Source organism: Raoultibacter timonensis (assembly GCF_900240215.1).
In the GTDB taxonomy this organism is placed as follows: Bacteria; Actinomycetota; Coriobacteriia; order Coriobacteriales; family Eggerthellaceae; genus Raoultibacter; species Raoultibacter timonensis.
The window spans coordinates 695,749-811,091 of record NZ_LT964681.1 but is presented as its reverse complement, the minus strand read 5'-3'; the positions used below and the strand labels follow the sequence as shown (position 1 = coordinate 811,091).

Annotated in this window: 88 protein-coding genes and 1 tRNA gene (1 of these 89 running past the window's edge); 69 read left to right on the top strand and 20 right to left on the bottom strand. The window is 58.0% G+C overall.

Annotated elements, in window-relative coordinates; all coding sequences use genetic code 11:
• From C1722_RS15465 to C1722_RS15455, 3 genes are all read right to left on the bottom strand, one after another.
• Positions 1-1,317, bottom strand: partial view of an FAD-dependent oxidoreductase gene (locus C1722_RS15465; protein ID WP_102380227.1) — the 5' portion only. It extends 372 nt beyond the left edge of the window; only the first 1,317 of its 1,689 coding nucleotides appear in the window; it begins with the start codon at positions 1,315-1,317; the stop codon falls past the left edge of the window.
• 141 nt (positions 1,318-1,458) lie between these two features.
• Positions 1,459-2,682, bottom strand: a complete 1,224-nt coding sequence (locus C1722_RS15460) for a response regulator transcription factor (protein WP_180995304.1) — start codon at positions 2,680-2,682, stop codon at positions 1,459-1,461.
• Positions 2,683-3,233: 551 nt separating this feature from the next.
• Complete coding sequence (locus tag C1722_RS15455) at positions 3,234-4,394, bottom strand: Mbeg1-like protein (protein ID WP_102380441.1); 1,161 nt, start codon at positions 4,392-4,394, stop codon at positions 3,234-3,236.
• Positions 4,395-5,044: 650 nt separating this feature from the next.
• Here C1722_RS15455 and C1722_RS15450 point away from each other — a divergent pair.
• From C1722_RS15450 to C1722_RS15390, 13 genes are all read left to right on the top strand, one after another.
• On the top strand, positions 5,045-6,142 hold the full coding sequence (locus tag C1722_RS15450; RefSeq protein WP_102380225.1) for a phosphate/phosphite/phosphonate ABC transporter substrate-binding protein: 1,098 nt from the start codon (positions 5,045-5,047) through the stop codon (positions 6,140-6,142).
• Positions 6,143-6,252: 110 nt separating this feature from the next.
• Entirely contained in the window at positions 6,253-7,086 is an 834-nt protein-coding gene (phnC, locus tag C1722_RS15445; RefSeq protein WP_244387272.1) for a phosphonate ABC transporter ATP-binding protein, read from the top strand.
• On the top strand, positions 7,086-7,880 hold the full coding sequence (locus C1722_RS15440) for an ABC transporter permease subunit (RefSeq protein WP_102380223.1): 795 nt from the start codon (positions 7,086-7,088) through the stop codon (positions 7,878-7,880). Before phnC ends, C1722_RS15440 begins: the two co-directional genes overlap by 1 nt.
• Complete coding sequence (locus C1722_RS15435; protein ID WP_102380222.1) at positions 7,877-8,866, top strand: PhnE/PtxC family ABC transporter permease; 990 nt, start codon at positions 7,877-7,879, stop codon at positions 8,864-8,866. The genes C1722_RS15440 and C1722_RS15435 overlap by 4 nt, the downstream gene beginning before the upstream one ends.
• 87 nt (positions 8,867-8,953) lie before the next feature.
• Positions 8,954-9,388, top strand: coding sequence for a phosphonate C-P lyase system protein PhnG (gene phnG / locus C1722_RS15430; RefSeq protein ID WP_102380221.1), 435 nt, complete (start codon positions 8,954-8,956; stop codon positions 9,386-9,388).
• Positions 9,388-10,038, top strand: a complete 651-nt coding sequence (gene phnH / locus C1722_RS15425) for a phosphonate C-P lyase system protein PhnH (protein ID WP_102380220.1) — start codon at positions 9,388-9,390, stop codon at positions 10,036-10,038. Before phnG ends, phnH begins: the two co-directional genes overlap by 1 nt.
• Complete coding sequence (locus C1722_RS15420) at positions 10,038-11,234, top strand: carbon-phosphorus lyase complex subunit PhnI (RefSeq protein ID WP_102380219.1); 1,197 nt, start codon at positions 10,038-10,040, stop codon at positions 11,232-11,234. The genes phnH and C1722_RS15420 overlap by 1 nt, the downstream gene beginning before the upstream one ends.
• Positions 11,231-12,106: an alpha-D-ribose 1-methylphosphonate 5-phosphate C-P-lyase PhnJ gene (locus tag C1722_RS15415; RefSeq protein WP_244902608.1), complete on the top strand. Its 876-nt coding sequence runs from the start codon at positions 11,231-11,233 to the stop codon at positions 12,104-12,106. The genes C1722_RS15420 and C1722_RS15415 overlap by 4 nt, the downstream gene beginning before the upstream one ends.
• Positions 12,093-13,067 (top strand): ATP-binding cassette domain-containing protein, encoded by a 975-nt coding sequence (locus C1722_RS15410; RefSeq protein WP_102380217.1) that lies wholly within the window; start codon positions 12,093-12,095, stop codon positions 13,065-13,067. The genes C1722_RS15415 and C1722_RS15410 overlap by 14 nt, the downstream gene beginning before the upstream one ends.
• A gap of 134 nt (positions 13,068-13,201) precedes the next feature.
• On the top strand, positions 13,202-14,749 hold the full coding sequence (locus C1722_RS15405; RefSeq protein WP_102380440.1) for an alpha-D-ribose 1-methylphosphonate 5-triphosphate diphosphatase: 1,548 nt from the start codon (positions 13,202-13,204) through the stop codon (positions 14,747-14,749).
• Entirely contained in the window at positions 14,746-15,516 is a 771-nt protein-coding gene (locus C1722_RS15400; RefSeq protein WP_244387259.1) for a phosphonate C-P lyase system protein PhnL, read from the top strand. The genes C1722_RS15405 and C1722_RS15400 overlap by 4 nt, the downstream gene beginning before the upstream one ends.
• 122 nt (positions 15,517-15,638) lie before the next feature.
• Positions 15,639-16,436, top strand: coding sequence for a PHP domain-containing protein (locus tag C1722_RS15395; RefSeq protein ID WP_244902607.1), 798 nt, complete (start codon positions 15,639-15,641; stop codon positions 16,434-16,436).
• Positions 16,437-16,642: 206 nt separating this feature from the next.
• Positions 16,643-17,431 carry an exodeoxyribonuclease III gene (locus C1722_RS15390; protein ID WP_102380215.1) on the top strand — a complete coding sequence of 263 codons (789 nt, stop codon included), beginning with the start codon at positions 16,643-16,645 and terminating at the stop codon, positions 17,429-17,431.
• 85 nt (positions 17,432-17,516) lie between these two features.
• Here the strand turns inward: C1722_RS15390 and C1722_RS15385 are convergent, their stop codons facing one another.
• The gene (locus tag C1722_RS15385; RefSeq protein ID WP_180995303.1) at positions 17,517-18,731 is read right to left on the bottom strand and encodes a molybdopterin molybdotransferase MoeA; all 1,215 of its coding nucleotides are present in this window, start codon (positions 18,729-18,731) and stop codon (positions 17,517-17,519) included.
• Positions 18,732-19,072: 341 nt separating this feature from the next.
• Between C1722_RS15385 and C1722_RS15380 the strand changes: the two genes are divergently transcribed.
• The 7 genes from C1722_RS15380 to C1722_RS15350 all read left to right on the top strand — a co-directional run bounded on the left by C1722_RS15380 (position 19,073) and on the right by C1722_RS15350 (position 26,726).
• Positions 19,073-20,113, top strand: a complete 1,041-nt coding sequence (locus C1722_RS15380; protein WP_244902606.1) for a FecCD family ABC transporter permease — start codon at positions 19,073-19,075, stop codon at positions 20,111-20,113.
• A complete protein-coding gene (locus C1722_RS15375) occupies positions 20,110-20,982 on the top strand; it encodes an ABC transporter ATP-binding protein (protein WP_102380437.1) in 873 nt (290 codons plus the stop codon). Before C1722_RS15380 ends, C1722_RS15375 begins: the two co-directional genes overlap by 4 nt.
• A gap of 79 nt (positions 20,983-21,061) precedes the next feature.
• Positions 21,062-22,183: an ABC transporter substrate-binding protein gene (locus C1722_RS15370; RefSeq protein WP_102380213.1), complete on the top strand. Its 1,122-nt coding sequence runs from the start codon at positions 21,062-21,064 to the stop codon at positions 22,181-22,183.
• Between the two features lie 70 nt (positions 22,184-22,253).
• Positions 22,254-23,654, top strand: a complete 1,401-nt coding sequence (locus C1722_RS15365; protein ID WP_244902605.1) for a nitrogenase component 1 — start codon at positions 22,254-22,256, stop codon at positions 23,652-23,654.
• Positions 23,651-25,039, top strand: coding sequence for a nitrogenase component 1 (locus C1722_RS15360; RefSeq protein ID WP_244902604.1), 1,389 nt, complete (start codon positions 23,651-23,653; stop codon positions 25,037-25,039). Before C1722_RS15365 ends, C1722_RS15360 begins: the two co-directional genes overlap by 4 nt.
• Positions 25,040-25,105: 66 nt before the next feature.
• On the top strand, positions 25,106-25,960 hold the full coding sequence (gene nifH / locus C1722_RS15355; protein ID WP_102380210.1) for a nitrogenase iron protein: 855 nt from the start codon (positions 25,106-25,108) through the stop codon (positions 25,958-25,960).
• 82 nt (positions 25,961-26,042) lie between these two features.
• Entirely contained in the window at positions 26,043-26,726 is a 684-nt protein-coding gene (locus C1722_RS15350) for a peptidylprolyl isomerase (protein ID WP_102380209.1), read from the top strand.
• Between the two features lie 117 nt (positions 26,727-26,843).
• Here the strand turns inward: C1722_RS15350 and C1722_RS15345 are convergent, their stop codons facing one another.
• Positions 26,844-28,397, bottom strand: coding sequence for a helix-turn-helix transcriptional regulator (locus C1722_RS15345; RefSeq protein ID WP_102380208.1), 1,554 nt, complete (start codon positions 28,395-28,397; stop codon positions 26,844-26,846).
• A gap of 350 nt (positions 28,398-28,747) precedes the next feature.
• Here C1722_RS15345 and C1722_RS15340 point away from each other — a divergent pair, with 350 nt between their 5' ends.
• Both C1722_RS15340 and C1722_RS15335 read left to right on the top strand, forming a co-directional pair.
• Entirely contained in the window at positions 28,748-30,511 is a 1,764-nt protein-coding gene (locus C1722_RS15340; protein ID WP_102380207.1) for an FAD-binding protein, read from the top strand.
• A 107-nt stretch (positions 30,512-30,618) separates the two neighbouring features.
• Positions 30,619-31,284 carry a cytochrome c3 family protein gene (locus C1722_RS15335; protein WP_102380206.1) on the top strand — a complete coding sequence of 222 codons (666 nt, stop codon included), beginning with the start codon at positions 30,619-30,621 and terminating at the stop codon, positions 31,282-31,284.
• A gap of 246 nt (positions 31,285-31,530) precedes the next feature.
• Here the strand turns inward: C1722_RS15335 and C1722_RS15330 are convergent, their stop codons facing one another.
• Complete coding sequence (locus C1722_RS15330) at positions 31,531-33,366, bottom strand: diguanylate cyclase domain-containing protein (RefSeq protein WP_146040706.1); 1,836 nt, start codon at positions 33,364-33,366, stop codon at positions 31,531-31,533.
• A gap of 231 nt (positions 33,367-33,597) precedes the next feature.
• Here C1722_RS15330 and folE point away from each other — a divergent pair, with 231 nt between their 5' ends.
• Together folE and C1722_RS15320 are read left to right on the top strand one after the other, a co-directional pair.
• Positions 33,598-34,173 carry a GTP cyclohydrolase I FolE gene (gene folE, locus C1722_RS15325; RefSeq protein ID WP_102380205.1) on the top strand — a complete coding sequence of 192 codons (576 nt, stop codon included), beginning with the start codon at positions 33,598-33,600 and terminating at the stop codon, positions 34,171-34,173.
• A gap of 103 nt (positions 34,174-34,276) precedes the next feature.
• A complete protein-coding gene (locus C1722_RS15320; protein WP_102380204.1) occupies positions 34,277-34,546 on the top strand; it encodes an ACT domain-containing protein in 270 nt (89 codons plus the stop codon).
• Positions 34,547-34,607: 61 nt separating this feature from the next.
• Here C1722_RS15320 and C1722_RS15315 read toward each other — a convergent pair whose 3' ends face one another.
• Positions 34,608-36,260: a helix-turn-helix transcriptional regulator gene (locus tag C1722_RS15315; RefSeq protein WP_146040705.1), complete on the bottom strand. Its 1,653-nt coding sequence runs from the start codon at positions 36,258-36,260 to the stop codon at positions 34,608-34,610.
• A gap of 46 nt (positions 36,261-36,306) precedes the next feature.
• On the opposite strand from C1722_RS15315, the gene C1722_RS15310 reads away from it, so the two are divergent.
• The 4 genes from C1722_RS15310 (at position 36,307) to C1722_RS15295 (ending at position 42,724) form a co-directional block, all read left to right on the top strand.
• Positions 36,307-38,103 (top strand): FAD-dependent oxidoreductase, encoded by a 1,797-nt coding sequence (locus C1722_RS15310; protein WP_102380202.1) that lies wholly within the window; start codon positions 36,307-36,309, stop codon positions 38,101-38,103.
• 88 nt (positions 38,104-38,191) lie between these two features.
• Positions 38,192-38,662, top strand: a complete 471-nt coding sequence (locus C1722_RS15305; RefSeq protein ID WP_146040704.1) for a hypothetical protein — start codon at positions 38,192-38,194, stop codon at positions 38,660-38,662.
• 214 nt (positions 38,663-38,876) lie between these two features.
• Positions 38,877-40,256, top strand: a complete 1,380-nt coding sequence (locus tag C1722_RS15300; RefSeq protein WP_102380200.1) for a response regulator transcription factor — start codon at positions 38,877-38,879, stop codon at positions 40,254-40,256.
• Between the two features lie 218 nt (positions 40,257-40,474).
• Complete coding sequence (locus C1722_RS15295; protein ID WP_102380435.1) at positions 40,475-42,724, top strand: oxidoreductase; 2,250 nt, start codon at positions 40,475-40,477, stop codon at positions 42,722-42,724.
• Positions 42,725-42,914: 190 nt separating this feature from the next.
• Here the strand turns inward: C1722_RS15295 and C1722_RS15290 are convergent, their stop codons facing one another.
• The 3 genes from C1722_RS15290 to C1722_RS15280 form a co-directional block, all read right to left on the bottom strand.
• The gene (locus tag C1722_RS15290; protein WP_102380199.1) at positions 42,915-43,517 is read right to left on the bottom strand and encodes a putative ABC transporter permease; all 603 of its coding nucleotides are present in this window, start codon (positions 43,515-43,517) and stop codon (positions 42,915-42,917) included.
• A 22-nt stretch (positions 43,518-43,539) separates the two neighbouring features.
• The gene (locus C1722_RS15285) at positions 43,540-44,631 is read right to left on the bottom strand and encodes a putative ABC transporter permease (RefSeq protein WP_102380198.1); all 1,092 of its coding nucleotides are present in this window, start codon (positions 44,629-44,631) and stop codon (positions 43,540-43,542) included.
• Between the two features lie 160 nt (positions 44,632-44,791).
• Positions 44,792-46,174 carry a sodium:proton antiporter gene (locus tag C1722_RS15280; RefSeq protein ID WP_102380197.1) on the bottom strand — a complete coding sequence of 461 codons (1,383 nt, stop codon included), beginning with the start codon at positions 46,172-46,174 and terminating at the stop codon, positions 44,792-44,794.
• Positions 46,175-46,561: 387 nt separating this feature from the next.
• Here C1722_RS15280 and nrdD point away from each other — a divergent pair, with 387 nt between their 5' ends.
• The gene (gene nrdD / locus C1722_RS15275) at positions 46,562-46,912 is read left to right on the top strand and encodes an anaerobic ribonucleoside-triphosphate reductase (RefSeq protein WP_146040703.1); all 351 of its coding nucleotides are present in this window, start codon (positions 46,562-46,564) and stop codon (positions 46,910-46,912) included.
• 128 nt (positions 46,913-47,040) lie between these two features.
• On the opposite strand, the gene C1722_RS15270 is transcribed toward nrdD, so the two are convergent.
• Complete coding sequence (locus C1722_RS15270) at positions 47,041-49,020, bottom strand: FAD-binding protein (protein ID WP_102380196.1); 1,980 nt, start codon at positions 49,018-49,020, stop codon at positions 47,041-47,043.
• Positions 49,021-49,264: 244 nt separating this feature from the next.
• Between C1722_RS15270 and C1722_RS15265 the strand changes: the two genes are divergently transcribed.
• Both C1722_RS15265 and nhaA read left to right on the top strand, forming a co-directional pair.
• On the top strand, positions 49,265-50,866 hold the full coding sequence (locus tag C1722_RS15265) for a response regulator transcription factor (RefSeq protein WP_180995302.1): 1,602 nt from the start codon (positions 49,265-49,267) through the stop codon (positions 50,864-50,866).
• Positions 50,867-50,969: 103 nt separating this feature from the next.
• Complete coding sequence (gene nhaA, locus C1722_RS15260; protein WP_244387212.1) at positions 50,970-52,382, top strand: Na+/H+ antiporter NhaA; 1,413 nt, start codon at positions 50,970-50,972, stop codon at positions 52,380-52,382.
• A gap of 657 nt (positions 52,383-53,039) precedes the next feature.
• Here nhaA and mscL read toward each other — a convergent pair.
• Positions 53,040-53,489, bottom strand: coding sequence for a large conductance mechanosensitive channel protein MscL (mscL, locus tag C1722_RS15255; protein WP_102380193.1), 450 nt, complete (start codon positions 53,487-53,489; stop codon positions 53,040-53,042).
• A gap of 150 nt (positions 53,490-53,639) precedes the next feature.
• Between mscL and C1722_RS15250 the strand changes: the two genes are divergently transcribed.
• The 9 genes from C1722_RS15250 to C1722_RS15210 all read left to right on the top strand — a co-directional run bounded on the left by C1722_RS15250 (position 53,640) and on the right by C1722_RS15210 (position 67,524).
• The gene (locus C1722_RS15250; RefSeq protein ID WP_102380192.1) at positions 53,640-54,902 is read left to right on the top strand and encodes an isochorismate synthase; all 1,263 of its coding nucleotides are present in this window, start codon (positions 53,640-53,642) and stop codon (positions 54,900-54,902) included.
• Positions 54,892-56,694, top strand: a complete 1,803-nt coding sequence (menD, locus tag C1722_RS15245) for a 2-succinyl-5-enolpyruvyl-6-hydroxy-3-cyclohexene-1-carboxylic-acid synthase (RefSeq protein WP_102380191.1) — start codon at positions 54,892-54,894, stop codon at positions 56,692-56,694. Before C1722_RS15250 ends, menD begins: the two co-directional genes overlap by 11 nt.
• A gap of 1 nt (position 56,695) precedes the next feature.
• Positions 56,696-57,541, top strand: coding sequence for a 2-succinyl-6-hydroxy-2,4-cyclohexadiene-1-carboxylate synthase (menH, locus tag C1722_RS15240; RefSeq protein ID WP_180995301.1), 846 nt, complete (start codon positions 56,696-56,698; stop codon positions 57,539-57,541).
• Positions 57,542-57,591: 50 nt separating this feature from the next.
• Positions 57,592-58,431, top strand: coding sequence for a 1,4-dihydroxy-2-naphthoyl-CoA synthase (menB, locus tag C1722_RS15235; protein WP_102380189.1), 840 nt, complete (start codon positions 57,592-57,594; stop codon positions 58,429-58,431).
• Positions 58,432-58,495: 64 nt separating this feature from the next.
• Complete coding sequence (menC, locus tag C1722_RS15230; RefSeq protein ID WP_102380188.1) at positions 58,496-61,393, top strand: o-succinylbenzoate synthase; 2,898 nt, start codon at positions 58,496-58,498, stop codon at positions 61,391-61,393.
• Between the two features lie 120 nt (positions 61,394-61,513).
• A complete protein-coding gene (locus C1722_RS15225; RefSeq protein ID WP_102380187.1) occupies positions 61,514-63,007 on the top strand; it encodes a basic amino acid/polyamine antiporter in 1,494 nt (497 codons plus the stop codon).
• A 94-nt stretch (positions 63,008-63,101) separates the two neighbouring features.
• Positions 63,102-64,529 carry a helix-turn-helix transcriptional regulator gene (locus tag C1722_RS15220; protein WP_102380186.1) on the top strand — a complete coding sequence of 476 codons (1,428 nt, stop codon included), beginning with the start codon at positions 63,102-63,104 and terminating at the stop codon, positions 64,527-64,529.
• Between the two features lie 179 nt (positions 64,530-64,708).
• Positions 64,709-66,571, top strand: coding sequence for an FAD-binding protein (locus tag C1722_RS15215; protein ID WP_102380185.1), 1,863 nt, complete (start codon positions 64,709-64,711; stop codon positions 66,569-66,571).
• Positions 66,572-66,747: 176 nt separating this feature from the next.
• Entirely contained in the window at positions 66,748-67,524 is a 777-nt protein-coding gene (locus C1722_RS15210) for an arginine deiminase family protein (protein WP_102380433.1), read from the top strand.
• A 188-nt stretch (positions 67,525-67,712) separates the two neighbouring features.
• Here the strand turns inward: C1722_RS15210 and C1722_RS15205 are convergent, their stop codons facing one another.
• Positions 67,713-69,134 carry a response regulator transcription factor gene (locus tag C1722_RS15205; protein WP_180995300.1) on the bottom strand — a complete coding sequence of 474 codons (1,422 nt, stop codon included), beginning with the start codon at positions 69,132-69,134 and terminating at the stop codon, positions 67,713-67,715.
• Positions 69,135-69,401: 267 nt separating this feature from the next.
• On the opposite strand from C1722_RS15205, the gene C1722_RS15200 reads away from it, so the two are divergent.
• The 3 genes from C1722_RS15200 to C1722_RS15190 all read left to right on the top strand — a co-directional run bounded on the left by C1722_RS15200 (position 69,402) and on the right by C1722_RS15190 (position 73,867).
• The gene (locus C1722_RS15200; protein ID WP_102380183.1) at positions 69,402-70,013 is read left to right on the top strand and encodes a hypothetical protein; all 612 of its coding nucleotides are present in this window, start codon (positions 69,402-69,404) and stop codon (positions 70,011-70,013) included.
• Positions 70,014-70,159: 146 nt separating this feature from the next.
• Complete coding sequence (locus C1722_RS15195; protein WP_180995332.1) at positions 70,160-71,758, top strand: FAD-dependent oxidoreductase; 1,599 nt, start codon at positions 70,160-70,162, stop codon at positions 71,756-71,758.
• Positions 71,759-72,538: 780 nt separating this feature from the next.
• The gene (locus C1722_RS15190) at positions 72,539-73,867 is read left to right on the top strand and encodes a hemolysin family protein (RefSeq protein ID WP_102380181.1); all 1,329 of its coding nucleotides are present in this window, start codon (positions 72,539-72,541) and stop codon (positions 73,865-73,867) included.
• Positions 73,868-73,943: 76 nt separating this feature from the next.
• Here the strand turns inward: C1722_RS15190 and C1722_RS15185 are convergent, their stop codons facing one another.
• The gene (locus C1722_RS15185; protein ID WP_102380180.1) at positions 73,944-74,735 is read right to left on the bottom strand and encodes an amidohydrolase family protein; all 792 of its coding nucleotides are present in this window, start codon (positions 74,733-74,735) and stop codon (positions 73,944-73,946) included.
• A 288-nt stretch (positions 74,736-75,023) separates the two neighbouring features.
• Between C1722_RS15185 and C1722_RS15180 the strand changes: the two genes are divergently transcribed.
• Positions 75,024-75,100: transfer RNA gene (locus tag C1722_RS15180), tRNA-Met, on the top strand.
• 260 nt (positions 75,101-75,360) lie between these two features.
• Here the strand turns inward: C1722_RS15180 and C1722_RS15175 are convergent.
• Complete coding sequence (locus tag C1722_RS15175) at positions 75,361-75,573, bottom strand: helix-turn-helix domain-containing protein (RefSeq protein WP_180995299.1); 213 nt, start codon at positions 75,571-75,573, stop codon at positions 75,361-75,363.
• A gap of 175 nt (positions 75,574-75,748) precedes the next feature.
• Between C1722_RS15175 and C1722_RS15170 the strand changes: the two genes are divergently transcribed.
• The 9 genes from C1722_RS15170 (at position 75,749) to C1722_RS15125 (ending at position 90,727) form a co-directional block, all read left to right on the top strand.
• On the top strand, positions 75,749-77,281 hold the full coding sequence (locus C1722_RS15170; RefSeq protein WP_146040700.1) for a helix-turn-helix transcriptional regulator: 1,533 nt from the start codon (positions 75,749-75,751) through the stop codon (positions 77,279-77,281).
• Positions 77,282-77,555: 274 nt separating this feature from the next.
• Positions 77,556-78,881 (top strand): MFS transporter, encoded by a 1,326-nt coding sequence (locus tag C1722_RS15165; protein ID WP_180995298.1) that lies wholly within the window; start codon positions 77,556-77,558, stop codon positions 78,879-78,881.
• A 104-nt stretch (positions 78,882-78,985) separates the two neighbouring features.
• Positions 78,986-81,202, top strand: coding sequence for a molybdopterin-containing oxidoreductase family protein (locus C1722_RS15160; RefSeq protein WP_102380176.1), 2,217 nt, complete (start codon positions 78,986-78,988; stop codon positions 81,200-81,202).
• Positions 81,202-81,537 carry a 4Fe-4S dicluster domain-containing protein gene (locus C1722_RS15155; protein ID WP_102380175.1) on the top strand — a complete coding sequence of 112 codons (336 nt, stop codon included), beginning with the start codon at positions 81,202-81,204 and terminating at the stop codon, positions 81,535-81,537. The genes C1722_RS15160 and C1722_RS15155 overlap by 1 nt, the downstream gene beginning before the upstream one ends.
• Before the next feature lie 148 nt (positions 81,538-81,685).
• Entirely contained in the window at positions 81,686-82,993 is a 1,308-nt protein-coding gene (locus C1722_RS15150; protein ID WP_102380174.1) for an MFS transporter, read from the top strand.
• A 969-nt stretch (positions 82,994-83,962) separates the two neighbouring features.
• Complete coding sequence (locus C1722_RS15140) at positions 83,963-84,520, top strand: heavy metal-binding domain-containing protein (protein WP_102380172.1); 558 nt, start codon at positions 83,963-83,965, stop codon at positions 84,518-84,520.
• A 12-nt stretch (positions 84,521-84,532) separates the two neighbouring features.
• Positions 84,533-85,729 carry an SHOCT domain-containing protein gene (locus C1722_RS15135; protein ID WP_102380171.1) on the top strand — a complete coding sequence of 399 codons (1,197 nt, stop codon included), beginning with the start codon at positions 84,533-84,535 and terminating at the stop codon, positions 85,727-85,729.
• A gap of 439 nt (positions 85,730-86,168) precedes the next feature.
• Entirely contained in the window at positions 86,169-89,858 is a 3,690-nt protein-coding gene (locus C1722_RS15130; protein WP_102380170.1) for a hypothetical protein, read from the top strand.
• Positions 89,859-90,007: 149 nt separating this feature from the next.
• Complete coding sequence (locus C1722_RS15125) at positions 90,008-90,727, top strand: signal peptidase II (RefSeq protein WP_180995297.1); 720 nt, start codon at positions 90,008-90,010, stop codon at positions 90,725-90,727.
• A gap of 35 nt (positions 90,728-90,762) precedes the next feature.
• Here C1722_RS15125 and C1722_RS15120 read toward each other — a convergent pair whose 3' ends face one another.
• Positions 90,763-92,229 carry an MATE family efflux transporter gene (locus C1722_RS15120; RefSeq protein WP_102380168.1) on the bottom strand — a complete coding sequence of 489 codons (1,467 nt, stop codon included), beginning with the start codon at positions 92,227-92,229 and terminating at the stop codon, positions 90,763-90,765.
• A gap of 290 nt (positions 92,230-92,519) precedes the next feature.
• Between C1722_RS15120 and C1722_RS15115 the strand changes: the two genes are divergently transcribed.
• The 6 genes from C1722_RS15115 (at position 92,520) to C1722_RS15090 (ending at position 99,522) form a co-directional block, all read left to right on the top strand.
• Positions 92,520-93,857, top strand: coding sequence for a Y-family DNA polymerase (locus C1722_RS15115; protein WP_244902603.1), 1,338 nt, complete (start codon positions 92,520-92,522; stop codon positions 93,855-93,857).
• Positions 93,850-94,197, top strand: coding sequence for a YolD-like family protein (locus C1722_RS15110; RefSeq protein ID WP_102380166.1), 348 nt, complete (start codon positions 93,850-93,852; stop codon positions 94,195-94,197). Before C1722_RS15115 ends, C1722_RS15110 begins: the two co-directional genes overlap by 8 nt.
• Positions 94,198-94,339: 142 nt before the next feature.
• Positions 94,340-95,578: an MFS transporter gene (locus tag C1722_RS15105; RefSeq protein WP_180995295.1), complete on the top strand. Its 1,239-nt coding sequence runs from the start codon at positions 94,340-94,342 to the stop codon at positions 95,576-95,578.
• A gap of 137 nt (positions 95,579-95,715) precedes the next feature.
• Positions 95,716-98,211, top strand: coding sequence for a molybdopterin-dependent oxidoreductase (locus C1722_RS15100; protein ID WP_102380164.1), 2,496 nt, complete (start codon positions 95,716-95,718; stop codon positions 98,209-98,211).
• Positions 98,212-98,220: 9 nt separating this feature from the next.
• The gene (locus tag C1722_RS17925) at positions 98,221-98,787 is read left to right on the top strand and encodes a 4Fe-4S dicluster domain-containing protein (RefSeq protein WP_102380163.1); all 567 of its coding nucleotides are present in this window, start codon (positions 98,221-98,223) and stop codon (positions 98,785-98,787) included.
• A gap of 60 nt (positions 98,788-98,847) precedes the next feature.
• Complete coding sequence (locus tag C1722_RS15090; RefSeq protein WP_180995294.1) at positions 98,848-99,522, top strand: Crp/Fnr family transcriptional regulator; 675 nt, start codon at positions 98,848-98,850, stop codon at positions 99,520-99,522.
• A gap of 77 nt (positions 99,523-99,599) precedes the next feature.
• Here C1722_RS15090 and bfr read toward each other — a convergent pair whose 3' ends face one another.
• Positions 99,600-100,064 (bottom strand): bacterioferritin, encoded by a 465-nt coding sequence (gene bfr / locus C1722_RS15085; protein WP_102380161.1) that lies wholly within the window; start codon positions 100,062-100,064, stop codon positions 99,600-99,602.
• A 363-nt stretch (positions 100,065-100,427) separates the two neighbouring features.
• Here bfr and C1722_RS15080 point away from each other — a divergent pair, with 363 nt between their 5' ends.
• Positions 100,428-101,840 (top strand): MFS transporter, encoded by a 1,413-nt coding sequence (locus C1722_RS15080; RefSeq protein ID WP_102380432.1) that lies wholly within the window; start codon positions 100,428-100,430, stop codon positions 101,838-101,840.
• Between the two features lie 74 nt (positions 101,841-101,914).
• Here C1722_RS15080 and C1722_RS15075 read toward each other — a convergent pair whose 3' ends face one another.
• A complete protein-coding gene (locus tag C1722_RS15075; RefSeq protein ID WP_102380160.1) occupies positions 101,915-103,027 on the bottom strand; it encodes a beta-ketoacyl-ACP synthase 3 in 1,113 nt (370 codons plus the stop codon).
• Between the two features lie 221 nt (positions 103,028-103,248).
• The gene (locus C1722_RS15070) at positions 103,249-103,725 is read right to left on the bottom strand and encodes an NYN domain-containing protein (protein WP_146040699.1); all 477 of its coding nucleotides are present in this window, start codon (positions 103,723-103,725) and stop codon (positions 103,249-103,251) included.
• Positions 103,726-103,850: 125 nt separating this feature from the next.
• Between C1722_RS15070 and C1722_RS15065 the strand changes: the two genes are divergently transcribed.
• The 4 genes from C1722_RS15065 (at position 103,851) to C1722_RS15045 (ending at position 108,596) form a co-directional block, all read left to right on the top strand.
• Entirely contained in the window at positions 103,851-104,264 is a 414-nt protein-coding gene (locus C1722_RS15065) for a metallopeptidase family protein (protein ID WP_244902602.1), read from the top strand.
• Positions 104,265-104,469: 205 nt separating this feature from the next.
• Positions 104,470-104,871 carry a (deoxy)nucleoside triphosphate pyrophosphohydrolase gene (locus C1722_RS15060; protein WP_102380157.1) on the top strand — a complete coding sequence of 134 codons (402 nt, stop codon included), beginning with the start codon at positions 104,470-104,472 and terminating at the stop codon, positions 104,869-104,871.
• Between the two features lie 2 nt (positions 104,872-104,873).
• Positions 104,874-107,807 carry a DEAD/DEAH box helicase gene (locus C1722_RS15055; protein ID WP_102380156.1) on the top strand — a complete coding sequence of 978 codons (2,934 nt, stop codon included), beginning with the start codon at positions 104,874-104,876 and terminating at the stop codon, positions 107,805-107,807.
• 267 nt (positions 107,808-108,074) lie between these two features.
• The gene (locus tag C1722_RS15045) at positions 108,075-108,596 is read left to right on the top strand and encodes a DUF6933 domain-containing protein (RefSeq protein WP_102380154.1); all 522 of its coding nucleotides are present in this window, start codon (positions 108,075-108,077) and stop codon (positions 108,594-108,596) included.
• Between the two features lie 34 nt (positions 108,597-108,630).
• Here C1722_RS15045 and C1722_RS15040 read toward each other — a convergent pair whose 3' ends face one another.
• Positions 108,631-109,074, bottom strand: a complete 444-nt coding sequence (locus C1722_RS15040; RefSeq protein WP_102380153.1) for a MarR family winged helix-turn-helix transcriptional regulator — start codon at positions 109,072-109,074, stop codon at positions 108,631-108,633.
• 238 nt (positions 109,075-109,312) lie between these two features.
• Here C1722_RS15040 and C1722_RS15035 point away from each other — a divergent pair, with 238 nt between their 5' ends.
• From C1722_RS15035 to C1722_RS15015, 5 genes are all read left to right on the top strand, one after another.
• Positions 109,313-109,741, top strand: coding sequence for a universal stress protein (locus C1722_RS15035; RefSeq protein WP_102380152.1), 429 nt, complete (start codon positions 109,313-109,315; stop codon positions 109,739-109,741).
• A 233-nt stretch (positions 109,742-109,974) separates the two neighbouring features.
• The gene (locus tag C1722_RS15030; protein ID WP_102380431.1) at positions 109,975-110,295 is read left to right on the top strand and encodes a DMT family transporter; all 321 of its coding nucleotides are present in this window, start codon (positions 109,975-109,977) and stop codon (positions 110,293-110,295) included.
• 184 nt (positions 110,296-110,479) lie between these two features.
• Positions 110,480-112,141 carry a bifunctional metallophosphatase/5'-nucleotidase gene (locus tag C1722_RS15025; RefSeq protein WP_102380151.1) on the top strand — a complete coding sequence of 554 codons (1,662 nt, stop codon included), beginning with the start codon at positions 110,480-110,482 and terminating at the stop codon, positions 112,139-112,141.
• Between the two features lie 106 nt (positions 112,142-112,247).
• On the top strand, positions 112,248-113,768 hold the full coding sequence (locus C1722_RS15020; RefSeq protein WP_244902601.1) for an MDR family MFS transporter: 1,521 nt from the start codon (positions 112,248-112,250) through the stop codon (positions 113,766-113,768).
• Positions 113,769-113,839: 71 nt separating this feature from the next.
• Positions 113,840-115,165: a glycoside hydrolase family 30 protein gene (locus C1722_RS15015; RefSeq protein ID WP_219724327.1), complete on the top strand. Its 1,326-nt coding sequence runs from the start codon at positions 113,840-113,842 to the stop codon at positions 115,163-115,165.
• The last annotated feature ends 178 nt before the right edge of the window (positions 115,166-115,343 follow it).

Below are 115,343 nucleotides of genomic sequence, written 5' to 3'. Positions count from 1 at the left end.
CGCCTCGTAGGGAACACCGATGGCATCGGCGAGTTCTTGCAGCGTTTCGCCTTTGAAGAACGCTCCATCGGCGACCGCCTGTTCGACCTTGTCTTCTAGGCCGTCGATAAACGATGCCGACTTGATCGGCTCCTGCTTTTGGACGTGTTCAACGAAATGCGAGTCCCATACTGCCCATGCGACGCTGCCGGGTGTGTTCATGCGTGCATTGGTGACGATTGGCTCGAATCCTACTTCGCAGCAGTAGCGCATACCATCGCGGTTGACGGTGAGCCAGCAGGTATCGAAACCGGGACCCATGACCGAGAGATTTACCGGGTGGATGATGGGAGCCGGATAGCAGGGCGAAAGTGCAGCGCCGATCCACTTGCCCATGGTGATCCCGTCGCCCATGTTGCCGCCAACGGGGAAATAGTCGGATTTGTCGGCACGAAGCGCGATGGGGCAGAAGCACGCCTTCATCTCGTCGTTGTCGGTGATGCCGCCTGTTGCCAATATGATGCCTTTAGTTGCGTTGACCTTCTTGTAGCCATCGGCGTTGCTGACCACGACGGCGGTCGCAGTGCCGTTCTCCTTGATCAGTTGCTCTGCGGTGGTATTGAATTCGAAGACGGCGCCGTTGGCCTGCGCATCATCGGCAACCATGCTGATGAAATAACCGACGTTCCAAGGTTGTTCGGGCAATGAGCTTCCCTCGGGAAGTATGAACTTATGGGCGGTTCTGAATTGCTTGAATCGGTCATCGAGCGTGTCCCAGTCGGAGCGCGCGGTCATTTCGCTATTGAGAATGACTTCGTAACCAAGGTCGGTCGCCATATCGATGTAGTGGTCCATGACTTCGCCGCTGCGTTCGACGAACTGCTTGATCAGGTAATAGTTTGCTTCCGATTGGCCCCATTGATAAATAAGGCGCGTCGCGAGAGCTTTGTCGATATCGACTCCTTGCTCTTTCTGAAGCGTCGATCCGACCGCGCCGATGTCGGTTCCGTGCGCGGTGATGCCTTCGAATTTCTCTACGACAAGTACGGCTGCTCCCGCTTCGGCTGCAGCCTGAGCAGCCGTGCAACCTGCGATGCCGGCACCGATGACTACGACATCGTATGTTTCTTCGGTTGATATCTCAGGCAGGGTGGGCGCTGGTTGCAGCCATACGTGAGCGCCGATTGATTCCGAAGCTCCTGCTGCATTGTCGGTTCCAGCATTGGTGGATTTGCTTTCAGCAGGCGAGCAACCTGCGAGTCCGACCATTGCTGCCGATGCTCCCGCCAGTGCTGCTCCGGTAATGAACGAGCGCCGTGATAGCGGTTTCTGTTCCATGGTTTCCTCCTATGTCTCCCTCGAAGGCGTTTGCCTCCGTCGGTTCGAACCATAGGGGTATGTCCCGGTTGCGATAAGCGCCCGCGGGGGGTGAAACTCGAATAGCATGACGTAACCCCCTGTGGGCTACAAGCAGGTGAGCTACTGCACGCCTTCCGAATGGGCGATCATTCCCCGCTGCTCTTTCTCGAGCCGGTCTTCCACAAGAGCAGCAGCCTCTTTCTTTGAGTGTATGTCGAGCTTCGCGTAAATACGTCGTGTATGGGATTTCACGGTATCGTTTGAAATATGGAAGGTATCGCGAATATCGGCACGATCCTTGCCGATGGCGAGTAGGTAGAAGATTTCCGTTTCGCGAGGAGAGAGGCCACCGTCCGAAGCGACCAGATCGCTGCAATTCTTGAATGCCAATGCTCGCTGCTCGTCGGTGTTTGCAAGGCTTGCTTTGCGATTTTTTCCAAAGAGATAGGCAAAGACGACAACGAACAGATATACCACGATGAGCGAGATTATGGAAATCGCCTGCGACGCCTCAGAACCTGCAAGCGCCATAGCATCGCTCGCTATCGAGCCAACGAGTGAGCTCCCAAGAAATGAAAGCAGGCCGATAGCGAAAACCACAGAGGGCTTCTTTGGCGAAGCCTGCACCTGGTCAACGCAGAATACCCAAAGCAGGAAATAGAAATAGCTATGCCCGACAGTGAACACGATGATGGGAAGCGGCAGATCGCCAAGAAACTGTGGCAAGAGGAGAAATCCTGCAGCAAGCAGGGGAAAGGATATCTGGCAGACCAGGTAAAGCTCGCTGCCCTTTCGGAAGAATACCGTTGTTGCAACAAGGAGGATTCCGGCAACGGCGATTCCGGCAACGGTGGCAGCGGTAACGTGTTCGAGCGAGCTTGTCGTGAACGACAGACTGATTCCTCTCATGATGCCGTAGACAAGGCCAACGAGCACGGCGAGTCCTACCAGGCTGACGCTGTTCGGCGATGTTTCAATGTTCGGTTGACGATTCGCCGTAGCGTGCTGCGGTGCAGATCGGTTTGCCTGCATAAGAAGAATGCCGGCAAGAATGGGCATGGTGGTCGTTGCGATTTGCGTACCGATCGGCGGAAGAAGCATGGCGGCGCTGAAGAATAAGGCCGTCATAAACGAATAAACAGCCATGTCAAAAAGAACCCGCCTTGGCTCAAGGCGAGCAAGGTGTTCGCCCCATGCAAGAAACGCAAAACCACTTCCCGCACCCGTACAGATGATGCCGATGCATGAGAAGAGAAACGACTCGTCTGCCATCGCCGACCATGCCAAGCAGGCAGTACCTGCTGCCATAAGAAGATGACAGGTTGCAAGCGGGAAAGCACCCATGGGCGAAGAAAAGCTCTTTCGAGCTGCGAGCACAAACGCAAACGTGAGAAGCGTTACGAGAAGCGAGGCTGTCCATACCTGGTGCTGCGACAGAAAGGGTACGTTCAGCATAAAAGAGGGGGTGAGCGAAGGCGAAGTGAATACGATCTGCAGCCATGCCCAGAACAGTCCCATTCCGAAAAGGCGTGCAGGATGGTGCCGCAGCTCGTCGGCTGCGATTTCGACGAAACCTTTCAAATCGCCTGCGGCCACGGTTGGCATTCCTCCTCTAATGCTGCGTCAGACAAACGGTATGGGCTAAGGTATGCTCTGTCGATACCTTTCTGTTCTTCCGTCGGATCGATATACCGAAGTATAGCCGACCGAGAATCGAGGCATAGCCGAGAACGGTGGCCGTTCGGAAACTGCCTTGTACTTTCATTTTGGCTATCGGTTGGATAATCAATTCGGGTCAAGTTTTTTCGACTGTCAGTCGAAAAAACTAGGCATTGAATTCTTCCCGGGCCAATTCTTGGTTCGAGGTATGAATGACGGCACGGTTCGCTTGCCGTCTACTTCCCTTTGCCTGCGAGCATTGCCCCCAGATCGCGGCCGAAGCGATGAAGTACGACTTCCGAGAGGCGTCGTATCGCGTCGGCAAGAATGGTCCGCGCAGGTTCGCCGGTGTTCTTGTTCGCGTCCATGAGCAGCTGCACGGTCTTTGCGCCGCCGCTCAGGATGTCGGTGGCATCTTCGGCGCCCGATGCGGCGACTGCTTCGAAGATCGCATCGACGACGACGGCAAGCTCGTCGTCGGAAAACGAGCTGAGCCATTCGGTCATCACCTGATCGGTGAAGCGGGCGCTCTCGGAAATACGGTCGGCGAACACGAATCGATCGCCATCGAGCTGCCACGTGAATCCGCTGTGGGCGTTGATTCCCTTGGCGTCGCTTGCAACCACGCGATAATCTTCGTGCGATTCCATGAGCATGCCTACGATCGAGTCGACGGGCACGATCTTGACGATGCGGTTCTGCAGATTCGCGTATTCTTCACCGGTGAAAACCGAGGGTTTGAACCCTGGCCCATCGAAGTCGTATACGCGCTCGATGCGCGCCTGCACCTTGGGGTCGGCGTTGATGGCAGCGTAGACGGCGAGGTTTCCGCCTTTGGAGTGACCGCCGAGCATCAAGCGCTTCGGTAGGCCTCCCGCCGCTGATTCAACATAGCGGACGGCATGGTCTTGAGCGGGAACCGGGCACGTGAAGGCCATGTTGAAATCTTCCTTCCAGCCGGTAAACGAGCTGTCGGTACCGCGGAACCCGAGAAAGGCGAACTCGCGTTTATGCGAAAACGCCATGGCGGCGAACTGCGTTTGGCGCTCGGTGTCGAACAGGCTCAGGTAGTCGCGGATGACGATATCGCGGAATCGGGGGCTGGCTGCAAGGGCAATGAGCAGGTCTTTCGTGCGCTTTGGCACAAGCCCGATAAACATGCGATCGAAGCATTCAGCCCGTAGCGCATCGCGAAACGTCACGCCTCGGCCGCTCGGCGAGAACAGGTTCTCTACGATCGTGGAGATGTCGGCGAAAAGGCCCTTGCCCTTAAGGCCTGGAACGATGTCATCGAAGCGGGCCATGCAGATTTCCGAGAGGATGAGCGCATCGACCTCGCTGAAAGGCTTTTCGTCGAAGGTGGCGAACTCGGTTTCCAGGTAGTCGAGTATGTTCATGAGCGTTTCCTGACCTTTGCACGATACGGCGACGCCGAATGCATCGGCATGGCTTGGACCGGCGGCTTGCCCGCACACTTGCAAGCGGGCGTTCGAATGCATTGGCGACGCAACGCTTATGATGACACAATTGAAGGCAAAAATCTTGAGGTTGACTCGCACCCTTCACACGCCGATTGCAGTCTGGCGGAGGATCCCCTGGTTTACGGCGGAAAAAGGAGCACTTCGTCGCCAAAGAGCGAGGGTTGCATGCGGGGGATCGCTCGTATTTCACATGGATGTATTGCGCCGGATGAACGAAGCGCTTGCTGATGCGATTTCCCTGAACCAGCCGACGCGCGACGAAAACCCTTCGTTTTCTGCCATCCGAGAAGCGACGCATCGGCGCTTTGTCAAATACGAAAGCTCTCATTGCACCAGCAGCTTTACCTATGTATGAACAAACCATGATCCAGGGTTTGCCCAAGATTGACCGAAGCTTGATGCGCGCCTGACGAGCGCCGAACAGAGCATGCTTAGCATGGGTTTCGCAGCGGTCGGCTCGAAGGCGACAATCCTTCTTCCCATTCCGTAGATCGAATTCTTTTCGGCCTTCGGCATTCCGCTGCATACCGAAAACTGCAAAGTACGCTTGAGAGAAAGAGGCTTGTATGGTTGAAGGTGCGATATCCCGGCGTCGGTTCGTCATCGGAGGTGCTTCGGTGCTTGCGGCAGGAGCGCTGGCTCTGATGGCGGGTTGTTCGGCAACGGGCACGGCGGCAGGGGCTTCAGGCTCTGCGGGTGCGGCAACGTCTGGCGAAACGCAAGCGCAGACGGCGGCGGAGAAGATCACCATGGTGTGGCTCCCCGACAACTCTTCGGCCGATCTCACCTCTTCTCGACAGGCAATCGGCGATGCGATCAAGACCGCGTGCGGAGCCGAGGTCGAGCTTATGACCACAACCGACTACAACGTGGCCATCGAAGCGATCGCATCGGGCAGTGCGCAGATGGCGTTGCTCGGGGCAGAAGGCTACGTGCAGGCGAACAAGAAGAACCCTCGGGTGCTTGCAGCGTTCACCAACAGCGATGAAGAGGGCGGCCTCGATGGGGCGTGTTATTACAGCCGCATTTGCGTAGCCACCGAAAACGCCGACCAGTACAAAAGCGGCAGCGGCTATTCCCTCGAGGGCGTCAAGGGCACATCGTTCTCGTTTGTTTCCGCTACGTCCACATCCGGGTTCAAGGTTCCTTCGAGCGCTATCGTCAAGGAGTTTGGTCTCGATTCCTCCGACGTGCTGCTCGAGGCGGGAGCGTTCTTCTCCGAGGTCCTGTTCGGCAACTCCCATGCGGGTTCGGCGGTCAACCTGCTTTCCGGCGATGCCGATGCCGCGGCGTTCGATGATGTCGATGTGGATATGTATCTCGATCTCGTGTCGGGCGAGGCGAATACCGTTGGTGCCGTATACAAGGCGAAAGACGATGCCGAAGCCCCCTTCGATACCGTACGCGGCAAGCAGTTCACCATCATCGCGATCACCCCGGTGCTCAATGCGCCCGTGTGCTTCAACGAAGATGCAATCGACGAGGAAACGCGTACCAAGATCGTCGAATACTTCTGCTCGGATGAGGTTGCCGATAACAAGGAAATCTTCATCGACCCCGACGACGAAAGCGCTAAGGGCATCTTCGAGAAGGAATCCGACAAGAGTTGCTTCGTCGAGGTAACCGACGATTGGTACGAACCCATTCGAAAGCTCGGCGCCTAGGACCGACGCTTCGTTTCTGAGCTCGCCGGCAGGCTGCAACCGTCCGGCGAGCTTTCATGCTGCGATACGGGTGCGGATGCGCCGCACCTTCCCGGAAAGGCGATGGATCAATGGAACGGCAAGCATTACTGAACATCGAATCGGTGTCGAAGAGCTACACCGGCAAGGCGAAAGCGCTCGAGGGCGTTTCGCTTACGATCGAGCGCGGGCAGTTTGTCTCGATCATCGGATCATCGGGTGCAGGGAAATCCACACTACTGCGCTGTATCAACCGCTTGATCGATCCGACGAGCGGGCGCGTGGAATTCGACGGCAAAGAGGTGACGAAGCTCGGCAAACGCGAGCTCCGTCAGATACGGCGGCGCATCAGCATGGTGTTTCAACACTATAATCTCGTGTACCGTTCAACGGCGATCGAGAACGTGCTGCAAGGTCGGCTCGGCTACAAATCGAGCATTGCGGGCATTCTCGGGCTGTACACCGAGGACGAGAAAGCCCAGGCGTTCGGCATTCTCGATCAGCTGGGCCTCGCCGAATTCGCCTACCGCCGTTGCGATCAGCTTTCCGGCGGCCAAAAGCAGCGCGTGGGGATCGCCCGCGCCCTCGTGCAGGATCCGCTGCTTATCCTTGCCGATGAGCCCATTGCGAGCCTCGATCCCAAATCGTCGCGTGCCATCATGGAGCATCTCAGGTGGGCGGCCGACGATCTGGGCATCGCGTGTTTGGTGAACCTCCATCAGGTCGATTATGCCATTGAGTTCTCCGATCGCATCATCGGCCTCAAAGACGGTAAGCTCGTGTTCGACGGTACGCCGGCCGAACTCGATGCCAAGGCGATCGCCGACATCTACGGCACCCCGTATGTCAAAGAGCATGCTGTGCGACCGCAGGGTTTTTCCGATGCGGTCGAGGCCGATGTTATGGCTGCGGCGGGGGTTGCCTGATGGAAGCGGTCGGTGGGCAGTTTTTCCGTCGGCGCAGTCTTTCGATCGTTGCGGTTTTTCTCGTATTCGTGATTGCCAATGCCTTAGCGGGCGGGTACGTGGGGTTCGATTTCGTTGCGTCGATCGCCGATATTCCCGCAGGTATTGCGTGGATGGCCTCGAACTTCGTACCTTCGGTGGAATCGTTCGAGAAAATCGGTCAGATTCTCTCGTCTCTCGGTTCGACCGTGCTCGTGTCGATCGCGGCAAGCTGTACGGCTGCGGCGCTCGCGTTCGCGTTCGCGGTACTCGGATCGCGTTCGGTGGGCATCGGCGGCCCCGTTTCGGTTGCGGTGCGCGCCATCGCCTCGCTGTTTCGCAATATCCCCGTTGTCGCATGGGCGTTCATCTTGCTGTTCTCGTTCAAGCAGAGCGAGTTCACGGGGTTCTTCGCTCTGTTCCTCACGAGTTTCGGATATCTGACCCGCTGCTATCTCGAAAGCATCGACGAGGTGAGCGGCGGTTCGGTCGAGGCGCTGCGCGCGACGGGTGCGGGTTATTTCCCGATCGTCGCTCAAGCGGTGGTGCCGATGTCGATCACGTCGGTCATCAGCTGGGTGCTCTACATGATCGAGACGAATATCCGCGATGCTACGCTGATCGGCATTCTGACCGGCACGGGCATCGGATTCGTGTTCGACCTGTACTACAAGAGCTTCCGCTACGACATAGCCGGCCTGGTCATCGTGATGATCGTGATCGCCGTAATCGTATGCGAAGCCGTTTCTAATTACGTTAGGAGGCAGATCATATGACGAATCGGGAGAAAAATCCCGCGCTTGCCGGGGCGGCCACCCCCGGGGCGTCTGCCCCCGAGACGGCTGCGGCTGGGACGGCCACCCCCGGGGCGGCCGTCACCGAGGCGGCTGCGGCGTGCGTTTCCGCTCTTTCGGAGCATGCAGCCGATCTTCCCTTCGCTCGCCGTACGCGCACAGGGAAGATCAAAACGCGCGTCATGGGCAAGCAGAACGCTGCCGTTGCGCTCACGCTCGGCATCCTTGCGGGGTTGACAGTGTTCTCGCTCGTCACGATGAACTACGGCAAGGTGGCGTTCTTCACGGCGTTCGGGCAGGCGGCTGAAGATTTTCTCATGATGATGCTGCAGCCGGGCCTTGCGGGGCACTTCACGCTCGCCGATGTGGTGACGGGGCTGTTCGTCTCGATTGCGCTTGCGGTTCTCACCACGTTCATCGGGGCGGTGATCGCCTTCGTGCTGAGCCTGTTCGCAGCGGTCAACTTGTCGAACCGCATGCTGAGTAACGCAATCAAGGCGCTCATGTCGTTCTTCCGCGCCGTGCCGACGATCCTGTGGGTGCTCGTGTTCACGGTGGCGATCGGGCTCGGGCCCGAGGCGGCGGTGATCGGCCTTTTGTTCCACAGCGTTGCCTACCTCGTGAAGGCGTACTCCGAGAGCTTCGAAGAGGTCGATCCTGGCGTGCTCGAAGCCCTGCGTTCGTGCGGAGCCTCGTGGTGGCAGACCGTTTTCGCCGCAGTGGTTCCCGTAAAAACGAGCGAGATGCTCTCGTGGACGTTCATCCGTTTCGAGATCAACTTCGTAAACGCGGTGGCAGTGGGTGCGGTTGCCGGAGCTGGAGGCATCGGCTATCAGCTCTTTTTGGCCGGAAGCTTCTACTACAACATCCACGAAGTCGGGCTGATCGTGTATCTGTGCCTCGCCGTTGCGGTTGTGCTCGAAGTGGCGGCAACCAAGCTGCGCAAACGATACATCGTCCATTCGTAAGCGTTGGGTGCACGCAAAAGTGCGCTCGGCAGATATACCCGAATGCGGCCGAACAAAGGTCGCGAGAAGATTACTTGAGGAGCTAGTGTGAACCGATACGAACGAACGCGCGTGCTCGTCGGGGGAGATCCCGGTGTCGCGCAGGCCATAGCGGCTGAGATAGAAGAGATCTGCGAGGTCGAAGTGCTCGATGCGCCGCGCGAGGAGCTCGTGATGGTAAAGGTACGCGAAAGCGCGCGCAACAGCCTGTTTTATCTGGGCGAAGCGCTCATGTGCTCGTGCAGGGTGCGGATCGCCGACGCGATGGGTTTCGGCTACGTGCTTGGCAGCAAGCGCAACGCGGCGTACAACCTTGCGCTCATCGATGCGGCTTTTTCTTCGGGTGAGGAATTCGAGCGCATGCCGAAATGGGAGGAGCGCATCGAGAAGGAAGCGAAGCGTCAGCGCGACAAGCGGGCGAAGAACCGTGCGCTCATCGAGCGCACCCGCGTCGATTTTTCCACGATGGACGGTGATGCGTAATGGACGCAGCATTGAGCGAGATCCATCGCGTGCAGCGATCGTTTCGGGCGGTAATGGATGCCATGGCTCGGCCTGGTCGCCCCGAGGCGATGCCGCTGGCAACCGGAAGCCAGACTCGCTATCCGGGTATCGGCAAGCCGCTTGCCACGCTCATCGACATGCTCGTCGATCAGGCGACGACATTTTCTCTCGCCCAGGGCTGCGACGACGCACTTGCCCGGGCCATAGCGTCTGAAACCCATGCGAAGAGCGTTATGCCCGACGCGGCTTCGTTCGTCATCGTCCCCGAGCGAGCCGATGCTCCGTGCATCGAGATGGCCATCGCCCACGCCACGGCGGGGTCGCTTGCATCGCCGGAGCAGGGTGCAACGGTATTTGTTGGGTGCAGCCGCATCGCAGGTCAGGATGAGCGTCCGGGCTCAGTCGACGATGATCGTCCCTTGCATTGGGTTTCGATCGAGGGACCTGGCGTGAGAGACGCCCATGTGTTCGGCGTCGATCGCATCGATTGGGCATGGGCGCGCAACCGCCGTGAGGACGAATTCCCTTGCGGCATCGATATCGTGCTGGTAGACGGGCGCGGAGTGGTGGTCGCCATCCCACGCACGTCGTTCGTCTCGCTGTTGGCGGTCGGAAAAGGGGTAAAGTGATGGGCTACGTTGCCGTGCGCGGTGGTCAGGAGGCCATCGAAGAGAGTTTGAAGCTGCTCGAATGGGAGCGCGTCCGTTCTGAGCGAAGCGTCGATATCGAGAGCATCCAGGCGGCGTTCCCCGATCTGATCGACCAGATCATGGGCGAAAGCTCGCTGTACGCGCCCGAGTTGGCGGCGCTTGCGCTCAAGCAGGCGCAGGGGTCGCCCGAAGAGGCGGTCTTTCTGCTGCGTGCCTTCCGCTCCACGCTCGAGCGTCCGTATGTGTCGAGGACGGTCGAACCGGAAACGATGGCGGTCGATCGACGCATTTCAGCCGCATTCAAAGACGTGCCCGGCGGACAGGTGCTCGGTGCAACGCGCGACTACACGCATCGCCTGATCGATTTCAACCTGCGCGAGGAGGACGGCGATTCGCTTCATGAAGCGAGGAAGCGCCTGAAGCGCGAGTGGAGGAAAAAGGCACTTGGCGAGGCGTTTGCGACTGCTGGCAGCAGTGCCGCTTCGGCGGGCTGCGAGGCGCTTTGGGAGGAATGCGCGGCGCACGCGCTGCCCAAAGTTGCGGAATACCTGCGCGAAGAGGGTCTGCTTGTCGAGCATGAACGCAACGACGAAGAGCCTATCGACGTGACGATGGAGCCGCTCGTGTTCCCTGCTCCCCGCTCCGCTCGCCTGCAAACGCTTGCGCGCGGCATGACGCAGGCGGTGAGCGCGCTCGGCTACGCGGCCATTCGCGGGTTCGGGCCGGCGCATCCGACGGTGGCCGAACTGCGGCACGGCACCGTCGAGGTCGCCATCGACCATCCGCTCGGATCGGGCGACGAAAGCGATGCGTATTGCGTGGGAACGATGCCTGTGACCGAGGTCGAATCGCTGTTCGAGGTGGAAACCGAGGATGAGGCGGGCGAGAAAGGGCTTGGTTTCGAGCTGGGCTACGGCATGGTGATGGGCCGTGGCGAAACCAAAGCCATCGCTATGAGCGTGCTCGACAACTGCCTCGAACGGGGCGATAAGCGCTTTCCCACGCAGGATGAGGAATTCGTTTTGTACCACGTCGACGGCATCGAGGCGACGGGCTTCATCTCTCATCTCAAGCTGCCGCACTACGTGACGTTCCAGTCGAAGCTTTCGAGCGTGCGCAAGACGAGGGATGGTGCCGGCGGCGTCGAGCGCTCGAGCACTACGGAAACGGAATGAGGGCAACCATGGAACAGCTGTACAATTTCGCCTTTTTCGACGAGGCATCGAAGCGAGAGATCAGGCGCGCCATCTTGAAGGGCATCGCCATCCCGGGATATCAGGTTCCTTTTGCTTCCCGCGAGATGCCGATTGGCCGCGGTTGGGGAACCGGCGGCTTGCAGGTGACGCTTGCCATCATCGGATCGGCCGACGTACTCAAAGTGATCGACCAGGGATCCGACGAAAGCGTCAATGCCGTCAACATCAAAAAGCTCGTATGCGCGACGACTGATGTCGAAACCACCTCCGAAACGGTGCGTGCGAGCATCATTCAATCACGCCATCGTATTCCGGAAGAACCGTTGCGCGAAGATCAGGTTCTCGTGCTTCAGGTGCCCACGCCCGAACCTCTGCGCGATTTCGAGCCGAGCGAGGCCGTGACGCGCAGGCTTCATGCCGAAGCCGACTACACCGGGGCATGGCTTGGCCTGTTCGACCAGATCATCAGGTACGGATCGACCACGACGGGAGCCGATCATCCCGTGAAGGTGAACGGGCGCTACATCATGGCGCCCTCGCCGATTCCGCGCTTCGATACGCTCAGACTCCATATGAGCGATAACCTGACGCTTTTTGGAGCGGGGCGCGAGAAGAAGATCTACGCGGTTCCGCCCCACACGACGGTCGAACCGCTCGACTTCGCCGACTATCCGTTTGCAGTCGAAGATTTTTCCGGCAAGGCGTGCGCGCGTTGCGGTGCTACCGATACCTACCTCGACGAGCTGGTCGACGAGGAAACGGGGGATACGTATTACTGCTGCAACGATACTGCGTTTTGCGCATCGCGCGTGGAGCGTGCAATGGGAGGTGCTGTTCATGGAAAGCGCTAAGGAGGCATTCGCCGAATGCGAAGTCGGGGTAACGGGCGAGGCGGTTGCTGTGCCGAAGCAGGAATCTCATCGGGTTTCGCACGTTCGTCCGGTACAGCCGAGGCCGAGCATTCGTTCGCGGCGCATCGAGGAAGATCCCTGCGTAAAGGTCCAGGGCCTTTCCCGCAGCTTTGGAAACGGATGCGCATACTGCTTGGACCCTCGTGCGGTGCTCGAGCGCAACCGATGTCCGCGATGCGGCACGGTGCATGCGGTGCGCGACGTCGGGTTCGAGTTGTATCCGGGCGAGATCGTCGGCATTGTCGGGGAGTCGGGCAGTGGGAAATCGACGCTCATGCAATGCTTGTATTTCGACCAGACCGCCAGCAGCGGCAGTATTTTCGTTAAACCCTACGATGGCGGGCACCGCAACATTCTGGAGCTTTCTTCGCAGGAGAAGCGCCGTATCCGCAACACGGTGTTCGGCATGGTGTACCAAAACCCGTACCTTGGCTTGCGCATGGATTACTCGTCGCTCTCCAACATTGCCGAGCAGATGATCGCCTCGGGCGATCGTAGCGTGTCCCATATGCGCTCGCGGGGAGAAGAGCTGCTCGGGCAGGTGAACATCCCCACGGTGCGTGCAACCGATCCCCCGCGGACATTTTCGGGCGGTATGCAGCAGCGCGTGCAGATCGCCAAGGCGCTTTCGAACAATCCGCCGGTGCTCTTGCTCGACGAGGTCACGACAGGGCTCGATCTTTCGGTGCAGGCGAACGTGCTCGATCTGATATTGCAGATCAGACGCGATTTCAATGTAAGCATGCTCGTGGTGAGCCACGATTTGGGCGTTATCAGGATGCTTGCGGATCGCACGTTCGTGATGCTCGACGGGCGCGTGATCGAGGAGGGGCTTACCGATCAGATACTCGAAGACCCGCAGCACGCCTATACCCAGCAGCTCGTGTACTCGCTCCTGTGAGGGTACGGCGCTCCTCGTTGCCGAACGCCGCTGCGCCGCTCAGCGAGCGCGGACGTCCTGCTCGAACGAGGCGACGGGCGGTGAACCGTGCTATGCCGATAGAAGAAACGATACGAAAGAAGGAAGCAAGCTTCATGAACGATACGACTCTTATCATATCCGGGGGAACGGTGATCTGCGAAGATGCAGTGCTGCCTGAACATGATGTGTTCGTGCGCAACAGTCGCATTGCGGCCATCAGGCCGAGTGCCGGATACCGCCCTGCCGACGGCGAGCAAGCCCTGGGCAATTCGGCGCTCGAAACGAATTCCCGGGGACTTGTCGACTACGCGCAATCGATCATCGACGGGCACGATTCGGGCGGGCATGCGCACGGCGGGCATCGCGCGGATGCCGTTGCGGGGCTCGCTGCCGACCGTGTGTCAGACGCCGCTCCTGCTGCGCACTCCGCGGCCGATGCGGCAACTCCGACGCTGCCTGTGGTGATCGATGCGCGAGGCGCCTACGTGGCCCCCGGCATGATCGACATTCACTCCGACTTCATCGAGACGGTGGCAAGCCCGCGACCGAGCGTCGTTATGGATCTGCGCACCTCGCTCTACCAGGCCGAGCGGGAGCTCGTTGCCCACGGTATCACGACGATCTACCATTCGCTCTCGGTGTACGGCGAGACGATCTTCGATCACAAGCCGATCCGCAACTTCGACAACGTCGTGCGCCTGATCGACGAGGTGGCGGCGATGCGCGATGCGGAAGAGCGCGAGCACCTCATTCGGCATCGACTCCATCTGCGCATCGAGATCGACGCGGTCGGGCATTACGAGCGGATCAAGGAGCTCATCGCTTCGGGCGCGGTCGACATGATCTCGTTCATGGACCATACGCCCGGCCAAGGCCAGTACAGCGATCTCGAGATCTTCGGCGACACGCTCAAGGGCTACCGCGATATCAGCGACGAGGAGGTGGCGCGCATCGTACAGACGCAGCAGCAAAGCGACAAGCTTTCGCTTGCGCAGATGACCGAGCTGGCCCGTCTGGCGCAGAGTCGCGGCATTTCGGTCGCTTCGCACGATGACGATTCGATCGAGAAGCTCGATCGAATGGAGTCGTTCGACGCGGCGATTTCCGAATTCCCCATCACGATGGGGGTTGCGCGCAGCGCCCGCGAACGCGGCATGCATACGCTCGCCGGGGCTCCGAACGTCATGATGGGCCATTCCCATTCGGGCAACCTTTCGGCACGCGAGGCGGTGCAGGCGGGCGCTATCGACATGCTGTGCAGCGACTACTATCCCGCCGCTATGATCGGCGCGGTGTTCATCCTGCATAAAACGGTAGGCCTCGATCTTGCCGAGGCGTTCGCGCTCGTAACGGCCAACCCGGCCCAAGCTGCGGGTATCGACGGCGAGGTGGGCTCCATCGCCGTCGGCAAGCTCGCCGACATCGTGGTGGTGCGAAAGCTTCCTGTGCGTGGCGCAGCCGACGAGCCCGCAGTTCCCGTAGTGACCGATTCGTTCGTGGGGGGACGCTGCGTCCATCGCAGCCTCTACCCGCTGTTTGCGGACGAGGCGCGCGGTTGCGAAACGAGTGCGGCGTTGCTCGGGCATGATGTCGATGTCGATGTCGAGTGCGACGTTGCGTCGGCACCCGTAGCGCGCAGGGAAGCGCAGGTGCTCCGATGAGCGCGAACGGACAGTGCGCGCAGGCCGTGCAGACTGCGCGGGCCGCGCAGGTCGAACAGGGCGAGCAGACGCCGATGCTCAAGATCACGGGTCTTACCAAATCGTTTACCATCCATGCCGTCGACCGCCGTATCCAAGGATGCTCGAATATCGACCTTTCCATCATGCCGGGCGAATTCGTGGGCATTACGGGGAGGAGCGGCAGCGGCAAGTCAACGATCCTGCGCTGCATCTATCGTACGAATCTACCCGAGTCGGGCTCGATTCTCTACGATTCGGCAGCGTTCGGCAGAATCGATCTTGCGCAGGCGACGCAGCGCCAGATGATCTATCTGCGCACCCATGAAATCGGGTACGTCTCGCAGTTTTTGAGCGTGCTGCCCCGACGCAACGCGTATGATATCGTCATGCAGAGCGCCATCGAGACGTACGGATGCAACGCCCAGGCGAAGTGCCGTCGCGAAACGTCGGCGATGCTGCGTCATTTCGACCTTGCGGAGGACCTATGGGACGTGTATCCGCGAACGTTCTCGGGCGGCGAGAAGCTCAGGCTCAACATTGCTGCCGCGATGATCAAGCAACCGCGTCTCTTGCTGCTCGACGAGCCGACCGCTTCGCTCGACAACGCCTCGAAGATCAAGGTTCGCGAACTGATCGAACGGCTGAAGGGGCAGGGCACCACGATGCTCGGCATCTTCCACGACCTCGAGTTCATGGAAGGCCTGTGCGATAAGGAGTTCAACATGCAGGAAGGCATGATGGTATGAAGCACGACGTGAAAGATGGACGTGCGGCCGGCCGGCCGGTCTCTTGCTTGCAGCAGGCTGCGCGCAGCGCGAAAGCCGCAGGGACTGAAGCGCTTCTGCGACACCTTGAGGATGCCGATGCGTTGAAAACCCGCTCTGACCTCCATGTGCATACGACCGTTTCCGATGGATCGGACACCTTTGCCGAAGCGCTCGCCCAGGCGAAGGAGCAGGGCGTTTCGCATATCGCGTTCACAAACCACGATACGACGGCGCATCTCGACGAGGCGATTGCGCTCGGCGCAGATTTCGGCGTCGAGGTCGTCGGCGGCGTGGAGATCAGCGCATGGGATAGCAGCCGGAAGCGGAAAGCGCATATCCTCGGATACGGCCTTTCCGCCGAATCCCCCGCGGTCGAAACGCTGTGCGCTCCCGTGCTCGCGCGGCGCAACGACAGCTCGCAATGGCAGCTCGACCGCCTTCTCGAAGCGGGTTACGATATCGATATCGACAGGGTGCATGCCCTTGCGCTCGCTTCGACAGCTCTGTACAAGCAGCATCTTATGGCGGCGTTGACCGACGAGCCGTACGCTTCAGACGCCTATCAGGATCTGTATCGCTCGCTGTTCAAGGGCGAGGGGATATGCGTGCGCGATATCGAATACGTCGATGCGTCCGATGCGGTACGGGCGATCGTGGAAGACGGGGGAGTTGCGGTCCTCGCCCATCCCGGTCAGCTCGATAGCTACGCCCTGGTAGACGAGCTGGTGGAATGCGGGTTGCGCGGTATCGAGAAGTACCATCCCGATCACGGGCTTCGCGATTGGGCGACGTGCAACACGCTGGCCGACCGCTATGGGCTCGTGCGCACCGGCGGCTCCGACTACCACGGCCGTTTCGGTCGCGTTCCGCATATAGGGTACCGTGCTGCGAATCGATGACGCGATTCCCTGTAATGCGTGAAACACGAACAGATGTTTCACGTGAAACATCGAGCGGTTTGCACCGAACGGTCCACCCGACAATCGCGTGCGCTATGGTTTCTGGCAACTGAAACCATAGTCTTCGAAGACCCCCGTACACTGCAGTTTCGACCGTTCTTCGGTATACTGGGTGCGATCACTGAAACCGATTGCGGGAGAAGCACATGCGATTCGTCTCATGGAACGTCAACGGACTGCGCGCCGTTATGAAGAAGGGCTTCGAGGAGATATTCTCCGAGTTCAACGCCGATGTGTTCGCGTTGCAGGAAACGAAGCTCCAAGAAGGCCAGATCGATCTCGATCTGCCCGGTTACCACGATTTCTGGAGCTACGCCGAACGCAAGGGCTATTCGGGTACGGCTGTGTTCACGAAGGAGGAGCCCCTTCAGGCGATCCACGAACTCGGTATGCCCCATCTCGACACCGAGGGGCGCGTAGTGGCCCTTGAATTTCCCGAACTGTGGTTCGTGGACGTGTACACGCCCAACGCCCAAAACGAGCTTGCGCGCATCGATCACCGCATGGAGTGGGACGATGCGTTCCGAGACTTCTGCAAGGGACTCGAAGCGGGCAGCGTGCCAGCGGGTGCGCAGACGGCGAGCCCCAAGCCCGTGGTCATGTGCGGTGATTTCAATGTGGCGCATCAGGAGATAGACCTGAAGAACCCCGGCCCCAACCGCGGCAACGCGGGATTCTCGGACGAGGAGCGGGCTAAGTTCACCGAGCTCATCGAAGCGGGTTTCACCGATACGTTTCGCCATACGCATCCCGACTTGACGGGGGCGTACTCGTGGTGGAGCTACCGGTTCAACGCCCGTGCCAACAACGCGGGATGGCGCATTGACTACTTCCTCGTGAGCGACGAGCTGGTGCCCCGGGTGAAAGCCGCTTCCATCTACGACGAGGTATTCGGCAGCGACCATTGCCCGGTCGCGCTCGAACTCGATATTTGAGAACTGTGCATTCTTGGATGTGAAAAGCGGCACCGTTTTCGGGCGGCACCGCTTTTTCATAGGGAAATCGGTATGCGTTTTGCGCCTACGCTTCCTCGATGAACTCCTCGCCGCGCAAAAGCTCCACCTCGAGCAGATCGCCTTCCTGCCATCCCGCTTCGCCGATGGGCGAGATGCGTTGGGCGTTCGACACCATGCATTCGGCAAGCTCTCCCGCTTTGAAGTTGTGGAAGCGGACTTCGTAGCCGTCCTCGGTGCGGAAGAGATCGCAGCGCCCGATGTTCGCCATTTTGGGTACGCTGCCCGAGGTGGCCGAAGCTTTTGCGGTGACCGTCGGACGCAATCGCCGCGGGATGCCGAGGATACGTGCGGTGATGGCCTGCAGGCACCATTCGCATCCGTAGTAGGCGGCGAGCGTGGGTCCAGGCAGATCGACCACCGGCTTTCCGTCGGCAACCGCCATCATAAGCGGACGTCCAGGGACGGCGGCGATGTAATGGTGCACGACGGTGCCGCGCTTTTCGATCATGCGCACGTTGAAATCCTCTTCGCCGATTGCGGAGCCCCCGTTGATGACCACGGCGTCGGCAACGGCGAGCGCCTCCTCGAAAGCGCGCTCGAGTTCGGCGGGATCGTCGTGGACGATGGGGAACACGATCGGTTCGGCTCCGAACTCGATGAGCATATGCTTGACCATGAGACTGTTCGTGTCGACGTTCTGGCCACGGCGCGGTTTGGTGCCTGCGGCGACGAGTTCGCTGCCTGTGGGGATGAACGCGATGCGCGGCTTGCGGCGAACGGGCACCATGGTGGCGCCGCCCATGGCGAGCGCGGCGAGATCGGTCGGGCGAATGACGGCTCCGGCGCTGAGAAGCGGAGTTCCCGCTTTGAGCGTTGATCCTGCTGGGCGCACACCCGAGCCGGGCTCGACTTCCACGTCGTCATCGAGGATGACGGATTCGTCGGGTTGAATGGCGGCTTTCTCGATCATGATGACGGCGTCGAATTCATCGGGGAAATCGTCGCCGGTATCGGCGCGCACGTAGTCGATACCGCGCTTCCAGGCGCTCGTATCGGGCAATCCGTCCTTGAACGCCGCTGACTTTACCGCGATGCCGTCGAACGACGAAGCCCGTACGACGGGTAGCGTGTTGGTTGAAACCATGTCGCGAGCAAGCACCCGCCCAATCGATTCGTCGAGCGTGATCAGCTCCGTTGCCCCTTGCGGCTCCCATGCCTCGAAGAAATCGGCAAGCGCCTCTTCCCGCGACGGAAACCCGTCCATGATCTTCTCTCCCACAATTCCTCCTATCGTCATGCGCATCGGCAACTCGATGACATCAAGCAAGGATACTCCAAATTTGAGAATAATTCATCTTGAAATATTATACTCATCACGATATATTATCCTAATCGAAAGATAGATTTGAAGAACCGCAGGAACCTGTCCTTTCGGTACAGGGTGCGAAGTGCAAGGCTCGAGTTCACGTTGGACGCCGCGCTGCGCAGGTTTGCATCATGCTCAGCGCGAACCGGTGCGGGATGTGCTCTGTTCGGCACAAGGTGCTGCTGCGGTTCGTTGAAGGCAGGTTCGCGCAAGACGGGAATGCCGCAACCGGTCGGGAGATGAGTTTGGGGATTGTGAAGAAACATTCGGGGGGAAGGGGCGGATTTAAGGGCGCTCCGATTATCGCCATTCTGACGATAATCCTTGTTGCCGCCGTGCTCGTATCGTTTACGCTCGGCCGCTACGACATGACCGTGCTCGACGTGCTTAAGGTCGCCGCCAACCAGCTGTTCGGGATGGAGACGTTTTCCGAATCGACGCATATTACCGTTGTTATGCAGGTTCGCTTCCCCCGCGTTATAGCCGCGCTCGTTATCGGCGCCGCGCTGGCGGCTGCCGGTGCCAGCTATCAGGGGCTCTTCAAAAATCCGATGGTGTCGCCCGATCTGCTGGGCGCGTCGGCGGGCGCCGGTTTCGGTGCTTCGTTCGCGCTCTTGATGGGCGGCAACATGTACGTGGTGCAACTCTCCGCGTTCGTGTGCGGTATCGTGGCGGTGCTGCTCACCTACTTCGTAAGCACGGCGGTGAGCAAGGGCGATTCGATGACGCTCACCCTTGTGCTCACCGGCATGGTCGTAACGGCGCTGTTCCAGGCATTCATTACGATGACCAAGTACGTTGCCGATCCCGACGACAAGCTTCCTTCGATCACCTACTGGCTCATGGGCGGCCTCTCTTCGACGAGGATTGAGGATTTGCCCATGCTCTTGGCCCCCGTTATCGTCGGCATCGTTCCCATGCTCTTGTTCCGCAACCAGCTCAATGCGCTTTCCTTCGGCGACGAGGAAGCGCGTGCGCTCGGCGTGAACACGAAGTTCATCCGGGCGCTGTTCATCTTCTGCGCAACGCTCGTCACCGCTGCTTCGGTCGCAGCGGCCGGCATGGTGGGCTGGGTCGGTCTCGTGATCCCGCATCTTGCGCGCATGATCGTCGGGCCCAACCACAAAGTGCTGCTTCCCGCGTCGCTTCTGCTCGGCGCTCTGTACGTGCTCGTCATCGACGATCTGTGCCGCTGCCTGTTCGCCATCGAGCTGCCTTTAAGCGTGCTCACGGCGATCATCGGCGCACCGTTCTTCATCTATCTGCTCACGCGGGGAAAGAAGACATGGACATGAGAGAATTCGCACTCGAAAACGTAACCTGCGGGTACAAGGATGTGACCGTGCTTTCGGACGTGTCCTTCTCCATCGGGCCCGGCGAGGCGCTGTGCCTGCTCGGACCGAACGGAGTGGGCAAGACCACGCTCTTTCGCAGCATGCTCGGGTTCTTGAAGCCGTTCGGCGGCAGGATCACGCTCGACGGCGACGACATAGCAACCTGGTCGTCGCGTACGCTTGCGAAAAGAATAGGCTACGTGCCGCAGAACCATACGCCGCCGTTCGCCTACCCGGTGCTCGATGTGGTCACGATGGGCAGGCTTTCGCGCATCAGCCCGATCGCTTCGCCCTCGAAGCGCGATACCGAAAAGGCAGCCGAATGCCTCGAGCGCTTGGGGATCAGCCACTTGGCCGATAAGCTCTACACCCAGATCAGCGGCGGCGAGCGCCAGATGGTGCTCATCGCGCGCTCACTCGCTCAGGAACCCGAGGTTCTCGTGATGGACGAGCCGACCGCAAGCCTCGACTACGGCAACCAGGTCAAGGTGCTCCGCCAGATATCGCATTTGGTGAAAGAAGGCATCTCGGTCATCATGACCACCCATTTTCCCGATCACGCGTTTCTGTGCGCCACCAAGGTGGGCCTCATCACGCGCGATTGGGTGCGCTTCGGAACACCCGATGAGGTGGTTACCGAGGATTCGCTCAGGGAAACCTACGGTGTGGACGTGCGCATCGTCAAAGAGCACACGTGCACATGCGGAACGCTCAAGGGATGCGTGCCCATCGTCGAATTCGCCGCAGGCGATACGTCGGGGGAGCGTGCGCGGCTCGAGCACGAGAAGGGCACCCCACGGCAGCGGAGTCATGTTGCCGTGTGTGCATAAAGCCGAAGACGGCCCTCGTGCAACAGCGTAGGGTCATGCATCGGAAGCACTACCTACAGGGAGAGATGAAAGGATTTCTATGAAACGCAAGATAGTAGCGCTCATCATGGCGTGCATGCTGGCGCTTCCTCTGGTTGCGGGTTGTTCGAGCAACAACGAGCAGCAGCCTGCGGAAAACAAAGAGGAGCAACAGCAGCAGGCGGAGCCGCAAGCCACCGAACGTGAGATCACCGACATGGCGGGCCGTACGGTAACCATTCCGACCGAAGTGAACTCGGTGTATTGCGCCGTGCCGACCGGCGAGGCCATGGTGGCCACGCTTTCGCCCGACAAGATCATCGGCTGGGTGAACGAGCCGACCGCAGCGGCCATGGAGTACCTGCCCGAAGAGCTTGCTTCGATGCCCGTCATCGGCGGCTGGATGGGTCAGCAGGTAACGGCCAACATGGAAGATATCATCACGCTCGATCCCGACGTCATCATCTATGTGGGCACCGACGGAACTCTCGGCAACGACGATGTTCCCGATCAGATCCAGAAGGAAACGGGCATTCCGGTCGTCTGCGCGTCGAGTGCCCTCGAGCGTACCGCCGAGGTCTACCGCACGCTCGGCGATTGGATCGGCGAAGCGGAGCGCGGCGAAGAGCTCGCGACCTACTACGAGACCAAGCTTGCCGATGTGGTGAAGAAGATCGACGCCATTCCCGATTCCGAGCGTCCGAGGGTGTACTACGCCGAGAACTCCGATGGCCTTGCCACCGACCCGACCGGATCGTCGCACACCGAAGTGCTCGACTACTGCAAGGTTACCAATGTTGCCGACGTCGAAATGAAGTCGGGCCAGGGCCGTACCGAGGTTTCGATCGAGCAGGTTATCTCGTGGGATCCCGAGCTCATTTTATGCCATTCGGGTTTCGTGCTTGCCGATGACATCATGGAGAACCCGCAGTGGGCCGACATCCAGGCCGTGAAAGACGGCGAAGTGTACACCACGCCCGCCGTGCCCTTCAACTGGTTCGACCGTCCGCCGAACGTCATGCGCCTCATGGGCATCCAGTGGTTCGCAACCGTGTGCTATCCCGACATCGACATCGACATCGAACAGGAAGTGAAGGATTTCTACAAGCTTTTCTACCGTGTCGACCTGTCCGATACCCAGGTAACCTCGCTGCTCAACCAAGATCAGCTGAGCTTCGAGTAACCGCTGGGGATCGATGGAATCCAAGCCATTGCAGCAAACCGATGAGCCGCCTTGCCCGACAAGGCGGCTCATGGCCATTCCGGGTGTCTTCTACGGAGGAGGCTGCTCGTACATGGCATGCCGCGGGCTCATGATGAGCGGTATCGAGGACGTGCTGCTGATAACCCACGGCCCGGTGGGATGTGCATACTTTTCGGGCATCAACGGCTATCGAGGCGCGGATGGGGCCGAGCGCCCCGCGCATATCGCGCGGACCTTCTCGACGCATATGGATGAAACCGATGTGATCTTCGGCGGCGAGGAAAAGCTCGCTCGCGCCATCGACGAAGCGGTCGAGCGCTATGCACCCGAGGCCATCGCCATCTGCGCGACGTGTCCGGTCGGGCTCATCGGCGACGATATCGAGCAGGTCGCACGCGATGCGGCCGAGCGAAACGGCGTCGATATCCTGCCGCTTTCGTGCGAGGGATTCAAAAGCGAGCCGGGGTGGCTGCACGGAGGCAAGCAGATCCTCGACAATTGGGTTGGGCGCGAAAGCCGCAGGACGGGCGAGTTCCCCATCCATTTCATGAGCGAAGCGTGCGGAGACGATCGTGCGCGGGAGATGAAAGACATCTTCGGGCGTGTCGGCTACGACGTGGTGTGCTCGCTCATGGGCATCACCACCTACCGTGATATCGTACGAAGCCATGAAGCGAAGCTCGTCGTGCTCGATTCGGGCAAGGCGATCGACGAGGTGCCGCTCATGTACCGAGAGCGGTATGGTTCGGGGTTCATGCGCGTCAACCTGACCGGTATCGGCAACATCGCTGCATCGCTTCGTGCGATGGCGGCGTTTTTCGAAGACGAGGGCTTAGCCGAGCGAACCGAGCAGGTTATCCGCGAGGAGTGCGCGCGCATCGAACCGGTGCGTGTGCGGTGCCGCGCCGATTTCGATGGCATGAGGGTCGCTGCGTTCGAGGACATCTTCCGCAGCAACGATTTTGCGGTGCTCTCGAGCGAGCTCGGCATGGATGTCATCATGGTCGCTCAGGATTACGAGGCCGAGGTGTATACCGAAGAGGGCTTCACCGTGCATGTGCCGTGTTCGTTGGCGGACGGGCTCGGCAAGTCCGAGTTTCGCGCGTTCGGGTTCGACGATGCCCAAACGGTAACGCGACTGCCCGGATGCCCCGAGATCGACTATCCGAAGCGGGCCTTCGCCTGGCTGCGCGTAAAGCTCGATCGCGCACAGGTGAGCACGCTCATTGCGCTGCTCGCCCCCGATCTGTGCTTTGCTGGAATCGGGGAGCGGTTCGGCTACGCGAGCGCCACCATGCGCTCGGAGAAGTTCCTTTCGGACGAGCGGGGGACCGACTACATGGGGTTCGACGGCTTCGAGCGGTATGCGAGGGATTTGGCGCAGGCGCGCGATCTGTCGCATTGGGTGTTGGATCAGCCGTCGTGGATGAGGGGATGGGAAGCACGATGACGGGAAACGCTAGCCAACCACGCTCGCTCTGCATCGATCCGCTCAACCCGTGCGCGCCCATCGGGGCCATGTACGCCGCTTTCGGGGTGCATGGCGGATTGCCGCTTTCCCACGGTGCATCGGGGTGCTGCCGTTTCCAGCGCATGGAGCTGGCGAAGCACTTTCAGAAAACCGTGCACGTGCCCTCGACGCTTTTACGCGATCGAGCGGCGATGTTCGGGGGCGAACTCGAGGTTGTCGAGGCGGTGGAAAACGTGTTTCGCCTGTACGATCCCGAGGTGCTCGTGATAAGCACCACGTGTTTGTCCGAGACGATCGGCGACGATATGGGCGGCATCGCAGACAGGCTCGAGGTGCCAAAGAACAAATCGGTCGTGTGGGTTTCGACGCCGGGGTACGCCGGCTCTCAGCTTGCAGGCTACGGTGCAACCGTTGCGGCGCTCATCCGCCAGCTCGGCGGCAGCGCGTCGTCGGTTGCTGCGACATCCTCCGCACCGGCTGCTGCGTCTGCGCGCCGCCTGTGCCTGCTTCCCGGGTGGCTCAACCCGTGCGACGTCGATGTTGCCGTGGGGTATGCCGAAGCGTTTTTCGACGAGGTGACGGTGCTTCCCGATGCGCGGGGCGTGTTCGATTGCAAGACGCCCGACGACCCGTCGTGCTATGCGCCCGGCGGTACGCCGCGCACGGAGATCGAACGGGTTTCGCAGTGCTCGTGCGGGTTGGCGCTCGGCTACGAGGCAACGGCGGAAAGCGCTTGCGCGCTGCGCGAGGTTGCGCCCGCCGCCACCGTGGCCGAACTGCCGCTTCCCTTGGGCATAACGGCGACCGATCGCATGATCGCAGCGCTCGTTGATCTGTCTGGACGAGAGGCGCCCAGCTGGATCGTGCGCGAGCGGAAGCAGGTCATCGATTGCTTGATGCAGGTGGCCGATCAGCTCTACGGCAAGCGTATCCTCGTGTGCTGCGATGCCGATCAAGCTGCGGCAGCGGCTTCGTTCGCTGTCGATGCGGGTATGGTGCCGAGTTGCATTGCGGTTGGCGATACGACGGCTGGTTTCGAGGATCGGTTGCGAAGCGAGGTGGCCCTGCCGAAGGATTGCGCGGTGCTTACGGGCGTCGATCGCCAAACGGTCGAAGAGCACGTTGCTTCGAATCCCGTTGCTCTGGTGCTCGGCGATACGCGCAACAAGCGGCTGGCTGCGCGCGAGGGCGTTGCGCTTGTTAGGATCGGATTTCCCGTAGTGGATCGGCCTCTTTCCTATACGGAGCCGATTGCGGGGTATCGCGGCGCGCTTGCGCTTTTACGGCGCATCGCCTGTGCGCTTGTCGACGCGGGGGAGCGCGGCATGGCACCCGAGGATCTCTCGATCTCACGGTATTTTTAAGCAAGGCGTATGCGCCGGATGCTCAGCATAACCGGCGCACGGTAGGACGAAAGGCAAGGATGCGCAATGGGAGAACAACTGCTTCGACAGATCGCTTTCTATGGCAAGGGAGGCATCGGTAAATCGACCACCAGCCAGAACATCGCCGCGGCGCTCGGCGAAGCGGGACTAAAGATGCTCGTGGTGGGATGTGATCCCAAGGCCGATTGCACCTCGCTTTTGACCGGCGAGCTCTTCCAGGAAACCGTGCTCGAGAAAGTGCGATCGCAATCGCGCAACGCGGCCCCCAATGCGCCTGTCGAGGGCATCGTCCATACGGGGTTCGCCGATATCGCCTGTGTTGAATCGGGCGGACCCGAGCCGGGCGTGGGGTGCGCGGGACGCGGTATCATCTGCGCCATCGAGCTCATCGAACGGCAGGGCATCATCCACGACGGGCTCGACTACGTGTTCTACGACGTGCTCGGCGACGTGGTATGCGGCGGGTTCGCCATGCCGATTCGCGAAGGCAAGGCGCAGGAGATATACCTGGTAACGAGCGGTGAGATGATGGCGCTTTACGCGGCGAACAACATCGCGACGGGCATCCTCAAGTTCGCCTCTTCGGGACGCGCCCGCTTGGGCGGCGTCATCTGCAACTGCCGAAACGTGGCAGGCGAGGTGGAGCTCGTGCAGACGTTTGCCGAGGAGCTGGGCACGTCGGTTGTCGGCGTGATCCCGCGCGACAACATCGTTCAGCAAAGCGAACTCAACAAGCAAACGGTTATTCAGTATGCTCCGACAAGCGAACAGGCCGATGCCTACCGCGCGCTCGCGCATGCGATCGAGGTCAACGAGCGGTTCAGCGTACCCACGCCGCTTTCGCGCGAACGCCTGCGCGAGCTCGCGTTGAGCATTGCCGAGCGGGCGGCGGGCAAATAGGATTATCGATCCGATGTGCGCCGCGGCATGTGGCGGTAAGGTTCCCTGGCAAGGAAAACCGTGTGTTTGAGGGAGGACCGTCATGGCACAGATCATCAAGCCGCTCTATACGCCGCGCTACGTTCCGTCGGGCGAGGAGATGGCCGTTATCGATACGAACAAGGGTACCATCCGCGTGCAGCTCAAGGGAAGCGACGCGCCCGCTACCGTAGGCAACTTCGTCGAGCTCGCCTGCAAGGGATTCTACGATGGGCTGAACTTCCACGGTCGCAAAGAGGGCGATGTGGTGGTGGGCGGATGTCCGATCACCCGTGCGCTTCGCCCGCAGCAGGTTCGCATGGCAGTGCGCGAGCAACTGCGCGGCATTCATCCGGGTGTGGGAGATCCCGGCTATGTAATCAAGGATGAATGGGAGCTCAACCCCCGCAACCGTCACGTTGAGGGTGCGCTTTCGCTCACCCATAAGGCGAAACCCGACAGCGGCAGCTGCCAGTTTTTCTTCTCGCTTGCCGACCATCCCGAATACGACGACAAATTCACCGTGTTCGGAAACGTCGTCGAGGGGCTCGACGTGGTGCATGCTTTGAGGATCGGCGACGAGATCAGAAGCGTTACGATCGAGGGAGCCCACGAACTGCCCGATGACGGTCTGATTCCCGAGACCGTTACCGTGCAGGGCGACGAGGGCGAAGAGGCGGTGCCGAACCCCGATTACCTCGCCATGCGGGCGCTCGGCGAGCTTCTGGGCAAAAAGGCTGCCATCTAGCTGCCGCGCAGAGCGCAGCAGCCCCCCGTTCGCAGCGGGCGCTCTCGAAAGCGCTCTCGAGGTAGTGCCGGCCGGTCGATGCGCGCTGTTCGGCGCAGTCGGCCGGCCGTTTGCGTTTTACTCTGCCGCCCGCTCCTGCAAGGCGATTTCGGGCTCCCACTCCTCCACGTAGTCGATGAGCTCCTGTTGCTTGTGGATGCCCGTTTTCTGGTAGATCTTCTCGATGTGGGTGCGGGCGGTGTTCTTCGCGATATGCAGATCGCGTGCCACGATCGAAAGGGTTCTGCCGCGCGCGAGAAACGTGAGCACTTCTTCCTCGCGCGGCGTAAGCCCGCATTCTTCGGCGATGCCGTTGCACTTCGCCTCGAGGGTGATGGCCGGCATCGTTTCGTCTTCGGCTTCTTCCTTGGGTGCTTCCGATTTCTTGCTGGGTTTCTTGATAGAGAGAATGGAGGCAACTGCGCTTTCGGGCAACACCATGAACGCGACGACGGCAAGGCAGAGGACTGAAATGAGGGCGACGGTTCCGATCGTTACGTCCCCGGCGTTTACGAGCGGGGTCAGCACGGCGCTGAGCACGTATCCTGCGGCCATGCCTATAAAGGTAAACGTCACGCCGATGCCGAACACGTAGGGTGCGGCGTTGCGGCCTATCCTGCGGGCGATTTCGCCGAACAGCACCCATGAGAGGATGTCGAACAGCTCGTAGCCGACGCTCACGGCCAAGACGGAGAAATAGGTGCGTTGTTCGAAGAGCAGAGCCATCGCTATCAAGCCGGCGATCATGATGGGCACCGAGAGCCGGTAGACGAACGATACGTTCATGCGGTCTTTGAGCAGAAACGAGATGGCGAGGAATATGGCGCCCACGATTACAAGGCTGAACGCGCCGCTGCCGCCGACCATGGCGAACGGGTCGTCGCCGCTTATGGGAAAGGCGTCGAATATCCGAACGAGGAACGAGAACACCATGATCGACAGCATGAGCTTCGCGGAGTCTTTGCCGAGCCTCATGCGGTCGCGCAGCACGCCGTGCTCGTCGGGGCTGATGATCGAATCGGCCACGTCGTCTTCTACCATGCCTTCGGGCAGCCCCGTTTTCCATTCGATCTTGCATCGCTTGCATTCGAGTACGAGCAGCAGGAGCGAGAGGATCGGGATGACGACGAAGGTGAGTTGGTTATCGGTTGAGGACATGGCGAGCACGATGCCCGTGACGATGGCGGCAGCCGGCGCGCAGGCGAGCGAGAAGAACAAGTTTTGAGCGGCGAAGCGCTCGCCCCAGATAACCTGGAGCAAACCGGCTCCCGCACCGCCGATGATGAGCCCGAGTAAAAGCAGAGTCGACGAATCGAGCCACGCTGCGGCCGGTATGCAGACGGCGGAACCCAATATGAGCCCTGTCATAACATCGGTCAGACGTTCGTGCATGCGCGGCAGGCTGCCGACGAACCGCGTCATGGCCATGGCGGTCAGCGATGCCGAAGCCGCGCCCGCCAGCAAGAACACCCAATCGGTCCGCGGGCCGAAGCTCGCAACCGATGCCGAAAGGCACGATACGATCCATGCGCGGCAGAGGCCGAACCCCACGATCACCATAACGTAATCAACGAGGTCTCCCTTGATGCCGAGCAGTTTGGCGCCCGCGCTTTGCTCCCCTTGTGATCCCATGCTCTCCCCTGAAAACAAACGTAGTAAGTGCAAGCCTATCGACGTCTGGCACGGTAATCCCAACGATTACCAGATCAGTTTACTATACCTACCTCGATGGCTTGGGCATGATACTACCTTCATCGGCGAAAATAATCACTCGGATTATCGATCCGATTGACGGGTAAAACCCCAGTTCAAAAATCAAAAAATAAAATAATGGAAAATCACATCCATTATACGGTGCTTCTTTTCAGCGCCCTTCCTACAATGACCCCCGCTGTCGGGCAGATTGTCCAACAAGGAGGAGGACGCCGTCGCGAGGGAGTGACGATCACTAGTGGTCTGCCCGTCTTATCCAAGGAGGAACTATGAGCGAAGGATTGTCTCGTCGTAATTTCCTGAAGGGTGCCGCTGTCGCCGGTGCTGCCATCGCCGGATCCGCCGCATTGGCGGGCTGCGCGTCGGGCGCTTCGGGATCTGCGGCGCCGTCGGGTGATTGGCTGCCGAGTTCGTGGGACTACGAGANGACAGCCGCCGCATTGGCGGGCTGCGCGTCGGGCGCTTCGGGATCTGCGGCGCCGTCGGGTGATTGGCTGCCGAGTTCGTGGGACTACGAGACCGATGTCGTCGTCGTCGGATACGGCGGAGCGGGCATGTGGTCTTCTCTCGTCGCCGCCGACGAAGGCGGCTCGGAAGTCATCATTCTCGAGAAGGCTCCAGTTGAGGGCGGCGGGAACAGTCGCATCAACAACGGCGAGTGGACGGTCATCAAAGACGAGAAGGTATTCCGCGATTACTGCGTTGCGTTCGGCCACGGCCTCATCGAAGAGGATATGATCGACGCCTACATCGCCGAAGCGGTTCGCCATACCGAATACGCCGACAAGTACGGCATGACCTACGAGGTCGCCGAGCAGGCGCTTGCGGGGACCATCCCCGAGTACTGGTTCCTCGATGACGGCAAGTACGCCGGGTGCATCGGCGTTTCGAGCGTCGACGGCTTCGGCATGACTACGTTCCACGAGCTCGAGGCAACGCGCGCCGATCTCGGTCTGCCGATTCAGATCCTGTTCGGCTGCACCGAAGAGCATCTGATCCAGAACCCCGAGAACAAGGAAATCGTCGGCGTGAAGTTCCTCGAGAACGGCACCGAGAAGACGGTTAAGGCTCGCAAGGGCGTCTGCATGTGCACGGGCGGCTTCGAGTTCAACGAAGAGCTCAAGAACACCTACCTGAGCATCTACCCCTTCAAGTTCGAAGGCTGGGAGTGGAACACCGGCGACGGCATCCGCATGGTCGAAGAAGTGGGCGCCAAGCTCTGGCACATGAACATGGTCATCTCCACGACCGCCATGTGGACCCGCGATCCCGACTACGATTTCGCGATCTTTGCCGGCCCGCAGTCCGATGCGTTTTTCACGGTGAACCGTCTGGGCAAGCGCTACCAGAACGAATCGAAGACCGGCGGCACCGCGCACAACGGCTGGCATACGCTCATGTCGTTCAACGATGCCATCGACGATTACGACCGCATCCCTTCGTGGCAGATCTTCGACCAGAAGGGCATCGACGGCGGCCCGATGGGCAGCCAACAGGGCGGTTGGTTCGAGTGCGGAAACTACACCACCGACCTTCCCGACGAGCTGCGCGCGTGGGACGGCTGGTCCGACGACAACCAGGTCGAGATCGATCGCAAGTGGGTGCTCAAGGGCGATACGCTTGAGGACCTCGTCAAGGCCATCCAGGAATACGACCACTGGATGGATCTCGACAACCTGAAAGCCACGTTCGAAGAGTACCAGGCCTTCTGCGATGCCGGCAAAGACGCCCGCTTCGATCGCGAGCTCACCGTCGAGGACAACAAGCTCACCGAAGAAGGACCCTACTACGCCATCTCGATCTACCCCGGTTCCTGCTCGACGCTTGGCGGCCCGAAGAAGAACGCGAACGCCCAGGTGCTCGATCCTGCCGGCAACGTGATTCCGCGCCTCTACGCCGCGGGCAGCTTCGGCAACTTCCAGGCTCACAGCTACGGTATCACCGGCGGCAACAACTCCGAGAACATGGTATGGGGCCGCATCGGCGGACGCCACTGCGCCGGCCTCGAGCCGTGGGACGCTGCCTCCAAGTAAGGCGTTGTACGAACGGACCGTTGCATTACCAGGTTTAACGGCCAAGCGATGAGCGAAGGTTCGGCCGGTCGTCAGATCGGCCGAACTTCAAGCATGATAGGAAAGCAATGACGAACGCAACAACGAAAACCACCAACAAGGCGCTCGCGGCAATGGCCGTTACGGTCATGGTGCTGGCGCTGACCGTTGTTCTCGGGCTGGTTGTGGGATGCTCTCCGCAGGAAAGCAAGCCGAGCTCTTCGGACGAGCCGACCCAAAAAGAGGATCCGATGGCAACCCAGGCAGTGGATTGGACGATGGACATCGATTGCCAAACCTGCCATACGACCGAGTCCGGGAGCATGGCCGATGCGGGCATCCCGCAGGCATCCGAGCATGCCGATCTGCAGTGCGTGCAATGCCATACCGAAGAGACCGTGCTGAAGACCGCGCACGAAGGTGTGACCTACGCGGACAAGCCCGCTTCGAAACCGACGGTCATTACCGTCGACGCCGAGACGTGCCAGAGCTCCGATTGCCATGGAACGATGGAGGAGATGGCGGTGATCACCGCCGACAACCAGGATTTCAAGGACGAAAAGGGCAAGGTTCAGAACCCGCACGACTATCCGAGCAACGAACAGCACGATACGATGAACCCGACGTGCACCGATTGCCACAACATCCATTCCAAGGATCTCCAGAAGGATGCGATGATGTGGTGCGCTCAGTGCCATCACAAGGGCGTGTTCCAGTGCGGAACGTGCCATGAGCTGCGCGAGCGTGCAGTATAGCGGTTAACCGCAAAGCAAAGGCTTGATAGCTGCTATTCGAGCCCGAAACAAGAACTACCCCTCGCGAGAGACCCGGCAAGCCCTCCCTTCTGCCGGGTCTCTCTATTTGGGCGAACGAATCGGCATTGTTTTATGTCGGGTTGTTCGCCCTGGCTTCTGCTTTGGCAGGATATAGGGGTTTGCGCGATAGGTATATCGCCTGGCTGCATCGTCCTTGAACTACCGTCGCCGAAAGCAGGTTTGACGCTATTCGGCGGTTTGCCGGGTCCGATGCTTTTCGGTGTACATTGCTTGATCCGCGCGATGTACGAGATCGTTCAACGTGAATGGAGCCTCGCTCCAGCAGCAGCCGACAGCAGCGGTTGCCGTGATCTTGCGATCCTCTGCGAGCGCGTCCATGTGGCTCTTCCATCGCTCGATGAGCTTGGGCAGCTCGTCCTCTTCGCCGTTGCATGCCACGACAAGGAACTCGTCGCCGCCGTAGCGGTAGCCGTGAATGCGATCGTCGGTTATCGACAGGATGCTGTCAGCTACGATCCGCAGCAGCGTATCGCCCTGATCGTGTCCTTGCGTGTCGTTTACGGTCTTGAGGTGGTTCACGTCGAAGAACAAAACCCCGCAGGAGGAGAGCACCTGATACTTGCTCGCTTTCATGCGTGCGAGCTTTGTTCGATTGAACAGCCCGGTCAACTCATCGTGTTCGGCCATTTCGCGCTCTTCGGTCGCCAGCTGCTCGGTCAAGTCAGTATAGTAGCCGCTGAGCAGCAGATTGTCATCTCGATCGTCGGTAACGCGATAAAACGCTTGCATGGGAACGTAACTGCCGTCGCCACGGATGAGGCGAAGGCGCAGCGTTATCGTTTCACGGGTGGTGATCAGCCTTTCCAATGCCGCCTTTGCCATTGCGTTATCGTCGGGATGGACGCCTGTGAAACCGTCGGTGCTGTAGAATTCGACGCACTCGTCGTGGCTCATACCGCTCATGCGGCAGAACTCCTCGTTGATGAAAATCGGCACCGTTCTACCGTCGGGGCTGACCCTCTGCTGGACGAATCCTCCGGGCATGTCGTTCATGATGTCCTGTAGGACGCGGTTGTCGTGGAGTATCTGAGCCTCGCTATCGCGTCGCTGGAGTATGGCTGTTATGTAATCTCCGAGACTTGCAAGGTGATTGACGTGCGTGATGTTTCGTGCAGGGTTGTCAACGCCCATGAAGCCGATGAGCTTCGTACCGGTTAAGAGCGGAACGAGAATAATGCCGTGTATACCCTGATCGGTGATGATGTTGCTTTCGTTGAGGCCACTCGTTGCTATCCTGTGCACATTGTCAAGGCTGATGGTTCCACCCGCTCCTAAAACGTTCAGGGCGTACTCCTGAAGAGAATACGGCACGTGTTGCAAACCGTCCTTTACCGAGGGCACGCCTTGTGCGCAGGATTCGTAGGTGTTGTTTGACTCCTGATGCGCGTCATCGAGTTCGAAGATGTACGCTCGATCGCCATCGAAGTACTCGCGTGTTTTTTCAAGCGTCTGGTGAATCGCATCGTCTGAGTCGGTGGTGCCTACCAGCAGGTAGCGGGAGGTTTCGTTGAGGAACCGAAGCTGCTCGTTTGTTTCCTGCACCTGCGCTTCTGCTCTGCGCTGGTCGGCAAGGGCGACGCTCGGAACATCGCCGGCTGGCGCGCAGGAGCTAGCGCGGCGCAGGGCGTTCTGTATGCGGGCGCGTGCAAGCCGAGGGCTGGTGGTTTTGGCGATAACGTCCTCGGCCCCCTGATCGAGGGCTGCGCATTGTGCTTCTTCGCTGCCCGTCGATTCGAGTGCGAGGATCGGAAGCCGGGCAAGGCTCTCGGTGCTTCGCAGGTTTTCAAGGAGCTTGGGGCACTCTGGCGCCGAGAAGTCGCAGAAAATCGCGGCAACCGGTTCGTTGCGCACAATTTCAAGTGCGATATCGACATCTGGTGCATATTCCGTGCAGTAGTCGGGTTCGAGCATATCGCGCCTGGCTTCGTAGTCAGTCGGCGGGCAGCATGTGAACAGCAGTACCGCTCTCGGACTTTCTTCGACCGCGTTTACGCCGATCATATCTACCCTCTTCTTGCTGCGCCTCGGATAATGTTGATCCAATTATACATAGTTAGGGCCTTCGGATACCCTTGGGACAGCAAGTAACGCACGCTGCGCAAGGCCGGCTATCCCTGCGCATACGGTTGGGCGTGGGGCTATTCACCGCGGGTGTATGCTGGTGTACTGCCGGTGCGTGGTATGATGCTCGGGTGCAATGGGAGCGACGGAAAGGAACCGAGCGAGTCGATTATGGATGCAGCGAAGATAGAACAGGGAGTGCGGCTGATACTCGAGGGAATCGGGGAGGATCCCGATCGCGAGGGATTGCAGAAGACGCCGGAACGCGTGGCGAAGATGTACGAAGAGGTGTTCGCGGGCATGACGGAGGATCCCTCCGAGCATTTTGAAACGCTGTTCGACGAGCATCATGAGGAAATGGTGCTGGTGCGCGACATACCCTTCTACTCCATGTGCGAGCATCATCTCGTGCCCTTTTTCGGCCTCGCCCATGTTGCTTACATTCCCGCGGCGAACGGTCGTATCTGCGGGTTGTCGAAGCTCGCTCGCTTGGTCGATGCATTCGCGAAGCGCCCTCAGGTTCAAGAGCGCCTGACGTCGCAGATAGCCGACACTCTGGTCGAGGAGTTGAACCCGCAAGGAGTGATCGTGGTGCTCGAGGCCGAGCACATGTGCATGAGCATGCGCGGCGTGAAGAAGCCCGGTGCTCGCACGACCACAAGCGCCGTTCGCGGCGTGTTCGAGCGCAGTCAGGCAACGCGCAACGAGGCGCTCTCGCTCATCTTTGCGCCGCACCGCTCGATGTAGGCGCCTTTGCGTTTGGTGTGCGCCGCAAAGAGCGCGCCGTGTCGTATGCCGTTTTGCGGTATAGTGAATCGGAATTCTGCAGCATCACGGAAAGGGTTTTGGTATGAAGTGCGTCGTATCGGTTTTGGGCAAGGACAGAAGCGGCATCGTTGCCGCGGTTTCGAACGTGCTCGCGCAGTGCGGGGCAAACATCGACGACATCAGCCAGACGATCCTCGACGACATCTTCTCGATGACCATGCTCGTGACGCTCGATACCGAGGTTGCCGACTTCAACACGGTGCAGGAGCGCCTCGAGGCGGTCGGCGAAGACCTTGGCGTGCAGGTGATCACGCAGCGCGAGGACGTCTTCCAGTTCATGTACAAGGTGTAGGCCTAGCCTTCATTTTTCTGATAGTTTGCTAGGGCGGTTTGGCGTGCTTGCAGAAATCGGCCTATTTCCGATTAGCCGTGCTTAACCGTTTCTCTTCGGCTCCGATTGCATCCTGGAGCTCTCGCTTGTTGTGGACGTCAAGTTTGGCATACGTGCGCTTAACGTGTGTTTTGACGGTGTCTTTGGACAAGAAGAGATCGTCGGCGATGCTTGCAATGCTTCTTCCACGCGAATACCTGCCGATAATATCCTGCTCTCGTGCGGTCACACCATATTTTTCACAGAGCGATGCAAGCGCCCTATCGGTTTGGTTTTCGGAGACGGATCCGACCGTACCGGTTGAATCATTCGCAGTCGCTTTCTCGGCTCTCTCTGTTCTTTTGAGCAGGGGGTAGAACTCGGCAACCGTGGCGACAACGAATATGAGCATAAAAACAAACGAGAACGCCATAAAGGAAAACTTATCGAGGGCGAGGTTCTCGAAGAAGAAGAGACCGATCACGTTTCCGATTGCAAGCATGACTAAGGCGATACCTTGGTAGGCCCCCAGGCCGATTGCTCGATCTACGTTCGTTTTTCCGAACGAGCGGCACGAAACATAGAGCATCGATTGGAAGGTGACAAGCCAGATACTCGAAAAACTCCGAATGAGATCAGTAGCCTCGTTCCAAAAAAATGCAGTGAGAATGAGCACTCCCAGAAAAGCAGCGAGGGTTCCAATCGAAAAGGAACGTATAGAAACCTTTCCATCGGTAACGGCCATCACTGCAAGGAAGACGGCAAGCGCGAATATGCACCAAGAGCCAATCTGGGGACTCAGGAGCCAGAGGGATCCTTCGATATTCGCTCCGATCCTGAACCAAACTCCTATCAGGATGAGGAACAGCGCTATCGCTCCAAGAAAAAAGAACGATGGGGAGCTTTCGGAATGCTGTCGAAACCACGCTTTCGATCTTGCGATGAAGTTGTCTGCTCCAACGTGCGTTGACGGTGTCATGCGCGACAAGAAGCCCTTTTGCCGCATCGGGAAGTAGATGATGAGCGGAACAGCAATTCCTGTAAGTGCGTTTACTACCGGCTGGGCATCTGCGGCGACGATAAGCATGCCGTAGGCATACGAGATGATGAAACCGATAGGCACGATGCAGTAGATCGATTTATGCGAAGAGAAGGAGTACAGGCAATATGCCGAGCAGACGATAAGAAATCCCGAGTAAAGGCTATAGGAGATGCTTGCCGCAAGGGGCAACATGACGCCTTGCGATACGATGCCGGTCGTTTTTACCGTGATTGCAAAAACCTGAAGCACGAGCATTGCAATGAAAAGGGGGAGCGGAACCCTTTTCATTTTGTTCAGCACCAGAGCAAAGAGAATGCAGGAAATCCCTCGAGCCAAAACTTCGACAAATGCGGTTAACCGCAGATCGAGCAAAGCATTTGAGAAGCCGACGTAGCTTGTGCCCCAGTACAAACCGAATGCGATGCAGCATGCGATCAGGATAGCGGTGTTCGCTCGTTTTGAAACCGCCATGTCTCCCCCCTGGCTTTGACGTTCGTTCACCGAGGTTGAATTGTACCGCATCTTTGGTTTCAGAAAATATCTATTGCCGTTTTGATGGCATATACCCTTTTTCGGGTGACGAAAAAAACCTCGTGAAACGCGAATGACGAAATACGGGGGACGCATCGATCCTGCTGCGTTTCTATCCTTCACGGTACGTGCAAAAGCATGAACGCAGTATACGTTTCAGGAGGAAAACATGGGAGAAGTAACACGTCGTAACTTCCTTAAGGGAGCATTAGCGGTGGGTGCAGTGGGTATTGCGGGTACGGCGCTTACAGGCTGTTCGAACGCAGAGGCATCTGCGTCGAGCGATATGCCGAAAAGCTGGGACAAAGAAGTCGACGTTCTGATCGTCGGGGCCGGCAGTGGGCTGGCTGCCGGAGTCAAGGCCGCCGAAGCGGGCGCAGACGTGCTGATTGTGGAGAAGTCGGATCATCCGGGCGGCTTCTGGATGGCTTCTGGCGGTGGCTGCACTATGGGCGGTAACAACATCGTTCAGCAACGTGCTGGCGAGACCGATGATAACGAGACGTGGTTTGAGGACGAAATGTTCTCTTGCAGCTATCGTGGCGATGCCGACATCATGCGCACGCTTGTCGAGCGCGGCGCTGAAACCGTCCAGTGGATGGAGGATTTGGGTCTGAAATGGGGGGATCTGTCTCAGGGGTTCCTCCGCGGGAAGACCAAGCGCGGTTTATGGCCGGTCGAGAATCCCGGTGTGTACGTTGGCGGTTGGGGCACGGGTAAAAATGCAGGTATTTGCTGGACGCAGGTTTGGGAGAACCGCTTGAACGAGCTCGGAGTCCCCATTCTCCTTGAGCACAGGATGACGAAGCTTTACCGAGAGGTCGATGGTCCCGTCGTGGGAGCTGAAATCGAAACGAAAGACGGGATCACCAACATCAAAGCGAAAAAAGGCGTTGTTGTGGCTACCGGCTCTTGGACCGACAACGATCACATGGTGAAAATGTACGACCCTCGGGCAGCAGGGGAGTTCTGCTATGGCGATGGCGGCATTCCGGCTGACGGCACCATGTTCAACGAAGAAACCGGCGACGGCCAAATTGCCATTGATGCTATCGGCGGTATTCTTACCGACATGTCCTATGTTTCCTATCTCTGGATTTGGTTCGGTCAAAAATCATTTTGGAGCTGGGGAGAGGAGCCGCTTGACTGGCGCGACAACAAAGGCTGGGAGCGCGGAAAAACTTTGGGAACGGATGCTTTTTTCGAAAACGGCATTGTGGTGCAAAGCGAAGGAAAGCGCTACTTCAATGAGAACCTCGCTAAAAGCGGGGCATGCTTTGCCGGTGGGAGCGAAGAGGGTGCTGAAGCTGCCGTGTTCGATCCCGATGCTGCCGTTGCGGCTATGGAAGCGCTTGCAGGTAAGGGCGATCATTGCGAAAATCCCGAAATATCCGAGTTTACAACGAAGTACCTTGAGCTTCCTCAGCCTCGCAATGTTTGGGCAATTGCGGATGCGTCGATGGCTGAGGCCATCAAATGGCCCATCGAGGAGATGGCGAATCCCAATCCACGCACCGGTTCTCTGCTCGATCCCGATTGCGTTGCCATAGCGGACACTTTGGACGAATTGGCCGAAAAGACGGGTCTGCCGGCCGATGAGCTGAAGAAGACAATCGAAACGTACAATGGGTACGTCGAATCGGGTGTTGACGAGGAGTTCGGTCGAAAGCTGCTACCCGCTAAGATTGAAACAGGTCCGTTCTATGCCGCTCGCGCAAGCCTCATTCGCCATACGGGGCGTAACGGCGCACGGGTGAACAGCAAATCGCAGGTTATCGATGGTACCGCACGGCTGGACTCCAAGGTTGTTTCGTGCAACGACGAGCCCGTTATTCCCCACCTCTACGCCTGCGGCGAATGCGGGAACTCTCTCGGTTATCGCCGTACGCACAACAGCCTCGGTCATTATGCTACGGCTGCCATGATCGCCGGGGAAAACGTTGCCCAGGAGGAGCCTCTGCAATAGCGGATTGGATTATTGGTCTCGGCGGGCGAGTGCCGATGCTTGTTCCTGCTCGCTTTCCCGATTTGTATTATGAATATCGAGGTTGAAAATGAAGAGAAAACTAACCATTGTTCTTGTAGCCTGCGTGCTTGCGTGCGGCGTTATGGGAGGATGCACGCCTTCTGATGCTGATAAGGGTGACGGTGCGGGCCAAGCTGAGAGCGCAGGACAGGCGAACGCAGCGGCTCCTGAAAAGAAGGTAGAGGCAAAAGAAGTTGTTACCGACGAGTGCATCTCGTGCCATTCCCTGGATGAGGTATCCGCTGCGTCGGCTGACTACGTAGCCGAATCGGGAGAAGTGGCAAACCCCCATCGGACCGTCGATGAGGATGCGCCCAATCCGCATGAGGCGACCGGCAACGAAAAAGTCATTGATTGCGGAAAGTGCCATACGGCGCACGAGAGCGATACACCCTCAGCCGATGACGTGAAGCTTCCTGAAAACGTGAACTATTGCTATACGAAATGCCATCATCAAAGAACATTCGAAGATTGTTCCGATTGCCACAACGACAAGTAGTATCGTACTGAACGCATGGAGCGAGTCGATGGCCGCGTCTGCCGGGCGTCGACTCGCTCACCTTGAAAGCATCGTGGGGCGATCGACGCTGCGTTGACGTGGGCAGAAGGAGGCATACGGAGCGTTTGAGACCATAATTTGGCCAGGGGGATGGTTTTGTAGGATAGAATAACCAGTGCTGTGTACGCTTCGCGAGCGTGTGGGAGGAGCCAGGATGGGAGCGAGCACTGGTCGAACATATGCTTGGACCCCGTTTGGTTTCGTGGTTCTCATACTGGTATTCCAGCGGGCGTACAGCTTCTATTCGCCGCTTTCCATGGACTATCAGGTTTTGCTGGGCCTTGCTTCGGTTGCCACGTGGGCAATCGTGTTCTTCGTTACGGCTGCGCAGAAGGATTCGTCGAAGCTCTTCTTTGTCGTTTCGCTTGCTTTGCTCGGGGCTGCGTTTTTCGTGCAGGAAGCGTTTCTCGTTCTTGCGGCGCAAGGGGTTCACGATAGAGGCATCCTTTCCGCCTCATGCGTCCTCTTCGCGTCGGGCTACGCGCTGTATTGCCGTCTTTGGATGCGCGCTTATGAAAAGAAAACGCTGGTAAAAACCCTTATCTGCATTTCTGCCACATCGGGGATATCGACGATTATCGCGTGCCTTCCCCCGTTGGTGGTGGGCTTCGATCTGTTCGGCAACGTGTGCGCGTTCATCGTGCGCATGATTGTGTTGGGAGTCTCGTTTTGGTGCCTTCGGATTGAGCTTGCCCGGCCTTACGAGTGGGTTGCCGAAGAAGAAACCGAATCGTCGCTCGGCGAGGCGTGGGATGCGGTGAAGCTTGTCATCATCGCGGTTTTGGCAGCGCGGTTGGTGCAGGGGCTTCTTTTCATGGACGAGGCGGCATACCGCGAATACGGTGCGCAGGCCCTCCTCGTCGCTTCGCCGCTTATTTCCGGAATCGTTATTCTGCTGGCAAGGAGATTCGGGTCGTACTCGGGATTCGTATCCGCTTTCTACTGGCTTCTCTCCACGTGCGCACTCGTTGTCCTCCTCGTTGCGGCATCGGTCGTCGAGAGCTCGATCGGGTTTCTCTGGGTGTTGCTGTTTGCTGTCTACTCGCAGGTTGACGTTGCGTTTTTCGGCATCCTCACCTCGATGAAGAAAGCACTCGGCTCGTCGTTTTCAAAGCTCGTCTGCATTCTGTTCTGCGCGAAGGATCTCGTATTCGTATGCGGCAGGGTCATGCGATCGCTGGTCGATGTTCAGACGGGCACCTTCGTCTGCGTAGTCGTGCTCCTTGTAACGGTGATTGCGGGGATTGTCGTGTACCTGCTTCAATCGGTGAAAAGCGCCCATGGGAAAGACGGATCCCCCTCCATACCGGAAGCGCTCTCTAAGTCGATGGCGAAACGCTACGAACTGACGCCAAGGGAGACCGAGGTACTTCTTGCGCTGTTGCAGGGGCGCAGCTATACGAACATCGGATACAAGCTGTTCATTTCGAAATCGACCGTGAAGACCCACGCGAACCATATTTACGCGAAAATCGGCGTAGGATCACGCGACGAGCTGATCGAGCTCCTCAATCCCGACAGCACGCTGCGATAACCGATTCGTTTGGCTTTTCATAGTCGTTTTCCCCGATGAGCGCAGCATCAACCCTTTGAGCGATTCCCCGAAAACCAAAATCGGCCTTTTGAGCAATGGTCTGCACGTTGCTTGCGGCATATCGTTTTCGGCGTTGGGGCTCGGCAGACGAGCATTGCCGGGCCCCTCGAGGAAGCAGGCACTGCGCCTGACGTACGACCAAGGAAGGGGATATGCACATGAGCAATCAGAAAACGGGACTATCGAGGAGGAGCTTCCTCAAGGGGGCGGCGTTTACCGCTGCGGGCGGCGCACTGGTGGGAAGCGGTCTTGTCGGCTGCGCTCCCAAGGCGGATACCGCTCCGGCTGCATCTTCGGCGAGCGCTCCTGCTGCCGACGATGCGACGGCGATTCGGCAGGCACCCTCGAAGCTCAACCCGCAGGATGCGGATCTCGCCAAAGGAGCCTCGGATTTCGCAACGCTGTTCTCGGGTGTGAAAATCGGTTCGCTTGAACTGTCGAATCGCATGGTCAAATCGGCTGCCGGTTCCGATACCCAGAACAACGAAGATGAAATCGTCGATTACTACACAAGCTTCGCTCGAGGCGGCATCGATCTCGTGTGGATGGAAGACTGCGCCGACAAGTACGAGCACTTCCCGAATGCAAGAGCCCAGGCGATGGACAAGATACCCTTCAAGAGGATTGCCGACGGCATCCACGAAGAGGGGGCCTATGTGGGATACCAGCTTTCTTGCATGGGTATCGTGTTCAGCGGAACCAAGCAAGATGCATCGGGGGCGTTCGCCTCTGCGGTTGCCGGCGATATGACTCCCGAGGAAATCGCCCTGATCCAAGCCGATACCGTTGCAGCGGCTCAAAAGCTCAAAGACTACGGATTCGACGCTGTTGAGATCAATGCGGCGGGCAACAATATCGGGCAGTCGTTCTTCTCCCGCATGCGCAACCATCGCGAAGACGAGTACGGCCCCCAGTCGTTCGAGAACCGCTCGCGTTTCGTGTGCGAGATCATCGAGGGAATCAAGAAGGAATGCGGCGAAGATTTTGTCGTGCAGGTTCTTATCAACGGCATCGAAGAAAACGATCTCAACCTTGGCGATAGCTCGCTCATGACAACCGTCGAGGAGAATCTGGAAATAGCGAAACTGCTCGAGGCGGCGGGCGCCGACAGCCTTCATGTTCGATTGGGACCCCTGGGCATGCACGTATGCCAGTTTGCTTCGGACTTGTACTTTACCGGGTACGGCATAGACGGTACGACTGCGTACGGCACCCAATTCGACTTCACGCGCCATTGGGAAGGAAAGCTGATCAGCGAATACTCCGGATGCGGAATGATGCTCGATGTGGCAAAGGAGTTCAAGGATGCTGTATCGATTCCCGTAGGAACGGTTACCTACATGGACCCCGCGCACGCGCCCGAGTATTTCGAGACGGCGCTGACCGACGGCAAGGTCGACTTCCTGCTTATGAATCGACCCCTTACGGTAGATCCCGAGTACGCCAACAAGCTTAAGGACGGCAAGCTCGACGAGATCGCCCCCTGCACTCGTTGCCTGCATTGCCACTTCGATTACAACGAAGAGGGCAAGGTGTACGAGCACTGCCGCGTAAACGCCTGCACGCAACGCGCGTACCGCGAACCGATGCCCGAAGGCTTCGATCTTCCTGAAGCCTCTGCGGTGAAAAACGTCATGGTTGTTGGAGCAGGCCCGGCAGGCATGGAGGCGGCCCGCATCGCCGCGCTGCGCGGACACAGCGTTACGATATACGAAAAGAAGGAATCGGTCGGCGGCCTGCTCGATTTCGCGCATGCCGTCAAAGGATCGCACGAGAACCTCGATGCTCTCCGTGCTTATCTCGCGCGGCAGCTGGAAGTGACGGGGGTGTCTGTTGTTACGGGGCAGGAGGTCGACGCCGATTTCATCAAGGAAAAGAGCCCCGATGTTGTGGTTGTCGCAACGGGCGGTCTCCGCGATACCCTGGGGCTGTCGGAGACGGCGGGAACGAAAATCGTGCCCCTTGCCGACTTCTTGACGGCCGACGTCGGAGACAAGGTCGTCATTGCGGGTTCGAACGCCCAGGCGGTCGATACCGCGCTGTACCTGATGGCTCAAGGCAAGCAGGTTACCATGGTGACGCCCGACTCGATGGACGATGTGGACAAGGGCCAATCGAACTGGGTCAAGACCTTCGTCATGCCGACGCTCTATGCTCGGGGCATGAGGGTTTGGCCCCATGCGGAGATAAAGGCAGTGGAAGACGGAAGCGTTGTTGTCAGCGGTGAAACCGGCGTCGACATTACCGTTGCATGCGATACGGTGATCGAGGCCATGGATATGCTTCCCGATTCCAGCATCGCCGATGCCGTGTCGGGAATCGAAACCCATGTGATCGGCGATTGCAAAAAGCCGTGGAACATTGCCGAGGCCATTGCTGCCGGCAACCTTACCGCGCGGGCTTTGTAGGCTATATCGTTAAGCTCCGATGTGCCGAGGGCGGCGTTGCGGCCTTCGGCACACGAGCGGCTCTGCGGATGGTGGTGCGATGATGGCGAGGGCGATCCTTCAGGAGCCCTGGCGTTGCGCTTCGCGAGGTCCGGTGCCAAGCGCCGCAAAGCGAGTCGGGTTCCGACCATCGTTGGGAAAATCGCCGCGATCAGCCGAATTTGACAATGCAGAGCACAATGAATGAGGAGACGACGATCGCTGCCATTACATTCATGGCGATGGGCGGGAGCTTGGCTAGCAGCTTCTCGCATAGCGGATAGATGCCCCAGGTGTACAGCATGGCGAGGGCTCCGAGCGCTATATCGTTTACCAGCCACGCCTGGCTCAGGATGTTGAGCGGAAGCTGCGAGTTGTCCCAGAGGGGGTAAACTCCCGCAGCGTTCGGCTGGTTCAGCATAAACCCCATCGCAAGCTCCATGAGCATGCAGACGATCACCGTGACGATAAAGAACTGCGCACTGGCGGCCGCCATGGTTTTGCGGCGTTCGATAAGCTTCAGCTTAAGCGGCACAAGCGCGATCGTGCAAACGGCCGTGCCAATGCCGTAGACGAGGAACGGATACATCGGATCGTCCCACACGAGCGAATCGGCATCGACGATGTCGAATAAGTTCATAAAGGTGCAATATGCTATCTCGAGCCAATGTCCGATTACGCTGAACGCGCAAAAGTAGACGGCGAGGTTTCTCCAAAACGCCCATGAGTCGGGTGCGTAACCAGCAAGCTCGTCATCTTTGGAAAGCATGGGCATGGTGCATGCTCCGATCGGTTCCCTATGATTGCGTGTCGGCTTCGGGTTCTTGGATCGCTTCTGCGGCGTATTGCTCATCGTCTTCGATAGCCCAATCGGGTACGACAACGTTGACGCAGTAGAAGAAGAACAAGATGCAGAAGCCGATGACGACAACGATGAAGCCGATGTTCATGAGATCCTTCGGAATTTTCCGTATGAGCGATTCCAGCCCTGGATAGATAACCCATGTCATCAAGGTGGCGACGATGCCGAAGGCGATTGCGTTTTGCAGGCAGACCTGCCCCATGAAGTTGCAGAACATGTCGCTGTAATCCCACAGGGGCAGCGTGCCGTCGGGGAGGGGCTGGTTGAGCATCAGACCCATGGCGAGCTCGATGAGCGTGCAAACGAGGGCGTTGATGGCGAAGCTGATGAGAAGCGGAACGATGCGGCTGCCGATCTTCTTCTCAAGGAAGTTTTTGATGGGGAAGAGCAAAAGAACGCACGCGACGGCGCCGAATCCGTACACGCAGAAAGGATAGAGCCAGTCGGACCATATCTGGGAGGCCGGGTCGTAGATTCCGGGGAGCAGCCCGAAGCGGATGAGGGTGCAGTATCCCGCTTCCATCCAGTGGCCTACCACGCTGAACACGCAGAAGTAGATGATGAGGTTGCGCCAGAACGCCCAGGTTTTCGGCTGGTAGTAGTTGATGTGCTTCTCGAGATCGCGCTGCTTGACCTCGGCGGTGAAGGGCTGGGTCAGAACAGCTTTCGCCCTCCGTGACGTGAGGAAGTATGCGAGCAGAACGATATCGGAGGACGAAGCGATCAGCTGCCCGACAACATCGAAACTGCCCGTTGCGACGTTGTAGATGGAGCCGATGGCGATGTTGAAGAGGCTAAAGGAGATGATGAACGCCCGCGTGTACTTCTTCCGTTGCCAGATGAGCCAGAAGCTGATTCCGTCGAACAGCAGGTTGACCAGATCGAGGGCATCCGAGAACCCGAGGGTATAGCTGCCTTTGACGTAGAAGACCAGCATCGAGATGGTGAGCACGATGTTGATGGCGAAGAATACCTGAAGCACCCGCATGAAACCGAGTTTACGGGGATTGCTGAAGTCTTTCGACATGGATGGTTTCCGATCGCCGAGCCGCACACATCACGTATCTTACCGCCAGAAAAAGCGGTGCTTATCAGCATAAAGGAGAAACCGTAGTCCCTTATATAAAATCCAATCAGCTTAAACGAGAAGTTGTATCAAAAGCGCCGCATGAAGCCGAGTCTTTGTCCTATAGGAAGAATAATACTGTATCGAGCAGGAACAGGGGCACGAGTATGGCGCATGACCATCCCATGTAGCCGAAGAAACTCGGCATCTTCACCCCCGAGCGCTCTGCTATCGATTTCACCATGAAGTTCGGGGCGTTGCCGATGTAGGTGATCGCACCCATGAACACAGCGCCGGCGGATACGGCCAGAAGCAGCGCAGGCGCGATGGCCCCGGCGGTTGTAATCACGGCATCCATGCCGCCGTAGTCGAGGGCGCCGGCGGCGGTGAGGAACACCACGTAGGTCGGCGAGTTGTCGAGGAAGCTCGAGAGCAGGCCTGTCGACCAGAACAGCTGGATCGGCGTATCGAGGCCGAGGCTCGCGCCGTTGGCGCGCAGGATCGCCAGAGCGGGGATCATCGTGATGAATATGCCGATGAACAGCTTGGCCACTTCGGCTATCGGAGCCCATTCGAAGTCGTTGCTTTCGCGGATCGCCTTCTTCGTGGTGCGCATCGAGAGGAATGCGGCCAGCAGGATGAGGATGATCTGGAGGAAGTAGTTGAATCCCAGATGGATGTGCTCGTGGATGCTGATTCCGAACACGAGGCCCGTGGCGGGATCGAGGAACGCGTCTGTCTGGGGAATCGCGCCGTTGAGGATGACCGCGACGATGATCATCGCCAAGAAGACGAGGTTATGGGCGCCTTCGATGCGGATCGGAACGCGCTCCGTCGCTTCCTCCTCGAGATCGAGCGCCTCCTTTCCCTCTTTGCCCTCTTTCTTGACGAAGTGGCGATCGATGAGAGCGAATACGAACAGCAGGACGGCGGTGTTCAATAAAAGAATCGGCCAGATGTGCTGGAGCGTCCAGAAGAACGGTACGCCGCGCAGATAGCCAAGGAACAGCGGGGGATCGCCGATGGGGGTCAAGCAGCCGCCGATGTTCGCTACGAGGAAAATGAAGAACACGACGATGTGGGTCTTGTTGCGTCGCCAGGAATTCGCGCGCAGGACGGGACGGATGAGCAGCATCGCCGCGCCCGTCGTGCCGACCCAGCTTGCGAGGAACGTGCCGATGGCGAGCAGGATGACGTTGTTCCTCGTCGTGCCGGCTATCGTGCCTTTGATGTGGATGCCTCCCGCGACGACGAACAATCCGAAGAGCAAGATGATGAACGGGACGTAATCGAGGACGATGATCTCGAGGAACTGGTAGGTGGCTTCGCCGATGCCGTAGAATATCGTGAAGGGCACGAGGAAGATCACCGACCAGAACAGGGCGACATGCAGCTGGTGCTTCTCCCACCACTCGCCTTTTACCAGCGGAAATATTGCAATTGAAAGCAGCATGCCGGCGAACGGTATGATGCTCCAAAGCGGAAGCGTGTTCCCGATATCCATGACAACCCCCTGTGCGCAGCCGGCGGGTTATTGTGCCCGATCGGCGGTAAGTCTCTCCCAAGACCTTTGATTCCCCAGTTCCCCAAAGAATGTACTGTCCATGGTAGCGCACGATGCCGCGCCTGGTTTTAAGCTGGTGATATCAATATCAGATGGCCCATCGGGTTTTTCGATTTCAGGGGATGAATGGCTGACGGGCAGTCTCGGGCGAACGAAGAGCGTATGCGGCGACGAGGGTCGTTTTGGTTCAAGCAACGCGAGCGTATCTACCAGATCTGGCTTCGTTTGCCGGATTGTTAACAAAATCTGGTGGATCGGAGCACGGTGCTGTGATAGGATTGCTCCAGTCAAAAATTGTTACTATAAACATAGCAAAAGGAGCTCGCCATGACGCAGACGGTAAAGCAGCAGGTATCCGGCATCGATGTGACCATCGAATACGCGAACGAGGGAGATGCCCCTGTTTCCGAGAAGGAGATCGGCGCCTATATCTCACGTGCTCGCGAGCTGTACCCTACCGACACGCTCGAGTGGCTCAAGCTTGAAGTGGACGGCGAGGACGTCGGCATCAGCTACGGCTTAGCTCCCGTGCCGTTCGATCGCATTCGTCGCATCACCGGGTATTTGGTGGGAACGATGGATCGCTGGAACAATGCGAAGAGCTCCGAAGAGCATGATCGCGTGAAGCACGGAACCAATCGTCCCGAAGCAGCGTTCGCCTGCTCGAACGGGTGCTAACGGCACGCGCGGCGCATGCAGCGAGGTAAAAAGAGGTCGCGTTCGATGACGCGACCTCTTTTGCCGTATTGGCATCCGATGACGGGATGAGCTCGGATGCCTGCTTTGGCCGCGAGGGCTGCAGTCTGCTACGAAGCCGCTTGCTCGCAGCATTTCTGTACGGCGGTGCGGAACGCGTCGGAGGTGCGCGTCGCTCCAGCCACCGTATCGACGGCGGGAGTCTGCTTTTCGAGAACCTCGGGAATGAGCGTGTTCTCCATGGCCGCTACGCCGACGTAGGTTGTCTCAAGCTCGTTTTCCTGCACGATATCGGTAATCTTGCCACCCGATACGATCACGGTTACGGTGATGTCGCTGAACATGCCGAACTCGGTATCGGAGTACGTGCCGTCCTTCAACGTTCCTTCGGGCATTGCCCAAGAGGTGTCGGGAATCGATTCGCTCGTGTCGCCTTCGGATGAGACCGAGCCGGCTTTGTTCGATCCGATGTACTCTGCGGCGAATTTGGAGGCGAACCTGCCGGAGTTGATGTTGTTCGCGTTGGTGCCGCCCGGTACGTTGATGGTGTAGATGTTCGGCCAGAGATCCGCTGAGTCCACGCCCGCCGAGTAGAGTCCGGGAACCGGCTTGCCGTTCTTGTCGACGACCTCCATCTTGCGATTCGTTCGGATGCCGCCGAACGTGACCATGCAGGATTGGGGCATGTAGCAGAAGTAGAAAGGCGGGTTGTCGAGCTTCTGCATGTACTCGCCCGGTTTGCCGAAGTACGCATCGTGGCCGGCGTCGCACATCTCGTTGTAGGTATTGATGGAGTCGATCACGGTATCGTAATCGAGTTCGAGCGCATCGCAGGCCTTCTTGGCGAGTTCTTCGAGCGTATCGGCGCTGAAGAAATCGCCGTATGGGTTCTCGGTGATGCGTTCTTCGAGTTCGGCCTGTGTTGCTTCCCAATCGATGCGGGGAGCGATCATCCCGTCATAGGCATCTTTGAATGTCTTGGAATCGTAGATCGAGTAGAGCTTCTGATGGACGAGCGAAGGGATCATGTCGGCCATCCAGTTTTCGATGCCGGCAGACTCCGCGCAGAAGCGCTCGCCGTCTTCGTTGATCCACAGAGAGCACGCGTTATGACCTGCAACGACCAGGCCGTCTCCGCGGCCGAACGTGCCGTACTCGCCACCGGGGGCACCCGATACCGTCAGCTGCATAAGGCCTGACATCCGGGGTATGTTGCTTGCGCCGCCCGCCTCGATCGCCATGCGCACGCCGTCCCCATCGTAACCGTACAGAAAACGCTTTACATTCGAGGTGTCGGAGAAGCCGCCTTCTTGCAGGTACTCGTCGTTGTTGGCGAAGCCGCCGGTGCTCAATACGACGGCCTTCGCATTCACCTGTACGTAATCGCCATTGAGCTTGCGCCCGTACACGCCGGTAACCGTGCCGTCGGAGTCTTGAATCAGATCGGTGGCGGGACAGTTCATGAGGAATTGCACACCGAGGTCTTTTGCCGTAGCGGTCATGGCGGGAGAGAAATCGTCATGAGCGCGATTTTCGCCGAACCAATGGAACGTTTCGAACTTGCCGCCATGGTAATCGTCGACGACCCCGGTGAAGTTGACGCCGCACTCCTTGAGCCAGCTGATGTTGTCTCCTGATGCTTCGATGAGGTCAAGCCATTTTAGCCCGTTCGCGCGATTGTGCGAGTATTCCATCTCGGTGGAGATCACTTCAGCAGGTTCGATGGTTATCCCCGCTTCTTGCTGCATCTTCGAGTTGACGGCGAATACGCCTTCGGTGCCGATGCCGCCACCGCCGGTCCCCCCGTGCTTTTCGAGAACGACAACGCCGAGCCCCTGCTGGGCAGCTTCTACAGCAGCCGAAAGACCGGAGTTGCCAGCGCCGCATATGCAGACGTCGCAGGTATAGGTTGCTACGGCATTGCGGGTTGCACCGCTGCTTTTCTTGTCTTCGTCTGAGGCTCCGTCGGTTTTGCTCTGCGACGCCCCGTCGTTTGCGGGGGCTGCCGCGCATCCCGCCAATCCAGCGCCCGCCGCCGCGATTCCCGCCATACCGGCGATTCCGAGAAAACTCCTTCTGGTGAGTTCCATCCTGTCTCCTTTGTTCGAACCCTTCCCTTGAGCCGTTCAAACGGCTTCCTCTGCCGATTCTGCAACCGCTTCACACCGGGCACAATTACCCGCAGAAGGTAGAATTCTTCGCAGGGTCTGTCGTAATTACCCGTTACGGGTAAGGGTGCGAGAAGAAAAAGGGAGTATCATCGACAAATCGACTTTTGCATTTCGGGGAATGCTGGCGAAGCCGATGCGTTTGTCGGGTGGGATGGTGACGCACATGGGAAGACAAAGAGGCCGGGCGGTCGAAGGCAAAAAGCGGGCATCGTCGGTTTCTCTTTCAGGCGATAGCGCCGGGGTGGACGATACGACGATATACAGCACAGAGCGTGCTGCGGGTATTTTGCTCGTACTGACGGGTATGGCTCTTCAATGGGCATCGCTCCATTCGATAACGTTTTTCGATACAGTGGTTCGCGTGGGTTCTGCTTCGGGGTCGAGCAGCGCATGGGTGGTCAATTCGACCTGTACGTTCGCGGTCTTTCTGGTGCTGTTTTTCGTATCGCGACGAATGCCCTCGCTCTTGGAAAAGAAGTATTCGATTCCCTTTATGTCTATATGCCTGATCGTGGGCATGGCGTGCCTTGCCCTGGGGAGCTTTGTCGTTTCGTCCGTCGTCATGATCTACGCGGGAAACGCGCTTATCGCCTGCGGTACAACGCCGCTCATCATCGTGTGGGGTGAGATGTACAAGTACCTCAACCCAAAGGGCGAGCAGCTGTTCGTTACGCTTGTCGCCATCGTGCTATCGGTTGCCGTGTATCTGGTTGAAATTCATCTGCCGCAGGCTATCGCGGTCTTGGTTTTTGCGGTATTGCCTTTCGGTTCGCTCGTTGCGCTCGTGAAGGCGCGCACGCTGCTCGAGGGCACGTCGGGGACATGGGGTGCCAAGTCGAAGTCAGCCATGGAGAAATCGCCGGCGCTCTTCTTCGTGTGCATCGTCGTGTTCTCGATTCCGTACAACTATCTGCGTGGGGGAGACGAGATGCAGGCAGTCTTGGCGAACGCGGCCGATTGGTCGAACGTTTTGGCCATTGCGATCGTTGGGATGATCGCCGCCGCCTTGGCTGAATACGCGGCCGAACGCAACGGACTCTTGCTCGTGCCGAGTTTCGTTCTGTTCCTCTTGAGCGCCGCTATGGTCGTGCATCTTTTCTTTAGGGATGTGTCGATACTCACGGTACCGAGCTTTCTGTACGCGGGATACTACCTTTTCTTAGCGATGGTGTATTTGGCGCTCGGACCTCTCGTCGCCACAACCGATGCGAATCCGACGAGGCTGTTCTCAAGCGCCATGCTCGCCAACGTCGGAGGCCTGCTGCTTGGCTCGCTGCTCGGCAGCATCGAGTTGTGGGTAGGGGAACAAGCGGCGGCCATGGCCGTTATGGTGATAACGTATGTGATCTTTTTTGCGGGCTGCATGCTGCTCTACAACCGCTCGTACAGTATTTTTCGAGTGAATTTCTACGACGAGAGCAAGTACTCCTTCGAGTATCTCGTTCCGATTGCTCCCATCGAGTTGCTTTCGAAGGGCGGCGGGGGCGAGGCGATTGCCGACGAAGCGACGAAATCTTTGCTCGACGCCATCACGGCGCAGTGCGATGCCGCGCGGGAGCTCTATGGTCTGAGCGCCCGCGAGCACGAGGTTCTCATCGCTTTGGTGCGGGGGCGGACGATCGCCTCGATAGCCGAAGAGCTGTTTGTGTCAGAGAACACTGCCAAGGCCCATACGAAGGCAATCTATCGCAAACTCGAGGTGCATACGCGCGAGGAGCTCCTGAATCGCGTGCAGGATGTGCCGCGGAGCGAAAGGGGCTTGTAGGCAAAGCGTCGGTGTTGGGACATGGGCTTCAGCGGTCGTGTTGTTCTCAAGGCGTTACCTGGTTGAGTCCGTAGCCCCATGTCGGTCGCCTATAATCTCCGTCATGGAAAAAGAAAATAAGAACGTACATACCACCGAGTCGATCTTCGAACCCGAGGTGCGCAAACACCATCGTCGCAAGAAGAAGCTTCTCGAATTCACGCATTCTTCCACCCGTGCGACGATGATCATGCTGGGCGCGGCGGTGCTTGCGCTCATCATCGAGAACACGCCGCTGCTCCCCACCTTCGGGGAGTTTTGGAACTCGTTTTATCTGGGGATCTCCATCGGATCGTTCGAGCCCCATATCTCAATCGGGCACTTTATCAACGATTTTCTCATGGCGCTGTTCTTCCTTGTGGTCGGCCTCGAAATCAAGTACGAGTTTACCGCCGGCGAGCTCACCAATCCGCGCAAGGCGCTTCTGCCGATCATCGCGGCGGTCGGCGGTGCCGTGCTGCCTGCGCTCGTCTACCTGGCTTTCAACATGGGGAGCGGCTTCGAGCACGGCTGGGGCGTGCCCATGGCGAACGACATCGCGTTCTGCCTCGGCATCCTCGCGTTGCTTGGCAGCAGGGTGCCGGCGGGATTGCGCGCGTTTCTCTCGACGCTCACTATCGTCGACGACATGATCGCCATTCTCGTAATCGCCGTATTCTACACGGCGAACCTCAACGTTATATGGCTTGCGGCGGGTCTTGCCCTGTTCGCCGTGCTCATCGTGCTCAATCGTATGCACGTGTACGGGCTCGCCCCCTATCTGCTCATCGGCCTTGCTCTATGGGTCTGCATTCTTTTGTCGGGCGTCCATGCAACGGTTGCCGGCGTGCTCGTTGCGCTGACCATCCCCGCACAGTCGCAGGTGAAGCTCGGCCGTGTGAACACGTGGTTCGAGGCCAAGGCGCAAAACGCCGACGAGCGTTACGATCCGGGCCAGCCCGATATCGCGCAGAAGGAGTACCTTGAAGAGGTCGCTCAGATCGGCCGCGTATCGCGCATGACCATCCCGCCGATCACGCAGCTCGACTACTTTCTTCATACGCCGGTGTACTTCGTCATCCTGCCCCTGTTCGCCTTTGCGAACGCGGGCGTGCTTCTGGCGGGTACCGATATACTGGCCCTTATCATGAGCCCCGTTACCATCGGCGTGTTCTTCGGCCTGCTCGTCGGTAAACCGATCGGCATCTTTGTGGCCACGTGGTTGACGGTGAAGCTCAAGATCAGCGAACTGCCCGACGGCGTATGCTGGGGCCATATCCTCGGCGTATCGATTCTGGGCGGTGTGGGATTCACGATGGCCATCTTCGTGACCAATCTTGCGTTCACCGATCCGACCACCATCGCTTCGGCGAAGATAGCCATCTTGGCGGCGTCGCTCGTAGCGGGTCTCATCGGCTTCTTCATCCTCAGGCGCGAAGCGCTTTGTGCCGATTGCGCAGATGACGAACCGGAGCAGCTCGAAGCTGTTGCCGACTAGGGCAAGTCGCGCGGTACCGAGAAGGCTGCGGTGTGCGTCGATCGCGAAGTGCTTCGGGCGCCATGGTGCGAGCCGGGGCTCCGCGGGCTCGCGTGCACGCATTCCCGCGAATCATGCCGTGCGCAGCTCCCGAGTTGTTCGGCTGACGTTTCTGGCGGTAGGCCGCCGACCGTGTGCCGAGGCCGGAGCAACGCCGATGGCGGCAGAACGGTGGAACCGTCCGAAAAATGCACGATGCTGCGGATCGTGTTGCACTTGAGGGGTTTGCGGGACTGTTTTTACGGGTTTTTGCCGATTATGTTGCGTTCGGAGCTCGCCTGCAAGCCGGTTGATTTCTTGCTCGCAGCATATTGCCTGGTCGCAGTGCTGTCCCGGTTTGACCTCTTTCAAGGCTCTCCCCAAGGGGGTCGAAAGCCGCCACCAAAGAGTCTTGAACGCAACATAATCGGCAAAAACCCGTAGACAGGGCGATCCGGCCTGCAAGCCGCAACCTCAAAAGCTCGGACCCGGGTTGCGCGGTGCAGGAAAGTCGCGCGGTGCAGAAAGGCTTTGCCTTACAGCCTGCCAGCCCGAGGTGCCCTTTCTCGCAACACCCGTCCGCAACCGAGACTGCACAGAGCGGCAGCTCTTTTACGAGGAGACGCAGCGTACGGTTGCTTAGTGCTTGACGGTCGCCTTTGCGGGTGCGGGAAGCTCGGCGGTGCAGTGCGGGCAGCGGGTTGCGCCTTCGGCTACCTCTTCGAGGCAGTAGGGGCACTTCGGCGCTTCCTTCTCTTCGGCTTTCTTGCCCTTGGAGGTCATATCCTTCGCCTTGTTGAGCGCCTTCACGATGAGGAACACGACGAATGCGATGATGAGGAACTGGATGACCGCGTTGATGAAGTTGCCGTAGGTAATGGCTGATTGGCCAGCTCCTACGGGGATGGTCCATTTCATATCGGCGAAGTCGATGCCGCCGGTTACCACTCCGACGATGGGCATGATGAGATCGGAGACAACCGAATTGACGATGGCCGTGAACGCAGCACCGATGACGACGGCGACCGCGAGATCCATCACGTTGCCTCGGTTGATGAACTCCTTGAACTCTTCGAAAAACTTCTTCATTGCTGCCCTTTCTGCGTCTTATCTGCGGTGTCGGCCGCAGGCGGCTGACGGGCCACAGTATAGGATATGCAATGGTAGAATGGTAAAACGTTTAGCGAACCGATACTTTTGCTTGAAACAGACCGATATCCGAGTGAGTGCGGTGATCCAGTGACCAAAATCTATACCTATACGCAGCCGGTCGATGCCGATATCGTCGATGCGTTCTGCGTGCTGCAGAAGGGCTTTACCGATCAGTTCGTGTTCTACGACAAGTCGCGCAAGGCGCGCTTTATGGGCTTGGGGCGCTGCATCGCGCTGCCGAGCCTTCGCGAGGTCGAGTACGTCGTGCAGGGCGAAACCGAGCAGCCGCCGATTCTCTTTTCGTTCAACCGCTTCGACGCCGAGAACCCCAAGCCCGCTGACGAGCTGTTCGCCTCGTTCCCCCGGCTGTGCCTCATGCTTCCCGAGGTGGTGCTGATCGAGAACGAACAGGGAAGGTTTCTGCAGGTTAACAGCCTGGGTCCCGTGTATGCGGGCCGCGTCGCGCGGTTTTCGCGGCACATCGCCGAGGCCAAGCCTCGCACGCGCATAACGATTCCCTTTGAGCTTGAGAGGGATTCGCGCGAAGCGTGGGGCGAAGCGGTCGGGGCGGGGCTTGCCGCCATATCCGAGGGCCGCGTCGACAAGGTGGTGCTGTCGCGCAGGCAGAAGCTCGTGGCGGCGAACCCGTTCTCGTCGAAGGATCTGCTCGTGAACCTTATCGACGGGCCGGCTCGTGGCACCGTGCTTTTGTACCGCTACGGCGATGTGTTCTTCTGCGGCTGCACGCCCGAGCTGCTTGTGCGCAAAGACGGCGCATCGGTTGAGAGCATGTGCCTGGCAGGAACCACTGCCGCCGGTGCCGACGAAGCCGAACGCGAGCAGTTGGCTTCAGAGCTTTTGCACGACGGGAAGAACCTGCAGGAGCATGCTTACGTAGTCGATTTCATCAGGGAGGTGTTTCGGCGCAACTGCCATGACGTGGCGATTCCCGATCATCCGGGCATCCTTGCGCTCCAGCACGTGCAGCACCTGTACACGCCCGCGTCGGCGCAGGTGCTCGAAGGGAAAACGCTCATGGGGCTCATGGGCGAACTGCATCCCACGCCCGCGCTCTCGGGCGCGCCGGTAGGCGAGGCGCTCATGCTCATCCGCCAGATCGAGGCATACAACCGCGGTTTCTTCGGCGGGGCGGCCGGCTACATCGACGGCGACGGCAACGGCGAGTTCACCGTTGCTTTGCGCACGGGCGTATTCGATGGCGAAATCGGCTGGGTGTACGCCGGGTGCGGCATCGTCGAGGGTAGCGTGGCGGACGACGAATACGACGAGATCGATATGAAGCTCAAGACGATCCTCTCCGCGTTCGACGGGGGCGAAGATGGCCGCTAGCATCGAAGCGCCCCAGGCATCGGCGCTCTTCCTCTCGGCGTTCTTCGACGAGCTTATCGCGTGCGGGGTGCGCGATGTGGTGGTGAGCCCCGGCTCTCGCTCGACGCCCCTTGCGATGGTGGCGCATGCGAGCAGCCTGAACCTGTACGTCGATATCGACGAGCGCGGGGCGGCGTTCTTCGCGCTGGGGTTGGCGAAGGCATCGGGCAGGCCGGTGTGCATGATCTGCACCTCGGGAACCGCGGTGGCGAACTACTATCCGGCGGTGCTCGAAGCTGAAACCTCGCGCGTGCCGCTTATCGTGTTGACGGGCGACCGCCCCCCGCGCTTGCAGAACCTCGGTGCGCCGCAGACGTGCGATCAGCTCAAGGCGTACGGCGATCACGTACGCCATTTCCAGCAGATGCCGCTTGCTGCTGCGGAAGAGCGCGACATCGCGTTTGCGCGCCAGATGGGAAAGACCGCGTTTGCCAAGGCGGTTGGCTCGCCTCCGGCGTTCGGCGATCGGGGCGAACCGTTTTACGGCTGCGCGGGAGATGCGGGCCCCGTTCATTTCAACTTCCCCCTCGACGAGCCGCTCAAACCCGACTTGTCGGTTGAGGGCTTGTTCCGAGCCGGCCGAAGCGAAACCGGGTTCGAGGAACCTTTCGTCGCGGCGGCGTCTTCGCTGGACGCGCGGCAGGTGCAGCCCATTCTGGCAGCGCTTTGCAACAAGCGCACCGTCGCCCTCGTGGGCGAGGGAACATGCTTCAGCTTCGCCGAACGTACGGCGCTCATCGAATGGGCGCACCGCTTCTCGCTCCCTCTTCTTGCCGATCCTTTGAGCGGCCTGCGCTCGTCGGACGACGAGCTGGTGATCGATGCCTACGACAGCATATTCGCACGGGGCGAGCAGCCCCCTGTCGAGTGCGTTATCCGATTCGGACGCTACCCTGTTTCGAAAAGCTGCTTTACCTCGATCTGCGCGTGCGGCGCCGTGGGCGAGGGTGCTCGGCCGGTCCAGATCGTCGTGGATGCAGTGGATACACGCGATTTCAACGCGGCAACCGACCTGTTCGTACGCTGCGAGCCCCGCGCCTTCGTGGAAGCGCTGCTTGCGGCTGCGGACGGTGCGTGCGACGGGGCAAGCCGGGCGAGTGCGGCCGAGTGGATGGCGGCGAACGAGGCGGCGCATGCGCGCATCGAGCGGATCGGCGAGGCTGCCGACGACGTAGAGGCCTCCTATGTAGCCAAGGCGCTCGAGCTCGCCCCCGACGGATCGCTCGTGTTCGTGGCCAACTCTATGTCGATTCGCCTGATCGACGCCATGTACCTTAAATCGGAAAAGCAGCTTTCCGTGCTGTGCAACCGAGGCCTCAACGGTATAGACGGCACGGTGTCTTCGGCGCTTGGGGCTGCGCAGGCGTATCGCCAAACCACGTTCGTCACCGGCGATTTGACGATGCTGCACGACCTCAATGCGCTCGCGCTTCAGCGCGAGCTGCTCGAGCATCACGGCGGCAGCGAGGCGGCGAGCATTGTGATCGTGCTCCTCAACAACTGCGGGGGCGGCATATTCGAAACGCTTCCCCAAAAGTCGGACGATGCGTATTTCGAGCGGCTGTTCCTCACGCCCCAGCGCGTCGATTTCGGGCAGGCAGCGCGCGCGTTCGGCGTACCGCATACGGCGGTCGAAGGTGTCGACGGCTTTGCCCGTGCCTACGAGAAGGCCCTCGGCGTACCGGGCATCAGTATGATCGAGGTTCCCCTTGCCCTCGATGGGGTGGGCGAGCGGTTCGGGCGGTATCGGTAGCATGGCACCTGCGCGGGAAAGCTGGTTTGAGCATCACGGCATCCGCTATCGTGTGTGCGAATGGGGGGATGTCGGCAATCTGCCGGTCGTGCTTCTGCATGGTTTCGCGCAGAGCGCAGAATCGTGGTGCGACGTCGCGCCGTCTCTCGCGAAAAACCGCTTTGTGGTTGCGTTCGATTTCATCGGTCACGGGAAAAGCGATAGGCCCGATGATCCCCTCTCGTACGAAATGAGCGCGGTGCTCGATGCGCTTTCGGTATTTTTGGCCGAGCGCTTCAGCCGTAAGATCGCGCTTGTCGGCTATTCCATGGGAGGCCGCATCGCGCTCGCCTTCGCGTGCGGCGAGCCGAACAGGGTCTCGGCGCTTGTGCTCGAGAGTGCAGGCCTCGGGCCCAAGACCGGCCAGCAGCATGCCGCCATGCGGCACCGCGATGCGGATATGATCGAGCGGCTCTTGTCGGTGGACATCGAGACGTTCATGGACGAGTGGGAGCAGCTGCCGATCTTCGAGACGCAGAAGCGCTTGCCAAGCGAGCTGCGCGATCGCGTGCGGCGGGAGCGCATTGCGAACGATCCGCGGGCGCTTGCCTACACCGTTCGGGGAACCGGGCAGCACAGCATGATCGATTACTCTTTGCATATCAAGCATCTGCCCATGCCGATTTTGTACATTGCGGGGATTCTTGATAGAAAGTATCTCAAAATAGCGGAAAATCTAGCACACGAAGAAAATGTCTCTTGCGTGCTGCTCAATACGGGGCACAACACCCATCTTGAAGATCCGGAAGCGTTCGCCAGGCAGGTAGGCGGGTTTCTGGACAAGCAGGCGAAGCGTGCCGGCCGATGAGGGCGGAACGCGGATTGCCGGAGGCAGGCGCGATACAGGGAAGGACGGCTATGGGCGACATCGCGTGGAAGAGGGGCAAATCCTACAAGGAGATCATCTACGAGACGTGCGACGGGATCGCCAGGATCTCGATCAACAGGCCGGAGCGCCGCAATGCGTTCACGCCGTTGACGGTGAACGAGCTCTACGATGCCTTCACTGAAGCGCGCGAAGATGCCGCGATCGGCGTCATCATCCTCACGGGAGCGAATCATGGCGGACGCCATGAGGACGAGGCGTTCTGCTCGGGCGGCGATCAGAAGGTACGCGGCAACGGCGGCTACGTGGGCGATGATAACATCCCGCGCCTGAACGTACTCGACCTGCAGCGCCTTATTCGCGTGGTGCCCAAACCGGTCATCGCCATGGTGAACGGCTACGCCATCGGCGGTGGACACGTGCTCCACATCCTGTGCGATCTTTCAATTGCAGCTGAGACGGCTAAGTTCGGGCAGACCGGCCCTAAGGTCGGCAGTTTCGATGCCGGATACGGTGCGGGCTATCTCGCCGCCATCGTCGGGCAGAAGAAGGCGCGCGAGATATGGTATCTGTGCCGCCAGTACACGGCAGCGGAGGCGCTCGAGATGGGCTTGGTGAACAAGGTCGTTCCCTTCGAAGAGCTCGAGGAAGAAACCGTTAGCTGGGCGCGCGAGATGATGCAGTTCTCTCCGACGGCCTTAAGATTTCTTAAGGCTTCTTTCAATGCTGCAACCGATGGTTTAGCCGGCTTGCAGCAATTCGCAGGAGATGCCACTCTTCTGTACTATACGACTGATGAAGCGAAAGAGGGACGCGACGCTTTCAAAGAGAAGCGCCAGCCCGATTTCGACCAATTCCCGAAGTTCCCCTAGGTTCGGCGAGCGGTACCGAATCTGCGGAAGCGCGTATCCATGAAACGAGGTTGGGGACGGACGCGTGATACAGCGGTTCGAACAGACGATGCGGAGGCGGCCGCACGACGTATTCTTCCAATACGTCGACGGTGCGGGTAATCGACGCGCCTTTACCTACGAGGAAACGAAATTCTCGGCTGCTGGCTTGGCGATGCGTCTGCGCGATCTCGGCATTTCGCGCGGTACCGGCGTTGCGGTCGATATGCCCAACTGCCCTGCGTTCGTATTCATGGCGCTTGCCGCGGCATACGGGGGCTTTACGCTTGTAGCCCTCAACCATCGCCTGACCGACGAGGAGAAGGCTTCGCGCCTTGCCGATTTGCGCATGTCGAGCGGCATCGAGGTGCCGAGAACGCTTACCGAACGCGATGTTGCCAGGCTTCTCGACGGAGTTCCCGGCGGCTATGACGTTGCCTACCGTATCGAGCATGCGATGGGGACGCCTGCCGGAGCGCAAGCCGTTGCCGACGCCATGGCGCGCGACGAGATTCAGCACGGCGCGCGCGGACGTGCAGCGGACAACCATAAGCCGGCTTTGCTCTCCCGGCTGTTCGGGAAAGACGACACCGGGCGCGAACAGGCGGCGCGGTCGCGCCGGCAGGACGGGACGGCTGCGGCTGGACGAGGGGGCGAAATCGATTCGCGGGCCATCGTGAACTTCGCAGAGCGCGCCCGCGCCGGGTTCGACCACGGGTTTTGCGCGCTCGTCATGTTTACGAGCGGAACGACGGGCAGGCCGAAAGCCGTTGCCCTCACCTGGGATAATATTAGGGGCTCGGCGGAATCATCGAATGCGGTGCTCAACCGCCATGGCGAGGGCCTCTGGCAGTCGGCGCTTCCGATGTTTCACATCGGCGGTTTTCAGATACTCGTGAGAAGCGTTCTCAACGAAACGCCGTTCATCCTGTACCGCCGCGCCGATGCGCAGCGGATACTTGCCGACGCCCGCGAATACGGAGCGACGCATATCTCGGTGGTCGATAAGATGCTCCAGGATCTGCTTGCGGCAAACGACGACGATACGCTTTCGCACTACCGGTGCCTGCTGCTGGGCGGCGCTGCCCCGAATCCGGCTACCCTCAGCCGCGCCGTTGCGGCCGAGGCGCGCGTCTATGCGAGCTACGGCATGACCGAAACGGCAAGCCAGATCGCCTCGGCTCGGGTGACCTCGTCCTCGGCTGGTCCGCTGACGCTTTTGCCCGGCTACGAGGCTCGCGTGGTGAATCCCGACGAGAGCGGTGCAGGCCAGCTTGCCGTGCGCGGACCGGGCGTGTTTCCGGGCTACCTCAACGCGCGGACCCCCTCCACGGCCGACGGGTTTTTCCTCACGGGCGATACGGCGACATGCGAGAGGGGCAAGCTCACCGTATTCGAGCGGACGGGCGATATGTTCGTTTCGGGTGGCGAGAACGTGTACCCAGCCGAAATCGAGCGCAAGATCATGCGCGTGCCCCAGGTGAGCGATGCCTACGTGTTCGGTGCCGAAGATGCTACTTGGGGGCGCAGACCCATCGCCTTCGTGGAGCGTGAGGTTTCCTCGCCATCGGCCGGCGTTACTGCCCCGCGGGCGTTCGCCGAAACCGTTCGCACGAGCTTGCAGCGACGTGTATCGAAGCTCTATCAACCTAAACAGATTTTCGTGCTCGACGATTTCCCCCGTACCGGTGTCGGCAAGACCGATCGGGTCGCGCTGCGGCAGGCTTACGACGAGCGGATAGAGATCAAGCGCGTGACGCTCTACCGGATCGACCAGAGGCTCGTAACGCCGTTCGCCACGGCGAAGACCACCATGAACTCGCGCGAGTCGATCATCGTCGAAATAGAGGACCATGCGGGGAGAACGGGTATCGGCGAGTGCGTGGCGTTTGCGACCGATTGGTATCTGCCCGAAACGCTTGGTGACGACCTGATCGTTCTCGAGCACCATCTGATTCCCTTGGTTCTCTCCCAGGTGTACCTGCATCCGGGTGAAGCTTCAGCTGCATTCGCCGAATGCGATGCAGCGAGAGCGTACCCGCTCGCCCGTGGAGCGCTCGAGCCTGCTCTGTGGGACCTGTACGGCAAGATCGTCGGCAGGCCTCTGTGGCAGCTTATCGGCGGCGCACGCGCCAAGCGCGACACCGAGGCGGGCGCAACGGTTCCCTCGTTGCAGACGCTTGCGACGGCCGAGGTCCGCGCCGGCGTGGTGCTCGGCATGATGCCGGTTGATAAAACGCTCTCCGAGGTAAAACGCTATGTCGAGGCGGGCTACGATCGCGTGAAGCTCAAGATCAAACCCGGGGACGATTATTCTCGCGTTCGCGCCGTGCGGGTGGCGTATCCTCATCTCACCATCATGCTCGATGCGAACCAGAGCTATACCGAACGCGATCTCCCAGCACTCAAATCGCTCGACACCCTGGGAATCCGTTGCATCGAGGAGCCGCTCGATCCGAAGCGCGCGCCTTCGGTCGGTCCGACCGATCTGTTCGCCCGGCTCGCCCGATTGCAGCGCGATCTCACGATGCGCGTCTGCCTCGACGAATCGGTGGTAACCGAAGGCGATTTGTCGCGGGCGCTCGAATATCCTGAGCTGACGTGCTATGCCGTGAAGATCGGCAAATTCGGCGGCGTGCAGCCGACGCTTGATTTCTATCGCGAGGCTCGAAAACGCGGCATCGAACTGTGGATGGCGGGCATGTACGAAACAGGGGTGTCGAAACGCCTTCATGCGGCCTTCGAGACGCTGCTCGGCGTGAACATCCCCGGCGATATCAGCGAAACGTCGCGTTATTTCGAGCAGGACATCACCGATCCGCCGTTTACGGTGCGGCAGGGCGTTGTCGTGCTCAATCAGAAGGGGCACGAGGCGGGACTCGGATGCGAGCTCGACTATCAAGCGCTCGATACCGTACTCATGGAGCGGCGCGATTACCGGTAGCCGCATGTGCGCACCGAGCGTCGCATATCCGAATTATTACAACGCGGTGTAAGCTGGTCAGTTTTTCAGGAGTATCGAGTATTATGTATCCGTCCATCATACAAGACGGGGTGATACAACATGAGCGAACCATCAGCGTCACCGGCCGTGCAAACGGAAAGCGCGTCCGGCATCGCCAAACCCGAAGGCGGACTTGGCATTTTTCGTTTGGTCACCACGGTCATCACGCTTATCGTGGGCGGCGGCGTGTTCACGCTGGCGGGCGATCAGGCGGCGGGGGGCGCAAGCGGCGCCGCCGTGCTGACCGCATGGGGCATCTCGGCGGTCGGCGTGCTGTGCCTCGTCATGACGTTCTTCGCTCTTTCTCGCGTGAAGCCCAAGCTCAAGGGCGGCATCTACAGCTACGCGAACGCGGGGTTCGGCGATTTCCTCGGGTTCAACAGCGCATGGGGCTACTGGATCAGCGCGCTTCTGTGCACGGTGAGCTTTTCAGCGCTTCTGTTCGGGGCTCTCTCGTACTTCTTCCCGATATTCGGCGGTGGCACGAACCTGCCGTCGATCATCGGTGCGAGCATTCTCATCTGGTTCTACGTGTTCCTTGTCTCGCGCGGCATCAAAGAGGCGACGGGTGTGAACGCCGTCATCACCATCTCGAAGTTCGTTCCCATCTTCGTGGCCATCACGGCTATCGTCTTCCTGCAGAAGTTCGATCCCGCCATCTTTATGGAGAACTTCACGACGGGTGCGGTGCCCGGTATGCCGTTCTTCGATCAGGTGAGCAGCACCATGATGGTGACCATCTGGGTGTTCGTCGGTATCGAGGGCGCGGTGGCCATTTCGGGCCGTGCGAAGAAGGAGCGCGATGTGGGCAAGGCCACCATCATCGCGTTCGTGTGCGTACTTTCGATCTATCTGATGGTGAGCGTGCTTTCCATGGGCGTTATGCCGATGTCCGAACTGGCCCAGCTTGAGAATCCCGCGCTTGCGGGCGTCATGGAGCACGCAGTGGGGCAGTGGGGCGCCATCCTCATTAACGGCGGCGTAGTGCTTTCACTTGTGGGCGCGATGCTCGGCTATACGGTGCTTTCGAGCGAATCGCCGTACGAAGCGGCCGAGCAGGGCGTGTTCATCAAGGCGTTCGCCAAGACGAACAAAAAGGGCGCACCCATCGTTACGCTTGTGGTCACGAACATCATCGTCGAGGTCTTCTACGTCATCATGCTGTTCTCCGACAGCACCTACCAGTTCTTCTACACGCTTTCGGCGGGCATGATTCTTTTGCCGTATTTGCTTTCCGCCGCGTACTTCGCCAAGATCACGTTCACCGAACCGGGAGCGTTCAAGGGCAAACTCGGCGGCAGCATCGTTTTGTGGCGCATCTTCGGTATCTTCGGCGTACTCTACAGCTTCTTTCTCGCGTGGGCGTCGGGCGCGGTGGGGCTTACCCTCATGTCGCTCTTGTACGCGCCGGGTATTCTCATGTACATCAAGGGGAAGAAGGAACGCGGGGAGCCCTACCTCAAGAGCACGGTCGACCGTGTGGTGGTGGCGATCATTCTTCTGGCGGCCGTCATCTCGATCGTTCTGTTGGTGACCGGCCAGGTGGTTTTGTAGCTCGCGCCGTTTGGGGCAAAAAGATACAATAGACATGTTCGCAAGAAACCGCTTCGAGCGGTTTCTTGGCTATACCCGACGATAGGTTGGACTTATGGGCTCATCGGGCGAGGCGCGTTCATATTCCAAAGAAAACGAGAAGCGGCCGAGGCTGAGTTTGCTTACCGTCGGCTTGGCGGCGCTGTTTTCCACGCTCTTGATTTTTTCAGGTGCCATGACTTCGTTTCTTGCTCATGAGGGGGTAAGCGATTTCATCAGCCTATACGCTCGTTCAGCTTTGGCTTCGGTGCTGGTTGTTGCCGCATCGGTTGCCGGGTTCTCCTTGGCGGGGAAAAGCATCCCCCTCAAAGCGATTTCCGGGGTGGGCGGCGTCGTCCATCTCGTAGCGAGCGCGTTTTTCTGCTATCTGGTTTTGGCGGGCGACCAAGGTGCGTCGCTAACATGCTTCGGCGGTGCTGCAAGCGGCGTGGGCTGCGGGCTTTTGTGCTTGGTTTGGGGCAAGTTGTTCAGCCGATTTCCTTTGAGCGGCGCCCTGCTCAATGTAGCTGCGGCGAGCTGCGTTGCGGCGATAGTCTATGCATGCATCATGCTCGCTCCCACGCTTGCAGGCGTTGGCGTGTTCATGGTTTGCGCTGCGGTTTGCGCGGTTACGCCGTCCCTGTTCGATCATCGCGCGTTGTTGGAGCATGAGAGTACGAAGGGCCGAGGTTCGGAAAAGGCCTCTTCGCTTCCCTCGTTTTTCGGGGTGGTTGCCGAGCCTGCGCTGGGACTGCTGGTCTTCGCCTTCATCATGGGGATTACCTGTTATACCTATACGGAGTGGTATTCCGATTATCTGCTCGCCTCGTTCGTGGCATCCGCCATCTTGGTGGTTCTGGCGTTTCTGAGGCTTAAGAAGCCAATCGTGCAGCCGTTGTATCGAAACATCATTCCGCTGCTTGCCATTATCATGCTGGCCGTATCGAGCATGAGCACGGCTCTGTCCGGCGAATCGGCAACCGAAATGTTCTGCATGTTTTTGCTCTACTCGTTCGCGGCAACGCTGACGGTGGCAACCCTGTGCGCCATAGCGCACGCATCCGAATTCAGCTCGGATTTCATCTATTCGATCGCTTTGGTGCTGTTTGCGGCCGCTTCTTTGGTTGGATTGAGCTGCTCGGAGATTCTCTCCGAAGAAACCATCAGCGTGGTGGTTACCGCCGTGACAACGCTGTACGCTGCCGTCATGCTCGTTGCTCGAAGCGTACGGCAAAGCGGTGATGCGCTTATCGACGAGGATGGGCTCGAGGAGGACGGCTCGCAAACGCTGGGCGAGCGGTGCGCCGATCTCGCCCGTGCGTATTCCCTCACCGACCGGGAACACGAGATCCTCGAGCTTTTGGCGCGCGGATATGCGAGTGCCGAGCTCTCGGAGACACTGTTCATTTCTCCCAATACGGTAAGGACTCATATTCACAACATGTACCGCAAGCTCGGGGTGGCTTCGCGCGAAGATCTATCCCAGCTTGTTCGAGATCGCTGAGTTTTCTCAATTGGGATAATTAAGACTCTGAACGGGTATGATAAAAACTAGAATCCATCCGTTGACCTTGTTTCGCAAGAATTCAACGCCCCTACGTATTGTCTAAACGCTTCTCGCCTTCGGAAAATGCAAGCGCTTCAACGTGAAGCGGCATGCAAACAGATACAAGGAGGGAATGCATGAGCGTATCAAGACGCAGTTTTCTGAAGGGCATGGCAGGGGCCGGTCTTGTGGGAGCCACTGCGGGGCTGATCGGCTGCTCGCCGCAAAAGGAAACGCAGGGCGCAGCGACTCCCGAAACGGGTGCGGCCAGCGAGCCGATTACCGTGCCGAAGGGCTATATTTGCAGCGAAGACTGGCTCGGCGAGGCTCCGGCTGTCGGCGAAAGCGATATCGCCGAGACACGGAGCTTCGATGTGGTCGTTGTGGGCGGCGGGCATGCGGGAACGCAGGCGGCGCTTGCGGCCGCTCAGCTTGGCGCATCGGTTGCGGTTATCGAGAAGCACAAGGACGGCGAGATCGTGTACCGTGGCGACGACATCTGCTCGTACAATTCCAAGTTGCTTGAGGGCTGGGGTTTTGGTCCGTACAACCTCGAGGACATTACGAACGAATACATCCGCCGTGCTGCGGGCAGGTGCAACAGCGAGGCGATCAGGACATTCGTGTACAACTCCGGCGAGATGATGGACAACCTGGTTTCACTCGTTCCGGAAACCTCGACAGTGTTCGATTACGAGGGCAAGCAGTGTACGGTGCAGATTGCCTTCGAGAAGCCCAACGGGTCCGATTATCCGATCCTCAACGGCGGCCTGCATCAGTGGGCTTCGACGCTGCAGACGCTGAACTCGATGAACGAAGCGCCGATCGGCCGCAATGGACTTACGGGCATTACACGCCTGGCCGAGCTCGAAGTGTACTCTCGAGAAGCTGCGGAGGATCTCGGCGCGACGTGGCATTGCAACGAGAGCGCGGTTGTCTGCACGAAGGCCGACGACGGAGCTGTCACGGGCGTCATCACCCAGGACGGAGAAAGGAAGTACATCAAGTACGAGGCCGCCAAAGGCGTTATCCTCGCAACAGGAGACTTCGGCGCGAATACCGACATGGTGTATCAGCTGTGCGACGAATGCGGCGAGTACGCCGAGCGTCATGGCGTGGATCGCGAAATGCTCACCGGCATGACCGACTGCGACGGCTCCGGCCACAAGATCGGCTGCTGGGCGGGCGGCGCTATCGAGGGGCATCCGCGTCCTGTTGCAGGCAGCGCCCCTGTCATCGGTTTCGGACCGTGGGGTTCGACGCCGTGCTTGTGGATGAACTGCCAGGGCAGGCGCTTCATGAACGAGGAGTGCAGCGCCCTCTTGCTCGCGCAATCGATTCGCCAGCCCATTTCGCAAGAAGGCACGATGGGCAACTTCGCTGTCATGGATAAGAAGTACATGCAGTACGTGCAGAAGTGCGGCCTCGATCACGGTTCGCCGAACTGGGGATTCGAGCAGGGCATGGAGGCGTTCGACAAGGCGATGCAGGCGACGCCAGAGAACGGCAGCATCAAAGTGACGACTATCGTTATTGCAAGCTACAGCGAAGAGCAGAACAAGATGCTGACCTACGACGTGTTCGTGGGCGATACGATGGAGGAGGCCATGAAGAACGCCGGTCTTTCGGGCGATGCCCTGGCAACCGCGCTCGAGACGGTCGAGCAGTACAACGAGCTTTGCGCATCGGGAACCGATACGCAGTTCGGCAAGAGCTCGGACATCATGATTCCCATAAACGAGGCTCCGTTCTACGTTGCAATTCAGGCGACTTCGGCGCTGTACGGCCCTGGGTTGAACACGCTTGCGGGACTGTGCGTAAACGGTAATTACCAGGTGTTGACCATGGACAAAACATCGGTCATTCCCGGTTTGTACGCAGTCGGCAATACGATGGGCGAGCGGTACGGGAATTCGTACAGCTGTCCGTCGGCCGGCAACAACATGGGCAATGCGCTCACGAGCGGGCGTGTTGCCGGAAAGCATGCGGCCTCGGCGTAGCGGCAGCTGAAAAGCGCGAAGGCGGTAGCGGGCGGGTCCGACAGGGCTCGCCCGTTTTGCTCGATGACAGCTTGAAAACCCTTTCGGCGATCGCTTCCAATTTCACCAAGTTGGTGGATAATCGATTCAGCAACAGTTCGCTTAATCCATCGCGCAAGGCGGTGGCCGAAGGAGGAATCGCAATGTTTACGAACGTGATCGTCAGGCGTCCGAGCAAATCGCTGGTAGACGGCATCACCTCTGCCCCTGAGCTGGGAAAGCCCGATTACGAGCTGGCGCTCAAGCAGCATGACGACTACATCGCCGCGCTCAAGGAATGCGGCGTCGAGGTGACGGTTCTGCCGGCGCTCGAAGAGTTTCCCGATTCCTGTTTCGTAGAGGATACCGCCGTCATTACGCGCAAGGGTGCCATCATCGACAATCCGGGTGCCGGTACGCGCAATGGCGAGGCGAAGGCGATGGAGCCGACGATTCGCGAGTTCTTCGATGACGACCGCATCGCCTACATCGAGGCACCCGGAACGCTCGAGGGCGGCGATGTCATGATGGTGGGCGACCACTTCTTCGTGGGACGCTCTGCTCGTACCAACGAGGAGGGCATCCGCCAATTCATCGAGATCCTCGAGGGCTGGGGCCTAACGGGTTCCGAGGTTCCGCTCGAGTACGTGCTGCACCTCAAGACCGGTGTGAACTACATCGAGGATAACAACATGCTCGTATCGGGCGAGTTCATCGAGAAGTCCGATTTCGCCGAATACAACAAGATCGTGATCCCCGAGGACGAGGCGTACGCCGCCAACTGCATCTGGGTCAACGGCACCGTGATCGTGCCCGAGGGATACCCCACCGTACTTGAGAAAATCCAAGAGGCGGGCTACAAGACCATCACGGTCGATACGTCCGAGTACCGCAAGCTCGACGGGGGCTTGAGCTGCCTGAGCCTGAGGTTCTAGAATCCGCGTATCCCAAGGGGTACAATGCAGCGGTACGCAACTTGGCGAATGTGCATGGCGAGCGCTCCTCCGGGGGCGCTCGTTCGCTGTTCGGGAGCGATGCGGACGGCGCGCCCGACCCCCGTCGACGGCGGGACGGATTGGCTGGCGCTGCGCGTTCGACGGCCCCGGTTCGCATCGGACCGCGTTCAGCTCTGCCCACCCGCTTCCTCCGGTGCGGTGTCTTCGAGTAAGTCGAGCAGTTCTTGGCGCGAATGCACTTTGAGCTTTTGATAGATATGGCTCGTGTGGGTGTTGACGGTGTTCATCGAGAGGTGAAGTTCTTCCTGAATGCGCGGAGCCGACCGGCCCTTCGCTATGAGCCTCAGCACGTCGGATTCGCGACGCGAGAGCTTTCCTATGCGAACCAGTCGATCACAGCGGTCTTCGAGCGGAGCCCCTGCTTCCGTTTGGGCCTCGACTTTGACGAAGATGGGAATGCTGTAGCGGTCGGTGAACACGAACGAATACGTTGCCACGACGAGGATGCCCAGTACCACCGATACGACGCCGAGCAGATCGGGAATCGCGGGTTCGAAATGGCTGTAGGCGTGGAACATGCCGAAACCGAGCAGCAGATCGAGCGAGAAGGCGATACGCGTAAGCGAGAACACGAGTGTCGGGGAGGTGCGGTAGCGCTGGCAGAAGTTGAAGGCGATGATCATGATCATGATCTTGAACAGGAACGCGCCGAAATTCGTAACCCCGTACATGAACTCGAAGCTGTGCTGCGCATAGGGCATGAACAGAACAGCCGTCATTGTGAGCAGAAACGAGATGCGGTAGACAAGAGACATGCGGTGGCTGTGGTCGGCGATGATGACGACGAGCATGATGGAGCAGGCCACCTTGACGATGAGCAGAATAAGGTTGAGTCCGCCCGAGTAAAACAACAGGTCGGATCCTTGCAGGTAAAAGTTGCGCATGAATTCATCGATGAAGCTGATGACGAAGATGCTGCAACAGAGCAGAAGCAAAGCCTTGCGCTGCCCGGTGCGTTTGGGCGGCAGAATCGGTTCGCTGACGAAGGTGTCGTTGCGGGGGTTTCGCACCAAGAGAAACGCCGAGACGAACGGCATGGCCGACGCGATGCAGACGACGATCCACGGGCTCAGCTCCGGCAGGTAGGCTACGGCGGTGAGTACGTACATGAACAGGCTGTTCACCAAAACGCTGAGTACGAAGCCTATCAGGTCGTCGGCTTTGCAGAACGCCTGGTACCACGCGACGAAGAACCAGCCCGAGGCGATGCCCGTAAGCGCTCCTGCGACAATCTGCAAGACGACGTCTATCGCGGTATCGCCCGAGGAGAACGGGATGATGAACGTGCCGATGCCCGCGCAAGCCGCTAGTGCGAAGATGACGACTCGGTTTTCGAACAGCTCCTCGAATCGTTTGGTGAGAACGAGCGCGGGAACAAGCGAGACCGCGCACACTCCGAGCGATATCTCGTATACACTCACCGACGAGTTCTCGGGAAACAGTTGCGGTGCAAAGAAGCACAGCGTAAGCCAGAGCTGACAGAGCGCAAATCCGATCGTCATCGGGATGTTGGCGCGGTTCAGCTCCATTGCAAACTTCGAACGAATGGATTCTTTGGCGTTTCTTTCCTTCTTTTGTTTCCGATCAGTGCTCATAAGCCCCTCGCAAACCTCACTAGAAACTGGTGAATTTCTCCCCTGAAATGCAAAACACCACGTCAAAAGCGCAGATTGCATTGCATTTTTCCCCTTAAAAACTATTTCACATCTTTCCTTCGATGGCAAGCAGGCATCGGTTTTCTACCATTGCCCTATCAACCCGCCCGAAACAGCGGGCGGTCGGGAGAAAGGGAGGCGATGGGGAAAGCCAAGCCGATTCACAAAGTGCTGATCGCGTTCGCCGCTGCGGCGATCGCCATTGCGGTAGCGGGATGCTCGCCGCAAGAGCCTGCGGCAGAAAAGCCTGCCGAGCAAGGTGGCGGCTCGGATAGCGCCGTGCAGGTTGCGTGGTCGCCCGACATGGATTGCGCGACATGCCATGCGACGGAGGGCGCGACGATGGAGGACGGCTCGATGGGGGCATGCATTCACGTGCAGGAGGCGCAGACGACGTGCATCAGCTGCCATGCAGACGAAGCGGCACTCGCCGACGTTCACAAGGAGGCGACGGCGACCGACACGATGCCGAAGAAGCTCAAGGCAACGGTGGTCGATGCTGCCAGCTGCCAAGCGGCGGGATGCCACGATCTGAGTGCAGACGAGATGCTTGCATGTACTGCGACCATTACCGATCTGACGGATTCGCAGGGAACGCAGGTCAATCCCCATGAGGTCATGGGTTTGACCGACGGGCACGCCGACATCCTATGCTCGGATTGCCACAATATGCACAAAGCCGAAGTCAATGCGGCAGACACGTGCGTCAGTTGCCATCATGCCGGTGTGTACGAGTGCAACACGTGCCACTAGGTCGATCGGCTGCTTGCGGGTTCGCTGCGTGCAGCAGCCGATGGTTTGCGGCTGGCGATAACCGCCGCATGTCGCGACTGGCAACCGAGTCAAGGAGTACCGCGTATCCGAGGGTGCGCGTCACACGACAAGGGAGAGGATTCAACATGGAGCAAACACGGAGGGATTTCATCAAGGGAGCCGGACTGGTCGCGGCAGGTGCTGCGGCGTTCACGGGAGTGACGGCGCTCGCGGGTTGCAGTTCGCAGCCTGCCGAAAAGACAGCCTTCGAGACCAAGCACGAATGCGACGTCGTGGTTGCCGGCGCCGGCATCGGCGGTTTGGCGGCAGCGGTGAGCGCGGCTGAGAAGGGTGCGAACGTCATACTGGTCGAGGCTTCGCAGCATGTCGGGGGAACGAGCCGCTTCGCCGCAGGTGCGTTCGGGCCGCGGTTCGGCGCCGAATGGGAGGCCGCTTACGCCAAGGCTCCTATGTCCGACCCGGAGCTCGGCAAGCTTGTCTGCGACAATTGGGGGTCGTATGTCGAGTGGATCGACGGCCTCGGTCTCACGACCGAGGAGCTCGCCCCGGGCAGCCCGTACGTATGGATGGGCGGCAAGCGCCCCGCCGAGGAGGGATCGAAGAGCTACACCGACGAATACCTGCAGCAGTTCGGCGATATCTTCGTTGAGAAGGGCGGCACGACGCTGCTCGGCACTCGTGCGATCAAGCTGCTGACCGACGACGCCGGTGCCGTAACCGGACTCGTTGCCGAAGATGCGGAAGGCCCCTTCGCCATCACGGCAAAAGCCGTCATCCTCGCAACGGGCGGTTGGCAGTGCGACAAGGAGATGTGCACCAAGTACATCGGTCGTCACGCCGATCTCGGACAGGCGCAGTGCGTGCCGTACCTCGACGGATCGGGAATCAAGATGGGTGTCGAGGTGGGTGCCCAGCTTTCGCGCAGCTTCGGCTCGTACTACGGGCATCCTCAGCCGTGGCCGATGACGTACTTGAACGGCGTCGATACGCCTGAGGGATACGAAGCTGTCGAGAACGTCGACGATGTGCACATCCTCTACTACGGCACCACGGAGCACTCGATACAGAGCATGGGCATCTACGTAAATACCGAAGGCAAGCGCTTCGTCAACGAGGGGCTCGGATCTTCGCTGGTGAACCAGGAGGTCATGCAGCAGCACATGGCGCGTGCTTACCTGATTCTCGACGAGGGCGTGCGCGATATCATCCGCCAGACTCCGTTCTGCAACGCTGCGGTTATCGGCGGCGACCGCATCGACCACATGATCGAGAAGGGCATGACCGTGGTGCAGGCCGATAGCATCGAGGAGCTCGGTGCGAAGATCGTTGCCGAGACGGCCGACGGAGTGAGTTTCAACGCGGCCAACATGGCGGCGACGGTAGCTGCGTACAACGAGGCCGCTGCCGCTGGAACCGCCGAAGCGCTCGAGGTTCCGCATCTCGGAACCGTGCCCGCAACGCCGCTTTCGACGCCCCCGTTCTACGCGATCCCCGTCGTCGGCGGCATCATGGCCACGTTCGGCGGATTGAAGATCAACACCGACACGCAGGTTATCGGCACTGACGCGCAGCCGATCGCGGGCCTGTATGCGGTTCCCGGCGCGGCGGGCGGCATCATGAACGGCGACTACTGGTGTGTGATGAGCGGTTATTCGGTGCTCGGCCGCCTTTCGGGCGAGGTGTCGACCGCGTACGCCCAGAGCGCGGGAAGCGCCGAGAAGTAGCTGGCGCCGCATGGGCGGCGCGCGGCTAGCTGCATAGTGAACTGCGTGGGAGCTGCGTGTTGAACCGCATTGCAAGACGCACCGTGGGCTTCGCGGCGAACTGAGCGAAAACTGCGCAGTGAGCCGCACAGCGAGACTGTACTGAGATTTCGGATGCCGCATCGGCTGGTGCGGCATCCGCGGTGTGGTGGCTGAAAACGAGCGGTTTTCGGGTTCCCTGCGGTCATGTGCGGGCAGCCGTTCGCCCGATGCGTCCCGTCAGGTGTTGGTGCGGGCGCGTCGATTCCGATCAGACGGCGGAAAGGCGAATTCGTGGCAGGAAAGCGGAGCTATTCGTCGTTGTTAGACTCCTCTTTTGCAGATGGTTTAACAGTTGTTTCTCTGATCAGGTACGATGAGGCAGCCCTGTGAGGTGACCGCGCCCTTCGGCGTTCAAAAGAGGTTCGGGCGACGAATATCTTCGTTTTCCTGCCACGAACTTATTGGCCGAAGTCGAGTCTTTCTCGGCGACGCTTGCGGGCGTTTCGTTTTGGGTTGGTGTATTGTTGCGGCAGTACGGTACGGGAATACGCGGCGCTAAAGGGTCGTATCGGTACGTGCTGTCGGCTATGCAGCCGCTCAATCGCTGTAACTCTTCTGGATATTGCACGATGATCCTGCGCGGCATGCCAGAACCTGATACAACAGATAAGGACAATCAAAACGCTGCTATTGCATAGGGACGGTGTTGAGGAACCGCCCACGGCAGTCTTGACAACCGACGTAAGGAGACCCGCTTTAATGCCCGTTGCGCTAAGCCTTTTTCTTGTCCTGTTCTTTCTCTTGATGAACGCTTTCTTCGTTGTTTCGGAATTCGCGCTTGTCCGCGTGAGAAAATCCCAAGTCGACATCGCCATCGAGGAGGGGAGAGCCGGTGCGAAGTACACCAAGCTCGTCGCCGACAACGTTAACGCTTATCTTTCTGCTTGCCAGCTTGGCATCACGCTCGCTTCCCTTGCACTCGGCTGGTTGGGCGAGCCCGCAGTTTCCGAACTCATTCATCCGCTGCTTGCCGCCATCGGCTTGCCCGATGCTGCCATCTCGGCCATTGCGGTCGCCATCGGCTTCATCATCATCACAGCGCTCCACATCGTGGTAGGCGAGCTCATTCCCAAATCGCTCGCCATCTTCAGCACGATGAAATACGCGCTTTTAACCGCGGCGCCCCTCGTATGGTTCTACCGCATCACGTATCCCATCATGTGGCTGTTCAATACGATTACGAACGGCGTCATGAAGCTTGCGGGCCACGATGTGGCCAACGAGCACGAGGTGTACACCGGCGAGGAGATCAAGCTCCTCATCGACGAGAGCACCGAAAGCGGCCTTATCGATGCCGACCAGAACACGTACGTGGACAACATCTTCGATTTGGGCGACAAGGACGCCGAGGCCATTATGACCCCGCGTACCGAGCTCATCTGCATCGATCTCGAAGACACCCTCGAGGAGAACGTCAAGACGATGCAGCAGTACAAATACACGCGTTATCCGGTTATTCGCGGCAACAAAGACGATGTTGTCGGGTTCGTGCACATCAAGGACCTGTACAGCCTGCCTGCGGGCTCCACGATGGAAGACCTCAAGATCCGCACGATCCATGCGGTGCCCGAGAGCATTCCGATCGCGAAGCTGTTGCAGACCCTGCAGGAGAAACGTACGAAGATCGCCGTGGTGGTTGACGAGCACGGCGGTACTTCGGGTATTGTGACCATGAGCGATATCATGGGTCAGATCGTCGGCAAGCTCGATGACGAGTACATGCACGATGATACCGACGAGGTGAAGAAGCTCGCCGACGACCACTATCTTGTGGACGGATCGCTTCCGATCGACGAGCTGTCCGAGCTCATGGGCTTCGAGCCTGAAGAGGCTGGCGATTGCGAAACGGCGGGAGGCTTGCTGTTCGATCTGTTCGGGCAGATTCCCGAGGTTGGCGACAAGGTGTCTGCTGAAGAGGGCGATACGAAGGTCGATTTCACCGTCAAAAAGATGGACGTGCGCCGCATCGATAAGATCGACATGGTGATCGAGCGCGCCGAAGACGAAGAGAAAAAAGACGGGGAATAGGGACGACGGCGTATAGGCCGAACGTTTGAACGGCAGTTTCGACGGCGCCCATCGGGCGCCGTTTTGCATGGAGATGCTAGTTGATTTTCTCGCCGAGGAACCGCTCGGCATTGTGCCAGAGCATGTTTTCAAGCTCTTCGTCGGTGAAATCGATGTTCGTGAACGTGTTGTACTCGTCGACGGGATTCCACATGGGGAAATCGGAACCGAACAGCACGCGCTCGGTGCCGTACAGACGGCAGAGTTCCTTGGTGCGGCGCTTACCGAGCCAGAACATCGAGCTCGACATGTCAACGAAGCAGTTTTCGCTGCCGAGGTAGTCGAGTGCTACTTCGGGCATCGACCAGCCGCCGAAGTGGGCAGCATCGACCACGAGCCTTGGGAAGGTGTTCAAGACGTTCTTGAGGCGGCGGGGGTGCGAGTAATCGTGGCGGTAATCGCCCATGTGGATGATGATCGGCAGGCGACCCTCGATGATTTCGTACACGCTCATGAGCCGTGGGTCGTCGAGGTTGACTTCTTGGGTGTCGGGGTGGATTTTCATGCCTTTGAGGCCGAGGCTTACGGCTCGCTCGATCTCTTTTTCCGGCTCGGGGTAGTCCTGATGCATGGCCATGAAGCCCGTGAATTCGGGATGCGCTTCGCATTCGCGGGCGATGAAGTTATTGATCGATTCCACCGCTTCGGGTTTGGTTGCGACCGAATGTACGATGAAGTTGGTGATGGGGGCTTCGTTCATGGACGAGAGCAAATGGGCGGACGTGCCCTCGCCGTACATGCCGATGTCGTAGAACTCGCCGATTGCGTCAACCGCTTTTGCGGCGATTTTCTCAGGGTAGATGTGTGCATGGGCGTCGATGACGGTCATTTTTCGGTACCTCGGATTCGGTTGTGCAGGCATCTGCGTTGTTCGACTTGATTGTAATACAGCAACCGCGTGGATGGCTGAAACGAAAAGCGAATGCCTCACAATACAGGCGAATCGTCACAACGAACGGGCTCTTTGAGACTCTATGCGGCCGAAACCGGGCCTTAAATACGAATGTTTTATGGAGGCGAAATCATTTCTTGCGCAGATGATATCGGCAGAGTATTATATCTTCTTGCCGCTTTTCCTGTTCTTGATATATCGAATGGATGCAAGTTGGCACCATAGTGCGGGGTGGAGCAGTCTGGTAGCTCGCCGGGCTCATAACCCGGAGGTCATAGGTTCAAATCCTGTCCCCGCGACCAGAAATTTACAAGGCCAGCTGTTTTGCTGGTCTTGTTTCTTTTCCGGATAGGCGAATAGGATATCTTTCCGTAGCCCGAAAAACGAAAAGCGTCCATGGTTGGTTGTGGTGGCATTCCTGACGGTATGCTGCTGAGGCGAGCAGGCTTGTTTCTTCAGCAGCTTGGGCGACGGCAGATTGCTCATAACCTTTGGGTGTAACTATGGTTCAACTATGAGAAACGAGCGAGTTCGGGCAACGAAATCAGTTTTCGGTTTGAGCCTACAACCCCTTAGTCAGATCGCTTACTTTGACCCCGAGGCCATCGGCGATCTTGCAGAGGTTTTCGATGCCAATGTTTCGACGTCCGCTTTCGACATCAACTAAGTAGGAGTGGCTAAATCCGACCATTAGTGCGAAACGACGCAGCGAAATATCTTGCTCCTGACGCCTGGAGCGAATTGTTTGACCTAGTTTTGCTTTGCGCTCATTCATGTCCATGATAAATTAGAGTATGTGGTATCATAATTGGATTGGTATTAAATATAGGACCGTATAGACAGAAGGTGATGCCCGGAAAAGCGATCGGGGTTTTGTTCGCTCGGGCAGGGGGAAATGGCTTGCGGCCAGCATGCAGCCTATCGTAAACATATCTGATCAGTGAAGTTGATTGGGGGCGGCAGATATCGACGGGTTGAGGACAAAGAGGGTAGGGCAAGATGGAGCTGCGCTAAACGTACTGGTTGATAGGGGGGCGGTTGCTGAAAGTGGCAAGTCTATTCCTGACGGACGGTTGATTCTGGCTGCAATTGGCTTCGGGTGCTTTCTGACGGTTCAGACATACTGTGGTTTGAGCATTGCACTTCCCCTCGCTTTTGGGTATGGCGAATCATTCGCGGTTACCCTTCGCATCGCTGCCATTTTGGCGATGTTGGGGGTGTTTGTGCTTGGATATGCACAGGCAGACTGGCTCGTTATGCATCACGCTTCTGTTCTTATGCCGGCTGTAGCCGTTGGCGTTGTCCCGTTCCTTGCCGAGGCTGTTGTGCTTTGTTTTGGGGCCACACTGGGGTTTGTCGCTATCTTCACCTGGGTTTTGCTTGGCATAAGTTTTGCTGCTTCTGGTTTGCTCTGGTGTCTCATATTGAGCCATAACTCCATGAGGCAGAATATCCTTACGGTTGCGACGAGCGCATTCTTCAGCGTACTGCTATACGTTTCGGCCTGTGCCGCGCAGCCTCTGCAGTTGGGTTTGATCGGGATGGCGATCATCATTGCTGCAGAGGTGGCGATCTGCCGGCTGCTCATGAAGAACGTCGATTGGGGCAACTATCTCCGCGAAGAAGACGAGAGTGTTTTTCGGGAATCGAGCAAGAAGGCGTTTTGGCTTGCATGCCATAGCGCGGCGTACGGGGTCGTTCTGATTGTAACGGTTTCGCTGGGGTTGGGACCGGCCCTCATCGTAGGGGCTTGCGGGGTTATTGGCGCCGCCTTATCGATCATGGCCAAACACTGGTCGCTCAACAGAGTGCTGAAAAGCCAGCAGGTCCAACAGCTGTCGCTGCCGTTTATCGTCGCCATTCTCTTTCTGATTCCCTACTGCAACGAAGCGGCGTTGATCGTGTGCGCCGGCCTGAACGTGGCCTTTAATGCGTTTGCCATGGTTCTTTCTTGGTGCGAACGCAGCGAGCTCAACCAGGAATTCAGGATTCACTCCATTCGAAGGTATTCGAAGGCAAGCATTCCCAACTGGATCGGGCTTCTCATCGGTACGGTTGTCGGCTGGTATGCGTTCATGCGAAACGAACCGATAGAGCAGAGCGCTCACTTCATCCTCATCGGCCTGGCCTTTCTGCTGCTGCTCTCCTTCGTGCTCTTGATCTCTGAAGAGAGCAGGAAAGCCGAAGCCATAAGCAGGCTCGGCGAAGTCAAGCTCGACGAGAGGGATGAGACGTCAGACCATGATGGCCGATTCATCCGCGCATGCAAGAAGGTCGCCCAGAACCACGGACTGTCGCCTCGAGAAACCGAAGTGTTTCTTCTGCTGGCGAAAGGCCGCAACGTGGAGCGAATCGAAGAGAAGCTCGTCATCAGCAACTCGACAGCGAGAACCCATGTCTACAACATATACAAGAAGCTTGGGGTTGGCTCGCATCAAGCCCTGATCGATATGGTCGAGGCCGAAAAGACCGACATGCTCTAAGGGCCATCCCAGCAACTGCCGAATGCCCGGGCATTCTTCGGAATAATGCCTGATCGAGCTAATAATTCATGCAGCTTGCATGAGGCGCTTTCGGGCTGTTTCGCAGCGCCGAGCCGATGCATTTCCCCCTAAAACACGTATCTTCGGGCCTATGGCGCATGAGACGCGCAGATGCCCGGAAGCGAAGCTCCATCCTAGCACCAAAGCCTTCCTGGCTCTGCCGTACATGAAGCCGAATGTCTGGTTTCGAACGACAGAAAAGAAGGAGGAAGCTATGGATGAGCATGAGGGCAAGTCGGGCACAGCTCAGTCTGCGCCGAAGAAGGGGAAGGGGGGATTCTTCTATGGCTGGGTGATCACAGCAGCTTGCGGATTGGTGTATCTGCTTCTCGGATCGGTATCGCTCAACGCTGGCCAGATTGCCATACCTGTTATGGTGACGCAGCCCGACATCATGATGGATCGTACGCTGGTAGGCCTCGGCTTTACTGTATTCATCTTGTTCCAGGGCCTGCTGGCACCCATCATCGGAAGCTTGGTATCGAAAAAGGGCGCTCGCCTGACGATGATCCTGTCGGCTATCCTGATCATCATCGGCAGCATCGTTTTCGCTCAGTTCGGTGGCTCGAGCACAATCGCCTACTTCCTGATCTTCGGTGTGTGGCTGAGCTTCAGCAGCGCCATGGGATCTCAGGTGCCGTGCCAGACCACCATCAGCATGTGGTTTGTCAAGAAGCGCGGCATGGCCATGGCCATCATGATGGCGGTAATGGGCGCTGTAGCGTTTCTCGTGCCGCCCGCAATTAACGCCATCATCCAGTCGACCGGCTCGTGGAGATCCGCGTTCTATGCGGTCGCTGCGGCTGCTGTTGTCGGCCTTGTGATCGTGGTGCTGTTCATTCGAAACAAGCCAGAGGATAAGGGGCTTGTTCCCGACGGTTCTGTTGACGAGGGGCCTGAAGAGGCCGTCGAGAGCAAAGTCGATTCGTCGAAGGTGTATAAGACGAAAGAGAGCAAGACGCTCGCTCAGGCTCTGAAAACACCCGCGTTCTGGCTTTTCGTATGCGCAGCCCTTCCGCTGTACTTCGGCTTCAACATCAACGTATCTGCCGGCGTGCTGCACTTCTCGGGCATGGGCTTCGATCCCGGTATCGTTGCGCTCGGCTTGTCCATCCAGGGCATCGTCGCCTTGATCGTCCGTTTCCTGATCGCACCCCTTATCGACCGTATCGAGCCGGTGCGCGTGCTTGCATTCGGCGGGATTGCCATGGCCCTCGCCATGTTCATTGCGAGCTTCAGCAGCGCAAACGACAGTGTGCTCATGTTCGTGTACTTCATCTGCATCGGTGCTGGTTGGGGCATCAATCTTGTGTGCGGCCCCACCTGTTTTGCAAACTATTTCGGCAATGGGAACTTCTCGAAGATCATCGGCGTCGCGCTTCCCATCTTCAGCATCGTCGCCGGCATGATCCCGGTCATTTCCGGCGCTGTATTCAGCTCTGCAGGCAGCTACAACCCCGCGTACATCGGAATCGGCGTGTGCTGCGTGATCGGCGTGGTGTGCTCTCTTCTGGTGCGCTTTCCCAAAAAGGCCGAATAGTCATTTCGAAGAGGGATTGAACGTGATGCGTTTGAAAAGAGGTGAGGCAACGTAGGCGGAACTCGAACGGAACTGCGAAAACCAGTAAGAGCGAAGGAGAAGAAATGGCACTGAAAAAGACCAGAACGCAATGCACAACCTGCCATGCGCGCTGTGGCGTCATCGTCTACTCAGATGAGAACAACCAGATCGTTAAAATCGAGGGCAACCCCGACAACGTGAAGTCTCATGGCGTGATCTGCGGATCGGGAATGTCGGAGCGTGAGATTCACAACAACCTCGAAGGTCGTCTGCTCTATCCCATGAAGCGCGTGGACTGGGATCCCCAAGGGGAGCGACATCCCGAGAACCGCGGCAAAAGCGAGTTCGAGCGCATTTCCTGGGACGAGGCACTCGATATCATCGCAGCCGAGTGCATGCGCATCAAAGACCAATACGGGCCCGAGGCCATCATTACCGGTCAGGGGACGGGGCGTGTCGCAAACCATTGGCATTGCCGCTTGAATTCGTCGCTTGGACTGGAGGGCTGGAGCCTTGTGCCTACGCATGTATGCCTCATGCCCCACATCCTTCCGAACGCATTTACGCTCGGCATCTTCAGCTCCGGAAAGGGCGATTCACGCCATGCTGGCTGCGTGGTTGCGTGGGGCGAGAATCCTGCAATGCAGACAACCTGGGCCAAGGAGGTTTACGCGAATCAGCGTGCAGGCAAGACGAAACTCGTGGTGATCGACACCCGCTTCCAGGATATGTCCAAGCATGCTGATGTTGCCATCCAGCCTCGCCCCGGCACCGATGCGGCGCTGGCGCTTGCCCTCATTCACGAAGTCATCGAGAACGGATGGTACGATGTCGAGTTCGTGGACAAGTGGACCTATGGTTTCGATGAGCTCGCCGAGCGGGTGAAGGATTGGACTCCCGAGCGCGCTGCTGAAGTCTGCTGGATCACTCCCGAGGAAATCCGCGAGGCCGCTCGCATCATGGGTACGTGCGGCCCGGTTGCCATGAACATCGGCCTAGGGCCAGGGTGCATGCATACCAACGCCATCCAGAACGGCCGCGCGCTCGCCTGTCTCCATGGATTACTCGGGCACATCGACGTTGTGGGCGGCACTCCGGTGAGCCTCTCGTTCTCAGTCATGCTCGACGACAAGATCACGCTGTGGGACGGAACGAAGGATCCGGGCCGCTCTGACCTGTTCACGTTCGGCGGCGAGGAGCATCCGCTGTACAAGTCATTCGGCCGCTCGAACGATCCGCACGCCGTGTTCGAGGCCATGATCACCGGCGAGCCCCGGCCTGTGAAGGCGTTCATCGCCATCGCGAACGACCCGCTGCTGTGCTACGAGAACACGAATCTCACGTACAAGGCCATGACATCTCCGAACCTCGATTTCGTCGCCGTCAAGGACTTCTATATGTCGCCGACGGCGAAGCTCGCCGACCTGCTGCTTCCTTCGGCGGACTGGGCCGAGCGGTGCTCCTACGACGAGGAGATCGACGGCAACCTGCTGCTCACGTTCGATCAAGCGGTCGAGGCCCCGGGCGAGTGCTGGGATGACTGGGAGTTCTTCTTGCACTGGGGCAAGCGCATCGATCCGGAGCATTGGCCCTGGAACAACACCAAGGAAATGGTGCTCTGGCGTTTGAAGGAGTTCTACGATCTCGATCTTACCTGGGATGAATTCCAATCGAAGGACTGGCGCTCAACCGAGCCCGGCGGTGAAAAGGGCGACTATATCGAGAAGAAGTACGAGAAGGGCATCATGCGGCCCGATGGGCAGCCGGGCTTCGCAACGCCTACGGGGCGCATCGAGTTCTGGTGCCAGGCCTTGGCGGACTTCGGGTATGATCCGCTGCCCGATTACGTTGAGCCGATGGAGAGCCCCATCTCCCAGCCTGAGCTCGCCGAAGAATATCCGCTCATCGCCGTCACCGGCCATCGCGTCTACTCGTTCTTCCATTCTGCGTGGACGAACATTCCGGCACAGCGAAAGCTCTATCCCGATCCGTTCGCGCTCGTGCATCCTGACGACGCGCGCGCCTACGGTATCACGGACGGCGAATGGATCACCATCACCTCGCCTCGTGGCCACATCATCTCGAAGGCTGCGGTGACGCGCGAGATCAAGAAGGGGGTTGTGGCGGTGCCTCGCCCGGGCTGGCGTGATGAATGTCCCGAACTGGGATTGCCCGGCTACGGTTGGGACAAATGCAACGGCAACATCCTCGTGCCCTCTACACCTGCAGAGCCCGGCTATGGCGCCACCGCCATGCGCTCATCACTGTGCAAGATCGAAGCTGGAAGGGGTGATCTGTAATGAGCAGAGTCGACGGAAAAGGTATTGCGCTTTTGCTTGACCTGGATGACTGCAACGGCTGCTTCAGCTGCGAGGCTGCCTGCCGCGAGACTCACCGCTATCCCTACGATGAGGATTGGATGCGCTGCGAGCGGCGCGAGCCGTTTTTGGTCGACGGCGTATTGCGCCAGTACCATCTTGTGGCACCGGTTCTCGACAAATGCGCGGCATGCTACGCGGACAATCCGAACCCCCTTTGCGTGAGCGGTTGTCCGACACGCGCGCTGAAGATCGGTTCGCTTGCCGACATGGTGAAGGAAGCGGAAGGGCGTCACTGCTCCATCTTCACGGCGTAGCCATATGACTTGAGGTTGCTGCCCGCTGCATTGACGGCGGGCAGCAACGGGGCAGGAATCTGCCTTGGGAATGCCGGTCTCGCCGCTATCAAAATGAACACGTTTTATCTCGGCGAAACCTGCATACGAGCAAGCAAGGAGGTTTAGCATGGATGAGGTAAAGAAAAGCAGTCCGTTTTTTGCAAAAGGGTGGTTTATGGTGCTCATCGCCTTTATCGTGGGCGTTGTCACGCAGGGATTCGGACTCTATTCTTTCAGTATGTTCAAAGTGCCCATGACTGAGATGCTCGGCGCCGATCCGACGCAGGTAGCGCTTGGCTTCTCGATATTTGCCCTGGTTGTCGGCTTTTTCAGCCTCATCGTGGGCGATATCGTTGAAAAGATAAAGGTCCGTGGTGCTTTGATTCTCTCGGCCTTTCTCTTTTCGGGGGGATTCTTCATTCTCGGGTTCATGACCGAGCTGTGGATGGTGTATGCGGCCTATGTTGTCATGGGACTTGGCAGCGCGCTTGGCGGCATGATCATTCTTTCGGGTATTCCGTCGAACTGGTTTGTCAAACGCCGCGGCATCGCTATCGGCATCACGTGGTGCGCGACGTTGCCGGGCTCCTACATCACCACGAGCATCATCTCTTCCGCGACCGCGGGTGGCGATTGGCAGCAGGCGGCAATCACGTTGGGAATAATCGCGTTCGTCGTTCTGTTCCTCGCCGCATTCATCCTGCGGTGGAGGCCACAGGATATCGGGCTTCTTCCCGACGGAGTGACCGAAGCAGAAGCGGCGCAGGAAGCGGTGCAGGCCGGTGCTGCCAAACTCGTCGGCCTTGATCGCAAGTCGGCTTTGAAAACCGCAACGTTCTGGCTGATAGCGCTGTCCTTTGCCCTTATCGGCATCGGCGAGCAGGGTCCGTTGCAGAACTTCCCGACGTTTCTCGTCGGAAACGGCGTCGATCTCGGCACCGCCGGCATGTTCATGACGTTCCTCGCGTTTGCCGGCTGCTGCGGAAAGATCGCCGCAGGCCTCATTGTGGATAAGGTCGGGCCGCGCTGGGCGTACTCCTCGATCAACTATGCTGCGGCGGTAGCGCTTATCGTGATCATGCTGTGGGGCACCAACCTGGTCGTACTCTTCGTTGCCGGATTCTTCTTCGGCGCGGCTTTGAGCTCTTCTGCCGTATGCTTCTCTTCGGCGACCACCATGTACCTTGGACCGAAGAACTTCGCGCAGATCTATGGCCTCGTGTTTCTCGGCAAACCCATCTTCGATGCCATCGGCGTTCCTCTGCTGGCGGCTATTTCGGGCAGCGCTCTTGGATGGAACGGCGCGTTTATCATCGCTGCGATATTCGTAGTCGCCTCTGCAACCTGCATGCTGTTTGCCAAGAAGAACAAGCAGCTGACGGCTATGGAAGAAGAGGCAGCCAAAGAGCTTGCTGCGAAGAGCGAAGCGGAGTAGGAAATGAGGGACGTGCATTGCGCGCCGTGGGTGGTTGAGCGGGCACATGCTGAGACTTGATGGCTGGGGCTTGGGGCATTCGCGTCTGAATACCCCAAGCTCTCATTTTGGTCTCTCTTGCCAAGGTGCAAACCATAACAATGCGCTGATCTGAAATTACGAGCCACGGCCAGCGATCTGTGTAGCTATTGAGAATGCGAGTGCGTGGTTCCCAAGGTATCGATTCAAATCTACTTCTTTCAGCCAAGTTGTTGCGGATTGGAGGACGGGTCCTCGATCCCTTTCGCGCATTAAAGTAGCCTCCTTATTTCGGTATACCCCTTAACTCTCTCTTAGGTGGAGCGATGCTGCTGCGGGTTAATTTTGCTCAGTCCAGCGATGAACTTTCTTGGCGATTTAATTCCTCTGCGAACAGAGGCTGTTATGGCTGGGGCAAACTGGACCCATAATGAGATGAAGACTGCCTTGCCGATGGCTACGCCTCCCATCCTCGCTTTATCGAATACCCCAACGACATTGTTTTTAGAAGTGCTCGAGGGCGTATGACGACCGCTCAAGATGCGGTATGCGCAGCAGCGCTATCGCCCATCGAAGCGATCAACCTTCAGCCGCTGGTGTGCTAAAGTGTCTTCATTCGAAATCATCGGTCGGCCGCGCATGATGCCGGTTCGTGGTAGTCAAAGGGACAACGCGCATGAAAATGGTGGTATGCGAGAATTGCGGTAGTACCGAAATCGTCGACATGGGCGGTTTCAGGATGTGCAGCTATTGCCGAACGAGGTACCTGCTTCAGCAATCGGATGCGGTGCCGCGCGCTTCGCATATGGCGCTGAACGACGATATCGCGCGTTTGCTTCAAAAGTGCAGGGAGAATCCGAGGGAAGCAAGCCGCTACGCCAACCTCATACTCGATATCGATCCAAACAATGCAGAGGCACGTAGGTACTTGTAAGCAAAGGACGGGCAGCCATGTATACCGATGATCTTGCGAAAATGTACGGGTTCGACAAAGAGCAGGTCGAGACGTTTATCAGCAATGCTGGCTTTGAGATCAAATCGAGCTTTACCAAAAAGGTAGTCCAGGACTCCGACGTGGGGCCGATCGTGAACGGTTTTCACCGGTATCTCGAAGAAGAGGCTAAAAAACAGAAGGTCATGTCGTCGATAATGATCACGTCCGGCTTCGGTTTCGAGGGCTATAGGATTAAGAAGTACTCGGGTTACATCTCGGGTGACGATGCCGTGCAGGTTGATCGTGGGAAGAGCGGACTGTTCAGCCAGACTACGAACGTGGGCCAGGCGTTGATGAAATCGATCGTGGAAATTCGCCGAAACGCCCTCATGGAACTCAAGGTGGCGGCTTACGATTTAGGGTGCAACGCGGTAATCGGAGTCGATTTCGACTACATCACGCTCGATCCGGAAACGGCGAACGCAAACGGCGGCACGTTGTACCTTCCCTATGTGTTCGGCGTTACCGCCAACGGGAATGCCGTGGTCATTGAAAAAGACTCACCGGGCAACTAGGCAGGGGGCATCATGGGCTTCTTCAAAGCATTCAGCGGAGCGCTTGGCGGGGCGATGGCGGATCAATGGCGGGACTTCTATACGGTTCCTTCGGGGCTGTCGGGAACCGTCGGCGTTTGCTCGGCCGTTCGGAGCGGCGCCAACGCTCAGCGATCCTCGAACGACAGCGGAAGCGATTTCATCATCACCAACGGATCGCTCATCCTCGTGCCCGAGGGGTTCGCCCTCATCACGATGGAGAACGGTGCAGTGACGGGATTCGTGTCCGATCCTGGAGGCTATCAGTGGACCTCCGACAACATCAACGCCCGCTCGTTTTTCGCCGATTCGGGTTTCGTTGATGCGGTGGTAAAGCAGTCGTGGGACCGTTTCAAGTACGGTGGGCCACCGGCGGCTGCGCAGGTCGCTCTTTTCGTAAACCTAAAGGAGATCCCCAACAACAAATTCGGCACGCAAAGCGAAATCTATTGGGACGATGCGTTCCTCAATACGCAGGTTGGCGCAAGGGCCCATGGAACGTATACGCTGAAAATCGTTGACCCGATCTTGTTTTTGAAGAGCTTTGTGCCGGTTCAGTACTATGCGCCCGGCGGGTTCCCCTTTTATTTCTCCGATCTCAACAACGCTGCAGCAAATCAGCTGTTTTCCGAGGTGGTCGGATCGCTCGCAAGCGCCTTCAGCGTCTATGCGAATGCGGGCGATAAACAAAACAGGATCACCAACATTCAAGGCGACGCCGTGGGGTTCGCCCAATCGTTGTCCCAGGCTGTTGAGCAGTCCTACCACTGGAGATACGATAGGGGATTGCAGATCGTCAAAGCGGCGATCATGGCCATCGACTACGACGAGACCACCAAAGCGCTGCTTGCGAAGGTTCAGCAGGCCGATGCGCTCATGGGTGCGCGGGGGAATGCGAACCTGCAGGCTTCGTTCGCCGATGGCTTGCGTGCTGCCGGAGAGAACCCCGATGGCGGTGCTTTGGGCATGGGCTTTATGGGCATGGGTATGCAGGGTGCCGCAGGAGCCGTCGGTGCGATGCAGCAACCGAACCAAGCACCAGGGTATTCGGTGTCGCAACCACAGCAAGCGGATGCGGCAGCTGCAGAAGACCCATACGAGCGTCTCGCCAAGCTGAAGAACCTCTTCGACCAAGGGGTGATATCGCAAGAGGAGTTCGAAGCTGCGAAAGCGAAGGTACTCGGTATTTAATCGCTCTGTGAAGTGAAATAGCTTTTTCGGGGTATTTGGCCTCGCGGGTAAACGTCCTTGCAACCCAGTGGTTTCAAGGACGTTTCTGTATTCGGGCAAGGGTGCTTCCTTGCTTTGCCGAACGTTTTAGAACGGCCGCTATGCGAGTCGGCGTTCATGGCAAAGTACGTTTTCGATGCGAGCAGGATTTCGATTGGTCGATGTGGATGACGGCAGAGCTTTCGCTGGCCGGCGGTTGTCCGCTGCCAAGAATTCTTTAAAGAAACCCAAGTAAATCGGTTTTATCCCATTTATGGATATTTCGCAAAAATACGACGGTAGAGCAGGGGAGATATGTTGACATCCATCAAACGCCGTACTAAAAGTTGAGTTAAATACTGAGTTAAATCTCATATTTCAAACTGATTTAGTTATAATTTATGGAAAAGGAGGAGAGCACATGGCGCGCAGCAGCAAGCTGAACCGCACACTGTCGATTGCGCTCTCGCTTGTTCTGGCAACGACTTTCGGTTTGCCGGTAGCGGCGTGGGCGTCGGGGGGGGGCGAAGATTCCTCTGCGGGTCTTGCCTTATCTCAGGTTGCCGATGGCGAGGGCGTGGATTCGCCCTCGGTTGACGACGAAAGCGATTCTTCAGGCGGTGCGCTTCGCGAATCGGAAGGTCAAGGCGCGAAAGGAGCTGCCGAGAGCGAAGGCGACAGCAGTGCTGCCATTGCTCCACTGTCAACGGGCGTTGCCGAGGTGAATGGCCAAGAGTATTCATCGCTCAAAGAGGCGTTCGCCGCTGTGCCCGCTGACGGTACCGAGACGACCGTCACCATGCTCGATAATGCCGAGCTTACATCTGAGGGCATTGTAACGGTGGAGGACGGCCAGAACGTCATTCTCGATATGGCCGGGAACAACATCACCGCTGCAGCGAGCGGCTTCAAGGGTCGTCCGATCGTCAATCGTGGAACGCTGACCGTGAAGGGCAACGGAACGATCGACGTCGGTGGAGCTGGAGCGAATGGCTGGGGCGCTATCGAAAACTACGGAACGCTGACGGTGGTGGACGGAACGTTTCGCGGGACGCTCGAGAGCAATTCGGTAAACATTTGGAACCGCGCTGGCGGTCAGGCGATCTTCAAAGGTGGAACCTACGACACGAACGGAACCGCCTTGCGTACCGCCGAAGGCTCGACGACGGTGATCGAGGGCGGCTATTGGGAGAGTCCGTGGTATCCTTCCGTGGAGAACGGCGGAACGATGACCATTTCGGGCGGCGAGTTCAAGAACACGTCGTGCAGCGCATGCGATAACGCTCACTATGGATATACGGTTCGAAGCGGTCTTGACGCCGATGGGGCGTATCTTGCGTTCGAAAACGGTACCGTTACCGGTGTGCAGGGAGGTCTTGCGATCGTCGGAGGCTCAGCCGACGTCTACGACGGCACGTTCTCGACAGGTAACTGCGTGAAGAACCCCTCGCATACGGCCACGTTCTACGCGCTCTACGTTGCGGGCGAGTCGTATAAGACTTCCGCGACGGTGCACGGCGGAGAGTTCTCTTCCTCGCAGCGCGAAGCGGTCCACGTTGGAAACAACAATGCTGGGGGCGACGGAGGCAACCGGCAGGAGGCTACGGTCGTCATCAAAGGCGGCACCTTCGCGGGCGGCGGTGGATCCAAGACCGCTATTGTTGCGGATAACGCGCTTGGAGCTGCGGCTATTTCCGGCGGCTCGTTCTCGTCGAAGCCCGCTGACGATATGTTTGCGGAGGGCTACGAGCCTGTTTCGGACGGTGAGGGCAATTGGGTCGTCGATGTGCCCAATCCCGTAGCATCGATCGACGGAACGAAGTATCCTTCGGTGCAAGCCGCGATTGACGATGCGGCCGAAGGGCAGACCGTTGCCCTTCTTTCCCCTGCTGCCGAAAACATCGCGGTGCCTGCCGACAAAAACATCGTACTCGATCTTTCGGGGCACACGCTGTCGGTCGATGAGCCGGTGAAGGTTACGGGAAACCTTACCGTTGAGGACAGCAGCGTTTCCGGCAAGCCGATCGTGAGCGACGATTATGAAACCGTAACGTACGCATCGGGAAAGATCGTCAATACGCTCGGTTCGAGGGACGCCAACGCCGTCACCGTTATGGTAACGGATGGCGGGGTATTCACCTTGAAAAGCGGCACGATCGAGTCGATCAAGAACTATACCGTTGGAGTATATGGATCGACGACCCCCGGCGCGGATCCGATCGAGTCGAAAGTGTTCATAGAAGGTGGCTACCAAATTGGCCCCGAGGGGGGTCCTGGCGTTTTCGGTAACGGCGCCTACCTCAAGGTGTCGGACGGTGTGATTGTCGGCACCGACAACGCTGCCGTTGCCGGCAACGGCACCAACGATGCTTCGACGACGTACGGCGGAACTGCGATCGATATCGCAGGCGGCACGATCATCGGCCATATCGTGTCGAGTGGGTACATCGCGTGCGGCATCTACCATCCCCAAGCCGGCGCGCTCAACATCTCGGGCGGTACGATCTACGCCGATGGGGGAGTCGGTGTCCTGATGCGCGGCGGTACGCTCGACATGACGGGCGGCACGGTGATCGCTTCGGGCAGCTCCCAGGGCAAGGTCGGCGACAGCACGGTTATCCAGGACTGCTATGGCATACAGATAGACGGAAGCAGCAAGTATTACGACAGCCCGAATAGCGTTGCCGTTATTCAGGGAGGATCCGTGAGCGCGTCCGAGGGAGTTCCTGCGCTCAATGTGACTGCCGAAAGCGGCGGCTCAACCGAAAACAAGATGATGGTATCGGGCGGCGAGTTCAGCTCCGAGGTTCCAGACGAGTACTGTGCGGAGGGATTCAGCCCCACTCGGAATCCCGACGGCAGCTACGGCGTTGTTGAAACCGAGACGGTTGCCGTCTCTGCGTACTCCCTCATCGCCTACGAGGGTGGTCTTGGCGAAAACGCGCTTCCTAATCCGAAGTGGGCGTTCGACATTGCGGATATCACGGTTGACGATCAGCCCCTTACCGATGCGGATCCCCTGCCCCTTGAATGGGAATGGGTTGATGAGGCCGGCAATCCCGTTGACGATGTGGCAGGTGAGGGCGTCTACGAATTGAAGGCGTGGAAAAGCGCGGATGCGGCCGATGCGACCGTGAAGGTCGGCGACGCCGTACTCGAATTCGCCGATGATGGTACGGTTGCTGCAGTTGGATCCGCCGGATCTGTTGCAACCGTCGAGGTGCGTGCGGTGGCGAACGCAGATGCTGCTGTCGCACTCGACCCTTCGGTGCTGCGCCCGGTCTACAACTCGGAGAGCCCTTTGGTTGGCTTGAAAGACGCGGGAGCGGCTGCTCGCGTGCTGGACGCAAGCGAAGGCGCCTCCGACGATGGGTTCTGCGATCTCGGTACGGTCGAGGGAGGCTGCGACGACTCCGTCGACCCCCATGCCCATGTGGCGAAAGGAACGCGCTTCCTCACGAACGGGAATCCCGATTTGCCTGTGGGCGAGGGCTCGAAAATCGGTCTTCTGTGGGACGATCTTCTTCCCGAGGTCCTTGGAAGCGAGAACCGCGTCGCCGTGCTCAACGAAAAGGGCGTTGCCGCTGCGAAAAGCACGATCGATCCGTCTCGGACGATCGGCTCCGAATTCAAGTACATCGATCTTGTCGATATGGCAAACGGCAACGCATGGGTGAGTACCGATGGCGAAAACGTGACCGTGTTCTGGCCGTATCCCGAAGGAGTAACCAAGGACGATGCGGTTGCCGTAGCGTATTTCGAAGGCCTTACGCGTGACTACACGCTCGATATGGCATCCGCCGATCTCGATGCGGAGATAGCCAAATCGCAGGCTCATGCGCTTGGCGTAACGAAAACCGATTCGGGGGTTCTGTTCTCCGTTCCCGCACAGCAGTTCGGGCCTTTCGAGCTCATCTGGCAGGCTGCGGGTAGCGGCAACGGCTCGACGGTAACCGATCCGTCCGGTGGGCAGGATGATGCGAACAAGGTCTTCCCGCTCGCCCAAACGGGAGATGCGGTGCCGCCCTTCCAGGCAGTGGGCCTCGTTGCCGTTGCTGCGGGAGCAGTTGCCTGCGGGGCGGCTGTGCGCAAGCGGAGCCATCAGCAGTAAGCGAGATTCTGTTTGGGAAAAGGTTTTAGCGAACCGAAACCGGAAAGACGGAGTGCAGCGAACGGTTCGCTGCACTCCGTTTCATATCGGGCGAACCCGTATGGTACACTTCTGGGCTTAATCGAAGTCAGCCGACGACGGGTGCGAAGTTGGGTTCAAGACGTCAAGACATAGGATACTCGCTCGTGTTCGCTGCGGCTTGGGCGGCCTATTGCCTCGCGGCGATACTACCCGACGAGTCGCTGTGCACGCCGCGCTCTTTTCTGGGGCTTGCCGTGGGTGCGGTGTTCTTATGGGCGACGGGTTTTCTCGTTCTCGTTTTCGCCCGGAGGCGAGCTGCATCCACCCGAACGCTCGTTATCGTTGCCGCCGCGCTTGTCGCGTCCGACGTAATCGCGAAAATCCTCGTGTCAGTTTTTGTCTTCGGGGGATCGGGCATCCAGCTTGTGGGGGATTTTCTCAGCATCAGGTTCGTTCCCAACCATAGCAACAACGTGCTGCTGTCGCTTCTCGATATCACGATTGATTCGCGGGCCTTTCACGCTCTCTCCAAAGTGCTTCTGTGCGGTGCGGCCGCTGCATTGGGAGTAAGGTATCTGAAAAGGGAAGGCTTCGACTTCTCGAACAACGGGTTCAGGTGGGCGGTTGCGCTCATTGCGGCGGGTGCCGTCTCGTCGGTTCTCGATAGCGTCTTTCGCGGCTATGTTCTCGACTTCATCTCGTTTGCAGGTATCGTCTCGTTCGACATCAAAGATCTCTGCATCACTTACGGGGTGGGATTACTGCTCGTCATTCTCCTTCAATGGACCAAAGGAAGCAGGCGCAGCGAAGGGCAAGCATCCCAAACAAGCGATGATGCTCTGGCTTAGTCCTTCGCCTTCGCCCTTGCCCTCGTGCTCGCGCGCTACGCCTCGCTTTCGGCAATCTTTCCTCGTATCACGAAACGCTCGTGGAAGAGAAAGGCTGCGGTGATCGCCACCGCGGCAAGGCCGCCGCCGATCGAACCGAGAAACAGCGATTGCAGATGGTCGAATTGGGTGAATACCGGCAACAGGAACGGGAATACGAAGAGCTTCACGAGAATGTAGGACCCTTGCTGTAGCACGATGAGCGCGTTTGCTATCCCCGCTTGCCCCGAAGCTTGAAAATAGCTCGTTCCCACGATGCGCACCATCGATATAGGAACGGTAAGCGCCGAGGTTCGAAGAACCCAGCAGGCAAACGGGACGTCTGCTGCATCGATCCCGAACATGCCGACGAAGAGTTCCGGTGCAAGTTCAACCGCGGCCCAGAGGGGGAGAAGCGCTGCGAATCCGCATATGAACGTCCACCGTGCAAATTGATACGTGCGCCGCGGAAGGCCGGCTCCGCTGCAGTACCCGATGAACGGTCGCGCTGCGGTGGCGATTCCGATGCCGGGTACGAGAAGAAAGGCGGTTACGGCGTTTTCGATGCCCGATGCGGCAAGCGCTCCCCCGGTTGTCGTGCCGTGCGGAAGGGCTGAAATCGCGAAGGCTGTCACGAGGAAGTTCGTCGCGAAAATGCAGAACGCATCGGTTATCCTCAGCGCGCTCGAAGGGAAGCCGAGCGCCGCCGTTTTGAAGAGCATGCGAAAATCGGGGACCAGATCGCGCGCGCGAAGCTTGAAGGGCATATCCCGCTTCAGGAGAAACGCTATGGTCGCGATCATGGCGGCTGCTTGGCCTATGGCGGTAGCGCATGCGGCGCCGGCAGTCCCTGTGTCCATGACGATAACGAGCAGATAGCCGAGCGCTATGTTGCACAGGATGCTGATGGTCTGGATGGCGAACACGCGATTCGGATACCCGGCGGTTCTCACGAAAGATGAGATGCCTGAGCTGAACGCGGTGAACAGGCTGCTCCAAGCTATGATCTGAAGAAACGGTCGCGCGTGGGGAAGCAGCGTTTCGCTCGCGCCCGCGAAGCGTAGAAGGGGGTCGGCAAACAAGGTTGCCGTCAGCGCGAAGGCAAGCGAGAGGACAGCTGCTGCGGCGATTCCCGTACCGGCTGCCCGAGCGGCTTTGCGGGTGTCGTGGGCGCCCATGCTCAAGGCTATGACGAACGATCCGCCATCCCCAACCAGAACCGCCAAAGCGGTGATGAGCAAAACAAACGGATCGCAGATGGTGATGGCGGCGACGCCGACGGTGCTGATTGCCTGTCCGACCAAAACGTGATCCACGGCGGTGTTTATGCGCATGAGAAGCAGCCCTGCAATGACGGGCAGGGCGAATCTGACCAAAGTGTGCGGGACGCTTCGACCGAGTGCTAAGCTTTCGAGCTTGTTCAAGGAAAACCTCTCAGTGCGGCATAGACGTTTCGTTTGGACCGTTCGGCCCGAACGGTCCATTAAGCCGTTCAACGCTGGCAAGGCGGTATCGAACGTCGCGGTTTCCGCTCAGTGTGCGGATCATAGTATAAGTCATCGTGCGGATCTGCACCCAGACGGTGGGACCGAAAAGCGCGCCGCGAAACCACGGATTGGGGTTTTCCGAAAGCACCCTGCTGTGCACAGCGGCTCGGTTTTCGCGAAGATTGTCCAAAGCGCGGATGACGACGACCCGAAAACGCATTCTGCGGTATTATGAACGAACAAATGTTTTAGTATCCGATGCGGCCGTATACGAAAGGAGCGAAGGCGTGTCCGAAGATCGCAGCTACATCTGCATCGATCTCAAGTGCTTCTATGCAAGCGTCGAATGCGTCGAGCGCGGGCTCGATCCGTTCACGACGAACCTCGTCGTCGCCGATCCCGGCCGCACCGAAAAAACAATCTGCCTCGCCATTACGCCGGCCATGAAAGACCTTGGCATCTCGAACCGCTGCCGCGTGTTCGAGATTCCCTCGCACGTCAAGTACATCATGGCGAAACCCCAGATGACCCACTACATGAAGGTTTCCGCCGACATCTACTCGATCTACCTGCGCTACGTATCGCCCGACGACATCCATGCCTATTCGATCGACGAGTGCTTCATCGACGCAACGCCGTACCTTTCGCTCTACCATATGACCGCCAAAGAGTTCGCCGCCATGCTCATGGATGCAGTGCTTGCCGAAACGGGTATCTGCGCTACGGCGGGTGTGGGCACGAATCTCTTTCTCGCAAAGGTTGCACTCGACATCACCGCAAAGCACGTCGAGGACAACATCGGGTACCTCGATCAAGCGGAATTCGAGCGCACGATACAAACGCACACCCCGATAACCGATATCTGGAACATCGGGCCCGGCATCGCCAAGCGCCTTGCGAAGTTCGGCGTTTACGATCTTCGCGGCGTGTGCCGCATGGAAGAAGATGCGCTGTATCGGGAGTTCGGAGTGAACGCCGAATACCTCATCGACCATGCGCATGGCATCGAGCCGTGTACCATTGCCGAAATCCACGAATACGAGCCGAGCGCCCATTCCATGATGAGCGGACAGGTGCTGTCGTGCGATTACAGCTACGACGATGCGCTCGTGGTGCTGAAGGAAATGGTCGATGCTCTTGTGCTCGATCTCGTTGAGAAGAACCTGGTGGCGGAAACGATATCGCTCTACGTGGGTTATGCGAGAGAGCGGGAAGATCGGGAGAATCGCAGCGATGGGGAGTTTTTCGATGGAGGCCACGGAAAGCGTCCGCTGCGCGGCAGACGCAGCGTTCCCCATACCGGCGGAACCCGCAAGCAATTCGGGCGCACGAACCTCTACTCGAAGATCATGCCGCGTTTCCTCGATCTCTTCGAGGAAACGACGCGCCGCGACAAGCCGATCCGTCGCATCAACGTGAGCTTCGGGGGCGTTGTTCCTGAGGAGTTCGCGACGGTCGATCTGTTCACCGACGAACAGGCGGAAGCCGAGGAGAAGAGCTTGCAGGAGGCGGTGCTTGCCGTGAAGGGAAAGTTTGGGAAGAATGCGCTTCTGCGCGGCATGAGCCTCGCAGAGAAGGCAACGGCTCGGGAGCGCAACGAGCAGGTCGGGGGGCATCATGCCTAGTGATCGCGCGCCGCGCGCCGGCAGGGCGCAGCAGTTCATGCCCTTTGCCGCACTCAGGGGATACTACGATCTCATTCGCGAACGGGAGCGCATCGTGCAGCCGAAGCACGAGCTGACCGAAGAAGAAGCGCTCGTGCTTTCGAAGAAGCTCGCTCAAGCGAAGCGCCGAACGATGGTCCGCATCACCCATTACGATACGGATGCGTACATAACGACGCACGGCATGGTGAGCGATATCGACTATGCGTTTCGCACGATCACCGTGGTGCGCACCCGCATCCGCTTCGACGATATCGCCGACATGTGCGGCGAAGGCATTGCGGAAGAGGGAGATTACTGATAGGGAACTATCTTCCTTACGGGCTCTCGGTTCATATGTGCCTGCTTCACACAATCTTGTGCGGAACGTGGCGCGCGGTAATCCTATACTGAAGCAAAAGTGCCAGGGGGGATGGCGCTTGCTAGGCAGGACGGGGAAGGGAATGCCGAATACTGCACTGCGATCGGTAGTCGCGCTGTTTTTTGCAGGGTTTATCGCGTATGCATATAACAATGCTTTCATGGTTCTCTCGCCGCTTTATGTGATCGAGATCGGTGGAACTGTGGTTGATGTTGGTGTGCAGGGGTCGGTGTTCATGGCTGCTGCTATCGTTTTGCGTTTCTTTTCCGGCCCCTTGGCTGATAGATGCGGCACTCAACTCGTTATGGTTTTGGGGCTATCCGCGTTTGCCGTGTCGGGTTTTCTCATGGCTTATTGCGGCCAGGTTTGGCAGTTTATTGCACTGAGATGCATTCAGGCTGCTGGTCTTGCGGCATATTTTCCCTGTGCAACGGCTGCGGTAGCGGCTTTGGCCCCAGGGGATAAGACGGGATTTTATCTCGGGCTCTATCGGCTGGTTTCGTCCGCATCGCTTTTGTTCGGTCCGACTTTGGCTTTAGCGCTCGTTGAGGCAAGTGGCTACCGATCAAGTTTCATCTGCATGGGTCTTTGTGCCGGGCTTGCTGGATGCGCGGTTTTAAGCATTTCTTCAAAGCGTTCGCGGTTGTATGCAGAAATCGACGCCGGGAGACAGGGGAAAAATGCGTTGCAGGGCAAGGACGAGCAACGACAAAGCGATAGAAATCTCGTACCGCGTATTCTGAAAAAAGCCATTATGCAATCGCCGCTCCTGATAGGAGAAGTTTTGGGCGCAACGTTCATTGCGGCTTTAGGGTATGGACTTCTCTTCGGATTCGCGGCTCCCTATATCGGAAGCGTGCAGCCAGATATCAATTCGGGTCTCTACTTCACGCTCATAGGCGTTGGAGGCCTTGTGGCAAATCCTCTTGCGGGATGGTTGAGCGATAGAACGTCTCGGACAAGAATACTTGCCATTTTGTTTGTCTGCATGGGTGCGGGAATTGCTTCTTTGGGGTTTATGTCGTACGGACGGGTGGTTCTGTTCGTTTCGGGTCTCCTGATGGGCTTCGGGTATTTCGGCTCCATGACAACTGTGCTAGCAATTGTTGCGGCGAGGGTTGCCGACGAGGCGCGTACTTCGGTTTTGTCGCTGCAGCAAAACAGCATTGACCTTGGAATTGCGTGTGCAAGCGGCGGCTTCGGGCTTGCTATTGCCGCCGTAGGCGATGTTACTGCGATATTTATGTTCCAGGGTGTGATAGCCGTGCTGCTGGGACTGGCGACGCTGCTCTTGCCGCACGCTCGGCATGGCGATATGTAGCGAGAGCTTCGCGTGGCTCACCCAAAACTGTGTGGAACCACAAGAAGCTTCACCCCTAAGATGCGCTTATCGCGCGAGTGGAAGTTAGGAAGGCGGAGCCACAGCGGTTTCGCAATCGATTTTGTAGGGGGAATTATATGTTTAAACGAGAACGAAGTGCTTTTTCATCTAATGCGGCGAGCGTCTCGCCTTTTGAAAGTCTGGATCGCAATCCGGTTGAGTTCGTTGAAGACGGCAAGCTGACCCGTCGTACCTTTATTAAAGGCGTCGGTTGGATTACGGTGGTTTCTGCGCTTGGTGGTGCGGTTGCCGGTTGTGCGCCGAAGGCCGATGAAGAATTAGAGCCGAGCGAGAGCGCCCAAGCTGCATCCGATGCCACTGAGTATTCGTATGCATGCTGCAGCTACAATTGTACTTCGCGATGCTTACTGAAGGGGCACGTGCGCGATGGAAAGCTTGTGGCTGTTGAGCCGGGCGAGATGCCGGGCCGACCTGATTATGCAAATGCCTGTTTGCGCGCCATGTCGTATATCGAGCGCATTCAAAACGAAGACCTACGCGTTATGTACCCCATGAAACGAATCGGAGAGCGTGGCAGTGGCGAGTTCGAGCGTATCAGCTGGGATCAGGCTATAGACGAGATTGCGGAACGCATGGAAGAGTCGAAGAGCAAGTATGGCTCAACGGCATGCTCGTTTTATTCGTTTACCGGCAACCAATCGAAGCTTGCCATGCAGTCGGCTACTCGCTTTGCGGCATGCTACGGTGGTACGACATGGGATATCGAAGGCATCATGGGCGATCACGGTGCATCGATGGGCATGAAGATGGTCTATGGCGTTATTCGTGGCGCGCACGATACTCGCGACTACGAAGAAAACTCCAATATGATTGTCATCTGGGGTCGCAATCTTGCCGATACGCATACTTCGGAGCTGCGCTATATCGTTCGCGCCCGCGAGCGGGGTGCAAAAATCGTCTATATCGATCCGCGCTTCAGCTCTACGGCTACCATCGCCGATCAGTGGATCCCCATTAAGCCGGGTGGTGATTCGGCATTGGCGTTGGGCATGATAAACTGGATTATCCAAAACGATCTGCATGACAAGGAGTTCTTGAGCAAGCACAGCTGTGGCTCGTTGCTGGTGCGCGACGACGATGGGACGTACCTGCGTGGCGAAGGCGATGCTTACATGGTGTGGGATGTCGTGCAGGGCAAGGCGATGCCCGCCGATACCGAAGGTGTCGAAGCTCCTATCGAGGGATCGTTTGAGGTTGATGGCGTGGCGTGCAAGCCGGCCTTTGTCCATTTGAGGGAGGCGGCTGCCGAGTATACACTCGAAAGAACCTCGGAACTCACTGGCGTTCCCGTCGGCGTCATCGAGACTTTTGCGCAAGAGTATATCGAGGCAAAGCCTGCGGGTATTCGTATGGGCCAAGGTATGCAGCGCACGTTCAACTCCTATCAATCGTTTCGCACCGTGGCTACGCTTGCTGCAGTGGCGGGATATGTAGGTGTGCGTGGCGGAGGCGCATCCCATGCCGGCGGCACAAAAGCCAACAAGCCTGTTCCGGGCGAAACGGCACCTGAATTCAACTACGATGAATGGGCTGAAACGGGGCAAAAGGCCAACATGGTCAAAAGCTCGCTTATTTACCAGTGCGCCGTGAACCATGATCCGGTTCCCATAGATTTCATCTGGTTCAATGTATCGAACTTTCTCAACCAAAGTCCTGATGCCCATCGCATCATCGATGAGGTGTTTCCCAATATTTCGACGATTGTGGTAGCGGATCCGTGGTGGACGTGGACGGCGAAGTATGCCGACTACGTGCTACCTGCAACCTCGCTTTGGGAATACTGGGATCTTTACGACAGAGCTCCGTGGGTGTTTCTCGTGAAACCCGCTATCGATCCGCTGGGAGAAAGCAAGTCCGATTGCGAGATGATGACCATGCTAGCTGAGCGCGTCGGCCTTGAGGAGTATTGGCCGAAAACGCCCGAAGAGTGGGTTCGCAGCTGGCCAAACCCCGAAAGCTCAGCATTCGAAGGTTTCGACTTCGACGAAGCGGTAAAGGTGGGTATGTGGGGCATGCCAACGGGCATCTACGACGAGCCGCTCATCGTCTTCGAGGACCAGGTGTATCAAACGCCTACAGGCCGTTTCGAATTCTATACCGAAAGCATGGTTGAATTTGATGAGCAAGTGCCAAAACACACCCCGGCTCTTGAGGCGTCTGATTCAGAGCTTGCCGCAAAGTATCCGTTGATGCACCTTACCTATCATGACCGTATGAATGTCCACACGCAGCATTGCGACAATCCGTCGCTTGATGTTGTGCAGACCGAACCCTTGTTCCACATCAATCCGATTGATGCCGAGCCTCGGGGGATCAAGCACGGCGATACTATTCGAATTTTTAATGACCGGGGAGAAGTCAAGATGAAGGCGTTTGTGACTGAGGGCATCATGCCGGGGGTGACGGCGGCTCAGGCGGGATGGACTCCTGAGCATACTGTCGAAGGAAATCATCAGTTCTTAAGCCATCTTACCCTGAGTCCTGCTGAGGAACACTACTCGCAAACAAATAGCGCTTTCAACGACATCATGGTTGAAGTAGAGAAGGCATAGGGGGATATCATGGCGGAAAAACAATACGGTATGCTCATCGATACGACCCGGTGTGTTGGCTGCCAAACATGTGTAGTGGGATGCAAAATATTGCACGAGTGTCCCGACGGTACATATCTCGGATACCTTGAAACCATCGGTTCCGATGAGAATTACCTCGTGAGCGGGACGTATCCAAATGTCAGCATCACGTTTCGGCCGCATATGTGCAATCATTGCGAGAACCCGTTGTGCGTTGCAAATTGCCCGACGGGCGCTATGCACAAACGCGATGAAGACGGAATCGTCGAATCTGATTCGGAGATTTGCATCGGATGCGGCACCTGCGTGCAGGCGTGTCCCTACGGAGCTCCTGTTCTCGATGAAAATGCTAAGCGTGCGATAAAGTGCGATTTGTGCAGGCCTCGCATCGAACGAGGGGAAGAACCCCTTTGTGTATGCAGCTGTCCAGCTGAGGCCCGCATGTACGGCGATATCAGCGATTCTACGACCGACATCGCTAAGGCAATCGCTGGAAAGAACGCCAAAGTATTGCTGCCCGAAGAGGGAACGGAACCCTCAGTGTATTATTGCTAGAAAGCTTGCGGGCGCGAAGCCATGCCTTCGCGCCCATGGCCTCAGGGAGGAGATAAGGGGATGTACGGAATGGTGCTGCCTCAGTTTATCGATGCCGATAGGTTCTCGGCTGTGTTTACAACCGAAGAACTGCTTGCGCAGGCCGAAATACCGATTGTCGTTAAGAAGGTTGAGAAGGGCGAATGCTTGTTTCTTGCAGAAGAGAGGCATCGCTTTACATATCATGTGGTAAGCGGTGTAGTGCGCTTGTATCTCACTTCTCGCGAAGGTGTTGAAAAAACGTTGTTTTATCATACGGCTGATACGCAGTTTGGGTTCCAGGGTTTTAAACGGAATCGCCTCACTCGATCGACTGCGGTAGCGGCGACGGATTGTGAATTGCTTGCGATGGATTCAGATGACCTGCTTTTATTCTGCAATAGGCATACCGACTACTACCTTGCTTATATCGAATATCTCTTCCAGATTATGAATTCCCAGACTGAAGAGATCGCAAACCTTTCGTTCGAAAACGGCGTCAGAAGGCTTGCCGGATTGTTGTACTCTCTTGCAGTGAGTGATGGATGTGCGATTTTATACACCATCGATGAGCTTGCAAGTATAATCGGTACTCACCGCAATACGGTAACGAATTCTCTTTCTCATCTGCGATCAAAAGGGTATGTAGCCAAGCAGCTGAGGCCGATTGTGGTTGAGGATCTTGCGGGCCTACGCCGGTATCTTGATGAAGAATAGCTGCGCCCAAAAGGAAAAGCCGCACGTCGAATGAACTGCGGCTTTCCCTTTTGAGTTTTGGGAATGGTGCTTGTGCATTAATTCTGCGTCGACAGGAAGATCTGCAGCGACATCTGATCGATTTGATCCTGAAGCTCTTCGAGCTCGTCGACATGCTGGTCTTCGTCATTGAGGATCTCCATGAGGATGTCGCGGGTGGCGTAGTCGAGGACCTCCCCTGCGAGAACGATGGCCTCATTGTAGTCTTTGACGGTATCGACTTCGAGGGAATGGTCGTTCTTGACCTGCTCGGGAACTTCTTTGCCGATGTTGATGTCGCTGAGGTTCGACACGATGGGGGTGCCCTCCAGGAACAGAATGCGCTCGATAAGCTTTTCAGCATGTTTCATCTCGGTGATCGCGCGCGTCTTGAAGCTTCCGCTCAGCTTGCCGTAACCCCAGTCCTCGCACATTTCCGCATGCACGATGTACTGGTTGATTGCGGTCAATTCACCTTCGAGCAGAGAATTCAAGGTGTCGATAAGTTTCTGATTACCCTTCATGGAAAGGCTCCTTCCGTTTGCACTGTGCCTGATTGGCCGATCTGATTCCGATCAGCGGTCGCTGTTCCCTATTCTTGCAGATGGGCATTCGAGGCGGTGTCGACTATCGTGTTTCGTGGCCTTCGCGTCATGCGAATGTAACCGTTCCGTCTTTCATGTTTGGTAAGGTTAACTTTCGCTTTACGCGGAGCTGGGCGCGCGTTTCTTCGGCTCTGGGCAGAGCTGCGCTTTCGGCAACCGATTCATGGCATGTCCGCAACGATCCGCTTCGTTTTCTCGATGGCGACTAAATCGGTAGTACCTTTCATAATAGTCCGTTTCGATGCGGGCGGCTGGAAAACGACGAACGAGAAAGATGATCGGATGAGGAACCGAGTGAAAGCGACGGCGGGTGGAAGCGGCGGCCGCAGCATGCTGCCCGTACTGCTTGGATGCTCGTTTGCCGCTTCGTTTTCGCAGAGCATGATGAACATCGCGCTGCCCGAACTGGCCCATGAATTCTCGGTTACCCTTTCGATGGCGAATTGGCTGGTGGTGGGTTATCAGGTGGTTGCTGCCACAGCGGTAACGCTCGCGGCGTTTTTGCTCAAGCGGTTCGGGCTGCGCACGGTCTTTTTCGTGGGGGTGTCGGCATTGGCAGCGGGAAGCGGATTGGCCGTATTCGCTCCCAGCTTCCCGATTCTGTTCTGCTGCCGGTTGGTACAGGCGATTTGCTCGGGGCTCTTTTACCCTGTCGTTACGAGCGCCATCATGACGGTTTCTCCGAAAGGGCGCCTCGGGACGAATCTCGCCATGAACAGCGGCGTTATTGCGCTTGGATTGGCGGTGAGCCCTGTCGTATCGGGGCTTGTGCTCACCTACTTCGGGCGGCACGCCATGTTCGTTGTGCCGCTATGCCTGGCAATCGCCTTATTTGCGATCGGATGCGCGCTCCTTCGCAATATCGGCGCTCGCGAACAGGTTTCTGCCGACCCTCTTAGCGTTGCCCTCAGTCTTGTCGGCTTGGGAGCGCTGATGTACGGGCTGAGCGAATTCACTCACGATCTCGTTTTCTCGATCGCCGCGTTGGCGGGCGGAATCACCGTTCTCGCGGTTTTCGTGCGACGCCAATTTACAGCTAAGGCACCGCTTCTCAACCTTCGGCCCCTTGGGCATCCGCGGTTTGCTTTGGGTCTCACGCTCGTCATGGTGGGTACGATGATCTCGTTTTCCTTGAGCGTTCTGCTTCCCTTGTACTTCGAGGGAGCGGTGGCCTATTCGGCCTTCTTCGCGGGTCTGCTCATGCTCGGTCCCGTTGTGGCGAATGCCGTCTGCTCGGTTGCGGGAGGCAAGCTGTTCGACAGGCGGGGGATCTGGCCTATGCTTCCCCTCGGATTCGCCGTGGTTCTTGCCGGTTTGCTGGGAGTGTTCTCCTTTTCGAAGGATTTGCTGGTTGTTGCGGTCGTCGCCCTGTGCGCGGTAGCGTACGTCGGGCTCGGTTTTGTGGTTTCCCCCTCGAAAACCACGGCGCTCGACCAGCTGCCGGCCGATCTCTATCCGTACGGCGCGTCGATCAACTCTACGTTTACGCAGATTGCTTCGGCGATCGGACCTTCGCTCTTCGTCGGCGTTCTCTCTTCGGACGTGCTGCGCGATACGGCGGCCGGTCTTGCGAAAGCGGACGCGTACGCAGCCGCTTTTTCGCATACGCTGACACTCGCCATCGGCATCGCTCTGGCTGGGTTGGTGCTGGCGTTTTTGTATGCCCGTTCGTTGCGGGGAAAGGATAAGCGATAACGCTTTATGCCCGTGGTGGCGCTGGACGGCCTAGGCGCTTGGTACGAGACCGGGATCTTGCGATCTGCAGATGCTCATGCTTCGAACACGAGTGCTCCCGATGTGAAGCCTCCGCCGAATGCGGTGAGGATTACCTTATCTCCCCGCTTGATACGGCCTTCTGCATATGCGTCGGCAAGTGCCATCGGAACACTGGCGGCGGACGTGTTCCCCGTTTGCGCGATGGACATCTGGAAGAAGTCCAGGGGAAGGTCGAGTTTCTTTGCGGCGTACTTGATGATGCGCTCGTTTGCCTGATGGGGGACGATGCAGGCGATGTCGTCAAGCGTAAGCCCGGTTCGGCTCAAAACCTGCCGCACAGCTTCGGTCAAGGCCTCAGCAGCGAACTTGAACACGTGCGGACCGTTCATGCGCAGCACTTGCTGCGGCTCTCCTGCATCGACCGCCTCGCGAACGGCAAGCTCCTCGTCGACGCGGGATGTCGAGGGGTCTTCTTGGCGAGACGCTTCGGTCGAAACGCCCCGACTGTCGAAGGGCGGGACGACGTCGTAGGAAAGGGGGCAGGAGAGAGCATTCGTTTCATCGTCGGCATTGACGATGAAACTGCCGAGGATGCCGGAACGGGATTCGTCCCATTCGAGCACGGCGGCTCCCGCGCCGTCGCCGAATAAAACGCACGTGTTTCGATCGGCCCAATTCGTAAGTCTCGTGAGGCGTTCGGTGCCCACGACGAGCGCGCGGCGGATGGGGTTTCTGCCCGATGCGCCCGCAGCGTTGGGCGCCGAAGCCGCCATCATCGCCTCGGCTACGGTCGCGCTGTATACGAATCCGGTGCAAGCGGCGTTGACATCGAATGCGATGGCATTGCTCAGGCCGAGCCGACGGCGGAGCAAACCGGCTGTCGAGGGCGTGATGCAGTCGGGAGTGATCGTTGCGCAGACGATCAAGTCGATGTCTTCGGGGATAAGGGGGCGCTCGCTGTATCCGCCAGCCGTCCAGCCAAGGGCTTGCCGTGCTGCTGCTTCGCCGAGATCAGCCGATGTTTCTTCGATTGCGATGCATCGGGTTTTGATTCCCGTGCGGGAGGCGATCCATTCATCGCTGGTATCGACAAGCGCTTCGAGCGCAGTGTTACCGATTTTCAGTGCGGGCATCGCCTTCCCGCATCCGACTAACGTAGAACCCATTACCGCCTCCTGCTTTCGAAAGCCATCTCGCGATTGCCTTCGTGCTTCCTAATACTTTGATAATCAAAGTATTAGGAATTGTACTCCATGTACGCGTGCTGCGCTGAGAAATGCAGGAATCTTCATGTTTTGAAGATGCCGCTTGCAGGCGCAGCGTAAGGCGTTGTGTTCGGTCGGCTGACGAGTCGGGCGGGCTTTAGGGTTTGGCTCCATCTATCTGCTCAGTCGTCGATGCCCCAGATTTCTTTGAGCTCGCGGTTTATCTCGTGTGCATTGGCGGGTATGCCGATATCGCGGCGCATGGGAGTATTCTTGCTGCGCTTCTTCGGCGGTTTCGCGTCCGCGAACAGGCGCTCAGCGGGCAGGACGTCCACTCCGTGCAGGGCGGCCGATCGACAGCGGCCGGCCAGCTCGTTATCTGAGGTGACCACGCCGATACGCTCGGTTGCGCGACGGACCTTTTCGACGATGGCATCATCGGCGGTGGGCATCCGCGTGTACTCCGACCGGTCGGTCGGATGCACGATTCCCGCGCCGCCGGCCGCATCCCAGACAATCGAATAGGTCGCCTTGCCGGGCAGCATCGCTTTGCCGATGCGCAGGCGTTTTTCAAGTTCAGCGCGTTGGTTTTCGAGCGGAAGATCTTTGGTGCTCGGATCGCGCCGTGTAACGTTGTAGCCATCTATAAGGTAGTGCATGCAAAATCCGATCGAACTCGTGGCATGTTGCTTGCTTGCGCGGAGCAATCCATGGTAAGTCTGTCTTCGGGTACAATACTATCACGCAACAGGAGGCTTGGGCGCTTGGCCCCGAGCGGCACGATGTGACGGGAGACGACCCGATGTACCTGATGAGCGATGAAGAATTCGAAAGCGTTATCGAAGAGGCCCTCGAAACGATCCCCGAGAAGTTCCTCGAGGCCTTGGAGAACGTGGCCATCGTTATGGAAGACGAACCCGACGACTATCACTTCGAAACGCTCGACGAGCCCGAATCATTGGGTGGCTCCCTTTACGAGGACGAGCTTTTAGGCCTCTACGACGGCATTCCGCTAACCGAGCGGGATGGGTACTACGACGGCGATATCCCCGATGTGATCACGATATTCAAGGGCCCTCACGAACGCAGCTTCGGCTCGCGCGAGGAAGTTGTCGAGGAGATCGGCAAAACCGTCATTCACGAGATCGGCCACTATTTCGGCATCGACGACGAACGCCTTCATGAGATGGGGTATTGAGGGGTTGGGTGGCGAGGGAGGCCTCTTTTGTGCAGTTATTTTCCATTCGACCTTATCCGAAGGCTAGTATAAGCCGATTGAGAATCGTCGCATCGCTACTCGTTGAGAGTTTTGTATCCGTAGATGCAGGCATTGCGGGTAGTTGCCTTGAGCCTATGCGATAGAATAGGTGATGCATTGTACTCGCATTTATCCAAGAGGCAATATGAAAACAATCGAAGTTGTAGCTGCAATCATCAAACAAGACGGTAAGATCCTGGCAACACAGCGGGGATATGGAGATATGAAAGGTGGTTGGGAGTTTCCTGGTGGAAAAATAGAGTCGGGAGAAACTCCGGAAGAAGCTCTTGTTAGGGAAATACATGAAGAGCTCGATGCTGGAATAAGAATTGATTCATTTATCACAACTGTTGAATACGACTATGATACCTTTCATCTAACCATGCACTGCTATCTCTGTACCGTGATTGAGGGTGAGCTCCAGCTCCTTGAGCACTCCGCGGCTCAATGGGTCGACGGTTCAACCATCGATAGCCTCGATTGGCTTTCGGCCGATACTGGTGTTGTCGAAGAAGTTAAACGGCAGCACATAATCGAAGGCCACTAACGATGACGGCGTATTCTTTGTCGACGGCGGTTGAAAAAGAAATCGTAAACGGGGCGATTACCGCTTTTGTCGATAGGGGGCATGCCTCTTTGGAGGCCTTTCGGCCGCAATTCGTTTCCAATAATTACCGATTGGGAAGAAAGGTCCTGTCTACGTTAGAGGTCGAGTTATCAAAGTGCTCGTCTTTTGCATTCAGTGTTGCTTTTGTTACCCAAAGCGGACTAGCGCCGTTGCTGCAAGTTCTGAGAGAGCTCGAAGAAAGGGGCGTATCGGGCAGGGTCCTTACAACGGACTATCTGGCTTTCAGCGAGCCACGAGCGCTCGAAAAGCTAGCTGCGTACTCGAATATAGAAGTCCGTATGTACCAGTCAGGTGGATTATCCGGTAACGCAGGATTCCATACAAAGGGGTATTTGTTTTCTTACGATGACGGGACGCATAAGGCGCTCGTAGGCAGCTCCAATCTTACGAACAGTGCTTTGACGGTTAACAAAGAGTGGAATACGCAGATATCTTCAACTATGCAAGGTGAGATGCTTTGCGAGTTAATGGCTGAGTTTGAGGTTCTTTGGAGCGACGCGTGCCCGCTTGTTGACGTTCTGAATACGTATCGCCAGATTTATTTGGAGAAGAAACAGATAATTGGGGCCGAAGTTGTTTCGGAAATCGAGCTTGTTCGACTTGAGCCAAATACCATGCAGGCCTCATTCGTAAAGAGTCTTGACGAAATCATTGAGCTAGGTGAAAAGAGGGCACTGCTTATCTCTGCAACCGGCACGGGGAAGACGTATGCTTCGGCGTTTGCCATGAGGCATGTAAATCCCATCCGAGTGTTGTTTTTGGCGCACCGGGAACAGGTATTGAAGCAGTCAATCAGGAGCTATAAGCGCGTTTTTGGTAGCACTAAGACGTTCGGTTTGCTTTCCGGGAATGCGCGCGAGATGGATGCCGACTACCTTTTCGCTACGATGCAGACGATTTCAAAGGATCATATATTGGGCTCGTTTGCTCGCGATGAGTTTGCCATGATAGTTATCGACGAGGTGCATCGTGCTGGGTCGAGCAGTTACCAGAAGATCCTTGATTACTTTCAGCCTGACTTTTGCCTTGGAATGACTGCAAGCCCTGATCGACCTGATGGATTTGATATCTATGGGCTGTTTGACAACAACATCGCTTATGAAATTCGATTGCAGAAGGCTTTGGAGGAGGGATTGCTGTGCCCGTTTCACTATTTTGGGATAACGGATTTATCCATCGACGGCCGTGTGATCGACGATAAAACGGAATTCAACCATCTCGTGTCTGATGATCGAGTTTCTTATATTATCAATCAGGCAGAATACTATGGATATAGTGGTGATCGAGTCAAAGGGTTGGTTTTTTGCAGAACTAAACTTGAAGCCCAAGATCTCTCAGATAAGTTCAACGAAAAGGGGTATAAAACGGTATCACTATCTGGCGATGATAGCCAGGCAGCTCGCGAAGACGCAATCCTTCGACTTGCTGCAAATGTCGGCTCTCCTTATTACGAGGATAGGATTGACTATATTTTCTCTGTAGATATCTTCAATGAAGGCATCGATGTTCCCGAGGTAAATCAAGTTATCATGTTGCGCCCAACGGAATCTCCGATCGTGTTTGTCCAACAACTCGGACGCGGTTTGCGCAAGGCGGAAGGCAAAGAGTATGTCGTAGTCCTCGACTTTATTGGGAACTACTCAAATAACTTTTTAATACCAATAGCGCTTTCGGGCGATCGAAGCTACAACAAAGATACGATACGCAAATATGTTATGGAGGGATCGCGTGTTATTCCCGGATGCTCGAGCATCCATTTCGATGAAATATCCAAAGCGCGAATATTCGAATCGATCAACAACAGCACTACGTCGCTGAAATTACTCAAAGATAAGTATCTTGTGCTCAAGCATAAGCTTGGCAGGGTGCCCACTATGGTCGACTTCCAGAAATATGGTGAAATCGACCCGCTGCTGTTCATTGAGAAGAAAAGATCTTACTACCGCTTTCTTGTTGATTGCGATCACGATTATAGGGTAAGGCTCTCTTGCGATGAGGAGCTTGTTTTGGAGTTTGTTTCGAGCTATTTTGCTAATGGAAAGCGCCCCCATGAGTTGGTTGCGCTTAAGGAATTGTTGTTCGAGGGCATTGTGTCGAAAGAGGAGCTCGCAAGCGAGCTCAGTGAGTATTATTTTGTCGAAATGAAAGACAAAGAGTATGATTCGGCGCTTCGTGTACTCGACAAGAGCTTTGTGAACTCACCAAGCGACAAACAGAAATATTCCGATCTCGAGTTGATTGATTACGGAAGTGATGGGTTGGTACTAAAGAGCCAAGATTTTGGAAAAATGCTCGAGAACGAAGACTTTGTTCAAGCTCTTCTAGATGTAATCGATTTTGGGCTTCTGCGTAGTGCGGAACGATACGTGCCGAACGACGATGGGTTTGCGCTCTACGAGAAATATACGAGAAAAGATGCTTGCCGTCTGTTGAATTGGGATCGGGATGATAGTGCAACGATGTACGGCTATCGCATTAAGTATGGTACTTGTCCCATTTTCGTTACATATCATAAGGAGGATGATATTGCGAGCAGCACCCAGTACGAGGATACATTCGAGAGCCAAAGACTATTCAGTTGGATGACGAGAAGCAGGGTGACGCTTCGATCGAGCGAGGCCCAGAAGATAATGAACGCAGAAACAAACGGTATGGACATGAGGCTTTTCGTGAAGAAAAGCGATGGGGAGGGCTGTGACTTTTATTATCTAGGGAAAGTGAAACCAGTCTCGTGGCAAGAGAAAACCATATGCGATGATGATGGTAAAGAATTGCCCATTGTCAACTTTAAGCTTGAACTTGAACATGCTGTCCGTGATGACATTTATGAATACTTTGCAGGTGTTCAAAACTGACTACTCTGCGGGAAACTATGAGGTGGAAGGCAGTCGCGTGTTCGTAAATGTTGTGCGATATGGAATCCTGCCAGTCGAAGCATATGTCCTAGCGCTGCAGTTCCCGGAGTGGCGATGCCGGAATCGCATGCGGTTCATTCCCAAGGAATACGCTGTCGGTGTGGGATTCGACGTGGGAGCGCTATGGCGGCGCGGTAAAAACGAGCAGCTAGTCGAGCCATTCGTCGAAGCTCTTGCTAAAAGCGCAGAATTGTCGGGCTGATCCCCATGGAGTTCGGCATCACCATACCGCTGCAGAACTACCTCCATGCGAGGAAGCCGCCCTACGGGAACATAATCGATCCGTTGTTCTGTTGGGAGGTCCATCGCTTCACGTTCGCGGGAAAGGATGCGCTCATCGCGGCCAATGCAAGCAATCGATTCTGCGTTCTGGCTGCAGGGTTGTCGCAGCAGGACTGGGCGGATTGGCAGACGGTATGCGTGGATTCGTTAGCCGCAGTGCTGCGCAGCGAAAGTTTGAGCGCCGATTTGGTCGAAGCCTACCTCGGTATCTCTGGTCCGTTTGAAACCACCAAGACGCACGGCCGCAGATCGGTTGCGGGGCTTAACCTCGCAGTTGATTATCTGCAACGACACGAGTTTGCGATCGATACAGCGGAGCTCGTACAGCTCGACGCCTGCTCTGCCGCCAACCGGGAGCTGTGCAAGGCGGCAGGGTTCGCACAGCGAGGGCGGCCGGTCGATTTCCTACGGCACGATCTTAGCCGCTTGGGGCTGCTTGGCGGCTAAGCTTTCCGTTGCACGCGCAAGGAGCTATCGCCGCTTACAGTAATTCTTTGAGTCCCTCACGAAGCTTCTCGACTACGGCGACACAGGTGGCGGCATCCTTTTCCGAAATGTTCTCGAAGAGATGGTTGATGACTTCGTCGATCTTCTCGTTGTAAAGTACGGCGAGATTTCGACCCATGTCGGTCGGTTCGACGAGCAGGGCGCGGTTATCGTGTTCATCGGGACGAATGGTTACATAACCGGCCTTTTCAAGCTTGAGCAGTATCTGCTTGATGTTTTGATGCGAGGCGCCGTTCGCTTCCGAGAGCTCGCCGAGCGAGGGGGGTTCGTCGAACGAGCAGAGCGAAGCGAGCAGCAGGACCTGCCGGCCCGAAAGGCCGAAAAAGCTTTTGCGCTCAACGTACTTGAGTCTCACGCTGAAGTATGAAAGGCTTCGCAGCAGTTGCCGCTGGGTAGAATCGGTAGGAACGTACTGCATGGGATTCCTCTCGTTGGATATGCGAATAGGAGCATTATTAGAGAATAGCTTACCAAAAAACTAATGCAACCCCATGGATGAAACAAGGAGAGAATCGTAGGCTGCCTGTAATAAACCAGCGCCGCCCAAACGCGATATACTTAAGGCATTGTTGGATCCGACGATCCGATCGAATGCGAGGCCGTCCGACGGGTCATACCAAGGCGGCCTCCGTCCGATCGTGAAAGGAAGGGATACCATGGCCCTCAAGAAAATCCTTGTCGCATACGATGGCTCCGATCTGGCCGATAAAGCGCTCGGCCTTGCGTTCGACATCGCGCTGCCCAACCCTGAGACGAAAGTCGATGTAGTCAACGTCGTACCGATTCCCCTGCTGAACGAAACGCAAGCGATCGGCCTCAAAGACATTACCGACATGATGATCGAGGATGGCAAAGAAACGCTGTATGCGGCCCATGACAAGATCGAAGCGCTTGGTGATCGGGCAGGCACGCTGCTCCTTACCGGCACGGCTCCCGCTACCGAGCTTCTCAAGTTGGCGAACGGCGGCGAGTACGATCTCATCATTCTGGGGAACCGCGGTTTATCGGGGCTTAAGGAATACATGGGAAGCGTAAGTTACAAGGTGTTCCACGGAGCCGAGATTCCCGTTTTGATCGCAAAGTAGCTCCAGGCGGCGCAAAACCGGCGTTCGGGGAGGTTTGGGATGCATGCTGCTTGAATGAGCAGCGGCTATGCAGTTTTGGCGAATACCCTAGTATGATGTTACCTAAGAGGGTAGAATAAACGGACAATTGAAGCATCTGCCGCCGGGTAGACCAAGAACAAAGCATGTGCGCCCCTATCGTTAGGCCATAGAAGATAGGGGAAAGCGCATGCTTTTTTATTGGAGTGAGCATCATGAACTGGGTAATTCTGATCATCGCCGGACTGTTCGAGACGTTTTGGGCCTACCAGCTCAAGCTGTCGGATGGGTTCAGCAAGCTCATGCCGAGCATTCTTACCATCGTCGGTATGATAATCAGCTTCGGCCTTCTGGCGCACGCGCTGAAGACGCTGCCGCTGAGCGTCGGCTACGCGGTGTGGACGGGTATCGGCATCGTCGGTGCGGCGATTCTCGGCATTGTGTTTCTGAAAGAACCTGCGAGCGCCATCAAGATCCTTTGCATTTTGCTGATCGGTGCAGGGATCATCGGGCTCAACCTGACGACGCACGAATAGACATGGTCTGCGCCACGATCCTGTAAAGGGAGTAGGCTTCGCTACCGCGAGGGCGGGTTGCGAACGCTTCCGCCGAGCGCTGCTTCCGCATGCTGATGCGTCGAGCATGCGTCGGGCGCGCCATGGGATAATGCTTTCGGGAGACGGGAAGCAAATGGGGCTTCCCGTGGCGAAGGGAGCTTCTATGAGGCGTACGGGTCGAAAGCTAGGTATCCTATTCCTGACCGTTGTAGTCGCGGCGTGCGGGTTGCCCTTATTCGGGTGCTCGTCTTCGGGTGGCGGACAACGGGAGCAACCGCAAGCCGCCGAGCCGAAGCTCGCCATCATCCACACCAACGACACGCATGGCTACGACATGCCCGCCGAGCCGATCGATTCCGCACCCGGGGTCATCGGGATGGCGGCGGTCGCCCAGATCAAGAAAGACTACGAGGAACAGGGCTACGAAGTGCTGCTCCTCGACGACGGCGATGCCATCCAGGACAACGTGCTCGTGAACCTTTCGCAGGGCGAAGCCGCCATCGATTTCATGAATGCGGCAGGATACGATGCCATGTCGATCGGCAACCACGAATTCGATTGGGGAGCCGATAACCTCGAAGCGCTCATCGCGAAGGCGAACTTCCCCGTGCTCGCCGCGAACATCACCGTCGATGCGACGGGTGAGCCGTTCGCGCAAGCAAACACGGTGTTCGAGCTGGGCGACGGCACGAAGGTGGGCGTGTTCGGTCTCGCAACGCCCGAAACGCAGACGAAGTCCAGTCCGAAGAACGTTGCAGGTCTCACGTTCGCTGCGGGCGAGGATATGTACCGATGCGCGCAAGAGCAGGTCGACGAGCTCAAGGCTCAGGGCTGCACGGTGATCGTGTGCCTGGGACATTTGGGCAGCCTCGGCGGCGCGGCACCGAACCGATCGATCGATGTGCTCGAAAACACCGAGGGTATCGACGTGTTCATCGACGGACACGATCACGAGGTTGTCAACGAGGAGGTCAACGGCTCGTTGCTCGTGAGTACGGGGTGCCATATCGAGAACATCGGCGTCCTGTTCTACGAGGGTGACGCCTTTACCGAGCAGATGGTCGAATACGGAACTTACGACGGTAAAGACGAGGCGACCGATAAGCTCATTTCGCAAACGAACGACGAAGTGAAGAGCCAGCTTTCCGAAACCATCGGCACAACCGACGTTGCCCTCGACGGTGAGCGCGATCCGGGCGTGCGCACTCAGGAGACCAACCTCGGCGATTTTGCAGCCGATGCGATGCTGTGGCAGGTGCGGCAGGCGAGCGGTCAGACGATCGACGGAGCCATCGTGAACGGCGGCAACATCCGTGCGTCCATCGGCGTGGGCGAGATCAGCATGGAAACGCTTATGACGGTGTTTCCCTATAACAACAGCCTCAACGCGGTAACGCTTACGGGCGCGGAGCTGCTCGAAGTGCTCGAGGCGGCAACGTTCTGCCTTCCCGAGGCGTCGGGTGGGTTCCCGCAAGTGGCGGGGATCACGTACCTGGTTGATACGACCGTTCCCTACGAGAACGGCGAACAGTATCCCGGCTCGACCTACTACGCTCCTGCGAACCCCGGCTCACGCGTGACGATCACCGATGTCGGCGGCAAGGGCTTCTCGCTCGATGCGGACTACACGATTGCGGCGTCGAGCTTCATCACGGCGGGCGGCGATACGTACTATGCGGTGGCCGAAGCCTACCAGGCAACCGGCTACACGACAGGTTATTCCGATACCGAGGCGCTCATCAACTATCTGCAAACGGAATTGAGCGGCGTGATCGATGCGACGTACGGGCAAGCGGGTGAGCGCATTCTCATAGCGGTCGAATAGAAAGGTCGTCAATCAACGTTTACGGTTCGGCATCCCTCGGCAACAAACAGGTTGAGCGCGCTCCTGCGGGCGGATACTCCAAGGCAACGATCAAGGAGTATCATTTGTGGATGCAGCACGGAAACATAAACGCGATATAGCGGCCATCTTCGCGGGTCTTCTGCTCGCTATGTTCGTGAGCTCGCTTTCCGAAACCGTCACGGCTACGGCTCTGCCCACCATCGTCGGCGACCTCGGGGGCGTCGATCATATGGAGTGGGTCACGACGGCCTACATACTCGCCGCGACCATCATGATGCCCATCTACGGCAAGCTCGGTGATCTCCTCGGCAGGAAGTATCTGCTCATTTCAGCGCTCGGCATATTCGTTGTCGGCTCAGTGACCTGCGGGTTCGTAACGTCGATGGACGGTCTCATCGTCGGGCGCGCCATCGAGGGCCTCGGTGGCGGCGGCCTCATCATCCTCTCGCAGGCGACGATTGCCGACGTTATCCCCCCGCGCGAGCGCGGTAAGTACATGGGCGTCATGGGATCGGTATTCGCCCTGTCGACGGTGCTCGGTCCCTTGCTCGGCGGCTGGTTCGTCCAGGTGACGGGCTGGAGGTGGCTGTTCGGCTTCAATGTGCCCCTGGCGCTGCTCGCCATTACTGCGGCGGCGAAGTTTTTGCCCAAACCGAACCACGTCGACGAACGGCTCTCGATCGATATTGCGGGGATGGTGTTCATGATCGTTTCGGTATCGTCGCTCGTTCTGCTCACCTCGTGGGGTGGCTCGCTCTATGCATGGGATTCTCCGGTCATCGTCGGGCTTGCCATCGTGTGCGTTGTGGCCGCCGTCATCTTCGTGTTCGCCGAACGATTCGCGCACGAACCCATCATCCCGCTGTATCTGTTCAAGAACCGAAACTTCGTGCTGTGCACCGTGACGGGACTGCTCATCATGCTCGGCATGATGGGGACGACCACCTATCTTCCCACGTACTTCCAGATCGTCGACGGGCTTCTGCCCGAACAGGCCGGGCTCATGACCGTCCCGATGATGGGCGGCGCCATGCTCATGGCCGTGACGACCGGCTTTCTCGCTTCGAAGACGGGCAAGTACAAGTGGATGCCCATTGCGGGTTGCTTCGTCATGGCGGGCGGATTCTTCCTCCTATCCCAGGTTTCGATGGGCACTTCGCTAGTGATGACGGGGCTTTCGTTGTTCGTGCTCGGGTTCGGCATCGGACTCGGTCAGCAAATCCTCGTGCTCGTGGTGCAAAACGAGTTTCCGAGCGAAATCGTCGGTACGGCTACGGCGGCCAACAACTTCTTCAGGCAGATCGGTTCGACGCTCGGAGCATCGCTCGTCGGCGCGGTGTTCACGTCGCGCTTGGCAACCGAACTGGCGAAGAACATCCCCGCCTCGCAGCACATCGACGTCGATGCGATCACGCCCGAGTTCGTCCACAGCCTGTCGGCGACGCTGCAAGAGGGTATCAAGGCTTCGTACAACGATGCGCTCATCCCCATCTTCGTCTATCTGATCCCGCTTCTTCTGGTTGGTGCGATCATCATGATGTTCCTCAAGCAGCATCCTCTTGCCACGAAAGTAGATCATACTGGAACGGGAAAAGCCAGCGAGTAGTTTTGCGCATCGAGGGGCGGACGGCGCCCGAAGCGATGCGGGAGCGGCTCGCCGAGGAAAGGGATGCGACCATGATCGAGTGCTATACCACCGACGCTCACGAGCCTATGCGCAGAACCGAGCTTGCGTTTTCGCGGAACAAGCGCGCCGAGATGAACCTCGTGAAGGTGTATCCGCATAAAACATTCCAGCGCGTCGCAGGTTTCGGGGCGGCGCTCACCGAATCGGCGGCTTATACGTTCGCGCTCATGCCGCCCGAAGTGCAGGATCGGTTCTTGGGGCTGTGCTTCGGGCCTGGGGGCAATGCGTACACGCTATGCAGGACGCATATCCAGAGCTGCGACTTCTCGCTGGGCAGCTACGCGTACCTTACCGATAAGCGCGACAAGGGGCTATCCCTCTTCACCATCGAACACGATCGGCAACTGCTCATTCCGTTTATCCAATGCGCCCTTGCAGTCGATCCGTCCATCGAGATCATCGCATCGCCCTGGAGTCCGCCGGCGTTCATGAAAACGTCGCGTACGATGATTCTCGGGGGAAGCCTGCGCAAGAAGTACTACGGCATGTGGGCTTCCATGGTGGCGCGCTACGTTGCCGAATACGCGCGCGAGGGTATATCCGTTTCGCGCGTGACGGTGCAAAACGAGCCCATGGCGCGGCAAACGTGGGAGTCGTGCCTGTTCACATCTCAAGAAGAAGCCGAGTTCGCAGCGCGCCATCTGCGCCCCGCGCTCGACGACGCCGGGCTCTGCAACGTGGAGATTCTCGTATGGGATCACAACAAGGATCGCATCATCGAGCGCGTCGACGAAACGCTCGCCGAGCCCGAAGCCGATAAGGCGGTCAGGGGCGTAGCCTTCCATTGGTATTCGGGCGATCATTTCGAAGCGCTGGCAGAAACGGTCAGGACGCATCCCGATAAGGAGTTCGTCTTCACGGAGGGGTGCGTCGAGTACTCGCGCGACCGCGAAGCGAACCAAGGGAGAAAGGCCGAGCAGTACGCCCACGACATGATCGGCAACCTCAATGCGGGGGCGAACGGGTTCGTGGACTGGAACGTGCTGCTCGACGAGCAAGGCGGCCCGAACCACGTCGGCAACTTCTGCGAGGCGCCGCTCATGTACGATCGCGAACAAGGCGAGCTCATCATCAATCGTTCGTACTACTACATCGGCCACTTCTCGCGGTTCGTCGAACGCGGTGCGCACCGGTGCCTCGTATCGCGGTTTACCGATGCCGTCGAATGCGCAGGGTTCGTCAACCCCGACGGTGCACGGGTGCTCGTCGTGCTCAATAAATCCGATGGGGAGCAATCTTTCACCTTATGCGAAGACGGCAACGTCGCCGAAGTCTCACTTGGCGCCCATAGCATCATGACTGCTTGCTGGAGCTAGGCGCAAACGAAACCTGGCGCCGATTGCGCTCAACGCCAGGTGCGGTTTTCTAAGGGATGGGGTTTTGACGGCCGAACCGCTCGGGAAGGGGTGCGGGCTGAACCCTGTTTTACCGGGCTCCACCGCCTCCGCCACCGCCTCCTCCTCCGCCCCCGCCGGAGAATCCGCCCCCGCCCCC

Coding starts and splice junctions, on each gene's coding strand:
- C1722_RS15460 (WP_180995304.1), bottom strand. CDS start 2,682: ATGGGTGCTTTCCCGCTTGCAACCTGTCATCTTCTTATGGCAGCAGGT.
- C1722_RS15455 (WP_102380441.1), bottom strand. CDS start 4,394: ATGAACATACTCGACTACCTGGAAACCGAGTTCGCCACCTTCGACGAA.
- C1722_RS15450 (WP_102380225.1), top strand. CDS start 5,045: ATGGTTGAAGGTGCGATATCCCGGCGTCGGTTCGTCATCGGAGGTGCT.
- phnC (WP_244387272.1), top strand. CDS start 6,253: ATGGAACGGCAAGCATTACTGAACATCGAATCGGTGTCGAAGAGCTAC.
- C1722_RS15440 (WP_102380223.1), top strand. CDS start 7,086: ATGGAAGCGGTCGGTGGGCAGTTTTTCCGTCGGCGCAGTCTTTCGATC.
- C1722_RS15435 (WP_102380222.1), top strand. CDS start 7,877: ATGACGAATCGGGAGAAAAATCCCGCGCTTGCCGGGGCGGCCACCCCC.
- phnH (WP_102380220.1), top strand. CDS start 9,388: ATGGACGCAGCATTGAGCGAGATCCATCGCGTGCAGCGATCGTTTCGG.
- C1722_RS15420 (WP_102380219.1), top strand. CDS start 10,038: ATGGGCTACGTTGCCGTGCGCGGTGGTCAGGAGGCCATCGAAGAGAGT.
- C1722_RS15415 (WP_244902608.1), top strand. CDS start 11,231: ATGAGGGCAACCATGGAACAGCTGTACAATTTCGCCTTTTTCGACGAG.
- C1722_RS15410 (WP_102380217.1), top strand. CDS start 12,093: ATGGAAAGCGCTAAGGAGGCATTCGCCGAATGCGAAGTCGGGGTAACG.
- C1722_RS15405 (WP_102380440.1), top strand. CDS start 13,202: ATGAACGATACGACTCTTATCATATCCGGGGGAACGGTGATCTGCGAA.
- C1722_RS15400 (WP_244387259.1), top strand. CDS start 14,746: ATGAGCGCGAACGGACAGTGCGCGCAGGCCGTGCAGACTGCGCGGGCC.
- C1722_RS15390 (WP_102380215.1), top strand. CDS start 16,643: ATGCGATTCGTCTCATGGAACGTCAACGGACTGCGCGCCGTTATGAAG.
- C1722_RS15375 (WP_102380437.1), top strand. CDS start 20,110: ATGAGAGAATTCGCACTCGAAAACGTAACCTGCGGGTACAAGGATGTG.
- C1722_RS15370 (WP_102380213.1), top strand. CDS start 21,062: ATGAAACGCAAGATAGTAGCGCTCATCATGGCGTGCATGCTGGCGCTT.
- C1722_RS15365 (WP_244902605.1), top strand. CDS start 22,254: ATGGCCATTCCGGGTGTCTTCTACGGAGGAGGCTGCTCGTACATGGCA.
- C1722_RS15360 (WP_244902604.1), top strand. CDS start 23,651: ATGACGGGAAACGCTAGCCAACCACGCTCGCTCTGCATCGATCCGCTC.
- nifH (WP_102380210.1), top strand. CDS start 25,106: ATGGGAGAACAACTGCTTCGACAGATCGCTTTCTATGGCAAGGGAGGC.
- C1722_RS15350 (WP_102380209.1), top strand. CDS start 26,043: ATGGCACAGATCATCAAGCCGCTCTATACGCCGCGCTACGTTCCGTCG.
- C1722_RS15345 (WP_102380208.1), bottom strand. CDS start 28,397: ATGGGATCACAAGGGGAGCAAAGCGCGGGCGCCAAACTGCTCGGCATC.
- C1722_RS15335 (WP_102380206.1), top strand. CDS start 30,619: ATGACGAACGCAACAACGAAAACCACCAACAAGGCGCTCGCGGCAATG.
- C1722_RS15330 (WP_146040706.1), bottom strand. CDS start 33,366: ATGATCGGCGTAAACGCGGTCGAAGAAAGTCCGAGAGCGGTACTGCTG.
- folE (WP_102380205.1), top strand. CDS start 33,598: ATGGATGCAGCGAAGATAGAACAGGGAGTGCGGCTGATACTCGAGGGA.
- C1722_RS15320 (WP_102380204.1), top strand. CDS start 34,277: ATGAAGTGCGTCGTATCGGTTTTGGGCAAGGACAGAAGCGGCATCGTT.
- C1722_RS15310 (WP_102380202.1), top strand. CDS start 36,307: ATGGGAGAAGTAACACGTCGTAACTTCCTTAAGGGAGCATTAGCGGTG.
- C1722_RS15305 (WP_146040704.1), top strand. CDS start 38,192: ATGAAGAGAAAACTAACCATTGTTCTTGTAGCCTGCGTGCTTGCGTGC.
- C1722_RS15300 (WP_102380200.1), top strand. CDS start 38,877: ATGGGAGCGAGCACTGGTCGAACATATGCTTGGACCCCGTTTGGTTTC.
- C1722_RS15295 (WP_102380435.1), top strand. CDS start 40,475: ATGAGCAATCAGAAAACGGGACTATCGAGGAGGAGCTTCCTCAAGGGG.
- C1722_RS15290 (WP_102380199.1), bottom strand. CDS start 43,517: ATGCCCATGCTTTCCAAAGATGACGAGCTTGCTGGTTACGCACCCGAC.
- C1722_RS15285 (WP_102380198.1), bottom strand. CDS start 44,631: ATGTCGAAAGACTTCAGCAATCCCCGTAAACTCGGTTTCATGCGGGTG.
- C1722_RS15280 (WP_102380197.1), bottom strand. CDS start 46,174: ATGGATATCGGGAACACGCTTCCGCTTTGGAGCATCATACCGTTCGCC.
- nrdD (WP_146040703.1), top strand. CDS start 46,562: ATGACGCAGACGGTAAAGCAGCAGGTATCCGGCATCGATGTGACCATC.
- C1722_RS15270 (WP_102380196.1), bottom strand. CDS start 49,020: ATGGAACTCACCAGAAGGAGTTTTCTCGGAATCGCCGGTATGGCGGGA.
- C1722_RS15265 (WP_180995302.1), top strand. CDS start 49,265: ATGGGAAGACAAAGAGGCCGGGCGGTCGAAGGCAAAAAGCGGGCATCG.
- nhaA (WP_244387212.1), top strand. CDS start 50,970: ATGGAAAAAGAAAATAAGAACGTACATACCACCGAGTCGATCTTCGAA.
- mscL (WP_102380193.1), bottom strand. CDS start 53,489: ATGAAGAAGTTTTTCGAAGAGTTCAAGGAGTTCATCAACCGAGGCAAC.
- menD (WP_102380191.1), top strand. CDS start 54,892: ATGGCCGCTAGCATCGAAGCGCCCCAGGCATCGGCGCTCTTCCTCTCG.
- menH (WP_180995301.1), top strand. CDS start 56,696: ATGGCACCTGCGCGGGAAAGCTGGTTTGAGCATCACGGCATCCGCTAT.
- menB (WP_102380189.1), top strand. CDS start 57,592: ATGGGCGACATCGCGTGGAAGAGGGGCAAATCCTACAAGGAGATCATC.
- C1722_RS15225 (WP_102380187.1), top strand. CDS start 61,514: ATGAGCGAACCATCAGCGTCACCGGCCGTGCAAACGGAAAGCGCGTCC.
- C1722_RS15220 (WP_102380186.1), top strand. CDS start 63,102: ATGGGCTCATCGGGCGAGGCGCGTTCATATTCCAAAGAAAACGAGAAG.
- C1722_RS15215 (WP_102380185.1), top strand. CDS start 64,709: ATGAGCGTATCAAGACGCAGTTTTCTGAAGGGCATGGCAGGGGCCGGT.
- C1722_RS15205 (WP_180995300.1), bottom strand. CDS start 69,134: ATGGAGCTGAACCGCGCCAACATCCCGATGACGATCGGATTTGCGCTC.
- C1722_RS15200 (WP_102380183.1), top strand. CDS start 69,402: ATGGGGAAAGCCAAGCCGATTCACAAAGTGCTGATCGCGTTCGCCGCT.
- C1722_RS15195 (WP_180995332.1), top strand. CDS start 70,160: ATGGAGCAAACACGGAGGGATTTCATCAAGGGAGCCGGACTGGTCGCG.
- C1722_RS15190 (WP_102380181.1), top strand. CDS start 72,539: ATGCCCGTTGCGCTAAGCCTTTTTCTTGTCCTGTTCTTTCTCTTGATG.
- C1722_RS15185 (WP_102380180.1), bottom strand. CDS start 74,735: ATGACCGTCATCGACGCCCATGCACACATCTACCCTGAGAAAATCGCC.
- C1722_RS15175 (WP_180995299.1), bottom strand. CDS start 75,573: ATGAATGAGCGCAAAGCAAAACTAGGTCAAACAATTCGCTCCAGGCGT.
- C1722_RS15165 (WP_180995298.1), top strand. CDS start 77,556: ATGGATGAGCATGAGGGCAAGTCGGGCACAGCTCAGTCTGCGCCGAAG.
- C1722_RS15160 (WP_102380176.1), top strand. CDS start 78,986: ATGGCACTGAAAAAGACCAGAACGCAATGCACAACCTGCCATGCGCGC.
- C1722_RS15155 (WP_102380175.1), top strand. CDS start 81,202: ATGAGCAGAGTCGACGGAAAAGGTATTGCGCTTTTGCTTGACCTGGAT.
- C1722_RS15150 (WP_102380174.1), top strand. CDS start 81,686: ATGGATGAGGTAAAGAAAAGCAGTCCGTTTTTTGCAAAAGGGTGGTTT.
- C1722_RS15140 (WP_102380172.1), top strand. CDS start 83,963: ATGTATACCGATGATCTTGCGAAAATGTACGGGTTCGACAAAGAGCAG.
- C1722_RS15135 (WP_102380171.1), top strand. CDS start 84,533: ATGGGCTTCTTCAAAGCATTCAGCGGAGCGCTTGGCGGGGCGATGGCG.
- C1722_RS15130 (WP_102380170.1), top strand. CDS start 86,169: ATGGCGCGCAGCAGCAAGCTGAACCGCACACTGTCGATTGCGCTCTCG.
- C1722_RS15120 (WP_102380168.1), bottom strand. CDS start 92,229: ATGGACCGTTCGGGCCGAACGGTCCAAACGAAACGTCTATGCCGCACT.
- C1722_RS15110 (WP_102380166.1), top strand. CDS start 93,850: ATGCCTAGTGATCGCGCGCCGCGCGCCGGCAGGGCGCAGCAGTTCATG.
- C1722_RS15105 (WP_180995295.1), top strand. CDS start 94,340: ATGCCGAATACTGCACTGCGATCGGTAGTCGCGCTGTTTTTTGCAGGG.
- C1722_RS15100 (WP_102380164.1), top strand. CDS start 95,716: ATGTTTAAACGAGAACGAAGTGCTTTTTCATCTAATGCGGCGAGCGTC.
- C1722_RS17925 (WP_102380163.1), top strand. CDS start 98,221: ATGGCGGAAAAACAATACGGTATGCTCATCGATACGACCCGGTGTGTT.
- C1722_RS15090 (WP_180995294.1), top strand. CDS start 98,848: ATGTACGGAATGGTGCTGCCTCAGTTTATCGATGCCGATAGGTTCTCG.
- bfr (WP_102380161.1), bottom strand. CDS start 100,064: ATGAAGGGTAATCAGAAACTTATCGACACCTTGAATTCTCTGCTCGAA.
- C1722_RS15080 (WP_102380432.1), top strand. CDS start 100,428: ATGAGGAACCGAGTGAAAGCGACGGCGGGTGGAAGCGGCGGCCGCAGC.
- C1722_RS15075 (WP_102380160.1), bottom strand. CDS start 103,027: ATGGGTTCTACGTTAGTCGGATGCGGGAAGGCGATGCCCGCACTGAAA.
- C1722_RS15070 (WP_146040699.1), bottom strand. CDS start 103,725: ATGCACTACCTTATAGATGGCTACAACGTTACACGGCGCGATCCGAGC.
- C1722_RS15060 (WP_102380157.1), top strand. CDS start 104,470: ATGAAAACAATCGAAGTTGTAGCTGCAATCATCAAACAAGACGGTAAG.
- C1722_RS15055 (WP_102380156.1), top strand. CDS start 104,874: ATGACGGCGTATTCTTTGTCGACGGCGGTTGAAAAAGAAATCGTAAAC.
- C1722_RS15045 (WP_102380154.1), top strand. CDS start 108,075: ATGGAGTTCGGCATCACCATACCGCTGCAGAACTACCTCCATGCGAGG.
- C1722_RS15040 (WP_102380153.1), bottom strand. CDS start 109,074: ATGCAGTACGTTCCTACCGATTCTACCCAGCGGCAACTGCTGCGAAGC.
- C1722_RS15035 (WP_102380152.1), top strand. CDS start 109,313: ATGGCCCTCAAGAAAATCCTTGTCGCATACGATGGCTCCGATCTGGCC.
- C1722_RS15030 (WP_102380431.1), top strand. CDS start 109,975: ATGAACTGGGTAATTCTGATCATCGCCGGACTGTTCGAGACGTTTTGG.
- C1722_RS15025 (WP_102380151.1), top strand. CDS start 110,480: ATGAGGCGTACGGGTCGAAAGCTAGGTATCCTATTCCTGACCGTTGTA.
- C1722_RS15015 (WP_219724327.1), top strand. CDS start 113,840: ATGATCGAGTGCTATACCACCGACGCTCACGAGCCTATGCGCAGAACC.